The following is a 115,343-nucleotide window of genomic DNA, read 5'->3' on the forward strand; positions in this document are numbered from 1 at the left end:
CAAGCAGCTAGATACGACAGGTGACCTCAAATGAGGCGTCTTGCATGGCTTCTACACCTGCCTGAATGCCAGAACTGCGTTCGTACCGCCCATGGCGAAGGCGTTGCTCATGGCGACGCGCACCTTGCGCTCGCGCGGCACATTGGGTGTGATGTCGAGGTCGCAAGCGGGATCTGGCTCGCGATAGTTGGCGGTCGGCGGCACGACGTCCTCTTGGATTGCCATCACGCAGGCGATCATTTCAAGCGCGCTCGCTGCGCCGAGGCAATGCGCGTGCGTGGACTTGGTGGAAGAGATGGACATCGAATAAGCGTGGTTTCCAAACACACGCTTGATCGCCGCCGTTTCAGTCTGATCATTGCTTTTGGTACCGGTGCCGTGCGCGTTGAGGTAGTCGACGTCCTCGGCATTCAGCCCGGCATCGGCAAGGCAGGCGCGCATCGCCGACGCTGGCCCCTCGACAGATGGCGCGGCAATGTGGAAGGCATCGGCGGAAAGGCCGACGCCGGCGATCTCGGCAAGAATTGTGGCACCACGCCTCGTGGCATGCTCGTAGCTTTCCAGCACGGCCATGCCCGCACCCTCGCCCAGCACCAGGCCCTTCCTATCGGCGGAGAAGGGCCGGCAGGTATCGGGTGAAAGCACGCGCATTGCTTCCCATGCTTTCAGCACGCCCCATGCGAAGGGTGCGTCGCTGCCTCCGGAAACCATTACGTCGGCCCGGCCCAGCTTGATCTGGTCCACCGCCGAGGCGATCGCATGGTTGGCCGAGGCACATGCGGAGGTCACCCCGAAGACCGGCCCGCGCAAGCCGAGGCTCAAGCTAAGATGGACGGAAGCGGCGCTGGGCATCACCTTTACTCCAGTGAAGAGTTCAGCACGGATTGCGCTACCCAAAAGCAGTGAGCGGTAAGTTTGTTCTGTTGCGTATGAACCGGTAAATCCGACGCCCACTGTCGCGCCGAAGCGATGGGCATTCCCCTCGTCCCAGGAAAGTCCGGCCTGCCGCATGGCTTCGCGCGCTGCAAGCACGGCGAGCAAGCTGAAGCGGTCCATGGAGATGAGATGCCCCCGGTTGATGTCGTGCTGGGGCAGCGCCTTGATCTCAGCGCCGGTCATGCCCTCCAGGTCATGAAGCTCGGAATTGGCGATCGGGCCGATGGCGGAGCGGCCTTCGCGCATCTCTTTCCACATAGAGGCGGCGTCGGTGCCCAGTCCGCACAGGCCGCCCACTCCGGTGATAACGACGCGCCTGTCCATTCAAGCCTCCTTCGCAAGCAAGCCGCGGACGGCTTCCACGACGTCGCCGACATTCTTGAGATTGGACCAGGCATAGGCCGTGTTCATGTCGATCTTGATGCCGTAGGCCTGCTCCACATCCCAGAGGACGTCCGCCAAACCCAGCGAATCAAACCCGAGCGCGTCCAGTTCCGTGGCGATTGTTATCTCGCCGACGAATGACGTAGGCATTCCCTCACCGCTCTCCGACTCGGCGCGTTTCTTGATCAGGGCAATGACGTCCGTTGCGAATTGATCGGCCATTCTGTTTCCTGTCTTTCTTTCCCGCGTTTCGACCTGGACGCGGCTCAGTTCCTGAGGCGCGCCGCGTCGCGAAAGCCATCACGCTTGGGCAACTGACAAAGCCCAATGCTCATAAAGCCGGATCAGGTCCGGCCGGTGTGTGGCGTAGGTGCAGTATGACGATGTGAGCCGCTACACCGTGCGCGTCTCCCAGTCTGTCCATAGGCTCGGAAGAAGTCGGACCCGGTCAGTTGCAACTCCCTTTCCCAGCACTCCACTGCCCGGTAGAGCGCATGAAAAATCTCCTTTCGGGCGGTTTCTTAAGACGCTCGCCACGCCATGAGGCAGTGGGGGCATCGGTGTGCGTCAGGTGCTTCTGCCCATGCAGGATTCCAGAACATTGATGAAATCGTTTGTTTCGATGAAAGGCATCCACACTTTGGATAGTTGACCACGCGTTTCAAAGATCGTGAACTACATCTCGTCGTTGTGCTCGACGCACTCCCGACAGAGCGCAACCTCATGGGCGCGGCATGCAGGATTAACCGAGCCCAGCCGGTCATGAGTGCGGCCGGCGCTCGGCTGCTCGATTATTTGCGCGATAAGCTCGCGACCATGTCCGCGGAGGTATTCAAACTTAACGCTGCGTCCGGGAGCTCTTGCCCTCCAGTTCGCGACGCTCTCCCGCCCATCCAGTGCTCGTTTATTTCGTCGGATAGTTTGACCCGGCTCTACCGAATCGCCGCTTCAGGATCATTCTTCCCGATTTCGTCACGCTCGTATTTTCTGCCGCGTCCTACACCGATTGGGCGCGAACAAAACTGAGCGCCTTGGAACCCGAACCCGTGCGTCGTGACCGGGAGCATCCGGGGCGAACTCATCCGCTCGGGGGCATCGCATCACCGGACGGCGACAGGCACGGTCGACCGGCATCTCGGCATCGGCTGGGAATTCGTCCATGGTCTGCATTGGCGACGACGCTTCCTGAGGCCACGTAGCCCTTATGCCAAGCTGGGCGCCCGGTTTGCGGCATCCGTGCCTACCCTCTTCGGACCTCGTGGGTTCCAACCGGCGACGAGGCGTGCATAGGCGCCCTCGGCCTGCTCCACCCAGCGGCGCTCTTCTTCCCGGTGGCTCTTTATGTTGTAGGCGTGCGCTCCCTTTTGGCCGCGCACAGCCTTGCTCCCGGCCTTGAGTTCCACATCGCGCAAGCTTCTTGGCATGCAGGGAGGGTCGAGCCTACGCGTAACTCTCGCCCTTCTCAACAGATGACAGATCACGACAGAGAGTTTGCGTGCGGTTGCCACGGCCGCGACATGCTGTCCGCGCCGGGCTCGCACGCCGCAGGGAGAAGGCTCGCAACGGTCCGGGAGCACGAGCGGCCGCCCAGGCCGCCTCGACGAGCATGCCGCGCGCATGACCACGGCCCTGCTTGGTGATCCGCCCATGGTAGGCCGGACCTGGCCGGACTGCTGGACGCTTGGGTTCAACCCGAGATAGGTCACGAGCTTCTGCGGATCGTCGAAGCGCGACACGTCGCCGATCGCCGCCCTTCATCGCCAGCGCGACGGTGATGTCGACGCCGGGAATGGTCATCAGCCGCTTCACGCCTTCATCCTCGAGAGCCGAGCGGACAAGATCGCGTTCGATGACCTGGAGGTCTTCGCCCAATCGGTCGAACTCGCGCAGATGCCCATCGATCGCGAGGCGCTCGTCCTGCGGTACGACCTGCTCGATTACCAGGTCCGACCCTTGGCGCCGCACAGGTCGGCATGCGGGCAGGACGGATCAGGTGGCTATGAAGGATCGACTGGATGACGCTCTTCAATCGAGATCTCTGTCGGACAATCTGATTGCGCCGTGTCACCTGTCGACGCAGAGCCTGCGTCGGCTCGTCCGCAATCCAGACTTCTGGCAAGAAGCCGCTGGCATAGAGCTGCGCAAGAACGTCGGCGTCGATCGTCGTTTTGATCTTGGCATAGGCAACGATAAACACCTGTTTCGGCTTGGCGATCCCCACCTTCTTCACATGCGGCGCAATCACAGCTGCAGCGGACGTCGCGCTGCCGGTGGCCTCGATCACCCCGACATCGTTCGGCGACAGCTTCGCGGCGAACGCCGCCAGCAGATCGCGCCGCATGTCGACGCGGCCGAGTCGCCTGAGCCTGCCCTCCTCCCATGCCACTGCTTCGGCGAAGGCGCGGTGAATATCCAGTCCGATGATAAGCATGCCCGTTCCTCCTTCTTGGCTCGGTCAAAGACGGGAGCTGGCGGGCAACACGACATCTACTGATCCGCGCTCGCAGCGCATCCGGGAAAGTCGCCAGGGGCGGCCATGTAACGAGCTCGGGCTCTCAGCCCACGGTCTATTGACGGCCTGCCTGCACCTTTGTGCTCCCGGTGCCCCACGTCCCGGATGGGCTCACCATAAGGGCGTTCCAAAACAAGAACAGCAGGACGAGAAGACACCACAGATCACATACCGGATAGCGGCAAGGCCAAGCGCTTCGTTCAGATAGGCTTGCGCCAATGGGCTTAGGCCGAGCCTACAACAGCTCTCAAAAACGCTGCCGGACTGCTGCATTGGCTCGCCGATACAATTGGCACAGGCCTCACGGCAGCTTAGGATCAAACCGCCCATCAGTCGCCTCGGACTGGAAAGGTGCACCCTATTAGATTCCACGCCCAGCTAGGTCGGGGCCGCCGAAGACGCTGGTTGATAGCCCGGCGCCATCGGCCCGGCGTTTCAAACTGCCAATCTCTGACCTGCACAGTACGAACGATTGCTCGCTTCGGCAGATCACGCGGCTCATATGTCGGACCTTAACGTCATCCATCATAAACTTTTTGCGACAAAAGATTGCAAGAATGCTAAATTGTTAAAGTCGTTTGTTTCGGTTAAAGGCATCCATCCCATGGATGGCTGATGACATGCGTTTCAAAGGACTTGATCTAAATCTCCTCGTTGTGCTCGACGCACTCCTGACGGAGCGTAATCTCTCGGCGGCGGCACGCAGGATCAACCTGAGTCAGCCCGCCATGAGTGCGGCCGTCGCCCGACTGCGCGATTATTTCCGCGATGAACTGTTTACGATAAGAGGTCGCGAACGATTTCTAACCCCGCGTGCGGCAGCATTTGCCCCCGCAGTTCGCGACGCTCTCCAGCACATCCAGTGCTCGATTATTTCTTCGGATCCGTTTGACCCAGCTCGAGCCGATCGCCTCTTCAGGATCATTCTTTCCGATTTCGTCACGCTCGTGTTTTTCGAAAAGCTTGTGGAGCGTATTTCACGGGAAGCCCCCGCCGTCAGCTTCGAACTGCTGCCTGTCGACGATAGCCCCGATGAGCTTCTCCGGCGCGGTGACGTCGATTTTCTAATTCTACCGGATATGTTCACGTCGAGTGTGCATTCAAGCATTGCGCTGTTTGACGAGAAGCTCGTGTGCGTAGGCTGTCCCACAAACAAGCAGCTGCCACAGCAGCTTACATTCGAGAGATACATGTCGATGAGGCACGTCGCGGTCAGGTTCGGGCGTACGATGAAGCCGTCTATCGAGGAATGGTTTTTGCTTGAGCATGGCCTTAAGAGACGTGTCGAGGTCGCCGTGCAGGGCTTCAGCATGATTCCACCTATGGTGTCCGGCACAGCTCGTATAGCGACCATGCCCTTACGGCTGGTCAGGCATTTCGAAAAAACGTTCCCCCTGCGGGTTATCGAACTTCCGCTGCCATTTCCCACATTCACCGAGACCCTCCAATGGCCGGCCCTCCACAATAGCGATCCGGCAAGCATCTGGATGCGGGAGATAATGATACAGGAGGCATCTCGGATGGCTGCCCCGCTGTGAACCCTCGGAAAATTCAGGCGCACCTATAGTCACTACACCTGTCACCATCTACTTTGACGACAATAGCCCTCGCCGGATAAAGTCGATGCTGGCGGCAAGTGCGCCTGCGAGATCGTCCAGAGAATGGACTTCCTCGATCAGCTCGAACGAGAAAGGTCCCGCGTAGCCGCCATCCAGCAGCGCCTGAATCTGGCTGCCATTGTCGGAACCTGCAAGAAAGCGATCGGGGTAAATCCAGAAGGTCGGGTCGTTTACGCTTGAAATGTGCACCAGGCCGGTAAGCTCGCAGAACAGGCATGTCTCCCCGGCCAGGGTGTGGTGGAACGTGTCGTGCACGAGGCGAAAGACGGACTGGCCATCAACCGCGGCAACGGCCTCGGCCGCTTCCTTCTTTGATCGAAGCGAGCAGGTTCGGAAACCCAGCGGCTCGATGAGACCGATCAGACCCCGCGACTGGAGGATTGGCTTGATCTCGTTTAGAGCGAAACGAAGATTGTCCTGGCGCTCGCTATTGGTGGGCCACGAGCTGCGGTTGGCCGGCACCAACACGAGCGTCTCTGCCCCGCACGCCGTCGCATAATCGGCGAGGTTGCTTGCCTCGGCCTGACGCGTTGGAGTCCAGTCGTTGAACCGCTGCAAGGCGTTGACAGAGATGATCGTGACGCCCGCTTCGGTAGCGGCAAACCGAACGTCCGCAGCCGGAATGCCGCGTGCGACAGGATTGCTGAAATGAGGGTAACGGATTTGGACGTCGGTCAGGCCTTGGTCACGGGCAAGCGCGAAAAGCGCACTGACGTCAAGGCGGGGCGCCGCCATGTGATCGAGTGCAAAGCGGGGCGATACCTGGCGCATTGCTTGACTTTCCTTCCATGAAGCGCGGCTGCCATTTCGGCATCCGGCTTCTTTCAAGACGGAACCACGCCGGTTCACAGATCGGACAGAGACGGCCGAGTCAATCGAGCTTTCCTTTCATCGGTGAAAGGAAAATGGGCGCTCATGATAGAAATCCATCAAGGTCAAATATTTTCCGGAAGATAAATGTCGAACGGCAGAAATGTCTGCCCCGGGCTCTCCGCGACGCCGGCTTTGATGGCCCGCTCCATTGCCATTATCAGCTCCTGGCAAAGTCGGCGCATTGGCGTGCCGACCGCCATCGTCAAGATGTCATCCGCAAGCGCCCCACGTGACTGCGGCGTCATTTCACTCACGATCGCGACGAGATCCTGACCGCTCCCCTCTTCTCGGAGCGCGGAAATTGCTCCCTCTATACCCCCGCCGGCCATATAGAAGCCGACGAGCTCTGGTTCCCGCTGCATAAGATCCAGCAATTTTTCGTAAGTGAGCTGCCGTTCATCAAGGTTCACGAGCGGATCAAGCACCTCGAATTTGGGCGCGTTCTCACGAAAATAGGCACGAAAGGCCGTTTCCCGCGTCGCATGCGCCTGGAAGCGATGGCTTCCGACAAACACCGCCACCTTGCCGGGCCGTTTTGCGGCCTTGGAAAACACCCAAGCGGCAGTCCGTCCGACCTTGCTGTTGTTGAGGCCGATGTAGCCCTCGCGCACGCCATCGGCGAAGTCGGATAACAGCGAAAATACCGGGATACCTTTCGCCTTGAGCTCCTCGACTGATGCTGTGATTTTCGGGTGATCGGCCGCCACCATGGCGATCGCCTGGCAGCGGCTTCCAAGGTCCTTAAGAAGCGGGAGCAGGTCACGCGGCAAATGTGACTGCGCGAACTCGATGATCGGAAGGCCGTGGAAGGATTTAGCCATACTGACCGACTCTTCAATATTGCGAGCGAAATCTTGGTAAAAATCGTGGGCAGGTTTTCTCAAGATGAAGCCCAGCTTGTAGTGCGGCAGGTGCTGCTGCAAGCGCTGTTTGATGAGACCGGCAGCATGATAGCCGATCGCGTGCGCGGCCGCATGGACCCGCTGGGCGGTCTCCTCTCGCACCGGAAGGCGGACGTTCAGAACCCGATCGACTGTTGCTACGCTGACTCCGGCTTCGCGGGCGAGATCGGCAATTGTGACGCGCTTTCCCCTAGCGATTCTGATCGGCCGGTCCTCCGTCATCCGGTGCGATCCCGCGACGGCTTGGGGCGGCAAGCTGAAATAGTTACCACACCCCACGGTTGATAACGCATTCGACGAACAGCGCTCCATGCGGACCCAGATGAGTTTCCGTGAACCGTTCGTTTGCTTAGGGGCTTCATGGTGTTGTATTACTCTCCGCGTTAGTACACTATTTCCAGCGCTCTTTGGAGGCCGGCAATTCGACTGCTGTGAAGGCCGTGACTTACACGTCGCGCTATTGCTTGCTTGCGGGGAGCCCGTTTGATGTAACCCTAACCGCGGAAAGCGGCTTCCATCCGGGACTGGTCCAATTCGCCTTCCCAGCGAGCGACAACGAGCGATGCCACCGCATTACCGACTAAATTCGTCAGCGCGCGGCATTCCGACATGAAGCGGTCCACGCCAAGAATTAGAGCCATTCCGGCAACGGGAACACTCGGCACGACAGACAGAGTAGCGGCCAATGTGATGAAGCCGGCGCCGGTGACGCCTGCCGCACCCTTCGAGGAAAGCATCGCAATTAGCAGCAGGAGGATCTGATCGGCAATTGACAAATCTGTGTTCGTCGCCTGCGCGATGAAGAGGGCGGCGATCGTCATGTAGATATTGGTGCCGTCCAGATTGAATGAGTATCCAGTAGGGATGACGAGACTTACGACCGAACGCGCGGCGCCGGCCTTCTCCATCTTCTCCATGAGCGAGGGCAGCGCGGCCTCCGAGGAGGACGTTGCCAGGACAAGCAGCAGCTCGTCCTTGATGTAGCGGACAAGAGAAAAGATCGAGAAGCCGTTGCAGCGGCAGACCACGCCGAGAACCCCGAACACGAAGAGGAAGGCGGTCAGATAGAACGTCGCGACCAGTATCGCGAGGTTGGCCACCGAACCGATTCCGTATTTGCCGATCGTAAAGGCCATAGCGCCGAAGGCGCCGATGGGTGCAGCCTTCATCAGAATGCCGACGAGCTTAAAAATGGGGGCGGTGAGCGCCTGGAGAAAGGTAACGACCGGCCTGCTCGTCTCTCCGGTCATCGCCAGAGCAATGCCGAACAAGACCGAGAAGAACAAGACTTGCAGGATGTCGCCTTCCGCGAAGGCACTGGCAATCGTTGACGGGATGATGTTCATCAGGAAGCTGGTCACGGACTGCTCGTGAGCCGTGGCCACATAGCCCTTAACGGCTTCGACATCGAGCGAGGCCGGATCGATGTTGAGGCCGGCGCCAGGCTGAACGATATTCGCGACAATCAGCCCGACAACGAGTGCAAGCGTCGAGAAGGTAAGGAAATAAACCATCGCCTTGGCGGCAACTCGGCCGACCTTCTGCAGATCGCTCATGCCGGCAATGCCGGTCGCAATTGTCAGGAAGATGACAGGTGCGATAATCATCTTGATGACTTTGATGAAGGCATCGCCGAGCGGCTTCAGGCTTTGGCCGGTTTCCGGATAGAGGTAGCCAATTGCGGCTCCAAGGACCATGGCGGCAAGTACCTGCACGTAGGTCCGGGCAAAATGGCGCTTGCGGGGCGCTGCGATCGCGCGGGGGACTCTTGGAACCAACATCGTTTCTCTCTCCCTGACCGGATCGGGGTGGGGGCTCCTCCTTCTCCCATGCTGCGCTCCGGTCGAGCGCTGCTGTCATCTCGGAGCAAGCGCCGTGCCAACTGGACGCCTGTCCCGTCCAGCGAGATTGGTGCAGTTGCGCACTGGAACCCTCCACCTTGCCGGAATTCTGCACTCGAGGCTCGCCAAAGATCGCGTCTGAGGAAGTGCTTCATCAGAGAGGGAATTGACCAGGTCGCCTTGCGCCCGTGCCCTTTGATGTTCGCCGCAGATCGACTGCCGGTTGCCTTGGTGACTTTGGTTTGTCAGTTTTGGAACGGAATGCGCGCAAACTGCAGGATATCCTACACGCCCATCAGAGCACGCGGTACAAGCGATTAAGCGTAGGAGCGCATTGAATCTCCGAGGTCAAAAAATCTTGAATAAGGTCCGCGTGCGAAGTGAATCCGCAACTCGTCAAAGTTCTCCACCGTTTGATCAAGCGGTCGCGTTTCCTGGCGCTGCAAGATGGCGTTATCTGATGGCTCAAGCGCTGGAACGCCCAGGAAATCCCAAACCGCTCCCAAGCATTGGGCAGGTTCGTGAAGTAGGCTCTCGTATTCCATTACAAGCAGGTTGGTCGACGTGAAGGAGTCCATAACGCGAGCGTGAAAATCGTCGGCGGCTTTGAAATAAGCCTCACAGTCGGCGATTGACAACCTGACGCTCGGTGGCCGAGCGGTATCGTTGTCCGAGCTGAACTTCAGCCACTGACCGCTTTCCCTGGCCTGCACAAAGGATCGGAGCGATTCCAATACGTTTCGGCGAACAACGAGGATGACCTTGAGTGCTGGCCAACGAGCTAATTCCGCAAAGAATGCTGGACGCTCGCGAAACTGAGGTTCATTGATCTTGCAGCCAAGATGCGTCACATTCTTGTAGTCGCGCATAGGGCAGCGCACATAGGCAAGCTCAAGAAGCTCGCGATCCGTGCCTAGCAGGCGATCCGTGCTGGGCCAATTGGGATCATATTCGTTTAGCAACTCACCGTTACTCAGAACGGTCGGATGCTCGTTTAGCAATTCTTCTAAATAGTGTGTTCCGGTCCTTGGCATAGCAAGGATCACAAAAGGCTCAGGAGTTGGTTCGTTGTGGGTCATTGCATGTGTATCCAACTAAATAATGGCCGCGACGGTCTGGGGACGCGCACAAGAAGCTTGGCTGCTATCGCTTGAACGCTCCGGGTGGGTCCGCGCGCCTCACCACCCAGCCTGTACTCCGAGGTGTGGTCGCGAAGATGGGCGCGTGCCTGCAGCGGCTGGGTGGCGCCCGGCTTCGGCGTTGTTGTACCACTCGCGATTCCTGGCACACGCATGCCTCCGGGCCGCTGGGGGCAGTTTGCAATCCGGCATTGCGGACCTCCTTCTCGTTGATGGGCGTAGGTAAGCGTCAACGCATTAGTCGTCGATGAAACAGTCCAGCCGACAGAAAAAAAGGCAATACAGCGAACATGCAAAGTGCGCCTATATGCAGCCCTACATTGTCGCCCAGGCGGCCGAGCATCACCGGACGGATTAGATCGATAGAATTCGCCAGCGGCGAGAAGGCCGCAATCTGCTGAAACACTCCTGGCAATTGGCCGACTGGAAAAACCGCGCCCGAAAGGAACAGCATGGGTGTGATGACAAGCGTCTGATAGAAAATAAAATAGTGATAACTGGGCGCGAGCGCGATGACGAGCATGGCCAGGCTCGCAAAGGCGAACCCGGTGAGAGCGATGACCGGCAGCACGTAGAGAACCGACGTCCACGCGGCATAACCTAGCGCGGCGGCAACAATCGCAATTGTCGTACCGGCCAGAAAGGCCTTTGTGGCTGCCCAGGTCAATTCACCGAGAACGATGTCGCCGAGGGTAAGTTGTGTGTGCAGGATTGCTTCCCAAGTGCCCTGATCGCGCATTCGACCGAAAACCGCGTAAATTGTTTCGAAGGTTGATGCTGTCATCGCGCTCGTCGCAACCATGCCGGCTGCCAGAAAGGCGATGTAGGATGCACCTTCGATGCGGCCTACCAACAGTCCAAGGCCAGTGCCGAGCCCGAAAAGGTAAATCATCGGATCAGCAAGGGTGCCGAGCATTGAAGCAAATGCCACCTTCTTCCATGCCAGATGATTGCGGCGCCACACCGCGATCCAGTTCCAGGCGTTGGCGGGTAGAGCGGCCGCAAAACGTTCACCCATTGCTCACTTCTCCATCTCACGTCCGGTTAACCTCAAGAAAACGTCCTCCAGACTGGGTGGACGCTCTAGAATACGCAGACCCGCTCGACCGCGAAGCTGGATGCGCACATCCTCCGGCTCAGGCGCATAGCAAAAGAGCGTCTCGCCGCTTACCTCGACACGCTGAACGTACGGTCTGATCAGCGAAATCAGCTCCTGTGGATTGCCGCCGAAGATCTCGATCACGTTGCACCCAATGTACTCGTCGATCAGCGCATGAGGACTGCCCTCGGCGATCTTGCGTCCCCGCTCGAGAACACACAGCCGATCACAAAGCCGCTCAGCCTCTTCCATGAAATGGGTGGTCAAAATGATCGTTTTTCCGCTCGCCAGCAGGAAACGAAGTCGCTCCCAGATCAGATGGCGGGCATGCGGGTCGAGGCCGGTCGTGGGCTCATCCATCACAAGCAACTGGGGGTCGTTGATCAGAGCACGTGCCAGCGTCAGGCGCCGCTTCATCCCGCCGGATAGCAGGCCGACACGTGAATCCGCCTTGCTCTCAAGGCGAGCGAACTCGAGGAGCCGTGGGATGACGGCGTTGATCTCTCTTGTACTCATGCCGAAGTAGCGCCCGAACACCAACAGGTTCTCGCGTACCGTAAATTCCAGGTCGAGATTGTCGAACTGCGGGACCACGCCTATGCCCTTGCGGGCCAAGCGGCTGCGTGCCGGCACTGGTAGACCGAGGACTGTTATATCACCCGCGTCAGGCCGGGTCATACCGAGGAGCATACGCGCAATCGTGCTCTTGCCTGCGCCGTTCGGCCCCAGCAGACCGAAGCACTCTCCCGATGCAACGGTGAAGGACAGCCCGTCCACAACGAGCTTGTTTCCGAATAATTTGGTTACGCCGGTAAGGTCGATTGCTACATTGGACATGCGTCTATCTCAAGCGGAATGAGTCCGATTGGCCACCGGCAGCTTACTTGCGAATTCTGGTTCAGAGCAGGCCACCGCCTTGAGATGGCACCTTTGGAAAGTCGCGGCCGGAGCGACGCGTGTATCGCTTCCGCCAAAGAATAACGTCAAGATGCCACGTGTCGCTTCCAGATAGTTCCCGTTCTGACCATAGGTAACTCGAAAGCTTCACCCCGTGTCGACTGACACAACTTACTCGGTCACTCGGCGCTGCAAGGCCGTCAGACTTCACCAGCTGTGAGCGAAAGATCTGCAGTATGAAGTGACTCCGCAATTCCAGAATTGCCCGCAGCATTTGCTCCGGCAAGCGGCATCGCGCTTGTGATTTCCTTTGTGCTCCTGTTGGGCAGGGGAACACTTTTACGCGACAGCCAATCGCTATTGCTCAATGTACACAGGGCGTAAGCCTTCAAGGGGATCAACAGGAATATCCTGATTAACGCGTGCATTGAATAGCCGATGAATCGAAGCTGCCGAGTGCGGAAAGATAACACCGTAGATCTGATTATGGTCATCGTGACAATAGCCAGCACCGTCCACCAATTTACTGTATGTGAAAATAGTAGCTCACCGAGCGCCGTTACTACCGCGATGCCGAGCAACAATGGGCCGAGATTCTCTCCCATCACATCCAAAGTTAGATAGCGATCCAGGCCACGCAGTAGACCTCGCGCAAGCATCGTGTCCCGGAAGGTGCTTCGTGCCCAGCGGAGTTGTTGGCGCAAATAAGGTCCCATCTTGTCCGGAACGACTGTCGCCGCGACGGCACCTGGAACGTACTCGGTTCGAAAGCCTGCTTTCAGCATGAGGATCGTAAGATGACGGTCTTCACCGAAGTCGCTTGGTTTCCCCCTGAACAGCTGCGTCTCGTATTGATCCAGCAGAGAAAGGAGACAAGACCGGCGGTACATTGCACATGGGCCGCAGCAGCACATGACCGCACCAAAGCGACCTTGCGCCGCGCGCTCCTCATTGCAAGCCAGCCAGTATTCCATATCGATCAATCGGGTCAACCAAGTGTCGCTGCGGTTGTATGCCGTCAGCTGGCCCATGGCCGCTCCGACCATGGAATCCCGCATTTTTACTGCAAGCTTTGTGATGACGTCGGACGCAAGTGTCGTGTCAGAGTCGACGCTGAGCACGAAATCTCCAGATGAGCGGCGGATGGCGGCGATCTGCGCCTTGCGTTTGCCAACATTCTCGCGGAGCAGAATGAAATTGAATCTCGGGTCGCCCTCGTAGGCGTGATGTACCGGGATGACGGCATTACGATTTCCAGAACCGTCGTCAACCAGATAGACCTGAAATGTTCCGGCGTAATCTTGATTTGCAATGGAAGCTAAACACGCCGCGAGTGTGCGCGGGTCCTCATTGTAGCAGGGGATAATGACATCCACGCTCGGCCAACGGTCGGATCCGAACAAGCTTTCCGACGGCGGCGTAACATTTTCCGGTTGGGAGTAGACCGCTTGCATGCCTCTGTAAACAGTCGAGAGCACCGCATAAGACGAAACGGCAACAGTACTGGCTGTGGTGAGAAGGTCCATAGGATCTCTGTTTGTTCAGGGGTGTTGAGGAAGTGATCGGATTACAAATCCGCGGCCGTGCAATTCTGGAATTAGGCGTGACAACGCTGTCACCGTCTGGTCGCGCAGACTGGCTTGATTGCCTGGTTGCAATTCGTCGGGAGCGCACCCGTCGTGCAACAGCACGATTGCGCCCGGCCGGATATCGGCGAGCACTCTGTCGACGATGGCGTCAACGCCGGGGCGAGACCAGTCGCGTGGATCAATGGACCAATGGACGGGCGCCAATGCCGCACCCGCTGATGCAGCGATTACTTCTTCGGTCCAGATGCCATACGGTGCACGAAAGTACCGAACCATGGCCTGCGGGCAAGCCATCCCTATGACTCTGTTTGCCTCAACTATCTGGCAGTCGACTTCGACGGACCCGCATTTGGCCAGGTCCGGATGAGTCATCGTGTGGTTGGCTATACCGTGCCCGTCTGTAATAATTCGGCGAACGAGTTCCGGCTCGTCGGCCGCGTAGGCCCCAACAACGAAGAAGGTCGCCGTCACCTGATGTTGCGCCAGCACATTGAGTATCTGCGGTGTGAAAAATGAATTGGGACCATCGTCAAACGTCAGATAGACGCTGCGCTCTGCAGTGCCATCGGCATTGTCACTCTGCCCTTCGCATATGTAGTCCAGAGGCTTCATAGTTCCGGACCGTTCCGGTCGATCAGGGTACCGGACGGCCACTCGTCCATCGAGCGTCCGATCGGCGAAACCAACACGAGTACGTCTTCCAGGCGCGTGGGCGGCAGGTCGGGATGCACATCTGGACGGGTCGATCGTACGCGAACGCCCGACACAATGTTCGCGAGGCCGGCTCTGCAGAATCTTTCGACATGGTTTCGCAGCGCGTGCCGAACCGTGCCGAAAGCGAATGGAACACCCAACTGATGGAGCACTGGGTACGCCACGCGCATCGAAAAACCGATTCCGAGCCCTTCAAGATCCGGACGAACCGCGTACAGGCCCAATTCAGCGACGATCAAGTCGACCTCGCCAACTTTGATGAAGCGCCGCAGCATGCCGATGTGAGCCGCTACCCCATGCGCGTCGTAGCCGATTGCGCGGAATTCCGGCCTCGCGCCGGCCCAACTGCGGCCGCCTTCGAATGGCTCCGCGTTGAAGGCGCCAGTCCGTCCATAGGTCTTTCGAAAAAAGTCGGAGAGTTCGACATGGTCGGCCAGTTGCAGCTCATTTTCCCAGCACAACTTCCAATCGACATTCGGGCGCATGGAAGACCTCACCTTGGAGCTGTCTGGTTGAGATAAATGTCCAAGCATTGGTTAAATAATTGGCATCGCACCAACGGGGCGTAACTTGTGGAGACCGCCGAAAGACCAAGCCGTAATGCAGATGCGACTGACTTTGTGCGCCCCGCACACCAGATGATGCTCCTCGGATCCAACGCAACCATGGGAACTACCTATCTTTCCAACTTGAAGCGCCTCTATGGGACCTGCAGCAAAAACGGTAAAATCCTTTGTTTAGATGAAAGGTATCCACGCTTTGGATAACTGGGCGAATGCGTTCCATATGGCTGGTCAATTATCGTCGTCACGCTCGAGGCACTTCTGACGAAGCGCAAAGCTCACGCCCGCGGCACGCGCGGCCGTTGCCGGGCCGCGCGATTATCTCCGTAAGAGCCGAGCGGAGCTCAGACACGACGATTGATCAGAATCTGATTCGCGGGTTCAGTATCTCTTTCGTGTATCCAGCTCTGGGCTGTCCTTTGGCGGGAGTTAGGTTCGCCCAGGTTCTGAGCCTGGGGCGTCGGCCCGTTCGCCGCACAGGCTCCTTCGCACATCGTCGAGGCCGAGAAAGAGGGGGCCACACAGCTCCCCCTGTACTTTCCACCACCCGACACCAGCGCTCACCCAGGGCGCCGGCCTTGCTCACCTCAACGGATAGCGCACTCGCGCCGCTTCACGATTAAAAGAATTCTACAAGCAGATGCCTGTTTGATCGTGAGACGTCCGCTGCCAATTCCCGCATCGCAGAGGCAGCCAATAGCGCTCGCTTCACATAGTGGTCCGGCAAGCAGCTAGATACGACAGGTGACCTCAAATGAGGCGTCTTGCATGGCTTCTACACCTGCCTGAATGCCAGAACTGCGTTCGTACCGCCCATGGCGAAGGCGTTGCTCATGGCGACGCGCACCTTGCGCTCGCGCGGCACATTGGGTGTGATGTCGAGGTCGCAAGCGGGATCTGGCTCGCGATAGTTGGCGGTCGGCGGCACGACGTCCTCTTGGATTGCCATCACGCAGGCGATCATTTCAAGCGCGCTCGCTGCGCCGAGGCAATGCGCGTGCGTGGACTTGGTGGAAGAGATGGACATCAAATAAGCGTGGTTTCCAAACACACGCTTGATCGCCGCCGTTTCAGTCTGATCATTGCTTTTGGTACCGGTGCCGTGCGCGTTGAGGTAGTCGACGTCCTCGGCATTCAGCCCGGCATCGGCAAGGCAGGCGCGCATCGCCGACGCTGGCCCCTCGACAGATGGCGCGGCAATGTGGAAGGCATCGGCGGAAAGGCCGACGCCGGCGATCTCGGCAAGAATTGTGGCACCACGCCTCGTGGCATGCTCGTAGCTTTCCAGCACGGCCATGCCCGCACCCTCGCCCAGCACCAGGCCCTTCCTATCGGCGGAGAAGGGCCGGCAGGTATCGGGTGAAAGCACGCGCATTGCTTCCCATGCTTTCAGCACGCCCCATGCGAAGGGTGCGTCGCTGCCTCCGGAAACCATTACGTCGGCCCGGCCCAGCTTGATCTGGTCCACCGCCGAGGCGATCGCATGGTTGGCCGAGGCACATGCGGAGGTCACCCCGAAGACCGGCCCGCGCAAGCCGAGGCTCAAGCTAAGATGGACGGAAGCGGCGCTGGGCATCACCTTTACTCCAGTGAAGAGTTCAGCACGGATTGCGCTACCCAAAAGCAGTGAGCGGTAAGTTTGTTCTGTTGCGTATGAACCGGTAAATCCGACGCCCACTGTCGCGCCGAAGCGATGGGCATTCCCCTCGTCCCAGGAAAGTCCGGCCTGCCGCATGGCTTCGCGCGCTGCAAGCACGGCGAGCAAGCTGAAGCGGTCCATGGAGATGAGATGCCCCCGGTTGATGTCGTGCTGGGGCAGCGCCTTGATCTCAGCGCCGGTCATGCCCTCCAGGTCATGAAGCTCGGAATTGGCGATCGGGCCGATGGCGGAGCGGCCTTCGCGCATCTCTTTCCACATAGAGGCGGCGTCGGTGCCCAGTCCGCACAGGCCGCCCACTCCGGTGATAACGACGCGCCTGTCCATTCAAGCCTCCTTCGCAAGCAAGCCGCGGACGGCTTCCACGACGTCGCCGACATTCTTGAGATTGGACCAGGCATCGGCCGTGTTCATGTCGATCTTGATGCCGTAGGCCTGCTCCACATCCCAGANGACGTCCGCCAAACCCAGCGAATCAAACCCGAGCGCGTCCAGTTCCGTGGCGATTGTTATCTCGCCGACGAATGACGCAGGCATTCCCTCACCGCTCTCCGACTCGGCGCGTTTCTTGATCAGGGCAATGACGTCCGTTGCGAATTGATCGGCCATTCTGTTTCCTGTCTTTCTTTCCCGCGTTTCGACCTGGACGCGGCTCAGTTCCTGAGGCGCGCCGCGTCGCGAAAGCCATCACGCTTGGGCAACTGACAAAGCCCAATGCTCATAAAGCCGGATCAGGTCCGGCCGGTGTGTGGCGTAGGTGCAGTATGACGATGTGAGCCGCTACACCGTGCGCGTCTCCCAGTCTGTCCATAGACTCGGAAGAAGTCGGACCCGGTCAGTTGCAACTCCCTTTCCCAGCACTCCACTGCCCGGTAGAGCGCATGAAAAATCTCCTTTCGGGCGGTTTCTGTTCTGCCCATGCAGGATTCCAGAACATTGATGAAATCGTTTGTTTCGATGAAAGGCATCCACACTTTGGATGGTTGACACGCGTTTCAAAGATCGTGAACTACATCTCGTCGTTGTGCTCGACGCACTCCCGACAGAGCGCAACCTCATGGGCGCGGCATGCAGGATTAACCGAGCCCAGCCGGTCATGAGTGCGGCCGGCCGGGTCGGGCGATAGGCAGTCATGCCCTGCCCTTCCTGCGGGTCAAGCACTCCGAAAAAACATTTCCCCCATAAATGCTAGATCTTCCGTTGCCTTTTCGCGGGCTTCTGCGTGAGGTGAGGCACGCCATCCATGGCATGTGGCACACGCACGCGATGCCAGTGCACGGTCGTTTTCTCGGCAAGGCCGTTCTCTACCTCGACCCGCACGCGCTCGCCCTGACGGACCCGGATTTCCGGGCCTGGAACGGGCCTTCGGCGCGCAATCGAGCCCGGTTCACCCGGCCCAATGGCGTCCACTTTGGGGGCGCATGCACTGCAGACCCGCTGGACCTGATCCGGGAGAGGATGGGCGCGGCGATTGGAATAGCTATGAAAGCGCATCGGACCGTGGAACTGCGCGCGCAGACTTTCGGAGGAAGGCTCGCTTTTAAACGTTATCGTGCAACTCTGACCGTTCTTCGCCTTGGCGGGTGCCGCGGAAGAATCCCGGGTTCTGCGAGCGCTGCGAGAACACCTGCGGTCGATCCTGTACCACAATCTCGCGAAGCTCGATGCTCTCTACAAACGATGTCTTGGATTCTCACGCCCTTATTTCAGCACTTCGCTCGCTTGCCCGACTCGGCCGCGGTCAGCCTTCACCGCCAATTTTATTGGCGCAGCGACGTTCCTATCGGTTCAGGCGAAGCTTCTTGAACCTGCCGCTCTCTCGTTGCCCTGGCACGATTAATCGTCCTCTCAGTCTGTCATTGGCGGAGTCGCTCCTGAGGCGCGCGCCGGCGAGTTCGAGGAGCGCGTGGCTATCTCCTCGGTCCAGCCGGATTCCGCTGCGCGCTCAGCCAATTCCTGGAAGGCCGATTCCAAGGCGAGCTGGCATTGAAGGCCGCGGTCCGGATGGTCGACTAGCTTGGTTCCACGATCGCAATGCTTGATCGCTTCATTGCAGGCCATGGGCTCTCGCCCTCTCCTTTTGCCACACGAGGCGCCAGCTCACGTGTTGTGCGCCCCGGCAACCGCTTTCACCAGCCGCTCCAGCGATCCCGCGCGCTCCAGCTCCGCAAAGAATGATGCGGCGTGACGCTACCCAGCCGGTGCTTCTCGGCCATTTGCACACATAGGGATAGTCGACCATGAAATCGGACCGAGGCGAGGCGTTGGACGTTTCAGTCTTGGTCTGAATGCGCCGCCCACGAGCCGATCGGCCTTCTCGATGATTTGGCGCACCCTCGTTGTCGACAAGCCATGTTCCTGAGCCAGGTCGGCGAAACTCTTGCCCTTCAGAAAGCCGTCGACCAGGGCTATGTTCCTATCGACGGTCGGCTAAATCCCAGCAGGCGCGCGCAGTTTTCCGGCATCATTCCGTTTGTTCATCCGCTTGTCCGCGCCCCCTGCAAATCCTACCGGGCCAAATCGGTGCTTGGAAGACCCACTCATGTCATGGCCTCGGGAAAGTACAAGGCCGACGGTTATGTGAATACGAAAGATGCTGGCGATCACCATGATCGTTGGTGACCGCTGACCTCCCCAATGTCGGCTTCGACGGCACACCGGGAGCTCTCGGCAATGTTGAATAATTCCGTTTGAAGATGGTTGACTTCGTCGTCGAGGCTCGATCCATCAGGATCGGTATCGACGATTCTATATTTGAGAAACCCAAATTCGTTTGACTCGCGCAATTCGCTGTACGGCGTATCATCGCAAGCGCGGGATTCCGACATCCTGCGAAGTGCCCGCGTTGCTGGAATCGATTTTGCGGAAGTAAAAAGGCCCCGGCGCTGGGTCGGCGCGCAGGGCCTTCAGGCATGTACGAGCTACCAGCATGTCCAGTTATGATCGTGCGCTATCATAATGAACAAACGGTGAATGATCGCTATCCGAGGTGCAGGGCGGGCGAGATGGTGGGGCGGTGGGGGACCTGTACCGCTGCAGCGGGGCCACGAGCAGCGACTCGAGCCATGCGCCACGCTGCAGGACCTCGATTTCGGGCCAAGCCTCGAGCCCGCAACTCGCCTTGCTTCTCGGAAATCATAAGGCTTTGTGGGGCGGTTAAGCAGCGCGATATGGCCGCGGCGATACGAAGTTTTCATCTTTACCCTGTTCAGACGGTCAGGCTGCCTTCGCCGCCGGCTTGGCTGCCTTGACATGGGTTATACTGCGGCGACCGTCGACGCCGATCGGAACGTCACCGTCAACCGTAGCGCGACGCACAACCCGGTGCTGGTCGCCATAGTCGTTGACCGCATAATGCTGGTTAGCACGGTTGTCCCAGATAGCGACGTCGCCTACTTGCCAGCGCCACCGCACGGTATTTTCCGGGGCAGTGACGTAGGACTGGAACACCTCGTAGAGTTTGGCGGAATCGCTCTTGGAAAGGCCGACGAGGCGCTGCACGAAATTGCCGAGCAGCAGCGACTTCTCCCCGGTTTCCGGATGGACGCGCACGACCGGATGCTCGGTCTCGTAGATCGTCGATGTGAAAACTTCCTCGAAGTGCTTCTTCTCTTCGGCTGTGGCGCGCGGGCGCACGGCTGCGTAGTCGTAGGCATTGCTATGAATAGCCCACAGATTGTCCGCCAATATTTTGAGCGGCGCCGGCAGATTCTCGTACGCGGCGTGCGTGTTGGACCAGATCGTGTCGCCCCCCGCCGCCGGAATGACGACGCCACGTAGGACCGAGAATTTCGGATAGGCATCGACGAAAGTCACATCGGTATGCCACTGGTCTGCCCTGCCACCGCCACGGCCGGAATCGAGATTGAGGATTGAGGCCGTGCCGGCTGCCGGCCCCTGCGTGGGATGAGGTACAAGGTTACCCAGACGCCGCGCGAACAATTCCTGCTCCGCATCGTCGAGATGCTCCTGGCCGCGGAAGAAGATCACCTTGTGTTTTAGAAGAAGCTGGTTGATGGCTGCTATCGCTGCGTCCGAAAGGTCTCCACCAAGGCGAACTCCTCTGATTTCAGCTCCAACACGGCTGGTCAGCGGTACAACGTCGGAGTCAGGAATTCTCTTCGTCAAGCTCGAAAGCCAAAATCCCGGCGGATCGATCAAGGATCGCATTGCGTTGTCGATGATCGTTAATGCCGAACAGCGTGGCCAGCTCGCGCCGGGCGGTACAATCATCGAAGCGACCGCTGGCAACACAGGGCTCGGCCTGGCCTGGCGGCACGAAGCGCGTGATCGCGTGTCCAAAAGCTGACAGCGTCAGACAAATGTCAGGTTCATTACAACCAACATCTGGGCACTGACGAGGTTTTTCGAAGCAATGGGCGCTAACTGCGCGCTGAGCGCGTTGGCATGGCTTTTGAGACTGAGTGACTGTGACTGCACTTAATGGGGCAAGACGAGCGATGCGCTCCTCCCTGAACCCGTGTGCCGTCTCTGAGAGGAAACCAGCTCGTGCAGAAACCTTTGGAAATAGCTTTGGACCGCAACGTGGTATTGCAGATGGAGTCCCCGGCTCCTTCGATTAGAGTCGAGAACTGGCTGCATGGCGAGCCCCTCACGAGCTTTGAGCCCGGCAAGTGTACATAGTCGAATTTTGGGCAACTTGGTGCGGCCCATGTGTGGACGGGATGCCCCATCTGATCCAGCTGCAGGGCGTCGCCAGGCGCGCCATCTGGACAGCAGGAGCTGGACTATGGGCAAGGTAACAGGCTTTCTCGAAATCGACCGGCAGGTGCACAAGTACCAGCCGGCCTCCGACCGCATCCGGCATTTCCGTGAATTCACGCTGCCGATGTCGGACAAGGAGGTCGAGAAACAGGCCGCGCGCTGCATGGATTGCGGCATTCCGTTCTGCCACGGGCCAACGGGCTGTCCCATCCACAACCAGATCCCGGACTGGAACGACCTCGTCTACAATGGCGACTGGGACAATGCGATCCGCAACCTGCATTCGACCAACAATTTCCCGGAATTCACCGGCCGCATCTGCCCCGCACCTTGCGAGGAAGCCTGCACGCTGAACCTCGAGGACATTCCCGTCGCCATCAAGACGGTCGAGCAGGCGATCGCCGACAAGGCTTACGAGACCGGCCATATCAGGCCCTATCCGCCGGAGAAGAAGACCGGCAAGCGCGTCGCCGTCATCGGCTCCGGCCCGGCCGGCATGTCGGCTGCCCAGCAGCTCGGCCGCGCCGGCCACGACGTCCATGTCTATGAGCGCGAGAGCCGGCCCGGCGGGCTGATGCGTTACGGCATTCCCGACTTCAAGATCGAGAAGCACTATATCGACCGGCGCATCGAGCAGATGCAGGGCGAGGGCGTCACCTTCCATTGCGGCGTCAATGTCGGCGTCGACAAGCCGGTTGCCGAGCTGCTCGCCGAACATGACGCGGTGCTTTATTGCGGCGGTTCCGAAACGCCGCGCGCGGCCGGCATTCCCGGCGACGATCTCGGCGGCGTGCATGACGCGATGCCCTATCTGGTGCAGCAGAACAGGCGTGTCGGCGGCGAACCGATCCAGTCGGTGGCGTGGCCGTCGCATCCGATCCTCGCCGGCGGCCAGCATGTGGTCGTCGTCGGCGGCGGCGATACCGCGTCCGACTGCGTCGGCACCGCCTTCCGCCAGGGCGCGGTCCGCGTCACCCAGCTCGACATCCGTCCGCAGCCGCCGGAAAAGGAAGACAAGCTTTCGGTCTGGCCCTACTGGGCGACCAAGATGCGCACCTCGTCCTCGCAGGCCGAAGGCGCCGAGCGCGAGTTTCAGGTGGCGACGCTCGAGTTCATCGGCGAAGACGGCCAGCTGACCGGGGTCAAATGCTGCGAGGTCGACGAAAAGCGCAAGCCGATCGCCGGCAGCGAATTCGTCATTCGTGCCGATCTCGCGTTCATCGCCATCGGCTTTGCCGGGCCAGCCGCTCGCGGGCCGGTGTCGGAACTGGCCGGCCAGATGAAGATCGCCATTGACAGCCGCCGCTCGAAGAATGTCGAGGCCAATGACCGGGACTACAGGACCAGCGTCGAAAAGCTCTATGCGGCGGGCGACGTGCGGCGCGGCCAGTCGCTGGTCGTCTGGGCGATCCGCGAGGGCCGCCAGGCGGCGCGCGCCATCGATGAGGCGCTGATGGGATCGAGCGTGCTGCCGCGCTGAGTCCGTCTCGAGACCCTACTTGTGCGGCCACCTGAAGGCGCTTTCCGCCCTTCCGCTGCCCCGGGCAGCTTACGGACTGATCGCCGTGGTCGTTTCGGTTGTGGCCCCGGCCGCAGGCTGCCGCCTTGGCGGCCAAGAAAAATCGTCGGCGCGGCCGGGCGAAGCAGCGCTGGGTTTAAGTGCTTGGGGTGACACGGCGTGATCTCCGCCGTTGGCGGGAACAGGGCAGTGCAATAGTACTGCCCTGTTCCTTTTGATCAGAGGCCAGTGCGGATTTCTTCGGCAAGCGCCCTCAACGTCGTCTCGACGTCATCGCCGTTTGCCATCTTCTGCATCGCCACGGCCCATGCGTTCATGGCTTCGCCGAAGCCGACACGCGGTGTGAAAGCCAGCGCGGCTTGATCCTGTATCTTTTTGAAGCTGTCAACGAAGTTGTTGAACTCGGGCTGCGAAGCGTACTTAGTCTAGGTATCGTCCTGCCAGGTCGACGTGCGCGGCGGATTGACGAGCTGGCCAGCAAGGGCACCCTTGAGCGCCACCTGCTTGGAGGTGGCCCACGGGATGAACAGCCAGGCCGTGCCCTTCTTTTCGGAAGCCGCGTTCATGGCGAGAGCCCAGATCCAGATGTCAGAATCCAAGCTCGTGGCGCTCGGTGCGTGCAGCGGCGGAGCGAAGGCGATCTTGCCGGATGCCGGCTTCCCCGCAACATCGTTCCAGAAGCCGAACATTTTTGAGTCGATCGTCATCGCGGTGCGGCCGGACGAGATGCCGTCCACGACCTGGTTCCAGTTATCATTGGCGAAGGAAGGAGCCGCGCACTTCTTGATCATGTCCGAATGTAGTCGTATCCAGCATCGGTAAGCTTCGGATCACTCAGGTATTTGTCCAGCAGGCGCCACTCGGAGCGAGGTCCTACGCGGGCTGAATGCCAGTGCCGAACACATCCCATGCTGGCGACTTCGTCGTCAGTTGGATCGTCATCTTGTTCCAGTAAGAATCGTCTGGGTAGAGTTCCGGCGTGACCTTGATGCCGGGTCAGCTTCTCGAACTCCGGAAAGTTGCGCAGCGAGAGCATCCGCATAGGGGTGGATGTCGTAGGCCCAAGTTATGCTGGTCCCTTCGAATTGACGCCAGTTCACGGTGTCGGCAGCGGCCGAATTAGTGAGCGATGCCGAAACGGCAAGAAACGCCAAGTCAAAAGCAAGCTGTTTGCGTAGCGACGCGCACCTGTAACGAGTACGGGGAATGAGCGACCCATGTAATCCTCCCTGGGGCATTTTGCCAATTTTTGGGTCCACTCCTCCATCCCGAGTTTGCTCATAGCCACAATAAGCGGTTTCCAACGACCTCGCTCTGAATGCACCAGGCCAACTGGGTAAAAACGGGTAACCGGCACTTAAAGGCGATGTAGTATCGCCACCAGAAATACTGCTCCGTGGTGCTGGCCTTTGCCTGGGGGCGCAACACGGCAACTACCCGCTCAAAACGGTTGGTCCTCTACCTCTTATTCACCGTCGCTTTCCTCGCGGCCTAACCCGGCCGGAATATCCGTTGCCAGAAAAAGGCCTCGCGGCCGGTTCGAGGCGCATCCCTCCTCCGAAGCAGCACGCTCAAGTATCGTCACAAGCCCCGAGCGCTTCGCGTTCGGCGATGTCCAAATTCCGACAATGTCGGATACAGTCAGATCTACTGGATTGCGTTTGAATGGTTTTCTCATTTGGCACAGTACATGCGGGTCATCCGCAAAACACGTGACCGACCAACAAGAGTTCGCATGATCACCTTACCACAACATACAGCCGCCGCGGAACAATCACTTGGCCCCTGATCGCCCGCCCCGGCACCACAACCGGAGTCATCGATGTTCTGACAGGCTGCCCAAGGATACCTGCTGCAACAGGGCTTGCCCTGGTGACGACCACTCCGGCTCCGCCGGTTACCGACGAGGGCAAAGTGACGGATTTCCTGCTTTTCAACGGCATGGAGGTGGCTGTCATTCCCGACCACCGCGCCGCTCGTCACCGATATGGTCTGGTGCAGGATCGGCAGCGCGGATGAGCCGCCGGGGATATCTGCATGTCTTCGAGCATCTGATGCTCAAGGCGCCTCATGACGAGCACGGCTCCGTCGCCTGGAGAGATTGAACCCAAAGGGAGATTCAGATGTCTGAAGCGAATCAGGAAAAGTTGGACGCATTCTTGGGGAAAATGGTCGGCGATCTCGGTGCGATCGCAACGGGCGCGGGAGTCCTGCTGGGGGACAGACTCGGCCTGTTTAAGGCATTGCGCGAAGGCGGCAAGATGACGGCCGCCGAACTTTCGACACGCACCGGCACCCAGGAACGCCTCGTAAGGGAATGGCTTTCCGGGCAGGCGGCGGCGGGTTACGTCGACTACGATGAAGCGAGCGACAAATTCTATCTCAACGCCGAGCAAGAGCTGGTGTTCGCTGATGAAGACAGCCCGGCCTTCATGGCAGGCGCATTCGAGTTCCTGTCCGCGCTGTGGCTCGATGAAGAAAAGGTGAGGCAGGCATTCCAGTCCGGCAAGGGCGTCGGGTGGCACGATCATAGCGCGTGTCTGTTTCGCGGTACGGAACGGTTCTTCCGTCCAGGCTACAATGCCAATCTGATCGACTCCTGGCTGCCGGCCTTGGAGGGCGTCGTCGAGAAGCTCGAACGCGGCGTGGACGTCGCGGATGTTGGATGCGGTCATGGTGCATCGACCGTGCTCATGGCACAGGCCTTCCCCAATTCGCGCTTCGTCGGCTTCGACTATCATGCCCCCTCGATTGAGCGCGCCCGCAAGGCGGCCGAGGTAGCCGGCGTCGGCGTTAACACGCGGTTCGACGTGGCGGCCGCCAAGAGCTATCCCGGAACGTATGACCTCGTCACATTCTTCGATTGCCTTCACGACATGGGCGACCCGACGGGCGCCGCCACCCATGTCCACGGATCGCTCAAGCCGGACGGCACGTGGATGATCGTCGAGCCGTTCGCGCATGATCATCTGGCGGCGAACCTCAATCCCGTCGGCCGCGTTTACTATGCCGCTTCCACTTTCGTGTGCACGCCCGCATCCGTGTCGCAGGAAGTCGGGCTCGCGCTTGGAGCCCAGGCCGGTGAGGCGAGGCTGCGCAAGGTTGTGACCGGCGGCGGCTTCAAGCGATTGCGTCGCGCCGCGGAGACACCGTTCAACATGGTGCTGGAGGCCCGCCCTTAGCGTGGCCGTCGCCAGAAATTGCAGCTCATCGCATTTGATTGAAGATCACCGCCAAAAATCCGGACGCATCGGGGACATTTTCAAGGCGCCTGGGTTCACGCAGAGGTCGCTGCCGAGTTGTGTGCCAAGAGTCCCATACGTTGCGGCTCAGAAAGGACCCGACGCACGGCTACGAACATGCCCATAGTGATGGCCGCTATAATCACATATGCCCACCATGGCGCGTTCACAAAGCTGGTAAGCCACGTCGCACCGAACGCGCTTACGACAAAAACGAGAGCCTCGATAAAATGACTGAGCCTGTACACATTCAGTCGTCTCATCCTCATACCACCCATCCAAAGACTGAGCTTGTTGCGCTACTGCGACAGAGCCTAACATATTGGAGAGCGCTCACTATTTCTATGCTAAACAGTCTCGCCTGAGTATATGTTTTGAGTCGCTAATTATGGAATTCTGCCAGTCTGCATTTCCCCTGATCTGATGTAGAGCAGCTTCTAAGTGGGAATTAGTCCCCCATCGACCGGATCGGGCGACACGAACATGCGCTGAAGGCTTGGCGGAACGGCTACTGGGACCATGATGCTACTCGAATGCAAGATCGTGTCAGAACGTCCCGGGAAGGCTGCAGGCAGGGGATGTCAGGTCAATCAGCCTATAGATATGATACCGCCCATTCGCTGAGACTTCACGATGGGCATAGGAGGTGGGAATTCGTGCCTTGAGATGGACGCGGCTGTCGGAGCAGGCGAGCACGGCAGCAGCGATGGCCTGAACCTTCGGGCCGCTGACAAAAACGTTCACCACCGCACGCGAGCCGAACCCGTCGAGATACGTCTCGAAAGCATCGAGGTGGGCCATCAGCCCGAAAGCCTGGATGTCGCGAACTTCGCCATCTTCGAGCCGGTGGGTTTCACGTACCTTGGCCACCTGTTGATCGAGCAAAGCATCGATATGCGCATTCTTCTCGCTTCTTGGGACGAGGAGCGAGATCCGTTCCGGACTGACGATATCGATCAATCCGTAGAATACGTCGGCATCTCCTCCGATCCCCACGAGCAGGACTTTCTCTTCGCCCATTCCTCCGCTGCCTTGAAGATGAGGGACGGTGACGTATCGGTCCAAGCCGCTGGAAAAATCCTCTTTGCCGATCGCGTTCCCGTAGATACCTTCGGCGTACCCGAATTCGAGAGACTGAATCGACATTTTCTTGAATGCCACCGCAATCAGCCATTGGATGAAGATTCGCGGCATCGTCGAGCACTCGACGAAAACCTTCCGCAGGCTTCCTTCGTATGAGCCACATGAAGCGGCCATCTGAGTGAGCAGGTGATCGAGGAGATTGATGTTCTTCTGATACTCGATGGAAGGCTCGAGGGTGATCGCAGTCACTTCGACGCCCCATCGGGTACCCATAGCGATGAGCTTTCGCCGGTTTTCTTCGACGGCTGGGACGTTCGCTTCCTTCAGAGCAAAGTCCAGAACCACGATTTTGCCGACCTTCAGGTCAAGATGGTTTTCGAACGCGGCGAAACGCGTTTCCCATCCAAGCGCGACGATCGCGATATCTGCCTCCATCGTTTCGCAGGTACCTGCATCTCTCGCCTTCTCAGTGACGGCCAGATGGCCGAAGACTCGATACTCGACAGTTGAAGCGGTCATTCGAGATCGCTCTCGAAAAGCGAGTGCTGGAATTCGGTCTTGAGTGCGGGCCGCGCGACGAGCTCCTTAAACACCGAGTCGGCCCAGTCTTCTGGGAGCCGATGCCTGGTAAAAAGCAGGTCGACCATCTGCGCCGCAGGGATTGTGTTGATTTCGTACGGGCCGCGATAGGAGAACCCGAAGTAAGGTGCAAATCGCCGATGCAATCTGATCAGCATCTCCTTCGATGCGGGGTCGGCGCGGTCCACCTCAAAGTTGCCGGCGGCGGAGACCTCCCGGATAAACCCATCCCTTTCCGCCCGACGCAGGACCTCGTCCAGTTTTCCGCTGGGTTGCTCCAGTCGGTTCACCAGCGAGCGCATTTCCTTTAGATCAACCCTGAAAATGCCTCTCTCTGTCGTTCCTAGAGCATTTTCTTCGGCAAACTCTGTCTGGAGGCGAGCGGTCAGGTAACCCAACGCCCGCACCATGCGCACGCTCTCTTCTTCGTACGGATGTGAAAGCGCCTGAAGTCCATCAAGCTTCCGTTGAGAGGCGGCGTTCACAGCCTGTCTCTGCTGTTCGAGATGAATCTGTAAATCCGAGTTGATGAATTCCACCAGTTTTCGTGGATCACTGGAACTCGGAACACTGCGGCGGAAGATCTCTCCCATTATATCAAGGAAATCGCGTATACAGACGTCGCTCAATGATGTGATGATCTGGTGCCCTACGTACGGGTAGTCATGCAGACGCAGCATCTGGCACGCTTTCAGAAAAGCCCATCCCTGTTTCCGGGCGATCGACCTCTTCAGATTTGAAGCATCCGCCTTGCTCATGGGCCGGCGCTTGATTTCCGGGTTCATGAGCGCGAGCGCCAGCCCTTCGGCATAAGGGCGCGCTTTTCGATCAAGAAGGAATTGCTGCTGATCCGCCGTCCTCAAATTCACGGAGAGGAATTCACGTGCTGCATCAGCGAGTGCCACAAGCTCTTCTCTGCCCTCGGAATGACCCGATATGATAACCCGCTCGATGATGTCATTGACGGAAAGCCGCCCCAGCCGGTTTTTGAGCGAAAACGCGCTGAGCGCATCGTTGCGCTTGAGATCACTCCGCAGATGGTCAGGAAGCGCATAGTAGAGCCGAAGCGACGACACGTTCTCGCACAGCGTGGCGAACTCCCTCGGATCGACTGAATCAAGATTCTCGACGTCCCGGTCAGCATTCGAGAGCGACTGGCCGGGTATGATCGTCCGGATCGTGTCGTAAAGGCCGCCGATGTAGGCGAGGACCCATTTCACATTGCCGCGCGTCTTCCTCACCAAGGTGTTCAGGAACTGCTGTTGGAGCGGTGTCAGTGCCTCACAGTCGTCAATCAGGATCTTGAAGAAGGGCGCCCTGTCACCGGCGAAAGATGGGCCATTTAAAAGTGGGGTGATCGCGGTCGCGACCTTGTTAATGATCGCGCCAGGGTCTGTCGCTCTGAAGCCGGTCGCTCCCTCATCGGCGGCAAAGAAGAACGCGTTGAAGCATTCGTCGACGTACCGGGTTATCCCACCCCGCAGCTCATCTATGCTGAAGAAGTCGAGACGGGCAGGTTGGGGTATGAAGTGCAGCACTTCGCGATGCAGTGCCAAGGCGACGTCCCTATCTTCAGAGGCCCGGTATTTCAAGTGGCTGTCGCGTCTGAGCTGGCTGATGCTCTCGAGCAGGCGTTCGACTATCTTCAGCTCCAGATAGTGAGAGAAGATTACGAATTGCCGCGGGATCACGGCGGCCGTGTCGAAGCGTATCCGCTCCGGAATGAGGTTCAGAACCGCGTTGTCGATTAGGGGCGAAAATGTCTCATTGAGCTGGAAGAAGACGCCATACCAGCCGAGCTTGCCGACTTGGTCCGCGAGACTTTTGTCTTCGAGGATATGAACTGTGGAAAGCGAGCGAAGAATACTGGTCTTGCCGCTGCCTCTCGTCCCTGCGACGAAGACCGGCTTGGCGGCGGCAGAAATCAAGGCCGACTTCTGACTGAACCACAGTATCGGGCGACTTTCGTACTCGATCCTGTTGGGGCCGAACGGATTCTCCATCTCTATTCGTCCCTTACCTTAATGCGCCAAGCCGAGTTTGCCTTCGTGAGGCCGTCTATCTCGACGAAGCGCGCCGCTTGGAGCATCAGAAGAGAGTCTTCCAAATCTAGCCCGAGCTCGGCGGAGGCGGCAATCTCAGTGATCTCGTCCCAGAAGAGTAACCCATTCCCGCGCCTGGTGGCATGGTCGCGCAGTCGGCGCATCAGGTCAAACGTGTCGTTGTTCAGAAAGGCCTTGCCGTTGGACATAGTCGAGATGAAGCAATGTTCGCCTTCCATGACCGTCCCGTCGGCGACATTGGTGCGGTAGGGTATAAGTCGGATGCCGACGAGCTCTCCCTGATCGGTCGTGAAGAAGACGAGCTCATTGAAACCTGACTGTATCTCTGGTGCTGAGATGCAGATCAATTTGCCGTCCGGAAACCTTGGATCGTTGACGATCTCGACCGGATCGGCATGTATGTGTCCATGCAGGTAGACGATAGGCTTGTTGCCCTGCAGCAGCTGAGTTCTGACAAATCCGCTGTTGAGCATCTCCGCGTATGGCGTAATGCGCGGAGTCTTTTGTGGCAGCAGATTGTGATGGCCGATCATGATGCCGTAACGCATGTCGGGCTGCTGGAGCAATTCCTGTAGGCCTGCAAGCATCTCACGCGAGATGTATGGCGTGTCCATCTGACCGTAATACTCGTCGTCGGACGCCTCCTTGTCTGGATCGCTGGGAGGTGTCGCGGGCGAATGTCCCGAGGTGTCCGGCGAGCCGAGATCTACAGGTTCTGTAGAAGGACCGAGTGCCTCGAGACGATCACGAAGGAACGCGGGAAGGTTCTGAAGCTCCCAACTGCCTATCGCTGTGTTGACGAGGATGAAGTTTGCGCCTGCGGATCCTGTCGGAAGTCTGAAGTGCACGGGTTGGTCCACGGGAACGGTCTGCCAACCCAAGCGGGCGGCTAAACTCGCCATTTCGCTGAATTTCTCAGTCGGTCCAAGTTCGCGCGCGTCATCACGGTTCACATCGTGATTTCCCGGTACGAATATCAACGGAAGCGCCTTTGAACTGCGCCCCTGTGCGCGGCAGAGCAACGTGAAATGCTGGAATGCCGAAGCAATGAAAGTCTTGTCGCCACGGCTCGTGAAATCCCCCATGAAGGCGATCGAATCCAAGGGCTTCGAAGTCGTCAGCCGCCGAAGCTTCGTCAAGACGGCACGCAGCGAAGACGCGCGTAGCTTCTGCGTTATTTTCGGAGCGAACTTGCTATCCTTGGCATCGATGTTGCTAGAGGAAGGATGCCAATCCGGATAGTGAATATCGCCTACTTGAAGGATTCGCACCCGTCGCATAACTCGCCCCCCCGCCGAGAGCCATAGACTAATCCGTTCGCTTTTGCCAAGCGCGAAACGATCATCCGACCGCATCGCCTGGAAAGCGCGTTTATCTTTTTGTTGGTAATGGAGAGGCACGACGCAATTGTGCCCCCGGTTGCTTGTCTGCCCACCAAATGGGCACTCAATCTGGGCGCATGGCTTATGATTTCTCGAGTTTGTCCCATAACGAGTTTGAGGATTTGGCCCGCGACCTCGTAGGTCGCGAGATCGACAAGCGTTTCGAGGCCTTTCCCGAGGGACCGGACGACGCGATGGATGGTCGACATGCCCTTGCCGGCGGCGACATTGTGCAGGCGAAGCACTACCAGCGGTCAGGCTTCTCGGCGCTGAAATCCAAGATGAAGAGCGAGCGCACAGCCATTGATGGCTTGGCGCCCTCGCGATACTTCCTCGTCACGTCGGCTTCGCCCGCGGCAGGCGGACACCGGCATGCGCAGCAGGATGAAGCCAGTGAGGGCCAGTAATACACGACAATAGTCATTAGGCTAGAGTACAGTCGCCTTGGGAGGCTGTTCGAATTCAATCCGGCGCTTTTCGGCATCCTTTTTTCGTTTGGTGGTGTCGATACGATATTGGTCAATTCCATCAAGATCGCTCTTCATATCGTTTGGTGTTGGAACTGGAATGGCCTTGGCGGACGCCATGTCATGTCCAGAACGCTCCGAAACTCGCTTCATGGCCCAATAGATTCGCTTGTGGTCTTCGTCCTCGACCACCACACCCTTCAGGCTCTGTGTCTTGACATCGCTGTTAAATCGCTCGACGACTTTACCGAGCAGGATTTCTTCAACGAGCCTCTCCCAGGTTTCCCGAAGATCGCTGTAGAAATCCTTCGCTGACCTTCGCCAAGCATCGGTGGTGAAATCAGTGGCGCCGTCGAAGCTCTTCAGGCGCGTCTTGAGAGTCTCGATGCGCTTCGTGACAGACTGTGCGATCCACGGCTCGTCAGTTTCGCTAATCAAGCCAAAACCGGCAGATTCGGACTTGTTGATGTAGTTTCGAACAAGGGGAATCGGCGGATTGGCCTGCGCAGCTGCGTCAACCACCTCGTTGAAGAACAGAAGATTATGGGTGAAAATAATAATCTGACGTCCTGTGGCCGCTTCTTTTACGAGCCTTGCCGCGACCCGCCTGATCCGAACATGGTCGAGAGATGACACGGGGTCGTCGATGATCATGCCTTGACGCGATGTGTCTCCTCCGACCTCGGCTAAGAAACAGGCCAGGGCAAGCGCGCGCTGCTCTCCTTCGCTTAAGACCTTGCTGTTTGAGATCGCTTTTGCCGCGTTGAGCCCGACCTCGAAATAGCTCTGCCCATCTTGACTACGATCATTAACTGCGAACGGGATGTGCGTTAACGCCAGAGTCTCAATCTCGGCGACGACGCGCTTTTCGAGATCCTGCATGACGAGGCTTCGTCGAAGCGACGTCATCTGCCGTGACACCGAGCCTGTTTCGACAGCATCGCAGCATGAGAGAAGCTTGCGCCGCTCTTCGAGATTCGCCAAGCGCGCGAGAACGATGGTGAGATCGTCGCCCAGTTTTTTCCGATCCTTGAGTGTATCGCGACGAGCTCGATCGGTAGCGCGGTTCCCGTCGTCGGCCGCTGCCTTGTCGTCCGTCAGCGCTTCGGCCTCTAGCGCCTCCGCCTCCGTTCGGAGTTTCGATGCAACTGGCGCCGCAAGTTGCGGGAACGCAGCGTACTCGGACAGCGCAGCCGCAACGACAATTGCATCACGCCTTTTACCTGCCTCGACATAATATGCCGAGATCAGGGCCACCATCGCCTTGCGTGCGGCGGACAGATCGCCAAACTCTCCGAGAGCCGCCTCAACCGCCTCCCCGGTCGCAATGGTGAGTCCTTTGATTTGGCGCAGGGCCTCTTCATGGGCAATAGATGCGACTTGCGCCGCCTTATTTGCGGCGCCCGTTACGAAGTCATTGAAGGATTGGATCCGCCCCGCGGCGTCCGCCGTCATCGGCTCCTGGCAGAGCATGCAACGATCGCCTTCCTGATCTGGCAAGTGCTGATGATCGATGCCAGTGACGCTCGCTAAATAGGCTCGTGCATGGTCGAACATATACCGCCAGGGAGAAAGCCCAACGCCGCTCAACGGCATAGTCGCGAACGCTCCTGAGGCGGCAAGTTGTGCAGCCTGCGCTGTAGAATCGGCTGTTGCATATAGATTGCGATAAATCTCGAGGGCCGCCGCTGAGAGAGCCGCGTCGATCTGTTCAGATGCAGTCAGCAGTTTTTCCAAGGCCGCCTTGGCACGCCGACGCTTTGTCGCCATCGTTGAAGGGTCGCTTGCCAGAGCCTGTTCGAGGCCAGCGAGATCAGCCATGTCCTGCTCTGAGAGGGCAGCGAGGTTTTTGATTTCGGCTGCGGAAGGCATCACGTCCTTTGACTTGATTTCGAGACGAGCCAGCAGCTTTACGACCGCGCCGGCAGCTGTGTACCCACTCGGCAATGGTGTCTTTAGGTTCTTTTCGATCGCTTTGATTTCTTCCCGGAAGTCGGCTTCGAGCTCGGTGCGGTGACGTCCATGGCTTTCGAGAAGCGCGATGGCTGCGGGCAGAAAACCGATACGGTTTTGCTTATCGACGTAGAGGCGAGCGTTCGCGGAGTCGAAAACGGAGATCCGTGCAATTGACGCGGGGGGCAGCGTTCCGTCCTTCCAGGTTATGGGGGTCGGTTCCGTAGCACCCTCTTCGAGAAACCGGACAAGCACTTCGGCTGGCGGTTTGGTGCCGATCTCGAACACGTTGCCAAGAAGATCATCCGCCGTCAGACTACGGCAAAGCTTCTTCGCGATCCGGCAATAGCCGCTCTTTCCGCTTCCATTGTCGCCGTAGATAATGGTGATGCCATCGGTGGCGAAACGCAGTTGCTGCTCTTCGGCGAGGCGGTTCAAATGCTTGACGGGGCCGAGTGAGCAAAGCACCGCGCGCGGCTCGTTCGAACTGTTGGCCCTCAAATGCTCCGCCGAGAGCGGAGAGCATTCGGGCAGATCAGCGGTAAATCCACCGACGTGGCGGACCCGAGCTGTTACACCGGCCTTATCCTCCTGCTCGAGGTTGAAGCCCGGCCGCGCGGCGTGTCTTCTTAAGGCATCCCTAATCCAGTCGGGCTGCTTATCCGCCCATTCCAAAAGTCCAACCTCGGCCATTCCTGCCCCCCGAATCTTACCATCATTATACTTATTGATTAGTCCAGATTCGATGAATTCGCTTGTCTGGACAAATTTTCCTCGCGATCGCACATAGAGTGCTGGAGATGTACCCAATAAATGACCTCCCCCCGCGCCGCTAGGTCAGCAAACAAATGCTTCAGCGATCAAACGTCTCCACAACGACATCAGCAATCAAAGGCATTGGACCGCGCGCACGAATTTAGGTAGCCGGCAACGCGTACGAGGAGATAGAGCTGGAAGTGCGTGCCTTTCGATAGTCTATGGGCGGAATTCGACCGCCTCACCGATAGGCCGATCGAGGTTCGCCGTCACTGTCGGGCTGGGTCCGAGTCCGCGATAGGCGCCACGACAGCGCTCGCGATAGGCGCGCAACGCTTGGTCCATGGCGCCCGGACCGCCACACATTTGCGGATGACGTCCTGCCCGTCTTGGGTTTCAGCAGCGTGCGCCGGCGCTCCGATTTCCGCGACTTTTGGATCCCCTCCAATCGTGACGACCGATTATCGCCTGTCTCCATTTCGACCGTTATCTGGGCGGTAACACTTTTAGAAATCTATGCTGCTGGACATAAGCGGCGACCATACCGAGAATTTACTTTCAAATTCTGGCGGCAAAGTTCTATCGTAAATGAAAATAGGGGATGGGGTATGGAAACGAGTTCGGAGACTGGCGATGCTGCCGGTATATCAGCCGCGCCCGTAATAGAAGTCGTGGCGGACATCGCCGCCAGCTTTACATATGCGTCCTTCCAAAATGCTATTCCGGTGATCCGGTCTATCGCGCTCAACAACCCGACCCAGCAGGGTTTCGAAAAATGCACTCTCGAGCTGACATCGAACCCCCCTTTTTTGCGCGCCAAAAGCTGGACAATTGATCGGATCGTTGCTGGCGACCGGCTTCCCTTAAGCGATCGAAAAATCGATCTCGACGCCGGCTATCTGGCCGGTCTCAACGAGGCTGAGCGCGGGGAGATAACGTTGCGCCTAACCTCAGGAGGCGCAGTGCTGGCCGAGCAGCGCGTTGCGGTGCGCCTGCTTGCCCGCGACGAATGGGGTGGCGTCGTCGATATGGCGCAATTGCTCGCCGCATTCGTCATGCCGAACGACCCGGCGATCGCAGGACTGCTGCGTTCCGCAGCGGAGCTGCTCGCAGCGCATGGTCATCCTTCCAGCCTCGATGGCTATCAAAGCGGCAATCCGCAACGCGCATTCATGCTGGCGGCCGCAATTTATTCGGCCATTGCTGGCCTATCGCTGCATTATGCAGAGCCACCTGCGAGCTTCGAAAGCCGCGGCCAAAAAATTCGACGTCCCTCAATTATTACGGCAGAAAAGCTGGCAACCTGTCTCGATACCAGTCTGTTATTCGCGTCCGCCCTGGAGGCGACGGGCTTGCATCCCGTCGTTTTGATGTTTCAGGGACACGCGGCCGTCGGCGTCTGGATGACACAAAGGACGCTCGCCAACGCCATTGAACCCGATGCCATGGAGGTCCGCAAGGCGCTGGCATCGCGCGAACTCATCGTGTTTGAGACGACAGGCGTGACGCATCGGCCGGCGATGACGTTGGAGGCTGCCCAACACGCAATCGAACAGCGGCTCGACGAAACGCAGGTAGCCACCTTTGTCGCAGCCATCGATATACGCCGCTCGCGCAGCGGCGGCATCACACCGCTTGCTTCGCACGAACCGACGCGCCGCAGCGTGGATGCAGAGGCGGCAACCGAAATCGCGTTGCCGTTGCCAGCCGCACCGGCCGTGGTAGCCCTGCCGGTCGAGATCGTCGAGGTAAAGCCGACGACAGCGGCCGGACGGATCGACCGCTGGCAGAAAAAGCTCCTCGATTTGACACTGCGGAACCGCCTGCTCAATTTTCCGGACTCCAAGAAGACAATTCCGTTTCTTTGTACTGACGTCGGCTACCTCGAGGACCGTCTGATGGCAGGCGCTTCGATCCGGCTGATTTCGCTCCCCGAACAGAATCCACTGGGCGAGCGGGATGCTGTCCTCTATCGCGAGGTGCACGGACGTGACCTCCAGCGTGGCTTTGCCGCGGAAGCGCTTCTGCGCGACGAGCTCCCGTCGACGCTCGATGGGCGTCAATTGGAATCCCGGCTGATCGATCTTTACCGGCAAGTGCGCAACGATTTTGCCGAGGGCGGCGCGAATACGCTCTTCCTGGCGGTCGGCTTCCTGCGCTGGAAGAAGAAGGCCGAGGACGAGCGCAGCTATCGCGCGCCATTGCTGCTCGTACCGGTCAAAATCGAGCGCCGCAGCGCAACATCGCATTTTACCTTGCGCTTCCATGAAGATGAACCGCGATTCAACGCAACCTTGTTGCAGTTTCTCGAACGCGACTTCGAGCTCAAACTGCCACAGTTTTCCGGTGAGCTGCCCGAGGACGAAAGCGGCGTTGATGTGCCGAGGCTGCTCGGTCTTATGCGCCAGGCAGTGCGCGACGTCCCCGGCATGGAGGTGGTGGACGAGACGGCGCTGTCGACCTTTTCCTTCGCCAAGTTTCTCATGTGGAAGGATCTGGTCGAGCGTACCGATGCGCTGCGCGAAAACCGTGTCGTGCGCCATCTGATCGACACGCCGGAGATAGCTTTCGAGGGCAATGGCGCATCATTCCGCGACGAGCGCGAACTCGACCGGCACTATGCCCCGTCCGACATGGTTTTGCTGCTGCCGGCCGACTCCTCACAGACCGCCGCAAGTCTTGCCGCCGCTGAGGGTCGCGATTTTGTCATCATCGGTCCTCCCGGCACTGGCAAGAGCCAGACCATTGCCAACATGATTGCCAACTGTCTTTCAGTTGGCAAAACCGTGCTGTTTGTGGCCGAGAAGACGGCGGCGCTCGATGTGGTGTATCGCCGCCTGCGCGAACATGGCCTGGGCGCGCATTGTCTCGAACTCCATTCCAGCAAGGCGGACCGACGCAACTTTCTCACCCAGCTCAGGATCAGCTGGGAAAGCGGCGTGCGCGTGGACGCAGCGGAGTGGATTGCGATCAACGAGCGGCTTCGCGTCCGTCGCGACGAACTGAATGCCTATGTCGAAGCGCTGCATCGGCACCATGTCAATGGTCTGACGCCTTATCTGGCGCTCGGCATCGCTCTCAAGAACAAGCGGCAGCACGCTCCGAGATTGTCCTGGCCATCGCGCGATTCCCATGACGAGGCAAACCGGCTGGCGCTGGAGCATATTGCCGCCGAAACAGGTCTCGCATTTCAGTCGGTGGAGATGCGGTCGGTCTTGCGTCTTATAGATGTCACCGAGTGGACGTCAGGCTGGCAGGACAATTTGCTCGAAGGGGCAAAGACCCTCAAGAATGCGTCCGAGGTTCTAGCGACCGCACTCGACGCCTTCCTGGTGAGCATCGGCCTGCGCGCCAAAGGCGACGCGTCAAAAGCGGAGCTCGAAGCGCTGCGAAAACTAGCAGCGGCACTCCAGGACAGTGCCGGCTATGACGTCAGCATTGTCTTTGATCGAGATTTCGCCCAGTTGCGGGGAGCCCTCGCCACTCTCAATGAGGCAATCGGAGACTATCGCAAGTCTCGCAAGGACCTGTCGGCCCGCTATGACGAGGCTGCCGTTGCGCGCATACGGGTGGAGGACATAGAGCAGCAATGGCAGCAGGCCGCTTCTGCATTCTGGCCAAACAGTCAGTTGGGCAAACGCAAAGTCCAGAAGCTGCTTCAAGGCTATGTCACAGAGGGGGTAGCCGATCCTCAGCACGACTTGCTGCTGTTGCGCCTGATGCAGGACCGCCGGGCCACTGTCGAAGCCAACATCCTATCTGGGAAGCCGATCGGATTTGCCGCACTTGATACCGACACCCACCGTATCGATCAGATACTCTCGATGGCCGAAAGGCTTCGACAGACGCTACGCCTGCCCGGCCTCGGCACGGAGGATTTCAAAGCGCTCCTGCAAGCAACCGCCCCGAGCCTGCGAAGCGGTGCAGCAGATAGCACGATGCGCTATGGGGCAGCCCGCTTCCTTGCGGCTTCTGCAGCATTCGAGGCTGCCAAGACCCAATTTGCGATCCCTGCTGGAAAGACGCCTTCTTGGGCAGAACATGATAACCCGCTGACCGAATTGACGACTGCGATGGGAGACTTGCTCGACGCCCGTCATCTTCTCCGGGACTGGACTTCGTGGTGCGGCATTCGTCGCAGGGCTGTCAGTCACAATCTGGGAGCGTTGGTCGACGATATCGAGGCGGGTCTAGTGCGACCAGCTGAAGCTCAATCCGCGTTCCGCCTGGCCTATGTACGCTGGTGGCTGCCGGCCACGCTGGATGCCGATCCGGTGCTGCGGAATTTCCGTCGCTTCCAGCACGAGCACGCCATCGAAGATTTCCGGGAAATCGACGATCTTGTCCGCGCTCAAGCAAGCCTTCGCGTCATCAGTGCCATCGCTCATGGTTTGCCGGCTGTGCAAGGCGTCCCGCGCAATTCCGAGTTGGGCCTGTTGCGCCATCAGATGGAATTGCAGCGGCCCAGCCGGTCAATCCGCGAGATGATTGGCGCGATGCCGACGAGCTTTGCCAAGCTCGCGCCGTGCATGCTGATGTCCCCTCTTTCAATCGCTCAATATCTACCGCCCGACCAAGCCCTGTTCGACGTGGTGATTTTCGACGAAGCATCGCAGATCACCACCTGGGACGCCGTCGGTGCCATCGCGCGAGCCCATCAAACCATAATCGTAGGCGATCCCAAGCAGTTGCCGCCCACCAATTTCTTTGGCCGCAACGAGGAGGACGAGGAAGTCGTCGAACACGAAAAGGATCTTGAGAGCATTCTCGACGAAGCCAAAGCGGCCGGCATCCCGGTACGTGACCTGCGCTGGCATTATCGTAGCCGCAATGAGTCGCTGATCGCCTTTTCCAACCATCACTACTATCAGAACCGGCTCATCACATTCCCTTCGCCAACGGTGGAAGATCGGGCAGTTCAGCTGCGAAAAATCACGACCGGCATCTATGACCGTGGCAAAAGCCGCACCAATCGAATCCATGCCCAAGCGGTAACCGACGAGGCGGTCAGCAGGATGCGGCGTTGGCTGGCCCTACCGGAAAAGGACCGACCCACGCTCGGAGTCATCACTTTCAACGCGCAACAGCAGTCGCTCATCCTCGACCTTTTCGACAAGGCACGCCAGACAGAGCCGGAGCTTGAATGGTTCTTTGCCGACGAGCGTATTGAGCCCGCCATCGTCAAGAATCTGGAAAATGTCCAAGGGGACGAGCGTGACATAATCCTGTTTTCGATCACCTTTTCGCAAGATAATGCCGGCAAGCGCAGCATGGATTTCGGCGCGCTGAATCGGGACGGCGGCGAACGCCGGCTGAATGTCGCGGTGACGCGTGCGCGGCAGGAACTGATCGTATTTTCAGGTTTTGCCGCCGACCAGATCGACCCCAACCGAACCAAAGCGATCGGCGTACAGCATCTCAAAGCCTTTCTCGATTTTGCCGAACGCGGCGCTGTGGCATTGCCAGCGCAGGAACGCGGATCGGTCGGAGCCCTGGAATCCCCTTTCGAGGAGGCCGTCGCTGCCGAGCTTGAGAAGCGCGGATGGACCATCGTTCCTCAAGTCGGCATTTCGGGCTTTCGAGTGGATATAGGGATCCGGCATCCCGATCTCGCCGGCGCCTATCTGGCTGGGGTCGAATGCGACGGCGCGACCTATCACAGTTCTGCCACGGCGCGAGATCGAGACAAGGTCCGCGAGCAGGTCCTGCGCGGCCTCGGGTGGAACATTGTCCGGGTATGGTCAACCGATTGGTGGTTTGATCTCGAAGGTTGCACCGAGAGGCTTCATGCCAGCCTGGCCGCGCTGCTCGAGGAAAGCCGTCGCAAACAGGCTGAACAACAGGAAAGTGAAGCCGCGATCCATTGGGACATGGGACATAAGGTCGACCCCATGGACCCATTGCCAGCCGAAGACCTAGCATCGGCCGGCGAACCGGAACATCCGTCGATAAAATCAGAGCCAGAACTTGTCGCCGCTCCCCTCGCGACGGGAGAGCGCCCATCGGCATCTGCAGGAATTTTGCCTGCGGCCGCGCATTCGACGCATGATACCGTACCGACGGGCGGCCGTTATCGCCTGACTGATCTAACCGGATTTTCCACCAGCCCGGATCAGTTTTATGACTTCGTCTACCGAGGCACGCTGCGGTCCATGGTCGACGCGGTGATCGAGCAGGAAGGACCTCTGCGAGATGACGTCCTTGCGCAGCGCATCGCACGGGCGCATGGCTGGCTCAGAACGGGCAACAAGATTCGGGAGCGGATCGACCTGCATCTGCGCGAGTTCGATAGAACTGAAGAATCCAGCGGCAGCTTCCTATGGAAGAGAGGGACGGTGGTCGACCTGCTTGATTATCGCATGCCGTTCGATGCCGATGCCCGCCGGTCCATTGCCGACATTCCAATCGCCGAGCTGGCCGCTGTCGTCGTTGCGAACGAGGACATTCTGGAACAGTCCGACCCCGCTCTCGACCTTGCACGTCTGCTCGGTGTCGAGCGACTTGCGGCGATTTCACGCTCCCGGCTGGATGAAGCCATCGATCGCGCCCAGCGCAACCTGGCATCGACATAGTCTCGGAGACTCCATGTTTCGATTCATCCACAGCTCCGATCTTCATATCGGCAAGCGGTTCGGCAACATGCCAGAGGATCTGCGCGGGCGGCTCCGTGAAGCGCGCCATGGCGCGATCAGCCGGCTGGCAGAGCAGGCACGCGTCCATGGTGCATCCACCATACTTCTGGCCGGCGATACGTTCGATACCGAAACGCCCACTCCAGCGATGTTGCGGCAGGCCATGGCCGAGATGAGCCAGAGCGCGCCTCTGCGCTGGATATTGCTGCCTGGCAACCATGATTCCCTGTTGGCTGATCAATTGTGGAGTGCAGCGGACAGCGTTGTGCCGGACAATGTCCTGCTGGCGACGCGGCCCGAAACCCTGACCATTGGCGCGGACGTGGCGCTGCTGCCTGCACCTTGCACCACCCGCAGACCCGGTCGCGACCTTACCGAGTGGATGAACAGCGCCGCGACGCCGCAAGGCGCCATCCGGCTCGGCCTTGCTCATGGCGCTATTCAGAACTTTTCCGAAGATTCAGCAGCGTCCGATGTCATTGCACCAGATCGCGCGACTAAGGCCGGCCTCGATTATCTGGCACTTGGCGACTGGCACGGACCCGTCACCATCAATGAGCGCAGCCGTTATAGCGGTGCGCCCGAACCTGACCGTTTCAAGCATGATACACCCGGTCAGGCCCTTGTCGTTTCCATTGCCGGGCCTGGCGCCGTGCCCGAGATCGTGGCCGTTGAAACAGCTAGCTTTTCCTGGAAAACCGCTCCCCTGCATCTGCTGTCTGGCGACGACAGCGCCGCGGCATTTGAAGCGTTGCTTCCACCGGCTCATCTGCGGCGTCAGACTTTGCTGCGAATTGCCGCGTCTGGCCGGGTGCGGTTAAGTGGGCGAACGATCCTTCAAGCGGCGATCGCGGTAGCCGCGCCCGACTTCGCCTATCTGGAACTGGACGGGGACGGGCTCGCGACCGACTGCGAAAGTGGCGATTTGGATCGGATCGACCGCTCTGGTGCCCTTCGCGAGGCAGCGCAGGCACTGTTGGATGAAAGCAGCGACGAAACCCGGTCGGCTGTCGAACGCGACATATCGCGAGAAGCACTGGTTCGGTTGTTCAGCTATTGCGAGGCGATGGGATCATGAAACTTACGGCCCTTCGGCTCCACAACGTCAAACGGTTCGCCGGGCAAGGCGTCGCCATCGAAAACATCGGCGACGGCGTCAACGTGCTTTGCGCGGTCAATGAGTTCGGCAAATCAACCTTCTTCGAAGCGCTGCACGCACTCTTTTTCCAGCCTCACACGGGCACACCCGAAGGCGTGCGACTGTTGCGGCCTTACAGTGGGGGCAATCCGGTGGTGGAGGCCGACATCACCACTTCAGAAGGACGCTATCGACTTGCCAAGCAGTTTTATGGCGGCAGGCTGGCCAGCGTTATTGACCTCGACGGCGGGCGACTGTTGGCTCAAGCCGATGAGGCCGAAGCCTTTATCGGCAAACTAATCCATGGCGGAAGCGCAGGACCGGCAGGATTGCTCTGGGTTCGCCAAGGGGTCACCGGCATCGAAAGGCGCAGCAAAAGCGAGGAGGACGGCGAAAAACGCGTGCGCGAAAGCCTACTGTCCTCGGTTCAGGGGGAAGTTGAAGCCCTGACCGGCGGGCGACGCATGGCCGAAATCGCCGCGGCATGTGAAGAAGAACTCTATAGCCTGGTTACGTCAACGCTGCGTCCCAAGAGCGGCGGTCTCTATGCGGCAGCGCTCGACGAGCGTGACAAGCTGGTGAAAGACGAGCAGCGTCTCAGCGCCGAAGTCACCGGTCTGCGCGATTCGCTCGACAAGCGGCGCATGGCGTTGGCGCGTCTGTCTGAGCTTGAAAACCCCGAAGAAGGCGCCACTCGGCGGGAAGCCATCTCGGCCGCGGAAGCCGCAGTCGAGGCCGCCAAATCGCACAGCGAAGCCTTGAAAGCCGCCGAGGCGGAAGCTGCCCTTGCCGCAATTCACCACGACGCGGCGCAGCAGGCCCTCGATAGTTTTCGGACCGCGCTCAAACGAGCCACGGATTTGCGCCAGCAGTCGACGATTGCGCAGCTTCGCCGCAGTGAGGTTCTCGATCGGCGCGCTTCTGCCATTGCCGAAAACGAACAAGCGATGGGCGAAGTTCAAGCAGCCGAACTGGAAGAGCGCGAAGCACGCGAATTGCTCGCGCGGCTGGATGCGACTCTTTTGGCGCGTGACGCTGCCGAACAACTGGCCGGCTCGGACAACCGGTTGAAACAAGCCGAAGTCGCCAGAACCCAGATCGAAGATGGAGAGGCAGCACTGGCGATGCTGGCGGTGCCGGAACAAGCTGTCGAGCAACTCCAGGCGCTCGAAATCGAGATCGCCAGCCTTCGTGCAGCTCACCTGGCAACCCTGCCGACGCTATGCATGGAATACCGGGACGGCGCCGCCGATTTGGTGACCATCGATGCCAAGCCCTTGCCCCATGCAGAAGACCAAAGCTTTGCTGGCACCGTACGCCTGGATATTGCCGGCATCGGAGCCTTGACCCTGCGATCGAATCGGCCGCAGCAGGCCGACCGGACCATCGAAGACGCCGAAGCGAAGCACCGCAGCCTGCTTGCGTCCCTCGGTGTCGATAGCCTCAGGACGGCACGCCAGCGCCTAGTGGAAGCGCGCGACAAAGCTACCGAACTGGGCTTGGCGCGTCAGCGACTTGCCGATCTCGCGCCCAAGGGGATACAGCAATTACACGAGGAGCTTGCTCGTCTGAGTGCCCTCGGGGCCGGGGACCTCGAACTCAAAGTCGATCCAGAACAGATCCGGCAACATCATGCCGCAGCCGAGCAGCGTGTGGCGACAACACGCAACAGCGTGCGCGAGGCCTTGCCTTTGCGCAGCCATGCCGACGAGGCTGTCATGGCTGCGGAGACGGCTTATGTCACCATCCAGGCGGAACTGACCAGCCTCGAGGTCATATTGGGACCCGATGCAGCGCGCGAGGAAAAGGGGCGCTTGCTGCTCACCGAGGCCACCGCACGACAAAAGCTGCGCGAAGCGGCCGAAATGCGCGCTGCTCCCCTGCGCGACGGCGCTCGCGATCTCACCAGCGCTGAAGCCGTTCTGCGCCGCGCCCGTTCGGTTCAGGATGCCGCCACACAGGAAGCAAGTCAGTTGCGTGTAACCCTGGCCGATCTCAATGGCCATATTCGCACTCGGTCCGACGACGCGGTGGAAGAAGCTTTGCGCGAGGCCACAGAAAAATTGGAAATCGCTGGAGAGCGAGCGAGACGCTTCGAATTCGAAAAAGCCGTCCTCGACCGGCTGCGCACGACGCTGGTCGCTGCGCGCTCGACGGCACGCGATCTTTATCTGAAGCCGGTCATGTCCGAGCTGCGACCGCTGCTTGGATTGCTATTCGATGACATCTCCATAGTGTTCGACGAGAACACACTGTTGCCACAGACCGTTCGCCGCAATGGTCAGGATGAGGATGTCGATAGGTTGAGTGGCGGCATGCGAGAACAGCTTTCGGTTCTGACACGTCTGGCCTTCGCCCGTTTGCTTGCCCGCGACGGCCGACCCACACCGGTTATCCTGGATGACGCTTTGGTTTATTCCGATGACGACCGCATCGAGCGCATGTTCGACGCTTTGCATCGTCAATCACACGATCAGCAGATTCTCGTTTTCTCCTGCCGCCAACGCGCGTTTGCAAAACTCGGCGGTAACATTTTGCAGATGAGCGACTGGCAACCGGGTCGGTCATAAGCGGAGATCGCGCAGCCTCAGCTAGGGCGACGGCAGATCGTATCGTGTTACGATTGCAATGCCGTTTTCGATCTCGATTTCGATAACTTCATTAATCAGGAATTCCTCTGGGCCAAGATCCTCGAGGAGAGCATCGAAGAGCTCTCTCTGTTTTTCAGGCCCGACCTGAGGGACGACGATAATCAGGCCGGCGTGAACCGGTTCTTTGGCATAGAGCTTCCTGAAGTCCTTAGCATTGTTGGTGACGAAGGTGAAATCCTCATCGATAATGAGCGGCATGAGGTCCCAGTCGGTTTCGCCGCTTAGCCCAAGCCAGTTGACGTGGTTTGCTTCATGTCCGCGTTCTTGGGCTACCGCAACCAGAGACGTGTGCAGGCACTCATCGATCAGAAACCTCACGAGGTCACACGCGTCTCGACCTGGCCGACGGACCTGGGTCGCCCTTCAAAACCACGCGCTTCGACGACTTTATTTTCACGCCCTGCTCGACCAGCTTCTTAGGCCGCCCACGAACCGGGTGCGCGGCGACCCACATTCTGGCGAGCTCAATCACGCGCGGCGTTAGCTTCGGATATCCCTCCAGAACCTCCGCTTCATCTGCGCCCTGCGCTAGCATCGTCGTGATCATACGAACAGGGATGCGGGTTCCTTTGAAGACAGGCTCTCCGCCCATCACCCCTTTAACGCGGCCGATGGCGGCCTCCGCTTCATCAAGATCCACGATGCGCGCTTTGAGCTGTTTACGTGCCTCGGCGACGTCGACGATCAGCAGGTCGTCGGCCCTTACGGTCTTGGCCCTTGGGGCAGCTTTGATTTCCTCGAACAGGCGGTAGCGACGATCAGCGGGCAATGTCGCACCCACGCCATACCAAAGCTTGAGCCGCAGCAAATCCTCGCCGGTCAATGCCCGTCGGACGACCCCACCGATGCGCCGAGCAGTGCTTGGCACAGTATCGACAATGCGTTTGTCGATCGCATTGTGCACGGCCTTGATTCCTATCCCGCTGACGGCGGCTGCCTCTGCGGGGGTGTAGATGCGAGCAAGTGTGCCCATTATTCTTCTCCTTATAAAGAATAATATAGGCCGTTTGACCCCCTCCGTAAAGGCACGCGTCTTTGGAATCACGGCGGTTAGCAAAGGCGGTGGTGAGCCGAGAGGCCTCACAAACCCTTGGGGCTCGAGATGGCAGACTCGGCGCAGTATAATTGCGCTAACTATCGAATTTGCAGTTGGCGACAAACGACACACGAGTTCGTCGCGGACTTTTAACTCTGCGAAGGCGCGTCTTCGAGCGCTTTGAAACCCTACACCCATCTGCAGGCCATCTGTATCAAGCTTTGGACCAAAACCGTTTCCATCGCTCACGAGCGTTCTCTCTGGGGGTCTCAAGTGGGGCTTGCCCATGGCCACGAATTTTTGGGCGACAGCGGTGCAGAGGCCGCATACCGCTGCCTGCTTGACGTCGCTGACCGTGTCCATGTCCGAAATTTGCCTACAAATTTCGGACGCCCTTGGGCGCGCTAGATTCGCTATGGAAAGCTGGAAGCACTCGCAAGCCCGGTGGCCACAGCGTCTGCAGCGCCAAGCTATTCCTCCGTATCCAAACCCGCATCCTCATGGCCACTAGCCAACTCTGGCATAATTTCACCAGCAAGCAGCTCATCTCTGCTCAGCAGCCCGGCATCCTCGAGCGCCTCGCAGTCCGGGAGATCGCGAAGCGTGTCGAGGCCGAACTCGAGCAGGACGCTTTTGTCGTCACATAGGTGTAGGGAGCGCCGGGCGTCGGACTGCGCGGGTTCGACGCGATCAGGCCGGTGCCGCAGATGGCCGATCAGGTCGCGACTGATTACTTCCCGAAAACCGACGACAATTCGGCGCGGGTAATCGGCTGGAAGTGCCGATGCACATCAGCATCAGCACGTCCGACCACGTCAGGTCCACGGCACGCCCGCTGCTTCCGCAGGCGCGGATGGCATCGGCATAGGCCGGCCGTGTCAGGTGCTTCCAGCCGCCGGCGACAGCGACGAGGTCATAGGGCCGTCCGCGCAGCTCTCGGATGTCGTCGATGAGAAGGTCACGGGCGAGCTCGCGGGAGAGACTGCACCGCAAGCGCGTCCCGCGCGCGCGAACTGCTCGATCAACTGATCTCAGACGACGACGAATCTCGTCCAGATTCCAAAAGCGGTGGCCGCAGCGGCGCTTTGCGGGCTCGCGTTACCACAGATCGCAGAACTGTGATCTCGCCTTGTGCCCGAGACCGCAATCTGGGCTCGCGACGAAGCATATCGCTTGCGATCATCAAAGGACGCGTCGACGCCGTCGGTTGCCTTTTCCACCGCCGCCTCACACATCGTGTTGGGGCTGAAGAGCTACCTGCAAATCCTCGCAACGGGCGCGGCCGCATCCTTGATTTTACAAATTGACACGTCTTGGTTTTTAGAAAATGCCACGTGCGATGATGGCGCCAAAAAAAAATGTCACGCGAGATGATCATGCCTGAGGTAAATGGTCCGCCAAAGTTGGGAAAGGTATACCGGTTGAATGGTGGATAGGTACGCCGGATAAAAAGGGCTTCGGGTTCCGGAAGACGAACTAATCGACGGATAGGCGCTGCTCGTGAGGGAAACTGCATGCGCATTACGGTTATGACCATCCAGGGATGTCGGATATGATCTTGAATAGTGACATTGCAGGCCAAAGAGCGGCCGAGAAGCTAGCAGAGGGCCTGAAATCGCAGGGCAAGCAGCAATACGAAGAAAGGTCGAGGGAACGCGAACGAGATGTGTCTCGTTAGGTCGCACGTTGCACCAGGGGTGCGTCGGAAGGCACTCCGCCGTGTCCTGAAGAGGTAGCCTGCACTTGAGAATAGCCACGGTGGTACCTTATTTTCGGCTGTGAAGCACACGAGACCCGCGACGTGAGACCCAGTTGCTCAATACCCAGTTGCTGGGTGAGCGTGCATGACTGCCAACGGAAGGTCTTGCACGCACCCTCGCGATCTTGAGCAATGGTCGCCATGACTTTCTTCTTGCAGGCTTTTGAGTGGCCCAGCCTGCAATCACCAGACCCCACCGACTCTAAAGAGCGTGGCAGACGGGATAGTCGAGGTTGCCCGGCACAATTACGCTCAAGGCTTGCGCCGCCCAGAGGACACGCTGAAAAGGCAGCATGGGCGCGCAAGCACGCCATTCACGAGAGGTTCGACATGAAGACTATGCAAGAAAAAGACATTCCGGCATTCGTGCAAGCAGTTGTGGAGGCCGGCTGCAACATTTGCGCGATTGGCAACTTGGGATATGTCTTTGGCGATGCTGATTTGACGCCGGCGCAACGGAGGTCCGTCGAGCCACAGCTGCGCAGGATTGCTGAGATCTACGGCGAACGCGATCATCTCATGGACGAGATAGCTGTATATCTGCGGTCGATCGGACGCCATGTCGAGGTTGAGCCGAAGACAGGTGTTTCCTGATGGCCGCGATCGATCGCGTTCCGTAGTCGCCATTTCTATTGGGTAACGAGCAGCCGTCTTCCAACCTCTGAAACAAAAAAGAGGTGACCCCCAAAGGCCGCTCTCGAGACCGCAAGTCTGAGCCGCTAACGCATTGCGATAACCAGGCTGTCCGAACTGGGCGTCGATGCCTTCCTCGACCAGGTCGCGGTAGGCGGCGATCTCATCTACCGCATGCATAGCCAAGCCAGAGAAGTTTTCGGCAGCGGAATTCTCGGTCGCTTCCCCTTTTATGACTAGAGGGTGCGGCCGATCCGGCCGCGACGATCTCGCAGGGATTGCCATATACGGCAACACGAACACCGGCGGATCAATACTCGGATAATGGCGGCCGGCTATGTAGCGATCGATCGCGCACCAACATATCAATGCAATAGCTTAGTTGCTTTCAAAGGCGGGTCTCTACGAACTGCAAGCAAGCTAAACGATTGCGTCAACTCTTCCTCGCAGAGCGAAAACTCCGCGCCCACGCGATTTCTCTGCTGGAACAGCGGCACATCCTCAGCGCCAGGACACGGCCGCCGCCGTCGGGTTTTACGAAGCCGGTGATTGCATAAGTTGCCCGCAAGATATCATTGGTATCGGGAACGCCGCCGATGCCGCATCCTGAATAGAGCGGCCGCTTGCACCTGCCAGCCCGACGACCAGATCATATCTGCAACTCCATCTACCTGGACGTGGTGCAAATCACCTCGCTGAAGCCGCAAATCGTCGCCTTCGACCAGGATAACCACATCCGTGACCGCCTGAGCTACTCGGTCGATCTCGACGCACATGGCCGATACAGTTTTTCCATCCTTCACGAAGCGAATGAGACTTTGGCCATTCCAGCCCTGGTCTACGGGGCGTGACTTGTCCCCGATGCATGCGCGAGCTCTCCGCTCGGCCGGCCGCCGGACGTCGCCACCGGCCGAAGGCGCCCGAAGGCGCCCGAAGGCGCTTGACAAAGCAGCACCGGCCCATTCAACTTGAGGCATTCACCAGGGGAGTCCCGGTAAGGGGCTGAGATACTGCTGGCTTTCGCGGCGCAGTGACCCGTTGAACCTGATCCAGTTCATACTGGCGTAGGGACGGTGCAAGCGCTTTGCGGGAGTTTACGCCCGAGGTCCTGCTGCAGCAGGTCTACAGAAGCGTCTTTTCATCCTTCCGGCACAGAACTGGGTCTCCAATGCATGAGCAAAGGAGCCTCACGATGAATGCCCTCACCCCCGCCGTGTCGACGGGACCACTGCCCGCCTCGCGGAAAATCCACAAGCCCGGCGTCCTCTACCCGCAGATCAGGGTGCCGATGCGCGAGATTTCCGTCCATCCGACGGCCGGCGAACCGCCCGTCACCGTCTACGATCCGTCCGGCCCCTACACCGATCCATCAGTCCAAACCAGCATCGAAAAAGGCCTTGCCCGGCTTCGCCACGAATGGGTCACGGCGCGTTGCGATGTCGAAGCCTATGACGGCCGCCACGTCCGGCCGGAAGACAATGGATTCGCCACCGGCGAGCGCCTGACACCGGAATTTCCGATACGCAATCGGCCGCTCAAGGCCAAGCAGGGCAAGGCGGTGACCCAACTTGCCTATGCGCGCGCCGGCATCATCACGCCAGAAATGGAGTTCGTAGCCATCCGCGAGAATCTCGGCCGCGAGGTGATGCGCGGCAAGCTGCAACGCGACGGCGAAGCCTTCGGCGCGGCGATCCCAGATTTCGTCACACCCGAATTCGTGCGCGACGAGGTGGCGCGCGGACGCGCAATCATTCCCGCCAACATCAATCATCCCGAGAGCGAACCGATGATCATCGGGCGAAATTTCCTGGTGAAGATCAACGCCAACATCGGTAACTCGGCTGTCACATCGTCGATGGCCGAAGAGGTCGAAAAGATGGTGTGGGCGATCCGCTGGGGCGCCGATACGGTGATGGACCTGTCGACCGGCCGCAACATCCACAACATCCGCGACTGGATCGTGCGCAATGCACCGGTGCCGATCGGCACGGTGCCGCTCTATCAGGCGCTCGAAAAGGTCGGCGGCATCGCCGAGGACCTCAACTGGGAGGTCTATCGCGACACGCTGATCGAGCAGGCCGAGCAAGGCGTCGACTATTTCACCATCCACGCCGGCGTGCGGCTGCACTACATACCGCTGACCGTCGACCGGGTCACGGGCATCGTCTCGCGCGGCGGCTCGATCATGGCCAAATGGTGCCTGCACCATCACCGGGAGAGCTTCCTCTACGAGCATTTCGAGGAGATCTGCGACATCGCCAGAGCCTATGACGTTTCCTTCTCGCTCGGCGACGGCCTTCGTCCCGGTTCAATCGCCGATGCGAACGACGCGGCGCAATTCGCCGAACTGGAAACACTTGGAGAACTCACCAAGATTGCCTGGGCAAAGGACTGCCAGGTGATGATCGAAGGCCCGGGCCATGTCCCCATGCACAAGATCAGGCAGAACATGGACAAGCAGCTCGCAGTGTGCGGTGAGGCGCCGTTCTACACGTTGGGGCCGCTGACGACCGACATCGCGCCGGGCTATGACCACATCACCTCAGGGATAGGTGCCGCCATGATAGGCTGGTTCGGCACCGCAATGCTTTGCTACGTCACGCCGAAAGAGCATCTCGGCCTTCCCGACCGCAACGACGTCAAGATTGGGGTGATCACTTACAAGATAGCCGCCCATGCAGCCGATCTGGCGAAGGGCCATCCGGCAGCGAAAACCAGGGATGATGCCCTTTCGCGCGCGCGCTTCGAGTTCCGCTGGGAGGACCAGTTCAACCTGTCGCTCGACCCCGAAACCGCACGGTCCTTCCACGACCAGACCTTGCCCAAGGAGGCGCACAAGCTGGCACATTTCTGTTCGATGTGCGGGCCGAAATTCTGCTCCATGCGCATTTCCCACGACATCCGTGCCGAGGCTCAGAAGGAAGGCATGGCGGCAATGGCGGCAAAATACCGGGAGGGCGGCGATCTCTACATGCCGGCGGACGAGACTGGCGTACCGGTCGTGCCGGAGGCTCCCAAACCATCATGAGGGTGCTCGTCAAAGGGGCCGGCGTTGCCGGCCTCACCGTCGCTTTCGAACTCGCCGCCCGCGGCGCGACGGTCACAGTCGCCGAGATGCGGCATGGCCTTGGCGGCAACGCGTCGTGGTTCGCCGGCGGCATGCTGGCGCCATGGTGCGAGCGCGAAAGCGCGGAGCAGCCGGTGCTGGATCTCGGACGCGACGCTGCCGACTGGTGGGATGCGGTGCTGTCGGGTCAGGTGACACGGGCCGGGACATTGGTCGTGGCCGCGCCGCGTGATGCCGGTGAGCTTGACCGGTTCGCCAGTCGCACGTCAGGGCATAGGCGCGTCGATGAAAACGAAATTGCGCTCCTGGAACCCGACCTCGCCGGCCGCTTCCGGCGTGGATTGCTCTTCCCCAACGAGGCTCACCTCGACCCACGCCAGGCGATGGCGGCACTTCATGACAACCTTGCGACCATGGGTGTCAAATTCCACTTCGGCTGCGACGCCCGGCCTGTTTCGGGTTTCGCCCGTCAGATAGACTGCATGGGAATGGCAGCGGCCGATGACAGGCTGCGCGGTGTTCGCGGCGAAATGCTGATCCTTCGCACGCCTGATGTCTCGCTGTCGCGGCCGGTCCGTTTGCTTCATCCACGCTTTCCGCTTTATGCCGTGCCGCGCACCGATCACCGTTTCATGATCGGAGCGACGATGATTGAAAGCCAGAGCGCCGGACCGGTGACGGCGCGTTCCATGATGGAGCTGCTGGGCGCCGCCCATGCCCTCCATCCGGCCTTTGGTGAGGCCGAGATCGTTGAAACCGGTGTGGGTGTCCGTCCGGCATTTCCCGACAATTTGCCACGCGTCGAAACAGACGGTGAGATCATCGCGATCAACGGTCTTTATCGTCACGGTTTTCTCCTCGCCCCCGCCATGGCGCGCCAGGCTGCCGGCCTGGTTTTCAGTCAAGACAGAACCAAGGAGCATGCTCATGAAACTGATGGTCAACGGCGAGGCGCGTGAGATTGCCGCCACCACGCTGGCCGAGTTGCTTGCCGCGCTCGACTATGAGGGCGATTGGCTCGCCACCGCCGTCAACGGCGACCTCGTGCACAAAGCCAACCGCACGGAGTTCCAGTTGAGCGACGGCGACCGGATCGAAATCCTCTCGCCCATGCAGGGCGGCTAGCATGTTGGAGCTTTATGGAACCGAGCTTTCGTCGCGCCTGCTTCTCGGCACCGCTCAATATCCTTCGCCGGCCATCCTTGCCGATGCAGTCAAGGCGTCGGGCACGTCGGTGGTGACCGTCTCGTTGCGGCGTGAGATGGCGGGCGGTAGAGCCGGCGAACAATTCTGGTCGTTGATCCGCTCGCTGGGCGCCAGAATCCTGCCCAATACCGCCGGCTGCCTCTCCGTCAAGGAAGCCGTCACCACCGCGAAAATGGCGCGCGAGGTCTTCGGCACCAACTGGATCAAGCTCGAAGTGATCGGCAATCACGACACGCTACAGCCGGATGTGTTCGGTCTGGTTGAAGCCGCCCGCATCCTGTGCGAGGACGGCTTTGCGGTATTCCCCTATACCACCGACGATCTCGTTGTCGCCGAGCGGCTGCTGGAAACGGGCTGCAAGGTCCTGATGCCGTGGTGCGCACCGATCGGTTCCGCCTTGGGACCGGTCAACATGACGGCGCTGCGCTCGATGCGCGGATATTTCCCTGGCGTCCCGCTGATTGTGGATGCGGGGCTCGGACGGCCGTCGCACGCGGCCACCGTCATGGAACTCGGCTTTGACGCCGTGCTCCTGAACACAGCGGTCGCCAAGGCGGCATATCCGGTCGGCATGGCGCGTGCTTTCGGTAAGGCGGTCGACGCCGGTCGTGAGGCGTTCAGTTCGGGAATGCTCGAACCGCGCGACGTCGCCGTGCCATCGACACCGATGGTCGGCAGGGCCGTTTTTTCATGAAGCTCGATCCCTTTTATCTGATCGTCGACAGCGCTGCCTGGATCGAACGGCTGGTCCCACTCGGAGTCCGGCTTCTGCAACTGCGCATCAAGACCGTGGATGAGGCTGGGTTGCGCGCGGAGATCCGCACCGCGAAGGCCTTGTGTGCTCGATACCAGTGCCAACTCATCGTCAACGACCACTGGCGCCTGGCAATCGAGGAAGGCTGCGACTTCATACATCTCGGCCAGGAGGATTTGCAGACCGCTGACCTCTTGGCGATACGGGCAGCCGGCGTAAGGCTCGGACTGAGCACACATGATCATCAGGAGCTGGAAACGGCGATGGCCGCCGAGCCTGACTACATAGCGCTTGGACCCATCTATCCGACCATCCTGAAGAAGATGAAATGGGCGCCGCAAGGGGTCGAACGGATCAGCGAATGGAAGCGCCAGGTCGCGCCGTTTCAATTGGTCGCCATTGGTGGCCTCAACCCTGAGCGGCTCGACGGTGTCTTTGCGGCTGGCGCGGACAGCGCGGCGGTGGTGACCGACATCACGCTCAACGACGACCCCGAGGCGCGCACGCGAGAATGGATCGAAAAGACGGACCAATGGCGCTGAGGCGAGAACCACATGTGCTTGTCGTCGGTGGATCGGACTCCAGTGGCGGTGCTGGAATTGCACGCGATATCGAGACGATCTCTGCCATTGGCGTGCGCACCTGTCTCGCCGTCACAGCGCTAACGGTGCAAACGCATGACGCCGTGATCGAAATCTATTATTCGCCACCTAGCCTGGTGGCCAATCAGATGTGCGCCGCGCTGCAGGCCAACGACGTGGCCACAATCAAGATCGGCATGCTGGCGACTGCCAAGATCATTGTTGCCGTTGCCGCAGTGCTGCGCAAATTTCCGCATGTCCCCGCAGTACTCGACCCTGTGCTGGCCTCCACCTCAGGCCGCGCACTTCTGCAAGCAGGCGCTATCGCTGCCATGAAGCGCGATCTTATGCCGCTTTGCTGCATTGTCACGCCCAACCTCCCTGAACTGGCGCTCCTTAGTGGCTCCGAACTGGCAGTGGATGAGGACGGAGCGCTCCAACAAGGAAAAAGACTGCTGGCCGCCGGCCCTCAAGCCCTGCTGATCAAGGGTGGGCATGCGTCGGGAACCCGGTCGACCGATATTCTGTTACGCTCCGGGCACGAACCCATCCGCTTCGATGCACCGCGCCTTGCCACATCGATGCGCGGGACAGGTTGCATGCTGGCCAGCGCGATTGCGGCGCATCTGGCGAAGCCGAAGCCGCTCGAAGACAGCGTGCGCGAAGGCAAGCTGTTTGTCTTGGAGAGGCTTCAGAAATGCCGGCTGAATAACCACAGCGTTCTGCGTCCAGCCAAGCAGACCCATTTTCCAGAATTTTTCCCGTAGCGAGACTAGAGAAGGGGCTACTGCTTCTCTATGCCATCCTCACAACGCGTTGAGTTTCTCACTGCCAATTATGCGACTTTCGAGGTGCAAATAGCGAATATCGAGTTCTTAGTGACAGAAACGACCGGAATTGGTTGCGTGGATCACCAGGTCGCTACCGATTGGGTCAGCGACTCAATAGAACGTCACATCTCTGTCCACACTCGAGCTTATTTGCCGCAAACGCGTCGAGCCCCGCGTCAATCGGTCTTATAATAGTATCCGGGGCAGCTCCAAAGCTGTGGCATCGGCTACCCGCCGGCCGTGGCGCTTGCTGTTCGAGCGTCGGACGCCGCCTGCCATTGAACATCTGATGGGCTATTGGGTGGCGGCGACACACTCATCCAGGTGCAACTGGCTTTTTCAACTCGGGAACCAGCAGAAGCCTTCGCTGCGTCGCAACATTTGGATTATGTCGTACAGCCCGATCTTCCAGAGAAAACAAGACCTAACGTTCGAAACCTGTCACGCAACCAACCACCGAATGAAAGATCCAGCGTGCGATCGCAGGGAGGTAAGAATAACCGGTCTGGCTTTCCTATCGCCGGTCCAGGTTAAGACCAACGACGTCGTCACGACATCAACACAGTGCGCGAAGCGCTCGTATTCCTGAATCAGTGGCCAAAAGCGCGTCGGGGACCGGTATTCAGTTGCGCGGTGAGAAGCAGCAACGCAGCGATCGCCGGACAGATGACACCCGAGCAGGCGCGGCAAGCATTGTGGGATTTGCCAGGATTGCCGGCGTGCTGGCCAAATCTGATTTCGTCGTTGGTGGCGACTGATTTAAAGCTGCAGGAAGATCACCGCCGGTAACGCGTTGGCCCGCTGCTCGCCAAGACGGAAAGAACGCCGCCTTGTGAGTTCCAATAATGGGCGATGCGGGAATTGCACATGTCTGTGCCCATCTGTCCGGCCGAAATGCAAATGGCGTCACTGGCGAAGGTCAGCGAACGCGGCACGCAGGGCTGGATTCTTTTGACTTGCGGCAAGCCGACATAGGTGCTGGCTTGATGTCTCGGTCACTGCGACGTGTCATGCCGATTCATTCGTCAGCTACCATGACGATGCGGCGCGTCGCCTGCGATCAGTTGATCGAACCGCGGTGCAATTCGGGACGCTTCGTCGATCCCGACAGTTGCGCAAAGGGAAGCCAAATCAGCGACTAGAGGCAACGTGGCTACGGATTCGAAGGGACCCCGCTGTTGCCGAAGAGGTGACTGGTGGAATGTCAAAGATCACCTCGTGAAAGGCCATTTGGGGCCACCTAATGATAAAGCCGGATGCCGCTATCGGGTCCTGGCACGGGAATGACGGTCCGGCCCTACGGTGGATCGAGTTCGGTTCATGTCGCTTCGCAAGGAGGATGTGTTCCGGCGTCTGCCCGAACCCCTCTTTCTCGCATTCTGCGAGGTTGCGCGATCGGGCCGCTCGGTCTCTGTGCTGATCGCCCCTCCTGTTGCCATCGATCGATTCCGCTTCCGGTGCGCACGCACGTGTCGCGCGTGGCAATCATGCAAGGTCGTGAATCATAGGAGGATGTACATGCTTTTGTCGGATTTCGGCCGCATCGGGTTCGATCCGTTTGTGGAAATGCGGCGCATGCAACAGGAAGTAAACCAGCGTTTGGCCGGGCTGACCGCCAGCGCCGCTCAGGAGTTTCCGCCGATCAATCTTTGGACTGGCGAGGACAGCGTGGCGGTGGCCGCGGAACTGCCGGGGATATCACCTGACGAAATCGGCCTCACGGTGCGCGAGAACATTCTGACATTGAAGGGAACGCGCGAGCCTCGAACGGAGGACGAGAAATCCGTCTGGCACCGCCGTGAGCGCGCCTATGGGACCTTCTCCCGGACAGTGCAATTGCCATTCCGCGTCGACCCGGAACGGGTCGAGGCGCGTTTCGCCAACGGGCTGCTCGAAGTCGAGTTGCACCGGCCGGAGGCGGATCGGCCGAAGAAGATCCAGATCAAGGGATAGAGGGAGGCAAGCATGGCTCAGGAACGCGGATCGGCCGTCGCACCATGCTGCTCAATGCCCGCAAGGTGCTTTACGACCATAGTTCGGCCATCACCATCCTTCTCGCCTTCAATGACATAACGGCCCGTCGTATCATCGAGCGGGAGAAGGAAGAACTGCTCGGTCGCACCGAAGACCTGCTTCGGCAGAAAGACGTCCTGCTGCGCGAGATGGAGCATCGGGTTGCCAACAGCCTGCAGATCATTGCCTCGATCCTGTTGCTGAAGGCACGCTCGGTGACGTCGGAAGAGACGCGCCAGCATCTCAAGGACGCCCATCAGCGCGTTCTGTCCGTGGCCGAGGTGCAACGCCATCTCCACACCTCCGCCGGCGTCGACGAGATCGATGTCGGCTCTTACCTACCGAAATTGTGCAGCAGCCTCGCCTCGTCGATGGTCGGCGAAGCCCAGCCGATCACGGTCACCGTAATGGCCGAAGGCGGCAGGATAGATTCGCAAAGGGCAGTCAGTCTGGGACTAATTGTCACCGAACTCGTGCTCAACGCCATCAAATATGCTTTCCCCAAGAAGAGAACCGGCGCTCGCATCCAGGTGAGCTACGAGACCGCGGGCAGTGACTGGAAACTGACGGTTTCGGACAATGGCGTCGGCAAGATCGCCAACGACGTACCGGCTACCGGACTTGGAACAGCCATCGTCGAAGCACTGGTGAAACAACTGGAGGCCAGGGTGGAGATTATCAGCGATATTGACGGCACCAGCGTGTCGGTCACCCGGGCGACGTTCACCTCGCGCGTGCCGCGAGCGGCGTAAAAACCGTTACTACGATGCTGCCTTCCGGACATCGCCTGATGTCCAGGGGATCTTCTGCCGCCACGGCCTTGTCCCCGGAGCGCAGGACTGCCAGTCGCATCGCATAAGCCGAAACCTCTCAGTCGGTTGAGGGCGCTTCCGATGGCCAAGATCCGCTTTTTTGGCGTTCAGCCGGTGGGACCAAGCTCTGAAGCTGACGCTGCGCAGGTCTTTGCGTGGATGACTCGGTGCGGTCGGTAAACTCGAAGTGGCGGTTGTGTGCGTCAAGTTCTGCAAAATGGGGCGGCCACGATGCTGGTCATGCGGCTTGGCGTAGAGCGAGCTTCTTGTGCTCGCGCAGGTCGTCAATGTTGATGTAGGGCCTCCATCCAGTTTTCGTTGGTTTCGACAGCCGGCGCCCTGACGAGGCGCAGGCAGCTTTCGGCGTTGGGGAAGATGCGCACGACATAGGTGCGCCGGCGGATTTCCTCATTGAGCCGTTCAAGCATGTTGGTGCTCTTGAGATGCTTGTGATGCTGGCGCGGCAGGCAAAAGAAGGTCAGCGTGCGCTCGATGGTCTCCTCCACCGTCGTCCATCTCGGCCTCGAGCACCTCCTGCATCACCGCACGGATCATTTCGTGAAGTCCGTCCGGGTCTGAAAGCAGAATGTCTTTGACGGCAGCGCTGGCGGTCTTACTTTCAATCTTGGTCATGGTGGCGTTCCTTCGCGGGAATCGGCGACATGAACAATCACCAGATCCCATGGCGACGGATGGATAGCGGCGCGTGCTCTGGCAGAGTGACGCTGCTAACAAACACCCCGCGGAGGAACACCATGCATGTAGTGGCCGACCGATCCGAAACTCTGACTGCTATCCGGACTGGTCTGGGCGCAATCTTCGTATCGCTGGAGCTCAGCCGTTCAACCTGGCTGATCTCGTCGTTGTCGCCAGGTGGCGGCGAGAAGTTGTCGAAACACAGTGTCCCCAGTGGTGATTTATCCGCCTTGTTCCGTCGCTTCGATAGCGTGCGAGAGAAGGCAAGAGCACGCATGGGGCCAGACTTCCCCGTCGTCGCTATCCAGGAAGCCGGGCTCGATGGCTCCTGGATCCATCGGGTTCTGAGCAAGGCGGGGATCGAGAGCTACGTCGTTGATCCCGCTTCTATCGCAGTGTCTCGTCGCAGTCGCCGAGCCAAAACCGATAAGATCGATGGTGAAACGCTCGTCTCTCCTTGCCTTCAAGCGAGGCGAACCGCGCATATGTGCAATGGTCAAAGAGCCAACACCGGAGCAGGAGGATCGCCGGCGTATCTGTCGTGAACGCAAGGTACTGACGACCGAACGGGTATATAAAACGCCGCTCACTCAGAATGGTCTCGTCGCCCGAGCCCAGCGGCCGTAGGCGGGATGTTGGTGCAGCCGTGAAGAGCAGCGACCGAATGTGAGGTTGATCTGCTCGGTTACGAGCAGAGTCCTGCAAGTCGGGTTCAACCTGGATCCCATAATCGATATGACAAGCTAATCCCACTTTGACCGGCGCTCAGCACACCTAATTTCGAGCCGCGCCGACCTACACACCCGCTATCGACATGATCCGAGTGGCGGCCTGAACTAGGCCGGCAAACTCATGTTCGTTGGCACTGTTTTTCGCTTGCATCCCGGTTAGGCGGGGACAGACGCCCTACTGCGACGCCTGCCCGGCTTGTCCGTGTCTCGCTCGCCTGACGTTTCGGGTTCGGTCTCAATGATCTCGCCCGCCACCACGGCGCGGGTCCGCTCCAGCATCGCGGGGATGTCCCGCGCGGGCAGCGGGCGGCTGAGCAGGAAGCCCTGCGCCTCGGTGCAGCCTTCTCTTCGGACCCGTTCCAGCTGCTCCACGGTCTCGACGCCCTCGGCGGTGGTCTGCATCCCGAGGCTGTTGCCGAGGCTCGTGACCGCTCGAATGATGGCGACGGAACTGTCGATATCTCCGGCGTCCGTGATGAAGGATTGATCGATCTTGATCTTGTCGAATGGGAACGAGCGCAGATAGCTCAAGCTCGAATATCCGGTTCCGAAGTCGTCCATCGCGATATGAACGCCGAGCATGTGGATATGTTGCAGCATCGAGAGAGTCGCCTGGCTGTTGGCCAGCAGCACTGTCTCGGTGATCTCAAGCTCAAGCCGGCTGGGGGGCAGTCCCGAGATATCCAATGCCTCGACGATGGTGGAGAGCAAGCGCGCGTTGCGAAATTGCGCCGGGCACAGATTGACGGCGACCTTGATGCTACCGGGCCAGCTTGCCGCGTCGAGACAGGCTTGCTTGATAACCCATTCACCGATCGGGACGATGAGGCCGATGTCCTCGGCCAGCGGGATGAATTCTCCCGGGGATACGATGCCGCGCGTCGGGTGATGCCAGCGCAGCAGCGCCTCGAAGCAGCTGACCTCGCCGCGGTCGAGATTGAGGAGCGGTTGGTAGTAGATTTCGAACTGCTGCCGCACCACCGCTTCGCGCAGGTCGAGTTCGAGAAACCGCCGCGCCTGCATGCGCGCATCCATTTCCGGTTCGAAGAACCTGTAGGTTCCGCGGCCTTCCGCCTTCGCCCGGTAGAGCGCCATGTCGCCGGTCTTGAGAAGTTGGTCGGCGTCAATGCCATCGTCCGGCGCGATCGAGATGCCGATGCTGGCGCTGATCATAACCCCGTGGCCATCGACGACATAAGGTGCGCTCAGCCCATCAATGACCCGTTGGGCAAGAGCTGTCGCCTCGACCGGCTGATCAACCGCGGTTTGAATGATCACGAACTCATCGCCGCCGAGCCTTGCCACGGTGTCGCCTTCACGGGCCACCTGTTTCAGTCTGGCGGCGACCTCCTTCAGCAAGGCGTCGCCAACCGGGTGCCCCAGCGTGTCGTTGACCATCTTGAAATGATCGAGATCGAGGCAGTGGAAAGCAATCTTGCTACCATCACGCCGCATCTCGACCAAAGCCTCCTCGGCGCGTTCGCGGAACAATATGCGATTTGGAAGCTCGGTAAGTCCGTCGTGGCGCGCCATGTATGAAATCTTGGCTTCGCTCCGCCGCAAGTCGGTCACGTCATGGTGAGTGGCAAGCCACCCGCCGCCCGGCAGTGGCTGATGGATGAGGTCGATGGTGCGTCCGTCCCTGAGTTCCACCAGGCTCACCGTCCGCTCTGCGCGATCGATGGTCTCCGTCAGCTGCTGCACATACTTTTCCGGGTCATGGCCGGCATAGAGGCCCGCCGCGATCCGGAACCGCATCAAATCGATCCACGGCGTGCCGGGACGAGTCAGGGGCTCCGGCACATGGTAGAGATCGGCGTAGCTTTGGTTGCACAGAACCAGCCGCCTCTCCGCATCGAACATGCAAAGCCCTACGGGCATATTGGCGGCGGCCGCGGCCAATTGCTGCCGCTCCAGCTCGGCTTCTCGGGCCAAGGCATCGCTGCGCTCCAGGCTGGCCCGGTAGCCGGCAAAGGCCGAGAACAGCACTCCAACCTCGTCCTGCCGATCCCTTTTCAGCGCAATGAGACTCGAACGGCGCTCGCCCTGCGCCAAGCAACGCATCGCCTCGGTCACGGCGAGGATCGGCTTGCTGACATTGTGGCGTATCCAGGCGACAAGCCCACCAAGACACCCGGCGGCAAAAAGAACTGCCAGCCAAGTCAATCTTTGCGCAACGGTGTAGGTCCTGTCCGCCATCACCGCCGCGGCCGTGCTGCGCTCGTTGGTGAGGGCCAGCAGGTCGTCCAATCGCTGCGTGGCGGCGGCAACGGTCGGGAGCGATACCGTCTCGAACTCCTTGACAGCCATTGTTCGCCCTCCTGTTTCGAGGAGCGGGAAAATCGATGTCAGGGAATCTTCGTAGGCCGTCCATAGGTTGACGAACTGGTCGAACAGCTGCTGCTCGGCCAGCGATCCGGCACTCCGGCGATAGGCGCGCCGACCTTGCAGTATTTCGTCGCTTTCCCTCGCCATCTCCTTCTCAATGCCGGCTATCTGCGCAGCCTCGGCAGTGCGCACGCGCAACGTCGCATAGAGCTGGTGTTCCGCGAGGTTGCGCTTCATCTCGCCGACGATCTGGACCTGGGGCAACCAAACGCTGGTGATCTCGCTCGTGACCTTGTTGAGTGATCGCAGTTGCGCGACCCCAAATACTCCCACGGCCACGACGCACAGCAGCGCCAGCCCAAAGCCCAACGAGAGCTTGGTCCCGACGCTAATGTCCTTTAGCCCTCTCATCTAGAAAACTGCAAACGCAAGACCAGTCCTCGTCAAATAGCATCGAGCTTTAGCGAATAGTAAAAGTATTCCTAGTGTCGCGTCTAAGGTATTAATGCTGGCTTAAGACTGCGTAATCCCCTAGAGGATCGACCAAACCACGTTGTAAAAGGCCGGCGGATGAAGCTCACCGATTTCCATATGATCCGATGACGGGCCTACAATGAGATCGAGGTGCTCGCACCTAGTCTTGGAAGCCGCTTGCAGCTTCTTTCACCGCACCGTGGGATCGGCCTTCGATCCCCTTCGAATGTAGCGAGGCCAGCCCATATTATGCACGACGATGGGGCTTTGAGGCTGGCAGTCGAATCTATGATCGGCAGTGTTCATCAGCCGAGGAAGGAGCGCCGCGGCGCGCGCCGAGGCGGTGCGCGAACTCGAGCGTGATCGCCGAGATCGAGGCGAAGGAGCCGCTCGAAGCGCTCGACACCTTCATGGCGCAGAACGCATCGATGATCCAGGCCCAGCATGCAGCCTCCAGCTTCGATGTCCATCGGGTCCTTCAGGCCATGGACCACGAGCCGAGACCGCCGCAAGGCGATGCCGGACTGATGCGGCTGCCGGTGGTCGACATGCAAGGCCGGCCGCTGGCCAGCGAAGCCGAGTTGCGCTATTCCATTTTCCACCGCTTGACCTCGGGCGCGGTGAAGGTGGTGGCGGTGCAGCTAAAGGGAACTCCGACTGGAGCCATGCTGACACGCACGTTCACCGTGGAGGGCGTGCCCTACCGCATGGACCTGTTCGGCGGCAGCAAACTGAAGCCGCCGCAAAAGAGCCTGAACCAGCTTGCCTCTCACCTGCCTTTCACGGCCGCAGAGGCCCCAAGCGGCAAGCTTTTGGCGATCCCCTATGCCGAGACGGCTCCGGGTACGGCCTTTGAGCAGCTGTCGCGGGCCTGGGCGCCGTTCAAGGAAGCCTATTACTATACCCAGCGCCGCGGATTTGCCGCGCCGCCGGGCATCCCCGACATTGGCCCCCATGATTATGCGCTGGAAGGGTGCTTCAAGCTGTCCCTTCTGCCCGACCATCCCGCAGGCGCAGTGCATCCCTTCCGGTTCGAGGGGCGAGACGGCGAGATCGCCTTGCGGCCGCATGACGGCTGCGGCTTCATTAGGGCCTCACTGGCCGAGCGCATGCCGTCCATTGCCCGGGCTCGCCACGACGCTCCCGAGCGGATGCCTGCCTATGCCGATAAAAGGCAATCGGCGGTACCGCCCTCGGCGCTGCAACATTATCCGCGTAGCGTCGAGGTAGCACAGGAGACCCGCGAGAAGGCTCAGGCTTGGCTCGAAACCCATCAAAGCCTCACCGCCGAGGAGCTGTTCCGGACGGTCACGGGCGGGCATATCGAGGGTTCGAGCGCTATCGCCGTGCCGTCCAGCGACGAATGCCTGCATGTGCCGACGGGCAAGAGCAAGACCTTGACCCGTGACGCTGGCGTGCTTGTCGGACGCTCCCCCTATGACAAGCCCAACCTGCGCCCGTTCGCCGCCGACCGGGTCAGGTCGGCGCGCGATGGCGACCGGACCGCGGCGTTCCTGGATCGGTGCGTGGCCTTCCAATATAGCTTCAACTTCGCGCACAGGTCGGGGGCTGGGCTTGCCGCCGACGATCCGACCTTCTTTGCCAAAGGCATCTTGATCGTTGTGCCCGACGAAATGTGGCCGGCGGACTTCGCCGAGCGCGGGGTCGTGATGTCTGCCGAGGACGTAAAGTGCCATTCGTACTGGCTGGAGGAAAAGGACCGGGTCAAGGCCGACACCGCGCTCGAGTGCGTCGGCATCCTGCAGGCGACGGAGGTGTTCGCGCCCGGCTCTTTGGTTGCGGTTCCAAGCGTCGAACAAAAAATGCTCGACGGCGATTTTGATGGCGACACCGTCGTCATCATTGGCGACCAGCCTCGCCTTTACGAGCATGTGCGCCAGTTCGACGCGCAGCTGCAGGCGCGCGGCATCGCCTCGATGAAGCCGCCGAAGTCGCACACGCCGGCCATTGAGAAAAGCGGCTACCAGTTCACCCGGTCCAAGCAGATCCTGTCGGCCACCGGGCTGGTGCTGGAGACCTACAGCTGCCTGCAGCGCAACGTGCTGGCGCAGCCGCTGGAGGCGCAACGCTGGTTTGCCGAGCGTGCCATCTTCGGCACCTACGAGGGCATTCATAATGAGCTCAAGGCCGACATCCGCGCACTGTTGCAGGAAGATCGGCCGGATGGCCAGGCCCTCCATGAGCTCATCGCCAGGGCGAGGGAAGACAGCAAGGCCGCCAGGCATCCGGTGGCCTGCGAACTGGCCGCGTTGTTAGTGGCCGAGCTCCAGGACTGGAACCTGCAGCTCAATAGCGAGCCGGCTCATGAGCAGTCGGAAGTCAAGCTGCATGAAAGCGCCATCAATCTGTTGAGCGTCGGCATCAAGGTCGGCACTGACGCCTACAAGTCCGATACCGGTGCGCGGGTGTTCATGCAAAAAACCACCGAATTGCAGCGGCTCTTGGAGCAGAGGCCGGGCTTCAAGTCGGCGCCATATGTCAAGGCGCAGGCGGCAAAGCTCCACCAGGGCCGGTTCGACGTCGATGGCAGCCTGGCGGATCTGAAGGACAACCCCACGCTGGCGGCATCGGTCATGGAGGCCTCGATCAGACTCGCCGTCGAAAAGCGCATTCTGCTCAGCGCCTTAGCAATCTCGGCCGAAGACGACCGCGCCAGCACGATAACGCTGAGCAGCGAACAGGCCCTTGAGCGGGCCAGGCTCGAAGCCGCCCCCGCCGAAGCGCAAGAAAGCGCGATTACCAAAAATTGTGCATGCGGTTGCCGAGCTTTTGCGGCAGGACGGCATCGAGGTGAAGGTGCCGCATCTTGACCAACGGTCGGGCGGGCAGGTCTGGATAGCCGACGAGTTGACCGGCCAGAGCGTGAGCACGGCGCCGGAGGCCCAACTGGTCACCAATGCCGTGCGCCATGTCTTCGAGATCCCGGACGAGGCTTTTACGCGCGCCTTCAGGAAGGCGGCACTGGCCTTCGAGGAGCGGGACTGCAGCGAGGTCGAGACCACCAACTGGGTCATCAGGATGGACAGGCCGCGGTTACGCGGCGTTCACACGGCGTTCAGAACCGCGCAGAACTATCGCTTCGAGGTCGAGTTCCCTACGCCGGCCAGTTATCGGGCCGAGCTCGCGCACCGCGCGCAGAGCTCACAGCTAGTCCCCATTCCCCGTGGTGCCTGGGAGATATTACACTGGGACTCGTCAGGAGAAAGCAGGTCGAGGGCGGCAGGGACCTCCAGGTCGCCCATCGTCGCAAGACAACAGATTGCGGTCGCTCGCTCGCCGCAAGCCGGCGAGATCCTCGCGGCCCTCGGTACGCGGCCGGTCGTGCTCGTCGGCATGCCGGCGAGCGGCAAGTCGACCATCGGCGCCCAGCTTGCCAAGGAGTTGGGGGTGGAGTTTGTCGACATCGATAAGCATATCGTCGCCGATCACGGCAATCTGATGGAGATGTTCGCCGACCCTGGCCGTGGCGAGGCGCACTTCAGGGACCTGGAGACCAAAGAGCTCGCCAAGCAGCTGGAGAGAGGCCCCATCGTCATCGCAACCGGCGGCGGCTGCTTTGGCAAGGAGTCCAATCAAGCCCTGATTCTTAATAAGGCGAGGTCGATCTGGCTCGACACCCGAGCTGAAAGAGCTCCGCAGGCGCCTCGAGAGGGACACCAGCCGGCCGCTGCTGCAAGGCGCCGACATCGAGCAGAAGGTTGACCAGCTGTACGAAGAGCGCAGTCCGTTCTACCAAAAGGCCGATATCAGGTTGCCCCTCGTCCCGCCCTTTCAAAAAGACAAGAAGGACGCCCGCATTTGCGTGAAGGAACTCTACGCTTTCCTGTGCAGCGACAGAGAAGCCGCTCTGCCCGCTGCCGAGATATCACATGTCTCCGGTGCTTCCGGCACCGCCATCAGCATGTCCCCAACAGCTCAGCGCATGCACGATGATCATCACAACGGCTACGATTGCGGGGGCGGCGTCGTGGAAACCATCCAGGCGCCGGCGGCACTATTGAGTGAAAGGGAACGGCCGCCGCTCCTCGACACCCTCACCGCCGACCCGCAGCCTTTGCTGGCCGGCAATAACGCACGAGCGAATTTAGCGTCTTCCACGAGAAGCAGGGAACGCTCAAGTCGAGGACGATAGCTTAGGCGTCGCAGGTTTGGTGCAGGGTGCGGGTTCGCACCGAATGCTAATAAAAGTGGGAAACGCATGCATAAGTCGTGAGAAGCCTGATGGCCGAGTTGATCCGGCCTGGATGACACAAACGTACAAAGACGAACCGCCGGTGCCGGGTCGCGCGCCAAATCCTGGTGATCGACCGGAAAGGATCAGCTCCGAGTCTAAACGGCATCGTCAACTTAATGAAGCGCGGATACTATGACAGAGTGACCCAATCCACCGCCGCGCCATTGCGTCGGTTTCGACAGATAAGATGGATTGGGCAGGCGAGCTCAAAAGAGCGATTGTAAATCGCAGTTGTAGCAGTGTAACAAACTGCGTAACAAAAAGCGCGAAAAGATTAGCATTTTCAGCAGGATAGGCGTGAAACCGAATCCCTCCCTCTCCGCCAAGTCGCAGCTCAGCGGGCTGCCGCAATCGGTCCCTTCCAGCAACTATCCAACGCGATCGCGATCAACTAGCCGAGCCGGCAGCTTCAGCATCAGGCGACGCGTGCCCCAGTTCGCCAGATGGAGATGAAGGTCGAACCAGCGTTCCATGAGTTCGCTTACCTTGGGCCACGTGCTTGATCCGCCTTTTCCTTGCTGATCTTATGTGCGTTCCGGCGAGCGATACCTTGCCGACTCATGACAAAGTCCAGCAAGCATGAAACCGGATCAGCGGGCAAGAAAGTGGATCGAAAAGAAGGCCAAGAAGGGGGAGGCGCCTACCCCACCGGCACTATCGCCTTCTGGCCCTGACAATGTCAGCGCCACGAAGCTGGCCGTCGGCATTGTCCGCGCTCCGCATTCCGAGCCGACCGAATTGCGCCGCTGGTTGATGGAAACCGGTGACATGCAAAAGAGCGGAACGATTTTCGCCGAGATCGCGGCGTTCCTGAAGGAGCGGGAGGTGCATTCCGTGGTCATGGCCGACAGAATCATTGGTTGCCCGCATGAGGAGGCGATCGACTACCTGGAAGGGGGCGTCTGCCCTCACTGTCCCTATTGGGCGGGCGGGGATCGCTGGACGGGGAAGTTGGAAGCGAGTTGAAGCCTCGCACGCGGCCCTCGCCGCGCGAGGCCGCGAAGTGCAGCCGCAAGAAGGGGAGATCAGATGGTCGATAGTTCCTCGAAACAGACGAAGGTGACTTCGAGCCACTGGGGTGCGTTCGAGGTGGATGTCGAGGGTGATCGCATCGTCGCCACCCGACCCTTCTCGCACGATCCCCATCCCACGCCGATTCCCGGCATTCTTCCTGCGGCCGTCCACCACCGCACGCGCGTGGCCCACCCGTCAATCCGGCGTGGCTGGCTGGAAAAGCGCAAGCGAGACGGGCGCGGCAGCGACGAATTCGTCGCGCTTCCGTGGGACGAAGCGCTCGACATCGCCGCGACGGAGATCGACCGGGTGCGCCGCGAGTATGGCAACAAGGCGATCTTCGGCGGCTCCTACGGCTGGAGCTCCGCCGGCCGGTTCCACCACGCGCAAAGCCAGGCGCACCGGTTTCTCAACTCGATCGGCGGCTATGTCGCTTCGTTCGGCAGCTACTCTACCGGCTGCGCTCAGTCGATCATGCCGCATGTCTTCGGCGTGAACTTCCTGCAGCTCCTTTACGAGCACCAGGACGGCTGGCAGACAATCCACGACCACACCCAGACGCTGGTGATGTTCGGAGGGATCAATCCCAAGAATTCCCAGGTCAGCATGGGTGGGGTCACGGAGCATGAGACGGCCGGCTGGTTCCACCGCTTTGCCGCGAAGGACATGCGCTGCATCAATATCGGGCCGCAACGCATCGACGCGCCGGAAGGCTGCGAATGGATTCCTGTTCGGCCCGCATCCGACACCGCGCTGATGCTGGCGCTTGCGCATGTTCTGGAAAGCGAGGGGCTCACCAACCGCGACTTCCTGGCCCGATGCACCGTGGGGTTCGAGCGTTTCCGTCCCTATCTGATGGGCGAAACCGACGGCCAGCCCAAGAGCCCAGAATGGGCCGCGCCGCTTTGCGGCGTCGATCCCGACACGACTCGGAACCTTGCGCGCCGGATGGCTTCGACCCGCACGCTGGTCACGGTCGCCTGGTCGCTGCAGCGCGGCGAACACGGCGAGCAGCCCTACTGGATGTCGGCCGTGCTCTCCGCGATGCTGGGCCAGATCGGCCTGCCCGGCGGTGGAGTGGGCTACGGCTACGGCGCCATCGGCGGCGTGGGAAAATCACTCATCGGCCTTGGCGGCATGACCTTCTCGCAGCTGACGAACCCGGTCGAAACGGTCATCCCGGTCGCGCGGATCGGCGACATGCTGCGAAACCCTGGCCAACCCTATGATTTCAACGGCCGGCGCGAGCCCTATCCCGACATCCGCCTCATCTATTGGGCCGGAGGCAACCCCTATCACCATCATCAAGACCTGAACGCGCTGCACGAGGCGTGGCAGAAGCCCGAGACCGTGATCGTGAACGAGCCCTGGTGGACCGCGACCGCCAAGCGCGCCGATATCGTCTTCCCGGCGACGACGCCCTACGAGCGCGAGGACATCGGGCGCTCGAACCTCGACGATTATCTTTTCCACATGCCGCGCCTGATCCCGCCGGTGGGCGAGGCGCGCGACGACTACGCAATCTTCGCCGGACTCGCCGAGCGCCTCGGCGTGGGCGCCGTGTTCACCGAAGGACGGAGCGCCGCGGACTGGCTTTCGCTACTGTACGAGGAATACCGCAGCCTTGCCGTCCCGAAGGGCGTCGAAGTGCCTGATCTGGAAGAGTTGAGAGCGCGGAACTGGATAAGGCTGCCGATCCGGGCAGAGGGCCCCAACCGCACGCTCTTCGCCCCCTTCCGGGAGAATCCCGAAGCCTCGCCGCTCGGCACGCCCTCGGGCAAGATCGAGATCTTCTCCGAAACCATCGACGCCTTCGGCTATGACGACTGCCCAGGGCATCCGGTTTGGCTGCCGCCCTCGGAATGGCTGGGCGCAGCAACAGTGGCCGCGCCGCTGCACCTCGTCTCGCCGCAGCCGGGGGACAAGCTCCACAGCCAGTTCGAAAGCGCCCTCGCCGACCGGGAGGGTGCGCGGCCCGAAACGCTGGTCATGCATCCCGGCGATGCGACCGTGCGAGGAATCCGAACCGGCGATCTCGTCCGGGTCTTCAACACGCGTGGCGCGTGCCGGGCGCGAGCATCGGTATCCGAGGACATTCATCCTGGCGTGGTGGCCTTGCCCACCGGCGCATGGTTCGGCGACCCCGGCGGGAACATCGACCCTGACGGAAACCCGAACGTGCTGACGAAGGACGTTGGCACCTCGCGACTGGGGCAGGGATGCAGCGCCCACACAGCGCTGGTCGATGTCGCAAGGCTGGAAGCTTAAGGCCGGCTCGATAACTTCGATGGTGGCCGAGCTCCTGCTGCACGAAGGCAACATGCCCCGCCCTGAGCCGCGACATCCGGAGGCGGAGCACTATCCTGCGGATTCCTGTGCAGCGATCGCGCTCAGGAAAATATGCCCGAACTCCCTGAGCTTGGCTTCGCCGACGCCGTTGACTTCAGCGAAGGCGTGGAGATCGCGAGGCCGGCGCTCGGCCATATCGATCAGCGTGCGATCGGAGAAGATCACATAGGCCGGCACCTGGCGCTCCTTGGCCAGACGCAGCCGCAGCGTCTTGAGCGCGCCCAGCAGGGCCGCATCAGCATCCTCCATGGCCGTCGCGGCTCTGCCTTCGGAACGCGTCTTGCCGCGCGAGTCTCGACCTCGCGTCTCGACCCGGTACTGGAACGCCATCTCGCCCCGCCCGAGCGCGCGGCCCTTTTCGGAAATGGCGAGGCCGCCATGGCCGCTCGGGTCCGGCATCAGGAACCCTCCCGCGACGAGCTGACGGATCAGCGACAGCCATAGATCTCTTTTGTGCGCCGCGCCCGTGCCGAAGCTGGCAAGCCTTTCATGGCGTCTCGCCAAAACCTTCTCGGTTTCGTGGCCGAGCAGGATGTCGACGATATGGGCGGCGCCGAAGCGCTCGCCGGTCTGCGCGACCGCCGCAAGGATGACACGCGCCTCGTTGCCGCCGTCGGCACGCGGCGCCTGGCTGAGGCAGTTGTCGCAATTGCCGCAGCCCGAAGCCTGTTCGCCGAAATAGCCAAGCAGGATCTGGCGCCGGCACCCGGCCGCCTCGCAATAGCCGATCAGCGTGTCCAGCCGGCGGTGCGCGCGCCTCTTGTGCTCCGGCGAAGCATCCTCATCGTCGATGAACATGCGGCGCGTGCGGATGTCGCCGAGACCGAACAGCATATGCGCTTCGGCCGGCCGGCCATCGCGGCCGGCACGGCCGATCTCCTGGTAATAGGCCTCGAGGCTGGCCGGCAGGTCGGTGTGGAAGACATAGGCGACATCAGGCTTGTCGATGCCCATGCCGAAGGCGATGGTCGCCACCATGACGACGCCCGACAGCGTCATGAAAGCGTTCTGGTTCGCTTCGCGCGCCTCCTTGCTCATGCCGGCATGATAGGCGAGCGCGGCAAGGCCGTTCTTTTCGAGGAAGGCTGCCATCTCCTCGGTCTTCCGGCGCGACAGGCAGTAGACGATGCCGCTGCGGCCCGGATGGCGGCGGACGAACTCCAGCAGCTGGCGCTTGGTATCCTGCTTGGCCTCCATGCCGAGCTTGATGTTCGGCCGGTCGAAGCCCAGCACCAGGGTCTCGACCCGCCCGGCAAACAGCTGTGCGCTGATATCGCCGCGCGTCGCCTCGTCGGCGGTCGCCGTCAGCGCGATGATCGGCACATTGGGAAAGACGTCGCGCAGCCGCGAAAGGTCTTCATATTCGCGGCGGAACGCCGGTCCCCATTGCGAAATGCAATGCGCCTCGTCGATGGCGATCAGGCGGATGTCGAGCCGGCCCAGCGCATCCAGCATGCGCTCGGTCATCAGCCGCTCCGGCGCCAGATAGAGCAGGCGCGCCTGGCCCGACGCGACGCGGCGCCATGCCGCGACATTGGCGTCGCGGTCGAGCGAGGAATTGATCGTGTCGGCCGCCACGCCGGCAAGACGCAGCGCCGCGACCTGGTCCTGCATCAGCGCCACCAGCGGCGAGACGACGATTGTCAGCCCACCCAGAACCAGCGCGGGCACCTGGTAGCAGAGCGATTTGCCGGCGCCCGTCGGCATCACCGCCATCACATGGTGGCCGCCGAGCAGCGCCTCCATCACCGCCGCCTGGCCGGGGCGGAAATCGCCGAAGCCGAAGACGTCCTTCAGGACGCGGCGCTTGGGATCTCCAGCCGTGCTCGTCGAAAGCTCAATCACCGAATTCTCATGCGTCGGGCTGCCTCGGCATGTCATACCCAAACTCGCGGCAGAAGGCTTCCACACGGGCAAGAAAGGCCGGCGGCAGGCCGTGAAGATAGGTTCTGAAGTCCTCGTTGCGTTCCCATTTCCGCAGCGACGTCGTTCGAATCTGGTTCCGGGGATCGGCGCTGAAGCGAATTCTCGGCGAGAGGCTGAACGCGCGTGCAATCGCCACCTGCGCGCTATCGGGGTCGCCGATCAGATCTTCATAGCGCAGGAAGACGATCGGCCGCAGGGGTTGAACCTGCCGCAAGCGCTGCAGCCCGTCATATTCCGCCTCCCAGCGCTCGGGCGTGACGTGGAAAGGCCGCAGGTGCTTCGTTTCGGGATGCGAGCTCGTCAGCACGTCGAAAGGGTGGCGCACGCAGTAGATCAGGCCCGCTTCGGCCGGCAGGTTGCAGAGCTGCCTGTGGCTCTCGGCGGTTCGCTTGACGACGACATTGGCTGTGCGCGGCCTGAGATCCATCAGCTCCGGGAACGGAGCTTCGCGGCCCAGCACATGAATATCCTCGAAGCAGGCCATCAGGCTGCGGGTCAGCGTGGTTCCGCTGCGCGCGCAACCGGCGATGAAAATCCTGTTCAGTTGCTTCGCGCTTTCCTTCCCAAGGATCCGGCCCAGCGAGCGAGCCAGCCGCCGCGCCTCGTCTTCGACCGTGGCGGCAATGCGCGACAGCCCGGCCGGCCCGGACGCTGCCGGAACGATTTCAGCCAACGCGATGCCACTCTCCCCGGCGACGGCATAGAGGAGCCACACCCGCCCATCTTCCTCGAAAATCGCGGGGTCGCGCAGCGCGCTCTCCCTCCCCGTCGCAGCCCCGGTGCGGCTGGGACGCAACGGCAGATCCGCGCCTTCGAAATCCGTGCCCGGCCTCAGCAGTTCGTCCGAGCCGCGCACCCTCCACCGTTTCCAGTCGCGCGAGAGGTCGATTGTGCCGTGAAATATCCGCTCCGGCGCGTCGCCCTTGCGGGTATGGAAGATCCGCAGCCAGCGACCGGACTTCTGCACCGCTAGATGTCGTGGCGGCAATCGCCCAAGCGACCCGGACAGCACGACCGGTCCCTGCTCGAAGCCGGATAGACCGTCGCTCGAACGGAATAGCTTGGTGGAGTCGGTGCCGAAGAGACCATACCACCAGTGGCCGTGCCGGAAGACTCGGGCATAAGACGGCCCAAGCGCCTTGGGATGTGGAGAAAAATGCAGGCCGTCGGCGGAAGTGGCGGCGAAAGTCATCTGTTCGCCGCCAACCGCGGCCGGGCCATGGAAATACATGACAATGCGCTGATTCTGCTCGTCGACATGCAGGTCGGGAGAGGCGATGTGCTCCTTCAGGAAAGGACATTCGGCAAGCGACAGGGCGCCACCGGGATGAATTCGCCACGGGCCTTGCAGTGCGTCGGCATAAGCAAGCCGGATGTAGCTGCCATTGTGGTGTGCGAAATAGAGATAATAGGCGCCGAGACGGCCGCGAACCCACTCGGGGACCTTCATCAGCGACGGACCGCAGATGTTGGCGCCATCGTCACCCGGCAGCATGTCGGGCGTTATCAGGGCGCCGTGCCGCCTTGCTGTGATACCGGCGGGACGCGCCTGCTGCTGGATATCGGTCAATCTTGTCTCCCCGGCGGCAAAGACGGCCAGATAAAGCGATTTGCGGATCGACGCCAATACCGCCGGTGCGATCGCACACGATGCTCCTGTGGCGATGCGATGCAGGCGTTAAGCCTATCTTCATCATGTTGCGGCACGGTCGTCGTCCTGCGGCGATGTTTTGAGTACCGCGGCGGCGCCACAAGCGCCCAGGCAACAAGCCCGCGCCTCACGGCGCGGGTTTTCCTTTTGGCAGATCGGTCTCTCGGGGAAGGACGTCGGCTCGCCCGGCAGGTTTCGGCCGTCCTTGCGACGGCGGTGAACAGATGGTACGCCGCCCGTGCTCGATCGCGCCGGACATCGACAATGCCGCTCCGCCGGAATTCTTCAGCCGTTTTGGTGCCATGACCGGTACCCGCCTTTCCGACCGCACGCTGCGCTCCTTGCCGGCAGGGGTTTCGGTTCCGGCTTACGATCGCACCAGCGTCACGCCCGGTATCGTCCATCTCGGTGTCGGGGCCTTTCACCGCGCCCACCAGGCGGCCTATGTCGAGGCCTGCCTGGCAGGTGGCGAGACGGACTGGGGGATCGTCGGCGTCTCGCTGCGCAGCCCCGACACGCGCGACGCGCTCGCACCCCAGGACGGGCTCTACACGCTCGCCATGAGGGGCAGCGAGGAACAGCAGTTGCAGGTTGTCGGATCGCTCCTGTCGCTGCTGGTGGCGCCGGAGGACCCGGGCGCCGTGCTTACCGCGCTGACCGATCCGCGCATCCGCATCGTCACGCTGACCATCACCGAAAAGGCCTATCTGAGGGCGGCCGACGGCAGCCTGGACGACAGCCATCCGGACATCGCGCACGATCTCGCGAACCCGGGATCGCCGAAGACGGCGCACGGCTTCCTGGCCGAGGCGCTGGCGCGCCGCCGCGCTGCCGGCACACCGCCCTTTAGCGTGCTTTGCTGCGACAATCTTCCGGCTAACGGCGCCGCGCTGCACCGGCTGATGGTCGAATATGCGAGCTTGCGCGATCAACGGCTCGACCGCAGGGTCCATGCCGGCCCCGCCCGACAGGCCGACCTCGCGCGGTATGTTGCCGACGAAGTCGCCTTTCCGTCGAGCATGGTCGATCGCATCGTGCCGGCGACCACCGATGCCGACCGGGCGCGCATTGCGGTCGCGCTTGGTGCGGAGGACGCCTGGCCGGTGATGACCGAGCCGTTCCGCCAGTGGGTGATCGAGGATCGGTTTCCGGCCGGGCGCCCGGCCTGGGAAAAATTCGGCGTCACCATGGTCGAGGACGTGCGCCCGTTCGAGGACATGAAGCTGAGGCTGCTCAACGGCGCGCACTCGGCCATCGCCTATCTCGGCCTGCTGAGCGCCCACGCCACCGTCGACCGCGCCTTTGCCGATCCGGCGATCCGGGAGTTCGTCGACCGTCTATGGGCGGAGGCGATACCAACGCTGGCGCAGGATGCCGGGCTCGAGCCGCTCGCCTACACCGCCGAACTCGCCGCGCGTTTTTCCAACGCCGCCCTTGCCCACCGCACCGCGCAGATCGCCAATGACGGCAGCCAGAAGCTGCCGCAGCGCATCGTCGCCTCCGCCCTCGCCAGACTGGAAGCAGGATTGCTTCCCGAACACCTGTCCCTGGTTGTCGCCGCTTGGATCGCCGCGTGCGAGGCGCGCGGCAGGACTTCGCGCAAGGACCACTTCACCGATCCGCTGGATGCCGCGCTCGACGAGCTGTTCAGCCGCGACCTGCCGACGGCTGAAACGGCAACGGCGGTGTTCGACCTCGCCGGCTTTGCCAAAAATCATCCCGACCGGCAGTCATTGGTCGAGTTCGTGGCCGTCCATCTGGTGCATTTCAGGCAGGGTGATCAGGCGCTTGCCCTGGCAGCTCTCGGTATTGGCGGTGAGCGCGGAAGAGACGACTGACCGCTGAGGCGCTTGCCACATCTCGCGCTGCGTGCTGGGACATTGGCCATTCTTCCCGGAAGTCGCGGGCTGTCCAACAAACAAAAAAGCGGGGCAAGCCCCGCCTTGGGGCAAGCCCCGCCTTTCAATTCTTCGTCAGGAGCCTGCCTCAGGCCGGCAGCAACGCGCCTTCCAGCGTGGTCAGCTGGCTGAGGAACTGCTCTGCCTTGCTGCGCGCCTCGTCGTCCTTGGCGTCGGCAGCGTCTTCCTTGGCTTCCTGGATGCGGCGGGTGAGGTCGGCGCGGTCGATGTCGTTCACATGCGTTGCCGACTCTGCCAGCAGCGTGCAGCCGGACGGCAGGATGTCGGCAAAGCCGCCGAACACCACATAGCGCTCTTCCTTGCCGGCCGCCGTCTTCACCGTGACGACGCCGGGCTTGATCGTGGTCATGACCGGAGCGTGCTGCGCCATCACGGTCATCTCGCCTTCGGCGCCCGGGATGACGACCGATTCGACCTGCTCGGAAACGAGCAGCCGCTCCGGCGAGACCAGTTCGAACTTGAAAGCTTCAGCCATGATCAATCTAGCGAATGGTGAATGGTGAATGGTGAATGGCCAAAATGACCTTCACTTCAGTCCGATTTCCTATCCGCTACTCCCTATTCACCATTCACTATTGACCATTCACCAGCTTACGCCGCTTCAGCCGCCAGGCGCTGCGCCTTCTCGACCGCCTCGTCGATGCCGCCGACCATGTAGAAGGCGGCTTCCGGCAGGTGGTCGTAGTCGCCGGCGCAGAGGCCCTTGAAGCCCTTGATGGTGTCGGCGAGGTCGACCAGCTTGCCCGGCGAACCCGTGAACACTTCGGCGACGAAGAACGGCTGCGACAGGAAGCGCTCGATCTTGCGGGCGCGGGCGACGGTCTGCTTGTCTTCTTCCGACAGCTCGTCCATGCCCAGGATCGCGATGATGTCCTGCAGCGACTTGTAGCGCTGCAGGATCGACTGCACCTGGCGGGCGACCTGGTAGTGCTCCTCGCCGACGACCATCGGGTCGAGCATGCGCGAGGTCGAGTCCAGCGGATCGACGGCCGGGTAGATGCCCTTTTCCGAGATCGCGCGGTTGAGCACGGTGGTGGCGTCCAGATGGGCGAACGAGGTCGCCGGCGCCGGGTCGGTCAAGTCGTCGGCCGGCACGTAGATGGCCTGCACCGAGGTGATCGAGCCCTTGGTCGTCGTAGTGATGCGCTCCTGCAGGGCGCCCATGTCGGTGGCGAGCGTCGGCTGGTAGCCCACGGCCGAGGGAATGCGGCCGAGCAGCGCCGACACTTCCGAGCCCGCCTGGGTGAAGCGGAAGATGTTGTCGACGAAGAACAGCACGTCCTGGCCCTGGTCGCGGAAATATTCGGCGACGGTGAGGCCGGTGAGGCCGACGCGGGCGCGGGCACCCGGCGGCTCGTTCATCTGGCCGTAGACCAGCGCCGCCTTGGAACCCTGGCCGCCGCCCTTCTTGTTGACGCCCGACTCGATGAACTCGTGATAGAGGTCGTTGCCTTCGCGGGTCCGCTCGCCGACGCCGGCGAACACCGAGAAGCCGCCATGCGCCTTGGCGACGTTGTTGATCAGTTCCTGGATCAGCACGGTCTTGCCGACGCCGGCGCCGCCGAACAGGCCGATCTTGCCGCCGCGGGCGTAAGGCGCCAGCAGGTCGAGAACCTTGATGCCGGTGACCAGGATCTGCGCTTCGGTCGACTGGTCGATATAGGCCGGAGCCGGCTGGTGGATGGCGCGCAGCGCGACGCCGTCGACCGGACCGGCTTCGTCGACCGGCTCGCCGATGACGTTGATGATGCGGCCGAGCATGCCCGGGCCGACCGGCACCGAGATCGGGGCGCCGGTGTCATAGACCTGCTGGCCGCGCACCAGGCCTTCCGTGGAGTCCATGGCGATGCAGCGCACGGTGTTCTCGCCGAGATGCTGGGCGACCTCGAGCACCAGGCGGTTGCCGACATTTTCGGTCTCGAGCGCGTTGAGGATCGCCGGCAGATGATCTTCGAACTGCACGTCGACGACGGCGCCGATGACCTGGCGGACCTTGCCGGCAACGCCGGTCCTCTTGACCGCAGCGCTCGGCGCATTCGCCGCCACCGTCTTGGCCGGAGCGGGCGCCTTCTTCGCCGGAGCGGCTTTCGCGGCGGCTGCCGGAGCCTTTGCCGCGTCCTTCGGGGCCGGTGCCGCCTTGGCGGCGGTCTTCGGGGTAGCTGATTTCGCCATCGTCTTTGCCCTTTTCGTCTATCTGTTGTTCACGCTGCTGCGAGGGTTGCGATCCCGCGCGGGCGTGCCTAGAGCGCTTCGGCGCCCGAAATGATTTCGATCAGTTCCTTGGTGATCTGCGCCTGCCGCTGGCGGTTGTAGGTGATCGACAGCCTGTTGATCATGTCGCCGGCATTGCGCGTCGCATTGTCCATGGCGCTCATCTTGGCGCCCATCTCGCCGGCCGCGTTTTCCAGCAGCGCGCGGAAAATCTGCACGGCGATGTTGCGCGGGATGAGGTCGGAGAGGATCTCGCCCGGCTCGGGCTCGTATTCGTAGACGGCGGTGGCGCCGGTGCCGGCCTCGGCAGCCGGCGAAACCTGGGCCGCCGGAATGATCTGCTGCGCCGTCGGGATCTGGCTGATCACCGACTTGAACTGCGAATAGAACAGCGTGCAGACGTCGAAACCGCCCTCGTTGAAGAGGTGGATGACCTTCTTGGCGATCGCGTCCGCATTGACGAAGCCGAGCGTCTTGACCTCGCGCAGGTCAATGCGCTCGAGGATCAGCGAGCCGTAGTCGCGGCGCAGGATGTCGTAGCCCTTCTTGCCGACACAGATGATCTTGACCTGCTTGCCGTCGGCGAGCAGCCGGCGGATGTGGTCGCGGGCAAGGCGGGCGATCTGCGAGTTGAAGCCGCCGCACAGGCCGCGCTCGGCGGTGCAGACGATGAGCAGATGCACGTCGTCCCTGCCGGTCCCGGTCATCAGCGCCGGGGCATCGCCGCCGCCGCCGATCGCCTGGGTGATGTTGGCCAGCACGGCGCCCATCCGCTCGGAATAGGGACGCGCCGCTTCCGCCGCTTCCTGCGCGCGACGCAGTTTCGCCGCGGCGACCATCTGCATCGCCTTGGTGATCTTCTGCGTCGCCTTGACCGAGGCGATACGGTTACGAAGGTCTTTTAATGAAGGCATGCTTCAAACCTGATCCCGTGCGTCCGGCTTCTTCTTAAGCGAAGGTCTTGGCAAAGGCGTCGATCTCGGCCTTGAGCTTGGCGCGCAGATCGTCCGACAGCGCCTTCTCCTTGCGGATGCCGTCGAGCACCTCCTTGCCGGCCGAGCGCATGTGGCTGAGCAGGCCATGCTCGAACTTGCCGACCTGGTTGAGCGCCAGCTTGTCGAGATAGCCGTTGACGCCGGCGAAGATCACCGCGACCTGCTCTTCCGTCTTGAGCGGCGAGAACTGCGGCTGCTTGAGCAGCTCCGTCAGGCGCGAACCGCGGTTGAGCAGTCGCTGCGTGGCGGCGTCGAGGTCGGAACCGAACTGCGCGAAAGCCGCCATTTCGCGGTACTGCGCGAGTTCGCCCTTGATCGAGCCGGCGACCTGCTTCATCGCCTTCACCTGCGCCGAGGACCCGACGCGCGACACCGACAGGCCGACGTTGACCGCCGGGCGGATGCCCTGGAAGAACAGGTTGGTCTCGAGGAAGATCTGGCCGTCGGTGATCGAGATCACGTTGGTCGGGATGTAGGCCGACACGTCGTTGGCCTGCGTCTCGATGATCGGCAGCGCGGTCAGCGACCCGGCGCCGTTGTCGTCATTGAGCTTGGCGGCGCGCTCCAGAAGGCGCGAGTGCAGGTAGAAGACGTCGCCCGGATAGGCTTCGCGGCCCGGCGGGCGGCGCAGCAGCAGCGACATCTGGCGATAGGCGACGGCCTGCTTCGACAGGTCGTCATAGCTGATCAGCGCATGCATGCCGTTGTCGCGGAAATACTCGCCCATGGTGCAGCCGGCGAACGGCGCCAGGAACTGCATCGGCGCCGGATCGGAGGCGGTGGCGGCGATGATGATGGAGTAGTCGAGCGCGCCGCGCTCTTCCAGCACCTTCACGAACTGCGCAACGGTCGAGCGCTTCTGGCCGACGGCGACGTAGACGCAGTAGAGCTTCTCCTTCTCCGGGCCATTGTCGTGCACCGACTTCTGGTTCAGCATCGTGTCGAGGATGATGGCGGTCTTGCCGGTCTGCCGGTCGCCGATGACCAGCTCGCGCTGACCGCGGCCGACCGGGATGAGCGCGTCGATGGCCTTGAGGCCGGTCGACATCGGCTCGTGCACCGACTTGCGCGGAATGATGCCGGGCGCCTTGACGTCGACGCGGCGGCGCTCGGTGGCCTTGATCGGGCCCTTGCCGTCGATCGGGTTGCCGAGGGCGTCGACCACGCGGCCGAGCAGGCCGGGGCCGACCGGAACGTCGACGATGGCGCCGGTGCGCTTGACGGTGTCGCCTTCCTTGATGTCGCGGTCGTTGCCGAAGATGACGACGCCGACATTGTCGGCTTCGAGATTGAGCGCCATGCCGCGGATGCCGCCGGGGAATTCGACCATCTCGCCGGCCTGGACGTTGTCGAGGCCGTAGACGCGGGCGATGCCGTCACCGACGGACAGCACCTGGCCGACTTCGGAGACCACGGCCTCCTTGCCGAAATTCTTGATCTGGTCTTTCAGAATTGCGGAAATTTCCGCGGCGCGGATGTCCATCAGCCGACCTCTTTCAGTGCAAGCTTGAGCGAATTGAGTTTGGTTTTGAGCGACGTATCGATCTGGCGCGAGCCCATCTTGACGATCAGGCCGCCGAGCAGCGACGGATCGACGGTCATGGCGATGGCCACGTCCTTGCCGGCGATGCCCTTCAGCGTCGCCTTGAGCTCTGTCTGCTGCGCTTCCGTCAGCGCATGCGCCGAGGTGACCTCGGCCGACGCCTCGCCGCGGTGGTCGGCGGCGATCCGGCGGAACGCCTTGATCATGCCAGGCACGGCGAACAGCCGGCGGTTGCGGGCAACCACACGCAGGAAATTGCCGACGAGGCCGGTGATCTGCGCCTTGCCGATGATTGCGCCGATCGCCTTAGCCTGGTCCTCGCTGGAAAACACCGGGCTGTTGATCAGACGGGCAAGGTCGGCGCTGGCGTTGAGCATCGCCTCGAAACCATTGAGGTCGGCCTCGACCTTGGCGACGGAATTTTCCTGCAGCGCAAGCTCGAACAGCGAGCTTGCATAGCGTTCTGCGACAGCGGAGATAGGCGATGACGATTGGGCCACGGACCGTCTTTTCTCTTATCTGACAGGCCGCAGATTGTTGGCGCGAGCAAAAACTCTGGCTAAATCTTTGACCTTACTGCAAATTTTCCAAGCACGGAGGGATGGCTTCCGCTATCCCCGGCCGAAAGTCGAATGCCGTCTAGCACAGGCCTTTTAAGACCGCAATGCATCGTCCGGCATGGTTTTCAGGCACTTTTGTCGCATCCACCGGCGAAGTTCAACCACCGGCCGCGAGGAATTCCGCTTCCCGCCATTTCGATCGTGCGCCTGCTTGAAAATCTCTGTCTCGGAACTTCACCCAATTTCCTGCACTCATCAGTGGAAGAAGGCCGTGACCCCCTCCAAACCGCGACCGGTTTGCTTGCTGATCCCTGTGGTTGGCTCCCATGGCGGCAGCAACCGGAGTTTGATACGGAGCACTCATCTTCTGGGTGGGGCTTGCTGCGTTGCTGGCCATTGCAGCGCGGCCTTGGGAACATGCGGTGATGATTTGCAGCCGATAGACGCGGAGCGTGGATTTCGGCCGGAGATACAGGGGCTGCGCGGCCTGGCCGTCGCCCTGGTCGTCGTTTACCACCTGTGGCCGACGATGCTTCCCGGCGGATATGTCGGCGTCGACGTCTTTTTCGTCATCTCGGGCTATCTGATCACCGGCATGCTGGCTGAGATGTCGAGGCGCGACGGCCGCGTGTCCCCGATCGGCTTCTACTCAAGGCGCGTGCGGCGGCTTCTGCCGGCCGCAACGCTTGTCCTGCTCGCATCGCTGGCTGGCAGCTTGCTGTTCCTCTCCAAGGCGCGCTGGGAGGAAACCGCCAACCAGATCCTCGCCAGCGCGTTCTATGTCGAGAACTGGCGCCTCGCGGCGATCGCGGTCAGCTATCTCGACGCCGACAGCCTGCCGACCCCGGTGCAGCACTATTGGTCGCTGTCCATAGAAGAGCAGTTCTACATCGTCTGGCCACTGCTGGTGATCGGTGTGGCCTGGCTGTCGCGCCGCATGGGGCTCTCTGTCCAGCGTTCGCTGACCGCAGCGTTGTCGCTCGTCTTTGTCGCATCGCTGATCGTGTCGATCGTCATGACAAGGCTGGACGCCGCCCAGGCCTATTTCGTCACGCAGACGCGCATCTGGGAGTTGGCGCTGGGAGGCCTGCTGGTTCTCGCCCAGCACCGGCTTCGACCAGGCAGCCGTGCAAGCCGCTGGCTTGCCGTCGTGGGCCTGGCCGGAATTCTCGGATCGGCCGCTTTGTTTTCCGCGGCAACGCCGTTCCCCGGCGCGGCTGCCCTGCTGCCGACGCTCGCCACCGTTTGCGTCATCCTGGCCGGCAATCGCAAAGACATCCGGATTCGGGGACTTGATTCAGGCATCCTTCGCTTCGTCGGCGACCGCTCCTATTCCATCTATCTCTGGCACTGGCCGCTGCTGACCTTCTACCTGGCGCGGGGCAATTCACCGACATTGGCCGGCGGCATTGGTCTCGCGCTGTTGACCCTCGTGCTGTCCGACCTTTCCTATCGATATGTGGAGCAGCGCTATCGCCGCGCCCGGCCGGGCGCGTGGTGGAAACCGCTCGGCTACGGCACCGTCGCAGTGCTCGCCTGCGCCCTCGTCTCAGGCGGTCTGCTTCTTGCCCTCAGGGCAGAAACCATCGACACCGCCTTGATCGGAACGCCGTCCTATCCTGGACCCGCCGCCCTGCTCTGGAACGCACCGGCTCCGGCCGATGTCGAGCTTCTTCCGCCCTTGGCGAGGCTCACGCGGGACGTGCCGGTGGTCTATTCTTCGAAGTGCCATCAGGAAGGCGACAGCGCCGATCCGGTCGGATGTTCTCTGGGCGATCCCGCTGGTGCAAAGACCATCGTCCTCGTCGGCGATTCGCACGCCGCGCAATGGGTGCCGGCGCTCGACAGGATCGCCAAAGACCACGATTTCAGGCTGGTCAGCTTCACGAAATCGGCCTGCCCGTTCAGCCGTGTCACCATCGGAAAGGACAAGCCTTACCCTGCCTGCGCCGAATGGCGTGAAAAGGTGCTGGTCGAGATCGTCAAACTCAAGCCCTATCTGGTGTTCACCAGCCAGTCGAACTACGGCGCCGTTCCCCAAGGCGAGATGATCGAGGGCTTGCGCAGCCTGTGGGACAGGATCACCCGGACGGGTGCGCGTATCGTCGCCATCCGCAACACGCCCCATGTGAAGTTCGACCCTTCCGACTGCCTGAGCGTGACCCCGGCGAAATGCTCCACCAGGCGCAGCGAGGGGACGCCGAGCGATGTGCTGGTCGTGGCCGCGAAGGCTGAAAACAACAGCAGCGTTACCGCCGTGGACATGATCGATGCCATATGCGGGCCGGACCTATGTCCCGCAGTCGTCGGCAATGTCATCGTCTGGCGCGATCACCATCATCTGACGGCCACCTATTCGCTGGCGCTGGCTCCCTATCTGGCGCAGAAGGCCGGGCTCTGAACGAAACCGGTCAAGGCACGAAGCCGAAGGCGAAGGCGAGCGGCAGGGCCGCCAGCGCCAGTTCCACGACGATGGACGCCCAGTTGAACGGCGTGTTGGCACTGTCCGACATCATCGACAGCAGCCGGCCGAAAGCGGTGAACAGCCAGGAGAAGCCGAGCGCCATGTAGAGCAACGGCTGCGCCAGCAGAATGCAGCACAGGCTGACGCCGAGATAGAAGCCCGACATGCGGCCCCGTCCTTCGGCGATGGCTGCCGCCTTCTCCGGCTTGGCCTGCAGACGCAGGATGCGGAAAGCAAGGTTCGGCGCCAGGAACAGCATCAGGCCGATGAGCAGGGTCGCGACGGCGCTCGACCAGGCCAGCCACTCGCCCTGGCTTGCCGGCCATGGAAAAGCGAATTCCATTGTGTCCCCCTTCGATATCGGCCTGAATCACCGCCATTCTAGCGAAGGAAAACCACCGCGCCAGATGCCCGGCTAATTGCGGGCCGGCGCCCGGAAGGCGCCGGCGCCGAGAGCCGCCGCACGCTGGGCGGCACGCATTAGCCGAGCGCGAATTCGACCGCGGCCTCGGCATGGATGCGCGTTGTGTCGAAAACCGGGATGTCGAAATCATCCTGGGCGATCAGCATGGTGATCTCGGTGCAGCCCATGATGAGGCCGTCGATTTTGTCATCGCGCCGCATGCGGGCGACTTCCTCGACATAGGCCGCTTTCGAACCGCTGCTCACGACGCCTTGGCAAAGCTCGTCATAGATCACCCTGTGCACCAGGTCGCGGCCCGCCTGACCCGGCACCACCGGCTGCAGGCCATACCGGTCTGCCAGCCGTCCCTTATAAAAATCCTGCTCCATGGTGAAGCGTGTCGCGAGCAGCGCGGGGCGCTTCACACCCGCATCGACAACGGCCCGAGCCGTAGCGTCGGCGATATGGATCAGCGGGATCGTTACGGCCGCCTGCACCGTGTCGGCGAGCTTGTGCATGGTGTTGGTGCAGATCACCAAGCCCTGAGCCCCGGCCGCCTGCAGCCCGCGTGCGGCTTCCGTCAGAAGGGCGCCTGCGCCTTCCCAATCGCCCGCATGCTGCCGCTCTGCGATCTCGGCGAAATCGAACGACCACAACAAGAGCTTCGCCGAATGCAGCCCGCCGAGGCGCTCGCGCACGATTTCGTTCAGCAGGCGATAGTAGATTGCTGTCGATTCCCAGCTCATGCCGCCGAGCAGGCCGAGGGTTTTCATGGAAACGGTCTTCATCATGAGACACTCCGCGGCGCAATTGGTGTCACAGAAAACTTTGCGGGTCGATATCGACCTGCACCCTCACCGAGCCCCTCACCTTCGGCCCTTCCGCCAGCATGGCGCGTATGAAGCCCTGCATGTCCGCGCGCCGCTCGCCTTGAACGAGCAGACGGAAGCGGTGACGGCCGCCGATCAGCGACAGCGGCGCCTCGGCCGGCCCGAGCACGAAGAGATCGGAGGCTTGGGGCGCCGCGCGCCTCAGGCCACGCGCATGGGTTTCGGCTTCACCCCGAGTCGCCGCGCTGACGATGATGCCGGCCAGACGTCCGAACGGCGGCAATGCCGCCCGCTCGCGCTCGGCGATCTCGCGCTCGTAGAATGCTTCCGAATCGCCGGAGACGATGGCCCGCATCACCGGATGGTCCGGCTGGTAAGTCTGCAGCAGGCCGAGGCTCTTCTTGCCGGTGCGGCCGGCGCGCCCCGTCACCTGGCTGAGCAACTGGAAGGTGCGCTCGGCGGCGCGCGGGTCGCCGTTGGCGAGGCCGAGATCGGCGTCGACCACGCCGACCAGCGTCATGCCCGGAAAATTATGTCCCTTGGCGACGAGTTGGGTGCCGATGACGATGTCGGCCTCGCCATTGGCGACCGCCTCCAGCTCGAGCCGCAGCCGGCGCACGCCGCCCAGAAGGTCTGACGAAAGCACGATAGTTCGCGCCTCGGGAAAATGCGCCACAACTTCTTCGGCGATGCGCTCCACGCCCGGCCCGCAGGCGACCAGATGATCGAGCGTGCCGCATTCGGGGCAGGCTTCGGGCCGCCGCTCATTGTGGCCGCAATGATGGCAGACGAGCTGGCCGCGAAAGCGGTGCTCGACCAGCCAGGCCGAGCAGACCGGGCAGCCGAAGCGATGGCCGCAGCCGCGGCAAAGCGTCAGCGGCGCATAGCCGCGCCGGTTGAGGAAGAGCAGCGACTGTTCTTGTCTCTCCAGCGTGCGCTGCATGTGTCCCAGCAGGATCGGCGACAGGAAGCCGCCGCGCGCCGGAGGCGCACGCCGCATGTCGATCGACTTCAGGTCGGGGAGCGCTGCCTCGGCGAAGCGCGCCGACAGCACCGCCCTGCTGTAGCGGCCCTGACTGGCATTGACGCGGCTCTCGACCGATGGCGTGGCAGAGGCAAGCACCACCGGAAAGCCGCTGATATGCCCGCGCACCACCGCCATGTCGCGGGCATTGTAGAAGACGCGGTCCTCCTGCTTGTAGGCCGGGTCGTGCTCCTCGTCGACGACGATCAGGCCGAGCTGCTTGAACGGCAGGAACAGCGCCGAGCGCGCTCCGGCGACGACGCGCACGCCGCCTTCCGCCACCTGCCGCCAGACGCGTTCGCGCATCCTCGGCGGCAGGTCGGAATGCCATTCCGCCGGCTTGGCGCCGAAGCGGTCCTGGAAGCGTTCGAGGAAGGCATGCGTCAGCGCGATTTCCGGCAAGAGGATCAGCACCTGCTTGTCCTTGCCGAGGGCTGCGGCCACCGCCTCGAAATAGACTTCCGTCTTGCCCGAGCCGGTGACGCCGTCGAGCAGGGTGACGTTGAAGGCATCGGCCGCGATCGCCGCGCGCAGCTTCTCGGCGGCGGCCTTCTGGTCCGGCATAAGCGCCGGCACGGCATGGCAGGGATCGGGCGCCGCCACCACCGGTCGCGGCGGGATCATCACTGTCTCGAACACGCCTTGCGCTCTCAAGCCGTCGATGACGGTCGAGGAGACGCCCGCCGCATGCGCCAGCCCCGAGCGCGTCCAGGCAAGTCCGCCTTCGGCCGTCTCCAGCACCCGCCGACGGGCGTCGGTCAGGCGGTCGGGTTGGGCCAAGGTGCGCTGCAGCCCTTCGATCCAGGGCTCCGGATCGAAGGCTTCAGGCGCCCTCAGCAGCATGCGCGCCACCATGCCGGGGGCCGACAGCGTGTATTGCGCGATCCAGTCGACGAAACGGCGCATGCCCTTGTCGATCGGCGGACAGTCGAAGACTTCCTCGATCGGCCGCAACTTCTTCGCATCGACGGTCTCGACGACGGCGTCCCAGACGATGCCCGCCACCTGCCTGGGCCCCAGCGGCACGCGCACGATCGAACCCGGCACCACGCGCATGCCGGCCGGCACGGCATAGGTGTAGGGCCGTTCGGCCGGCATCGGCACCAGCACGGGTGCGGCCGCTACAAAAGGCGAATCTTCCATCATCAGGCGTGACCTTGCCCCGACTTTGGTCTAGAGCAAAGGGTGACCCCCGAACGTGCCTGTTAGGCACCTGGAAATCTCCAAGGAGACCGCCATGAAGTTTTTTGTCGATACCGCTGACATCAAGGAAATCAAGGAGCTGCACGATCTGGGTCTGGTCGATGGCGTCACCACCAACCCTTCGCTGATCCTGAAATCGGGCGGCAAGATTTCCGAAGTCACCAAGCAGATCTGCGACATCGTCGAAGGCCCGGTCTCGGCCGAGGTCGTGGCGACCGAGTTCAAGGACATGATGGCCGAGGCCGAGGTGCTGGCCAAGATCGCGCCGAATGTCGCCATCAAGGTGCCGCTGACGCTGGACGGGCTGAAAGCCTGCAAGACCATCCGCACCGAGATGAACCGCATGGTCAATGTGACGCTATGCTTCTCGGCCAATCAGGCGCTGCTCGCCGCCAAGGCCGGCGCCTCCTTCATCTCGCCTTTCGTCGGCCGCATCGACGACACCGGTTCGGACGGCATGGAGCTGATCTCCGAGATCCGCACCATCTATGACAACTACGACTTCAAGACCGAGATCCTGACCGCTTCGGTGCGCACGGTGAACCACGTCAAGCAGGCGGCGCTCATCGGCGCCGATGTGATCACCGCGCCGCCGGCGACGCTGAGAGCGCTGGTCAGCCATCCCTTGACCGACAAGGGACTTGCCGCCTTCATCGCCGACTGGGCCAAGACCGGCCAGAAGATCGGCTGATCTCATCTTTCCCAGGTACAAAAAAGGCCGGGCACCCGGCCTTTTTCTTGGCAGAGTGCCATCCCTTGGCGATCGACCGGAACCGCCATCGCGATCGTCATCCTTGGGCTGAGCGGGAAGCGAAGCGTACCGCGTAGACCCGAGGATCCATTCCGTTACAAAGGAGCTGCAGGGGTGCAGAAATTCTGCTCCGCTGCATTCTTCGATCAAGGTCACGGAATGGATCCCAGGGTCTCCGCGACGCCGCTTCGCGGCTGCTTCGCCCTGGGATGACGAGGTTGGAGGGGCTTCGGCCAATCCCGGGCGAAGAACTAGGCTTTCTTGCCGTGCCTGATCAGATCCTGGGCAATGGCCAGGCGCAAAAGATCGGCAAGTTCGCGCGCGGCGCGGTTCTCGGCGTCGATCTGCGCCCGGTAGGCCGCATACTCCTGGCGCGGCCTGTCGAAGGAAGACGGGATCGAACGTTTGCCGACCGAGATCACCGTATTGGTCGCCGTGTCCCTCAGCACATAGTTGGCGGTCAGCGTCACTGTGCCGGCCGTCGGCTCGTCCTCGTCGGTCTGAACCTGCACCAATGCGGCCGACTCGACCAGTTCGCTGACGCCGAGATCGAGCGTGTAGACCGGGTTCGACGGCTCGTTGGCGTTCTGGCCGAAGGCGAAGATCAGGTTGTTGCGCACCTGCTGGGCATAGCGCGTGCTGACCGGCTTGATCGCGATCGACGACAGCGCCGAGGCCGTGCCGGCGTCCGAACCCGCGACCAGGGGCGCGTTGGAGTAGAGCGGCCGCACCGTGCAGGCCGAGACCAGGGCGGTCGAGGCGACCAGACCGCAAAGCGCCATGCGGCTCAGCCAACGCGTCACTTCCGTCTTAGGCAACGACATTGACGATCCTTTGCGGGACGATGATCACTTTGCGCGGTGCCTTGCCTTCCAGCGCCTTCTGCACGAAGTCGAGGGCCAGCACCGCCTTTTCGACGGAACCTTGGTCTGCGTCGCGGGCAATTGTCAAATCCCCGCGCTTCTTGCCGTTGACCTGCACGGGCAGCACGATTTCGTTGTCGACGACGAGCGCCGGATCGAAGGTCGGCCACGGCCGTTCGGCGACGAGTTCTGTGCCGCCGAGCGTCTCCCAGCACTCCTCCGCAAGATGCGGCATGACCGGTGCGATCACGTGCACCAGGATCTCGACCGCCTCGCGGCAGGCAGCCTTCAGCGTCGCATCGGCTTTGCCCTCGGCGACGTCGTTGAGCGGGGTGGTCAGCGCGTTGGCGAGCTCGTAGGTGCGGGCGATGGCACGGTTGAAGCCGAGCTTCTCGATGTCCTCGCCGATCGCCTTCAGGATCTTGTGAGCGGCCTTGGAGACGGCGCCGGCCTCGCCTTCCTTTGCCGCGGCCGGCTTCGCGTCGGCCAGTGAATCGGCCGCGATCGACACCAGCCGCCAGACGCGCTGCACGAAGCGATGCGCGCCGGCGGCGCCCTCGTCCGTCCATTCGACGTCGCGCTCCGGCGGCGAATCCGACAGCATGAACCAGCGTGCGGTGTCGGCGCCGTAGCCGTCGGTGATCTCTTCCGGGCTCACCGTGTTCTTCTTCGACTTCGACATCTTCTCGAGCGCGCCGATGGTGACCTCGTCTCCGGTGGCGATCTCGATAGCGCGGCGCTTGCCGTCGGCATCCTCGATCCGGACCTCGCCAGGCGACAGCCAGCGGCCGTTCGACGAACTGCCGACACGGTAGGTCTCGTGCACCACCATGCCTTGCGTGAACAGGCCCTTGAACGGCTCGGCGAGATTGAGATGACCGGTCTCGCGCATGGCGCGGGTGAAGAAGCGCGAATAGAGCAGATGCAGGATCGCGTGCTCGATGCCGCCGATATACTGGTCGACCGCCAGCCACTCGTCGGCCGCCTTGGGCTCGGTCGGCTCGTTCGCCCAGGGCGCCGTGAAGCGGGCGAAATACCAGGACGAATCGACGAAGGTATCCATCGTGTCGGTCTCGCGCCGCGCATCCTTGCCGCATTGCGGGCATTTCACATGCCGCCAGGTCGGGTGGCGGTCGAGCGGGTTGCCCGGGCGATCGAACTCGATGTCGTCGGGCAGCTTGACCGGCAGATCGGCCTTCGGCACCGGCACCACACCGCAATCCTCGCAATGGATCATCGGGATCGGGCAACCCCAGTAGCGCTGCCGCGAAATGCCCCAGTCGCGCAGGCGGAAATTCACCTTGCGCTCCGCCATCGGCCGGTTGCCGATCGTCTTCTGTTCCAGCAGCTTGGCGATCTCGTCGAACGCCCGCTGCGGCTTCATGCCGTCGAGGAAGCGCGAATTGATCATCACGCCGTCGTCGACATAGGCCTCGTCGATGATCTGGAAGGTTTTCGGATCACCATCTTCCGGCATCACCACCGGGATCACCGGCAGGCCGTATTTGTTGGCGAAGTCGAGGTCGCGCTGGTCGCCCGACGGGCAGCCGAAAATGGCGCCGGTGCCGTACTCCATCAGCACGAAATTGGCGACGTAGACCGGCAGCGTCCAGTTCTCGTCGAACGGATGGACGACGCGGATGCCGGTGTCGAAGCCCTTCTTCTCGGCCGTCTCCAGCGCCGCTACCGAGGTGCCCATATGGCGCACCTCGTCGATGAACTTTGCCAGCTCGACATTGTTCTCGGCGGCTTTCCTGGCCAGCGGATGATCGGCAGCGATCGCCATGAAGGAGGCGCCGAAGATGGTGTCCGGCCTGGTCGTGTAGACTTCCAGCTCATGTTCGCCGGCGACCGAGGCCGCCAGCGGCCAGCGGATCAGCAGCCCTTCCGAGCGGCCGATCCAGTTGTGCTGCATCAGCTTGACCTTCTCCGGCCATTCGTTGAGGCCTTCGAGCGAATCCAGCAGGTCCTGCGCATAGTCGGTGATCTTGAAGAACCACTGCGTCAGTTCGCGCTGCTCGACCAGCGCGCCCGAGCGCCAGCCGCGGCCGTCGATGACCTGCTCGTTGGCGAGCACGGTCATGTCCTCCGGGTCCCAGTTGACCTTGGAGGATTTGCGCGTGACCAGTCCCTTCTCGACGAAATCGAGGAACAGCATCTGCTGGCGGTGGTAGTAGTCGACGTCGCAGGTGGCGAACTCGCGCGCCCAGTCGAGCGACAGCCCCATGACCTTGAGCTGCTCGCGCATGACCGCGATGTTCTCATAGGTCCAGTCCTTGGGATGGACCTTGTTCTGCATCGCCGCGTTCTCGGCCGGCATGCCGAAGGCGTCCCAACCCATCGGATGCAGCACGTTGAAGCCCTTGGCCCGCTTGTAGCGCGCCACCACATCGCCCATCGTGTAATTGCGGGTGTGGCCGATATGGATCTTGCCCGACGGATAGGGGAACATCTCGAGCACGTAGTATTTCGGCTTCGGATCGTCGTTCCTGGCCTCGAACAGCTTCTTTTCGGCCCAGGCCTTCTGCCATTTGGGCTCTGACGTGCGCGGATTATATCGTTCGGTTGCCATCGGATGTTTTTCACTTAAAAGCAGCTACGCGGCGCCGGACAAGGCCGGCAGCCCGAGAAAATGTCGTCGCGGTGTTCACCATGGATTGCCGGACCCGTCAACTGCGGCGAGCCGGCGTGGACGCTAAAACTATGGGCAGGATATGGGCATGACGAGCGTCGTCGAACAGCTTCTCGCGGTCAAGGCAAGGATCGCAAATGCCGAGCGCGAGGCAAAACGCGAGCCCGGCGCCGTGACGCTCGTCGCGGTGTCCAAGACCTTCGCGGCCGAAGACATTCGCCCAGTGATCGACGCCGGCCAGCGCGTCTTCGGCGAGAACCGCGTGCAGGAGGCGCAGGCCAAATGGCCGGCTCTTAGGGACGCTTTTCCCGACATCGAGCTGCATCTCATTGGCCCGCTGCAGTCCAACAAGGCCAGGGAAGCGGTCGCCCTCTTCGACGTCATCGAGACGGTCGATCGCGAGAAGATCGCCGCCGAACTCGCCAAGGAGATCGCCAGGCAGGACCGGGCGCCAAGACTCTACGTTCAGGTCAACACCGGCTCGGAGCCGCAAAAGGCAGGGATCGAGCCGCGCGAGGCGGTTCGTTTCGTCGAGCGCTGCCGCGACGTCCATGGGCTTGCCGTGGAAGGGCTGATGTGCATTCCGCCGGCCGAAGAGAACCCGGGACCGCATTTCGCGCTGCTGGAAAGGCTCGCCCGCGAGGCCGGCGTGGAAAAACTGTCGATGGGCATGTCCGGCGATTACGAGATTGCGATCGCCTTCGGCGCGACCAGCGTCAGGGTCGGCTCGGCGATCTTCGGCAGCCGGTGAGGCCAGCGGGGACCGGCTGCGCCAGTTGGCCGCTCTCATCGCCGGCATCGACCGCCCACGTGTTCTGGCGTGTTGGAAGCCGGTGGTCCTTGCGCAACTGGGTTTTGCTTGCAGCAGTTCCGGAAGTGCATGGCGGTCTTCTGCCGTGGCTGCAAAAAGCAAGAATTAGAGGCGCACAGTTTCTGCGAGGAAGTCCAGAAAGGCCCGGACACGCGCCGGCAGATGCTTACCCTGGCCGACATAGACGGCATGCGTCGGCTCCTCGTCGCCAGGATTGAATTCTTCCAGCAGCGGCGTAAGCCGTCCGGCGGCGATATCTGGCTCGACATGCCAACGCGCCAGCCGCGCTATGCCCGCTCCCGCCAACGCGGTCAGCCGCATCGCTTCGCCGTCGCTCACCGCCGTGTTGCCGACGATCGGGACCACGGTCGATGCGCCATCCCGGTCGACGAAAGGCATGCCATCGATATGTCGGGCGAAGCCGAAGGCGAGCAGATTGTGACGGCTGAGATCGGCTGGGTTGCGCGGCGTGCCGTGCGCCTCGAGATAGGCGGGCGCCGCGACCACCACCATCCGGCTCTGGCCGAGCTTGCGCGCCACCAGCCGTGATTCTTTGAGCGGCCCGGCGCGGATGGCGACATCGGCGCGCTCTTCCATGAGGTCGATGACGCTGTCGGTCAGCATCGCCTCGACCGAAATCTCGGGATAGCATTCGAGGAAACGAGGCAGCAGCGGCATCAGCCGGTGCTGCCCGAAAGGCACATAGGCGTTGACCCTCAGCCTGCCGCGCGGCGCCGCGCCCGCAGCCGCCTCGCGCTCGGCGGCATCGAGATCGGCGAGGATGCGCAAGGCGCGGTCGTGGAAAGCGGCCCCTTCCGGCGTCAGTTGCAGCCGGCGCGTCGAACGGCTGACCAGCCGCGCGCCGAGCCGTGCCTCCAGCCGCGCTATCAGCTTGCTCACCGCCGACGGTGTCATGCGCAGCGCCCGCGCCGCCGCCGAGAAACTGTCCGTCTCGACGACGCGGACGAACACTTCGATCTCGCCGGAACGGTTGATTTCTGGCCTCGCCATTCGTGAATCTATTTCACAGAAAATATGCCGGATGCAAGGCTGGTTCACAGCTTGGCGGATCACGATCTTCGCGGTCGGGGCGCGGGACTGGAGCGGCCCCTCCCGACCGAACGGACAGCGCCATGTCACTTGCTTTCGATGCACTCACCCCCGGCGCCTTCGCCATCGGCGTCACCGAATTCGCCGATCTCGCCGCCGCGCGGCGAACCGGCCAATCCAGTGCTGAACACTTCAATCCGCTTTCGACATCACAAGGAGCAGAACCATGGAATATCGACGTCTCGGCGCCTCGGGCCTGAAAGTGCCGGCGCTTTCCTTTGGCGCCGGCACCTTCGGCGGCTCCGGCCCGCTGTTCGGCGCCTGGGGCAACACCGACGCCACGGAGGCGCGCAGGCTGGTCGACATCTGCCTCGACGCGGGCGTCAACCTCTTCGACACGGCCGACGTCTATTCGAATGGCGCTTCGGAGACAGTGCTGGGCGAGGCGATCATGGGACGCCGCGACGCAGTTCTGATCTCGACCAAGACCGCCCTGCCGATGGGCGACGGAGCGGCCGATTACGGCTCGTCACGCTCACGATTGATCAGGTCGGTGGAGGATGCGCTGAAGCGCCTCGGCACCGACTATATCGATCTTCTCCAGTTGCATGCCTTCGATGCGATGACACCGATCGAGGAAGTGCTGTCGACGCTTGACGACCTCGTTCGCGCGGGCAAGCTGCGCTATGTCGGCATCTCCAACTTCTCCGGCTGGCAGGTGATGAAATCGCTCGGCCTGGCCGACAGGCACGGCTATCCGCGCTATGTCGCGCATCAGGTCTACTACTCGTTGGTCGGGCGCGACTACGAATGGGAGCTGATGCCGCTCGGCATCGATCAGGGTGTCGGCGCGCTTGTCTGGAGTCCGCTTGGTTGGGGTCGGCTGACCGGTAAGATCCGCCGCGGCCAGCCGCTGCCGGAACAGAGCCGTCTGCATGACACCGCGAGCTTCGGCCCGCCAGTCGAGGACGAGCAGCTGTTCGACGTGGTCGAGGCGCTGGAGACCGTCGCCGCCGAGACCGGCAAGACCGTGCCGCAGGTCGCCATCAACTGGCTTTTACAACGGCCCACCGTATCGTCGGTGATCATCGGCGCCCGCAACGAGGAGCAGTTGCGGCAAAACCTCGGCGCCGTCGGCTGGACCTTGACCGCCGAACAGATGGAGGCGCTCGATGAAGCGAGCGCGATAACTGCGCCCTATCCTTATTTTGCGTATCGCCGTCAGGAGGGGTTCGCCCGGCTCAACCCGCCGGCGGTGTGATTGAGTCGCGAACGTCCTATCAAGGCGATCGTGAACATGCAGGATTAGCCGCAGCCTCCGAACTTCGTCATCCACCGGCGGAGCAGCCGCGAAGCGGCGTCGCGAAGACCCGGGGATCCATTCCGTTACCTCGATCGTAGAGCGTGGCAGAGCAGAATTCTGGATCGCCGCAACGCTTCGAAGTCACGGAATGGATCCTCGGGTCTGCGCCGCGTCGCTTCGCTCCTTGCTCCGCCGTGGATGACGAAGTGATGGGCGTCTCCTCCAAACTTTCGACGTCCAGAGAATCTCTGCGGCGTCTCAGTGCAGCAAGAATTCCCCGTCCACCTTCCGCCACTCGTTCGGCGCGATCAGCTGGTGGTGCGTGTAGGTGACCGAGTGCAGCGGCCCATCGAGTTTCGTCTTCCAGAATTCGATGAAACGGATCAGCACCGGAAAGGTCGGTGCGATGTCGTAGTCCTGCCAGATATAGCTCTGCAGCAGATGTGGGTGATCGGGGAAGTGATAGAGAATCTTGGCCGTCGTCAGCCCGTAACCCCTGAGCATCAAGTCCAGTTCGGAATGGTCTCGCATTGCAGCCCCTAAAAGGTCGATCTCCTTTCCTCCCAACGCGCGATTGTGCGCTCAGTTGCTTAAATGTCCATTGATTTCTAATTAACCGAGTCTGGTTTTTCCTACGAAAACATAAAGTTAGCAGCGACGCGCCGAGAGTGCTGACAGCGGTCGGACCTGCCCCTGCGTCATCCCGCCGCGCGAATCCAACGTCTAATATTGCCGTCACGGCGGAACTGTTAATAATGCGCGCGAAATTCGCGGGCGCGTCGCCGCGATGCCGCCGGCAATCCAAGCCGGTGGATTGGTTCGGGAGGAATGCGAAGAAAATGTCCGAGGTCTATGTCCACCGCGTCCAGCCGGCGTGGAAGAAGAACGCGCTGATCGATAACGACACTTATCTGAAGTGGTATGCCGAAAGCGTGAAGAATCCGGACAAGTTCTGGGGCAAGCACGGCAAGCGCATCGACTGGTTCAAGCCCTTCACGAAGGTGAAGAACACCTCCTTCGACGGCAAGGTCTCGATCCGTTGGTTCGAGGACGGCCTGACCAACGTCTCCTACAACTGCATCGACCGGCATCTGAAGAAGCGCGGCAACCAGACTGCGATCATCTGGGAAGGTGACAATCCCTACGACGACAAGAAGATCACCTACAACGAGCTCCACGCCCATGTCTGCCGCTTCGCCAACGTGCTGAAGAAGCATGGCGTCAAGAAGGGCGACCGCGTCACCATCTACATGCCGATGATTCCCGAGGCGGCTTACGCCATGCTCGCCTGCACACGCATCGGCGCCATCCATTCCGTCGTCTTCGGCGGTTTCTCGCCCGATGCTCTGGCCGGGCGCATCGATGACTGCAAATCGACCATCGTCATCACCGCCGACGAGGGCCTGCGCGGCGGCAAGCCGATCCCGCTGAAGGACAACACCGACAAGGCGATCGACATCGCCGCGAAAGCCGGCACTCAGGTCGAGACGGTGGTGGTCGTGCGCCGCACCGGCGGCAAGACCGGCTGGATGCCGGACCGCGACGTCTGGTACCACGAGGAGGTCGCGACCGTTAAGGCCGACTGCAAGCCGGAGAAGATGAAGGCCGAGGATCCGCTGTTCATCCTCTACACCTCCGGCTCCACCGGCAAGCCGAAGGGCGTGCTGCACACCACCGGCGGCTATCTCGTCTATGCCTCGATGACGCACCAATATGTTTTCGATTACCACGACGGCGACATCTACTGGTGCACCGCCGATGTCGGCTGGGTCACGGGCCACAGCTATATCGTCTACGGCCCTTTGGCCAACGGCGCCACCACACTGATGTTCGAGGGCGTGCCCAACTACCCGTCGCAGTCGCGCTTCTGGGACGTCATCGACAAGCATCAGGTCAACATCTTCTACACCGCGCCGACGGCGTTGCGCGCGCTGATGGGCGCCGGCGACAGCCATGTGAAGAAGACCTCGCGCAAGTCGTTGCGCGTGCTGGGCTCGGTTGGCGAGCCGATCAATCCGGAAGCCTGGGAGTGGTATTTCAACGTCGTCGGCAACGGCAAGGTGCCGATCGTCGATACCTGGTGGCAGACCGAGACCGGCGGCATCCTGATCACGCCGCTGCCGGGCGCCACCGATCTCAAGGCGGGCTCGGCGACGCGCCCCTTCTTCGGCGTCCAGCCGCAACTGGTCGACAGCGAAGGCAAGATTCTGGAGGGTGCAGCCGACGGCAATCTCTGCATCGCCGATTCCTGGCCTGGCCAGATGCGCACCGTCTATGGCGACCACGACCGCTTCGTGCAGACCTATTTCTCGACCTACAAGGGCAAGTACTTCACCGGTGACGGCTGCCGCCGCGACGCCGACGGCTACTACTGGATCACCGGCCGCGTCGACGACGTCATCAATGTGTCCGGCCACCGCATGGGTACGGCGGAAGTGGAATCGGCGCTCGTCAGCCACGACAAGGTCTCGGAAGCCGCGGTCGTCGGCTATCCGCACGACATCAAGGGCCAGGGCATCTACTGCTACGTCACGCTGATGGCGGGCTCCACATCGAGCGAGGACCTGCGCAAGGAACTCGTCTCGCATGTCCGCAAGGAGATCGGCGCCATCGCGACCCCGGACAAGATCCAGTTTGCGCCTGGCCTGCCCAAGACCCGCTCGGGCAAGATCATGCGCCGCATCCTGCGCAAGATCGCCGAGGACGATTACGCCGCGCTGGGCGACACCTCGACGCTGGCCGATCCCGCCGTCGTGGACGACCTCGTCGCCAACAGGCAGAACCGGAAGGGCGTATGACGAGTCAGGCGGCGCTCGGCGCGGTAAGCCAGCTCTGGCGCTATCCGGCGAGTTCGCTCGCCGGCGAGCCGCTGGACGCCGTCTCGGTCGGCACGGCAACCGTCGATGGCGACCGGCTGTTCGGCCTGGTCGATGCTTCCGGCGAGATCGCCAGGCCGGATCGCGAGGCCAGATGGCACCAGGCGCCGCGGATCCGCTCGCGACTGACCGCCGGCCGCAGGCTGGAAGTGGCAGTGCCTGGCGGCGACTGGCTGCCTGCTCCCGCCGCCGAAAGCGATCGCGCTGTCTCCGAATTCCTGGGTTTCGAGGCCTCGATCCGGCCTTACTTCCGCGAGCACGCACCCGACTATTCCGGCCCGCTGACGCAGGAGCGTTACACCCGGGCGCCGCTGCATCTCCTCACCACCGCCTCGCTGGCGCGGCTGAAGGCGCTGCATCCGCAGGGCACGCCCGACCCGCGCCGATTCCGGCCCAACATCGTCGTCGATATGGACGCGGTCGAAGGCTCCTTCCCTGAGACTGAATGGATTGGCCGCAAGCTGGCCGTCGGCGACCTGCTGCTCACGGTCTCCGAACCCTGCAGGCGCTGCGGATTCACCATCATCGCCCAGGACGGCTTCGACACCGATCCCGGCATCCTGCGCAACCTGGTGCGTCACAACACCCACAATTTGGGTGTCTATTGCACCGTCGACCGGCCGGCACGCGTCGAGATCGGCGCGCCGATGCGCTTCGTCTGATGCATCTGAAAACAAAGGCTTAAAAGCTGGTCGCGCGACGCGCTTGGCCAAACCGACGGCGCGCTCTCTCGGCCGCCCCTTGTCTTTTGCTGCGACGCACCCCATCATCTGGGTGTGTTCAACAAACCGAAAGGAGGTGATCCGATGTCGAGTGATTTCGTTTTCCAGAACGTGAGCTCAGCGGATCGCACTTCCGGGAAGCAGTCTTCCCGTTAAGGCGCGAGAAGCGCGGCAGGTGACCCGGAGGGGTCGCCGCCATGTGCCGCGTCATGGACGGAAACACGGAAGGCCGCCTGCTTCGTTGGAAGCGGCGGCCTTTTCCTTTGGACAGCTTTATTTCTCGACCATCATCGCGTCAGCGCCAGGCGATCGACGTTGCGGGCGATGCTCTGGAAGGCGGCGTCGAGTTCGGCGCCTGTGTCGGCCTGGTAGAAATGCTGGATCGAGCCGGTATCCGGGCTGGCGCAGGCCTGCAGCGTCGCCTTGGCGTTCTTCTCGTCGAGATCGAAGCCGATGGTGAAGACCTCGATGCCCTGGTCGCGCATGGCGGCACAAAGCTTCGTCGCCGCCGTGCGGGTCTGCTCCTTGCCGGCATTGTCGTAGACCTGCCCGACGCTGCCGGCGTCGAAATAGGACAGGTTGAATTCGCCGTCGGTCATCAGGATAGCGACCTTGGCGACCTTCTTCGGATTGATCTTGGCCGGCCGCTGCGAGGCCTTCATCACGGCGCCCCAATTCTCCGACAGCATGTACCAGGCCCACTGCACGCCGATATGGCCGGCCGTCCCGCCGGACGCGACAAAGCCCTTGATGACCGTCTTCAACGACGCCGCATCCGCCGTCAGCGGCATCAGCGCCGCCGCCGGGCAGGCGGCAGTTCCGGTCTGCTGGGCGAAGGGCGACAGGAAATAGTCGCGGTTGACCATGCTGACATCGGGACCGGCGTCCGAATACTGATAGGGGCCCTTGCGCTCGGTAGCGCAATTGTCCGGCCGCGCCGCTGCGGATGCCAGTTGCGGATCCCCATTGCCCGGCGCCTGCTTGCGCTGGCTGGTCTTGGTTTCGGCAAAGACGGTGCCGGCGGCAAGCGAACCGACATTGACCGAGTTGGCGTAAGGCACGATAGCGACGCGCACCCTTGGATTGTTTACATCCTGGCCATTGAGGAAAGCATCGACCGCGTTGCTCGCGGCGGACTTCAGATCCTTGATCTTCTGCCCGGCCATCGAGCCGGTGACGTCGAGCATCATCGCCACCTCGATCGTCTTGTCCGAATAGACGGCCGAGGTGGAAGCCGCCACCCGCTGCATCCCGCCGACGCTGAACAGCGGGAAATACAGCGAGACATCGGCGTGGACATCCGCCTGCACGGTCTTCTCGATCTTGTCGATGGTCAGCTTGTCCAGCACGATCTGGTTGGCCTGCAGGATGCCCGCGGTGCTGTTTGCCTCCAGGAACGCCTGCACCGAGCCGTTGGCATCCGCCTCCTTGATGACGCCGGTGGTGAGGTCCCGCGCCGTCGAGGTCACCGCCGCGTCGACGACGCCCTGCAGGCTCGACCGCACATTGTAGAGCTGGGAAACATTGACGGCGAAGCCGACGCCGAGCGCCAGCACCGAGGCCACCGCCCCGAACAGGATGGCAAAGTTGCCGCCGCGATCCCTGACAAAGCCTTTCACCCCGACTGCAAGCCCTTCGAACCGCCGCACCCTTCCGCCTCCATCAACCATGGCACCGAACCGATTGGCGGATGCATTGCAGGATTTCGGCCGGATCGCGCTGACGCACCTCAAGGCGGCGCAGAAGCTTGGTCAAGCCGTTGTTTTTGCTTGACGTTGGACAAAAGCAGGGTGAACGGCCGGTAAACGAAAATGCGTTTGCCCGCCTTCGTTCACGAAGCGCTTACCATGTTGGCTGCCGATGGCCGGGACGAAACAGAGACCCTTCCCGATTAGGCACAGCAGAGCTGTGCCGATCCGGTTCAGAAATCAAGCCTCCAGAAGCGTGCAGGGGCTCCTGGGACAACGCCATCAAATCAAGAAGGCGCCTCGCTTGGATCCATCTCGGCGCGACCCGCCTTAGGCCAGCATCTGGGCGCTCGCCGTCCGGTCGATGCCGTGATGCGGCGGATTGAACAGATTGCCTTCCTGCTCGTAGGTCCACACCTTGAACAGGCTGAGCCGGTGCGGACCGAAGCTGTGCAGCAGCGGCACGTCGGTGGCGTCGCGGCCGCGTGCGATGACGACGCGGCCGATCCGCGGCCGGTTGTGACGCGGGTCGAACGCGTACCATTTGCCGTCGAGAAACACCTCCATCCAGGCCGAGAAATCCATCGGCGCCGGATCGAGCGGCACGCCGATATCGCCGAGATAGCCGTTCACGTAACGGGCCGGAATGTTCATGCAGCGGCAGAGCGTGATCGCCAGATGCGCGAAGTCGCGGCAGACACCGACCCGCTCTTCATGCGCCTGCGCCGCGGTGCGGGTGGCGCGGGCATAGCCATACCCGAAGGAAAGCCGGCTGTGGACGTAGTCGACGATCGCCTGCACCCGCGCCCAGCCAGGCGGCAGATGGCCGAAGAGCTGCCAGGCGAGATTGCTGAGGTGGTCGGTCTCGCAATATCGGCTCCCGAGCAGATAGACGAGCACGTCGTCCGGCAGTTCTGCCACCGGCATTTCGCGCGCCAGCGTGTTGACCTCATCTAGCTCGCCGCTGTCCTCGACCGCAGCGTCGTAGAGGATACGGAAGCCGCCGGCCGGTGCTGTGAAGCGGCGGCAGATGTTGCCGTGGCGGTCGTGATAGGTCCGTGTCGGGACCGAGGGCGAGGTCAGCACGCGCGTCTGTCGCTTGATGTCGGACTGGCGGTCGGGGTGGATGTCGAGAAGCGAGATGATCGGCGTGGCCTGAACACACTCGATGGCGATTTCATAGCCGAGCCGGATCAGCATCGCTTCCCTTCTTTCGTTGATGTCGAAGATCGGGTGAGGAACGCGGCAACGCAGGGGTTGTTCCTGCGCCGGATGGAAATGGCCGCCGAAGCCTTTCCAGCCGGCACCCTCAGGGCTAAGATGGCGCCCGCGTTTCGCTCTTCCTGAAAAGCAATCTCCCCTCCAGACGAAGCTCCAAGGTATCCGATGTTCGCAGGCAGAAAGTTCGCCGCCTTCCTCTTCGACATGGACGGCACGGTCCTCAATTCGATCGCGGCGGCCGAACGTGTGTGGTCCCAATGGGCACAGCGCCACGGCCTCGACGTGGCGAGCTTCCTGCCGACGATCCATGGCAGGCGTGCGAGGGAGACGATCGCGGCGCTGGGGCTCCCCGGCCTCGATCCGGTCCTGGAGGCCGATGCGCTGCTCGCGGCCGAGACAGCCGACCTCGACGGCATCGTGCCAATTCCGGGCGCCGTGGCTTTTCTCCAGTCGTTGCCGCCGGAGCGCTGGGCCATCGTCACCTCGGCGCCTCGAGAACTGGCGTTGCTGCGCATGCAGGCAGCCGGCATTCCGGTTCCCGCCATGATGGTCTCGGGGGAGGACGTCATTATCGGCAAGCCGGCGCCCGACTGCTTCCTTTTGGCGGCAGAGCGGCTCGGCGTCGAGGCGCATGACTGCCTGGTCTTCGAGGACGCTCCGGCGGGGATTGCGGCAGGTGAAGCTTCCGGCGCCTCGGTGATGGTGATCAGCGCCGCGCATGTCCATCCGATGCAGACGCAGCACCCCAGCATCGCTTCCTACGACGCGCTCGGCCTCGCGATTGCGGATGATGGCTGGATTGCGCTCGAGCCGCAGCGCGACGCTGCATAGTTTCTCGTCAAAAATCGCTGGTCAGGCCCTTTACCTCCCAGTCGCCGTAGCGACCGGGCTCATTGCCGCCGCGGCCGCCGATCTCCTTTGGCAGACGGGCTTCGGCCGCGCGGTATTGCTGGCGTCTCGCCTCGGCCTCGGCCAACGCGCGCCGCGCCTGCGGGGTCAGCGCACTATGCGGCTTGTCGCCGTCACCGGAGAGTTCGGCTTTGTTGGATTCGTCGGTCATTCGATATGTCCTGCCGATTGAAACGAAGGCCGGCCTTTCCCATCATATAGCCATGACGACGAAAGGATCGACCCCAATTCGCCGCGACGGCAAACGGATGAGACGATGAACACGCTTCGCACCGCCATGCTCCTTGCCGCCATGACCGCGCTGTTCATGGGCGTCGGCTTTCTCGTCGGCGGCACCGGCGGCATGATGATCGCTCTGCTGCTCGCAGCCGGCATGAACCTGTTCAGCTATTGGAATGCCGACAAGATGGTGCTGTCGATGAACCACGCCATCGAGGTCGACGAGAGGAATGCGCCCGAATACTACGCCATCGTTCAGGCGCTGGCCAAGCAGGCCGGCCTGCCGATGCCGAAGACCTATCTGATCGACAGCCCGCAGCCCAACGCCTTCGCCACCGGCCGCAACCCGGAGAATGCAGCAGTCGCGGCCTCGACCGGCTTGCTGGAGCGGCTCTCGCATGAGGAGGTCGCGGCGGTGATGGCGCATGAGCTTGCCCATGTGCAGCATCGCGACACGCTGACCATGACGATCGTCGCGACGCTTGCCGGCGCCATCTCGATGCTCGGCAATTTCGCCTTCTTCTTCGGCGGCAACCGCGACAACAACAATCCCTTCGGCTTCGTCGGCGTGCTTGTGGCGATGATCGTGGCTCCCTTTGCCGCCATGGTCGTTCAGATGGCGGTGAGCCGCACGCGCGAATATGAAGCCGACCGGCGTGGTGCCGAGATCTGTGGAAATCCGCTGTGGCTGGCCTCGGCGCTTGACAAGATCGCGCGCGGCGCCGAACGCATCCCCAACCCCGATGCCGAACGCAATCCGGCAATGGCGCATCTCTTCATCATCAACCCGCTGCACGGCGAGCGCATGGACAATCTGTTCTCGACCCATCCGAACACCGAGAACCGCATCGCCGCCCTGCAGCAGATGGCGCGCGAAATGGGCAGTGCCCCCCGGGCCGCGCGGCAGGAATCGGCCGCGCCGACCGAATTCGATGAACCGCCGGCGGGACCCTGGGGCCGGCCCACTGAGCCCGCAGCACCGGCCGAACCGGTGCGGCCGAGACCCAATCCGTGGGGCCGCAACCCGACCGGACCGCGCAGCAGCGGACCCAAGGGTCCGTGGTCGTGAAGCCGCCGCGACCCAGACCTCGAGGCAATCCGCAACAAAGGGCCGGTGACGAGACCGTCGCCGGCCTTGCCGCGCGCAAGGCGGCCGCGCGCCTGCTCGCCGCCGTCGTCGACGCACGCACGCCGCTCGACGGCCTGACCGACAACGAGCACGGCCATCCGCAATACAAGGCGCTCGACAGCCGCGACCGCGCGCTGGTGCGCGCCATCCTGGTCACGGCCTTGCGCCATCGCATGACCATTGCCGCGCTCTTGGCCAAGCGGCTGGAGAAGCCGCTGCCGCCAAACGCTACCGCGCTCGCGCATATTCTGCATGTGGCCGCGGCCCAGATTCTTTTCCTCGACGTTCCCGACAGCGCAGCCGTCGACCTTGCCGTCACCCACGCCAAGTCCGACCCACGCACGCTGCGTTTCGCCGCGCTCGTCAATGGCGTGCTGCGCTCGCTCGCCCGCGCCAAGGAGACAGAGCTCGCGCCGACGCTTGCCGCAACCAGCGAGGCGCCGCAATGGTTCGTGCGACGGCTTGCGGCCGCCTATGGCGCCGGGAAGGGGCAGGCGATCCTCGAGGCTCATCGCCATGAGGCGCCGGTCGATTTCACCGTCAAGGCCGACCCACAGCTCTGGGCCGAGCGGCTGGGCGGCATCGTGCTGCCGACCGGCACGGTGCGGGTGGAAAGGCCGAAAGCCGCCGTCACCGACCTTCCGGGTTTCGCCGAGGGCGCATGGTGGGTGCAGGACGCGGCCGCAAGCCTTCCCGCGCGCCTGTTCGGCGACGTCACAGGCCAGCGCGTCGCCGATCTCTGCGCAGCCCCCGGCGGCAAGACGGCGCAGCTCATCCTCGCCGGCGCCCACGTCACCGCCGTCGACACGTCGAAGAACCGGCTGGCGCGGCTGGCTCAGAATCTCGAGCGCCTCGGCCTGTCGGCCGAATTCGTCCAGACCGACCTGCTCGACTACCGGCCGGCGGAGCTGTTCGACGCCGTGCTTCTCGATGCGCCCTGCTCATCGACAGGCACCATTCGCCGTCATCCCGATGTGCCGTGGACCAAGACCGTGGCCGATGTCGAGAAGCTGGCCGCGCTGCAGCGCAGGCTGCTCGCTCGCGCCGTCACGCTCGTCAAACCCGGCGGGCGGATCGTCTTTTCCAACTGCTCGCTTGATCCGATCGAAGGCGAGGAGCTCTGCCGCGCTTTTCTCTCCGAAAGCGCCGAAGTGATCGCTGACCCGATCCGTCCCGGCGAATTCATCGGCCTCGATGCGTTCCTCACATCCGAGGGCACGCTGCGCACGACGCCTGCCGATCTGGCGCTCGAATCGCCCGGAATTTCGGGCCTGGATGGCTTTTTTGCAGCGCGGATGCAAAGAGCCGTTTAGGTCGTCATTCAATCAAACTTGCCGACTTTTTTAGTGGATTTTCCGGCCCCCGCCGCGTGAAGCGGTTCACTTCGGCGAAATCCGCCTTCGCATAAGTTCTTGAATCATATAATCTTGTGCTTTGGGGCTGAGCACCATTCAGGAGGGGTTTTGGCACTTGCTGCCGGAAGCACGACGCGTCTGTGGACGCTTGTCGCGAGGGAGTTCTGGCGCAAGACGCGCCGGCGCCTTCGTGCCGGTCCTATCTATCGTTGGCGTTATTCCGGCCGCACGCCCGAGCGCGTCCTTATCGCGCCGCCCGATCTGAGACTGGCGGATCCGCAGATTGCGCTGGAAATCTACTATGGTCGCTATCCGCTGTCGGGCCATATGGTCGAAACCGGCGGCAAGTCCCCCTTCCAGATCGATGTGCCCAATCGCGGCTGGCAGAAGTCGCTGCACGGCTTTCGCTGGCTACGCCATATGCGCGCCGCCGGTACCGACCTCGCTGCTGCCAACGCGCGGGCGCTGGTTTCCGACTGGATCGCCATGCATTCCAACCAGATAGCCGGCGTTGCCTGGGAGCCGGGCACGACCGCCAAGCGTGTGATCGCCTGGCTGCAGCATTCCTCCGTCGTGCTGCAGGGCGCCGAATTCCCGTTCTACCGCGCCTTCCTCAAATCGCTCGCCATGCAAATCCGCTATCTGCGATCCATGGCGCGCGAGATGCCTGACGGCAAGGACAGGCTGCGCGCCCGCATCGCGCTCGCCTTCGCCGCTCTCTCCTTGCCGGCGGCGCCCTCGACGCTGCGTTCCGCGACGCGCAACCTTGCCGAGGAGCTCGACCATCAGATCCTGCCCGACGGCGGGCACATCTCGCGCAATCCGATCTCGGTGCTGGAGCTGCTGGCGGACCTTCTGCCGCTGCGCCAGACCTATGCCAACCAGGCCGAGACGCCGCCGCCGGCCTTGATCAACGCCATCGACCGGATGCTGCCGGCGCTGCGCTTCTTCCGCCATCAGGACGGCAGCCTTGCCCGTTTCAACGGCATGGGCGCCACCATTCACGACCGCATCGCCACCATCCTGCGCCATGACGACACGGTGGGCTCGCCGCTGCTGCACGCCCCGCATTCCGGCTATGAGCGGCTGTCCATGGGCGGCGTGACGGTGATCGCCGACACCGGCCCGCCGCCTCCCGTCGACGTCTCCAATGCCGCGCATGCCGGGTGCCTCGCTTTCGAGCTTTCTTCCGGCCGCCAGCATTTCATCGTCAACGCCGGCATAGACACCTACGGCGACGCCGAGTTCCGGCCGCTCGCCCGCGCCACCGCCGCGCACTCTACCGCCACCATCAACGACACGTCGTCGGCGCGCTTCAGCCATTCGCTGCGGGTCAGCGACCTGCTCGGCTCGCCGCTGATCGGCGGCCCGCAGCACGTGCCCTGCACGCGCATCGACCAGAAAGGCGTGCATGGCTTCGTCGCCCGCCACGACGGCTATGCCGCGCGCTTCGGCCTCCTGCATGAGCGCGAGCTGACGCTGACGGACAACGGCAACCTGCTGGCCGGCCGCGACCGTTTCCAGCGGCCCGGCGGCGGCGCGCTTCGCGACAATGGCCGCGATTTCGTCACCGTGCGTTTTCACATCCATCCCGACATCAGCTTGCTGCAGGACGAGCATGACAGGCTGACGCTGGCAGCCGCCCAGGGCGATAGCTGGACGTTCACCTGCGCCGAGGTTCTCCCGCAGATCGAGGAATCGATCTATTTCGCCGGCCTCGGCGGGCCGCGTCGCAGCCGGCAGATCGTGCTTGCCTTCAAGGCTTCGGAGATCGCCGAGGTCCACTGGCAGCTGACGCGCACGGACATCGCCGGCCGACTGGAAAACAACTGATCGCCCAATCCATGTCGCTCAGAAGTGTGCAGCGGTTCGGACACAGCGGCAGGCATCCAAACGAAACTTACAGCGCGTCGCCTGCATCCCTCTCAGAACGACGCGCTTTATGTCCGTGCGGTTTGATTTCCAGGCCTCATATGCTAGGGCCCGCGAACACTCCAATCAGCTGTGAAAGGCCGCCAGCCCATGGCAGTCCCCGCCAAGAACATTCCCGCGCCCGATCTCGTTCCGGTCCGCCGTGCGCTGCTTTCCGTCTTCGACAAGACCGGCCTGGTCGATTTCGCCAGGGCGCTCGCCGCGGCCGGCGTCGAGCTGGTCTCCACCGGCGGCACGGCGAAAGCGATCGCCGAGGCGGGCTTGGCGGTTCGCGATGTTTCGGAACTGACCGGCTTCCCGGAAATCATGGACGGCCGCGTCAAGACCTTGCATCCGTCGGTGCACGGCGCGCTCCTCGGCGTGCGCGACGACCCCGACCATGCCAAGGCGATGCACGATCACCGCATCGAACCGATCGACCTTGTCGTCTCCAACCTTTACCCTTTCCAGGAGGTCCGCCGCTCCGGCGCCGGCTACGCGTCGATCGTCGAGAACATCGACATCGGCGGCCCGGCAATGATCCGCGCCTCGGCCAAGAACCATGCCTATGTCGCGATCGTCACCGATCCTGCCGACTACGCATCGGTGGTCAATGCGCTGGAGATGAACTTCGGCTCGCTGTCGCTCGATTTCCGCAAGAAGCTGGCGGCCAAGGCCTTTGCCCGCACCGCGACCTATGACGCGGCGATCTCCGGCTGGTTTGCCGAGGCGCTGGAGATCGAGCATCCGACATGGCGCGCTTTCGGCGGTCATCTCGACCAGGTCATGCGCTATGGCGAGAACCCGCACCAGGACGCCGGCTTCTATCTTTCGGGCGACAAGCGCCCGGGCGTGGCCACCGCCAGGCAGTTGCAGGGCAAGCAGCTTTCCTACAACAACATCAACGACACCGATGCCGCCTTCGAGCTGGTCGGCGAGTTCGATCCCGCCCGCGCGGCGGCGATCGCCATCATCAAGCACGCCAATCCCTGTGGCGTGGCCGAGGGTGAAACGCTCAAAGCCGCCTACGCCAAAGCATTGGCCTGCGATCCGGTCTCGGCCTTCGGCGGCATCGTCGCAATGAACCGCACGCTCGATGCCGAAGCGGCGGAAGAGATCGTGAAGACCTTCACCGAGGTCATCATCGCGCCTGGCGCGACCGATGAAGCCGCCGCGATCGTCGCGGCGAAGAAAAACCTGCGCCTTCTCGTCACCGGCGGCCTACCGGATCCGCGCGCCGCCGGCACGGTGGTGAAGTCCGTCGCCGGCGGCTTGCTGGTGCAGGGCCGCGACAACGCGGTGGTCGATGATCTCGAGCTCAAGGTGGTGACGAAGCGCGCGCCGACGCCGGCCGAGATGACCGATCTCAAATTCGCCTTCCGCGTCGCCAAGCACGTCAAGTCGAATGCCATCGTCTATGTCAAGGACGGCGCCACCGTCGGCATCGGCGCCGGCCAGATGAGCCGCGTCGATTCCTCTCGCATCGCCGCCCGCAAGGCGCTCGACGCGGCCGAAGCAGCGGGCGTTGCCGAACCGCTGACCAAGGGCTCGGTCGTCGCCTCCGACGCATTCTTCCCCTTTGCCGATGGCCTGCTGTCGGCGATCGAGGCCGGCGCCACGGCGGTGATCCAGCCCGGCGGCTCGATGCGCGACGAGGACGTGATCGCCGCCGCCGACGAGCACGGCATCGCCATGGTCTTCACCGGAGTCCGCCACTTCAGGCATTGAGTGCTGCTGGGCGCAGAGATGTTCGAGAATTCGCTCCGCTGAGTCGACTGATGTGGTTTTCGAGAACCGGAGCGGAGCGGAGGTTGAGTCCGTGAGCACCGGAAGCGCAGAAAACCGCGGCAGGCGGCCAGCGGAGTAGAATTATCGAAGCGTCTCTACTCCACCGGCCGATCCGCCGGGTACGGCGTCCTGACCAGGATCGCCAAGCCGACGCCGAGGAACAGGATGATCGCCGCCATGCCGAGCCGTGCCGAATCGCTCACGGCGGTGATGGTCGCCACCATGAAGGGCGCGAGGAAACTCGTCGCCCGGCCGGCCAGCGCATAGATGCCGAAGTAGCGGCCGGACTCGGCCGCCGTGACGCTGCGCGCCATGTAGGAGCGGGATGAGGCCTGCACCGGCCCGAACGCCAGGCCGATCAGCAGGCCATAAAGGATATAGGCCTTCTCGGCCGCGGTGCCGAACAGCCCGCCGGAATCGGCGCTCGGGAGCTGGATCAGGCCCAGCAGCGTGAAGCCCGGACCAGTCGAGACGACACCGACCGTTGCGACCGACAGCATGACCAGCGCAATCATCACCACTGCCTTGGAGCCGAGCGCGGTATCGATCCGTGCCGCGATCCAGCAGCCGAAGATGGCCACGACGTTGAGGATGATGCCGAACATGCCGATCTCGGTAATCGACCAGTTGAACATGCCGGCGGCGAAGGTGCCGCCGAGCGCCAGCAGCGCGTTGACGCCGTCCTGGTAGATCATGCGGGCGACGAGGAAGCGGAAGATGCCGGCGCGCCGGCGCACCTCGAAGAGCGTGGATTTGAGTTCCGACAGACCCTCGCGCACCGCCGGCCCCATCGCGATGCCCCTGCTGGCGTCGGGCGTGAACAAGAACATCGGCAGGATGAACAGGAAGTACCAGCCTGCCGACAGCGGTCCGGTGGCGCGCGCATCTTCGCCGAGCTTCGGGTCGAGCCCGAACAGCGGGTCGAGGCCGATAAGCGTCTTGCCGGTGTCCGGATTGCCGGCCAGGAACAGCACGACAAAGATCAGCGCGATCATGCCGCCGAGATAGCCAAGCCCCCAGGCGACATTGGAAATCCTGCCGATCTCCTCCTTCGGCACCAGGCGCGGCATCATCGAATCGTTAAAGACGGTGGAGAATTCCGCCGCCACCGAGGCGAGCGAGAATAGCAGCACGACCAGGAACAGGTTCGAACCCGGTGCCGCGAACCATAGCAGCGCAAGGCTTGTGATCTTGATCGCCGCGAAGAAGGCGATCCAGGGTTTGCGCGGACCCGTCTGGTCGGCGATCGAGCCGAGCACCGGCGAAAGCACGGCGATGACCAGTCCGGCTGCGGCGATGCCGTAGCCCCAGGACGCCTGCCCGGTGGTCGGATCGCTTGCCATGCGCGACACGAAATAGGGCCCGAAGATGAAGGTGGTGACGACCGTGAAGAAAGGCTGTGCCGCCCAGTCGAAGAACATCCAGCCCCAGATGCCGCGCCCTGTCGCCCGCTGCACTGCTACTTCGGCCATGTCCCCTCCGCTGCCATCGATTGTGGGAGGCGCCATGTCTGCATGTTTTCGAGCAGCGATGCAAATGCTCGCAGCTTGCAAAGCGGCCACAGGTCAAATTTGACCATGTGGACAAAACTCGGGCGTCGTTCCATAGTCCTGGCGTCTGACATTTGAACGGCCGGCTCGACACGGCCGTCGAACAGAGGGGCACTTCCATGAAACACGATGATAGCAAAATGCAGCGCGCCGGCCTGTCGCGGCGCAACGTGCTGGAGATCGGTGCGCTTGGCTTGGCAGCGGCCATGATGCCGGCTGCTGCCGTCGCCAAGGACAAGAAGCTGAAGGTGGCGGCGATCTTCGCCACGCCGATCGAGGAGCCGTGGGACAACCAGATCCACGTCGCCCTGCAGAAGGCCGAGAAGGAGCTGGGCATCGAATACAAATGGTCGGAAAAGGTGCAGACAGCCGACTTCAGCCGCGTCATGCGCGAATATGCGCAGGGCGGCTATCAGCTGGTGCTGGGCGATGCCTTCGCGGCCGAACGCGAATCGCGCCGCACCGCCAAGCAGTTCCCGAAGACGGCCTGGCTGTTCGGTTCCGGCGCCGGTCCGGCCGAACCCAATTTCGGCGTCTTCGACAACTGGATCCACGAGCCGGCCTATCTGTCCGGTCTGATCGCCGGCAAGATGTCGAAGTCGGGCACCGTCGGCGCCGTGGCGGCGATGGGCATTCCGGAAGTGAACCGGCTGGTCAATGCCTTCTTCGCCGGCGCCAAGGAGGTCAACCCGAACGTCAAGAGAAAGGTCGCCTTCATCGGCTCCTTCTTCGATCCGCCGAAGGCCAAGGAAGCGGCCGTGGCGCAGATCGATGCCGGTGTCGACGTCATCTATGCCGAGCGCTTCGGCGTCATCGAGGCGGCGGTGGAGAAGAAGATTCTTGCCATCTCCAACATGTCAGACCAGTCGAGCCTCGGCCCCGACACGGTGATCACCGGTCCGGTCTGGGACATGTATCCGACCGTCTCGCAGGCCATCAAGCTGGTCAAGGCCGGCGTCTTCACCGCGCAGGACTACGGCGACTTCTCGCGCATGAGCAAGGGCGGCTCGTATCTGGCGCCCTACCACAAGTTCGACAAGACGCTGCCGGCCGAGGTCAAGGAACTGGTCGAGAAGAAGAAGGCCGAGATCCTCGAAGGCAATTTCCGCGTCGATGTCGACGAGAACACGCCGGTTTCGGATTGAGCGCTTCGTTTCGGGGTTGGCGCCTAGCCACCCCCTCTGTCCTGCCGGACATCTCCCCCTCAAGGGGGGAGATTGGCAGCTTCGCCGATGGTGTCATCATTCACCGCGAAAGTTAGCGAAGGCCGGTGTGACATTTGATCTCCCCCCTTGAGGGGGAGATGGCCGGCAGGCCAGAGGGGGGCGAAGGGCACGCCCTAACAAGTTCGGGAGCACCCTTGTCCGCCCCTTTGATCGAAATGCGCGGCATCACCAAGAGCTTCGGCGCCGTCAAGGCGAACGAGGCCGTCGATCTCAGCGTCGCGCCCGGCGAGATCCTCGGCCTGCTCGGCGAGAACGGTGCCGGCAAGACGACGCTGATGAACGTGCTGTTCGGCGCCTATGCCCCGGATGCCGGCGAGATCCTGGTCGGGGGCAGGCCGGTCGCCATTCACAATTCGGCGGATGCGCTCGCCGCCGGCATCGGCATGGTGCACCAGCATTTTCATCTGGCGCCACGCCTGACGGTGCTGGAGAATCTGCTGATCGGCATCCCCGGCAAGTCGGGCCGGATAGATCGCGCCGGCGGGCTGGCGCGGCTGAAGGAGATCGGCCATCGGCATGGGCTGAGCCTCGATCCAAACCTGCCGGTCTCGGCGCTGTCGGTCGGCGAGCAGCAGCGGTTGGAAATCATCAAGGCGCTGTTTCGCGGCGCCAGGCTCTTGATCCTCGACGAGCCGACGGCGGTGCTGGCGCCGAACGAGGTCGATGGCCTGTTCGCCGCCCTGCGCTCGATGGCGGCTCAAGGCCTCGGCATCATCTTCATCTCGCACAAGCTCAACGAGGTGCGGGCGCTGACCCATCGCTGCGTGGTGCTCCGCCACGGCAAGGTGGCCGGCCGTGTCGACCATCCGGCAAGCACCACTTCGGCCGAAATGGCGAAACTGATGTGCGGCCACGAGATCGTGCCGCCGACCAAACAGGCGGCGACGCCCGGCGCCTCGGTGTTGACGCTGGACGGCATTTCGACGTCGGCTCATCCAGGCACGCCGCTGCGTGGCGTCTCGCTCTTTGTGCGCGCGGGCGAAATCCTCGGCATCGCCGGCGTTTCCGGCAATGGCCAGCGCGCGCTCGCCGATGTGATCTCCGGCATGTTGGTGCCCAACGCCGGCACGATGGCGATCGCCGGCAAAACAGTCACCCGATACGCGCCGCGCGAGCTGCAGGCGCTGGGTCTCGGCCGCATTCCCGAGGACCGGATGACGACCGGCCTGGTGACCAACCTGCCGCTCGCCGATTCGATGGTGTTGCCGCGCGTCGCCACCGATGCCTTCAGCCGCAAAGGCCTGCTCAATCCCGCCGCGATTCGCGCCTTCGCCGAAGCGCAGATCAAGGCCTATGACATACGCTGCCCCGGGCCGATGGTGCGCGCCGGCGCGCTCTCGGGCGGCAATCTGCAGAAAGCGCTGCTGGCGCGCGAGTTGGCCTTCGATCCCAAGGTGCTGATCGTCTCGCAGCCGACGCGCGGCCTCGACATCGGCGCTGCCCGCTTCATCCACGACAGGTTTCTTGCCATGCGGGCCAAGGGCTGCGGCATTGTCGTCATCAGCGAGGATCTCGAGGAACTGCTGATGCTCTCGGATCGCGTCGCGGTCATGTATGAGGGCCGCATCGCCGGCACGTTGGCCAGCGCGGACGCCACCGTGGCAAGGCTCGGCCTGATGATGACCGGCGCGGAGGGCCACGCCTGATGTTTCGCCTCGAAGCCCGCAGCGCGACGCCCGCATGGTTCAACCTTGCATTGCCGCTACTTGCGATCGTCGCAGCCCTGGTTTTGTGCAGCGGCCTGATCGCGATCGCCGGCGCCGGTGTGATCGAGGCCTATGGCGTGATGCTGTCGGCCTCGCTCGGCGACAGCTATGCCATCACCGAGACGCTGGTGCGCGCTGCGCCGATGATCTTCACGGGACTTGCCGTGGCGATCGCCTTCCGCGCCAAATTCTGGAACATCGGCGCAGAGGGCCAGCTGCTGGCCGGCGCGGTTGCGAGCTGCGCCGTCGGCGCGATCCCGATGCCCGGTTACCTCGCCATGCTTTTGATGGTTCTGATAGGCGCGGCGGCCGGCGCCGCCGTGGCGCTGGTGCCGGCGACGCTGCGGGTCAAATTCAAGGTCGACGATGTGGTGAGCTCGCTGCTGCTCAACTCGGTGATCTACTATGCGCTGATGGCGCTGATCGAGGGGCCGTGGAAGGATAGTTTCAGCGGCTATCCCATCTCGCCGCCGATCGAGGATGCGGCCAATTTCCCGGTATTGATCGAGGGTACGCGGCTGCATCTCGGCGTGATCGCGGCGCTGATCGCCGCACCGCTTTGCTGGTTCCTGATCGCGCGCACGACGCTCGGCTTCCGGATCCGCGTCACCGGCGAGAACCCGGAAGCGGCGCGTTATGGCGGCATCAACGTGCAGCGCGTGCTGCTCTCCACCGCGCTGCTCTCCGGTGCGCTGGCCGGGCTTGCCGGCGTCGGCGAGGTCGGCGGCGTACACTTCCAGGTGATGAGCGACATCTCGCCGGGGTATGGCTACTCCGGCATCGTCGTCGCCATGCTGGCCAGGCTCAACCCGCTCGGGGTGGTGCCGGCGGCGATTTTCCTGGCTGCGGTCATGACCGGCGCCGAGGCGATGTCGCGCGCCACCGGCGTGCCGGCCTTCCTCAGCGAGGTCATCCAAGGAACGGCGCTGCTTGCCATGCTGGTGGCGCTGCTCTTCACCGCCTACCGCATCCGCCGCGTCGGAGCATCCTCATGAGCGCGGTTTTCGAGCAGATCTTTCAGGTCGGCTTCCTCGCGGCCATCATCCGCATCGCCACGCCGCTTGCCTTTGCCACGCTGGGCGAAATGTTTTCCGAGCGCGCCGGCGTGCTCAATCTCGGCATCGAAGGCATCATGCTGCTGTCGGCGATGGCCGGCTTCACCGCCGCCAGCCTCAGCGGCAGTCTGTGGCTGGGCGTGCTGGTGGCTGTCCTCGTCGGCGCGCTGATGGGCGCGCTGCATGCGCTGTTCACGGTGGCGCTGGGCCTCAGCCAACATGTCTGCGGCATCGGCGTGACGCTGTTCTGCTCCGGCCTGGCGTATTTTCTCTACCGGCTGATCTTCGGCCAGCAATCGGTGCCGCCGAGCATCAAGGGCTTCCAGACGGCGCCGATCCCGCTGCTTGCGGACGTTCCGGTCCTGGGTCCGGCGCTGTTCAATCAGTTCACGCTGGTCTACCTGGCCATCCTCGCCATCCCGCTCGCCGCCTTCGTGCTTTATCGCACCCCCTGGGGCTTGTCGGTGCGCATGGTCGGCGAGAACCCGCGTGCCGCCGATTCCGCCGGCGTCAGCGTCATCGCGACGCGTTTCCAGGCGGTGATCCTCGGCGGCGCGCTGATGGGGCTCGCCGGCGCGTTTCTGACGATGGCACAGTTCAACGCCTTCACCTTCGGCGTGGTCTCGGGCCGCGGCTGGGTGGCGATCGCGCTGGTCGTGTTCGGCCGCTGGGATCCGTGGCGCTCGGCTGGTGCGGCGCTGCTTTTCGCCTTCGTCGACGCCCTGCAGCTGCGCATGCAGGCAAGCGGGCTCGGCCATATCCCTTACGAAGCGTTCCTGATGCTGCCCTTCATCTTCACCATCGTCGCCATGGCGTTCATGTCGCGCAATGCGGTAGCGCCATCGGCGCTGCTGAAGCCGTACCGCAGGGAGGAGCGGTAGGGCAGGATTCTTTCCTCTCCCCCCTCCGGTGGGAGAGGAAGGGCGTCAAGCTTGGGACGCCTCAGATCGCCGTGAACGCGTTGTCGACAAACAGATGCGCGCCGTTGACGAAGCTGGATTCGTCGCTGGCCAGGAACAGCGCGGCCTTGGCCACCTCCTCCGGCTCGCCGATGCGCCCCTGCTGCGCGGCCATGGCGGCGTCGGAAACGTCGACGCCGAGCTTGCCGAGGTCGGCGACCTCGCGCAGACCATGCGGCGTGCGGATGAAACCGGGGCAGACGGCATTGCAGCGGATGTTGCGGTCGCGGAATTCCACCGCGATGGCGCGGGCGAACATGTGGCAGGCGCCTTTCGTCGTGTCGTAGAGCACTTCGTTCGGCGTCGCCGCCACCGCCGAGATCGACGAGGTGCAGACGATCGAGCCGCCGCCGGCGGCAGTCATGCCGGGCAGCACGGCACGCGTCATCAGGAACATCGAGCGCACATTGACGGCGTGCAGCCAGTCCCACTCCTTCAGGGTCGTCTCCAGGAAAGGCTTTATCACGATGGTGCCGGCGTGATTGAACAGCACCGTGACCGGGCCGAGCCTGTCGGCCGCCGCCTTCACCGCCGCTTCCACCTGCGCCTCGTCGGAAACATCGGCCACGAAATGCTCCGCCACATGGCCGCGCGCGCGGATCGCCGCGGCGGTCGCGGCTGCCGCCTCACCGTTGCGGTCGACGATCGCAACCTTGGCGCCTTCGGCGGCAAACAGCTCGGATGCCGCCCCGCCCATGCCCGTCGCGCCGCCCGATATGATGGCGACCTTGTCCGCCAGCCTTCCACCCATGTCGCTCTCCGTCCTGTTGTTCGCTCGGAGCGATGCTATCGCTGACAAGCGGGATGGCCAAGACCAGTCTGGCCAGTCAAAGGCCTTGTCATTTCATTCGTGAAGGGTAGGAAAATCCGCCAGTTGCCAAAAAATGAGAACAGCATTTCACAAATCTTCAGAAAATAACAATCGACAAAGTCTACTAACTTTATAGATTAATGGTCGAGACGGAGGCCCGACCATGTCCTACATCCAGAACGACCAGCGCAAGGGCCCGAGGCTGACCGCTGAGCAAAGCTGGAGGCCCGCCTATGGCGGCACTTTCGCTTATCTCGTCTTCGCGCTGGCCTTTGTTTTCACTGGCGCGGTGGTGCTCGGCATCATTCCCTGATCGTCTCGGGTCCGAGGGACCACAATAAAATCCTGGTTGCGTAATCGGAGTTGAACTGGCGTTGCGCCGGGACGCTGTCGCGCGCCTACGCACGAATTCGAGAAGAGGGCTTCAAGCGGGGCAGATCCAACGTGATGGAGGAGATGCAATGCCGATCGAGTTCACGCATGTTCCCGGAAAGTCTGCCGATGGCAGGTTCTTCTACAATTTCGCCGAGACCGCCACCAGGCTATCGCTGATCGAGGATGCCGGTTTCCGCAAGCTGGTCGTCGACGATCCGGCCGGCCTTCTCAACAATATGGATATCGCCGCC

Annotated in this window: 85 protein-coding genes, 10 pseudogenes and 1 riboswitch (1 of these 96 running past the window's edge); of the genes and pseudogenes, 48 read left to right on the plus strand and 47 right to left on the minus strand. The window is 61.9% G+C overall.

The genetic code is table 11. From position 1 onward, the window contains the following. Positions 1 to 51 precede the first annotated feature (51 nt). The 4 genes and pseudogenes from EN818_RS18820 to EN818_RS34455 all read right to left on the minus strand — a co-directional run. A complete protein-coding gene (locus EN818_RS18820) occupies positions 52 to 1,260 on the minus strand; it encodes a beta-ketoacyl-[acyl-carrier-protein] synthase family protein (protein ID WP_127231680.1) in 1,209 nt (402 codons plus the stop codon). Then, positions 1,261 to 1,542 (minus strand): acyl carrier protein, encoded by a 282-nt coding sequence (locus tag EN818_RS18825; RefSeq protein ID WP_135906538.1) that lies wholly within the window; start codon positions 1,540 to 1,542, stop codon positions 1,261 to 1,263. A gap of 1,218 nt (positions 1,543 to 2,760) precedes the next feature. Continuing rightward, on the minus strand, positions 2,761 to 3,285 hold the full coding sequence (locus tag EN818_RS34450; protein WP_245265439.1) for a transposase: 525 nt from the start codon (positions 3,283 to 3,285) through the stop codon (positions 2,761 to 2,763). 91 nt (positions 3,286 to 3,376) lie between these two features. Continuing rightward, positions 3,377 to 3,751: pseudogene (locus tag EN818_RS34455) on the minus strand (IS110 family transposase); the annotation flags it as partial. Between the two features lie 701 nt (positions 3,752 to 4,452). Between EN818_RS34455 and EN818_RS18835 the strand changes: the two are divergent. Further along, positions 4,453 to 5,370: a LysR family transcriptional regulator gene (locus tag EN818_RS18835; protein ID WP_024505887.1), complete on the plus strand. Its 918-nt coding sequence runs from the start codon at positions 4,453 to 4,455 to the stop codon at positions 5,368 to 5,370. 48 nt (positions 5,371 to 5,418) lie between these two features. On the opposite strand, the gene EN818_RS18840 is transcribed toward EN818_RS18835, so the two are convergent. The 11 genes from EN818_RS18840 to EN818_RS18890 form a co-directional block, all read right to left on the minus strand. After that, complete coding sequence (locus EN818_RS18840; protein WP_024505888.1) at positions 5,419 to 6,222, minus strand: TIM barrel protein; 804 nt, start codon at positions 6,220 to 6,222, stop codon at positions 5,419 to 5,421. A 164-nt stretch (positions 6,223 to 6,386) separates the two neighbouring features. After that, entirely contained in the window at positions 6,387 to 7,448 is a 1,062-nt protein-coding gene (locus EN818_RS18845; RefSeq protein ID WP_024505889.1) for a LacI family DNA-binding transcriptional regulator, read from the minus strand. Between the two features lie 272 nt (positions 7,449 to 7,720). Continuing rightward, on the minus strand, positions 7,721 to 9,007 hold the full coding sequence (locus EN818_RS18850) for a dicarboxylate/amino acid:cation symporter (RefSeq protein ID WP_126063813.1): 1,287 nt from the start codon (positions 9,005 to 9,007) through the stop codon (positions 7,721 to 7,723). A 377-nt stretch (positions 9,008 to 9,384) separates the two neighbouring features. Next, the gene (locus EN818_RS18855; protein WP_024505871.1) at positions 9,385 to 10,146 is read right to left on the minus strand and encodes a sulfotransferase; all 762 of its coding nucleotides are present in this window, start codon (positions 10,144 to 10,146) and stop codon (positions 9,385 to 9,387) included. 289 nt (positions 10,147 to 10,435) lie between these two features. Beyond that, positions 10,436 to 11,224, minus strand: a complete 789-nt coding sequence (locus tag EN818_RS18860) for an ABC transporter permease (RefSeq protein ID WP_029356621.1) — start codon at positions 11,222 to 11,224, stop codon at positions 10,436 to 10,438. Between the two features lie 3 nt (positions 11,225 to 11,227). Continuing rightward, positions 11,228 to 12,142 carry a nodulation factor ABC transporter ATP-binding protein NodI gene (nodI, locus tag EN818_RS18865; protein ID WP_024505873.1) on the minus strand — a complete coding sequence of 305 codons (915 nt, stop codon included), beginning with the start codon at positions 12,140 to 12,142 and terminating at the stop codon, positions 11,228 to 11,230. A gap of 260 nt (positions 12,143 to 12,402) precedes the next feature. Further along, positions 12,403 to 13,728, minus strand: coding sequence for a chitooligosaccharide synthase NodC (gene nodC, locus EN818_RS18870; RefSeq protein WP_032899868.1), 1,326 nt, complete (start codon positions 13,726 to 13,728; stop codon positions 12,403 to 12,405). A 15-nt stretch (positions 13,729 to 13,743) separates the two neighbouring features. Beyond that, on the minus strand, positions 13,744 to 14,403 hold the full coding sequence (gene nodB, locus EN818_RS18875) for a chitooligosaccharide deacetylase NodB (protein ID WP_126057632.1): 660 nt from the start codon (positions 14,401 to 14,403) through the stop codon (positions 13,744 to 13,746). Further along, complete coding sequence (locus EN818_RS18880) at positions 14,400 to 14,990, minus strand: NodA family N-acyltransferase (protein ID WP_024505875.1); 591 nt, start codon at positions 14,988 to 14,990, stop codon at positions 14,400 to 14,402. The genes nodB and EN818_RS18880 overlap by 4 nt, the downstream gene beginning before the upstream one ends. Positions 14,991 to 15,843: 853 nt before the next feature. Next, positions 15,844 to 17,052, minus strand: a complete 1,209-nt coding sequence (locus EN818_RS18885) for a beta-ketoacyl-[acyl-carrier-protein] synthase family protein (RefSeq protein WP_126057631.1) — start codon at positions 17,050 to 17,052, stop codon at positions 15,844 to 15,846. Next, positions 17,053 to 17,334 (minus strand): acyl carrier protein, encoded by a 282-nt coding sequence (locus EN818_RS18890; protein ID WP_135906540.1) that lies wholly within the window; start codon positions 17,332 to 17,334, stop codon positions 17,053 to 17,055. It abuts the gene before it with no gap. 370 nt (positions 17,335 to 17,704) lie between these two features. Between EN818_RS18890 and EN818_RS33670 the strand changes: the two are divergent. Then, positions 17,705 to 17,833, plus strand: a pseudogene (locus EN818_RS33670) (LysR family transcriptional regulator); the annotation flags it as partial. A gap of 104 nt (positions 17,834 to 17,937) precedes the next feature. On the opposite strand, the pseudogene EN818_RS18895 reads toward EN818_RS33670, so the two are convergent. Beyond that, positions 17,938 to 18,084, minus strand: a pseudogene (locus EN818_RS18895) (multicopper oxidase domain-containing protein); the annotation flags it as partial. A 993-nt stretch (positions 18,085 to 19,077) separates the two neighbouring features. Here EN818_RS18895 and EN818_RS32740 point away from each other — a divergent pair. Next, positions 19,078 to 19,347 (plus strand): hypothetical protein, encoded by a 270-nt coding sequence (locus EN818_RS32740; RefSeq protein ID WP_024504272.1) that lies wholly within the window; start codon positions 19,078 to 19,080, stop codon positions 19,345 to 19,347. A gap of 594 nt (positions 19,348 to 19,941) precedes the next feature. Here EN818_RS32740 and EN818_RS18905 read toward each other — a convergent pair. Then, entirely contained in the window at positions 19,942 to 20,883 is a 942-nt protein-coding gene (locus tag EN818_RS18905; protein ID WP_127389303.1) for a TauD/TfdA family dioxygenase, read from the minus strand. Between EN818_RS18905 and EN818_RS33675 the strand changes: the two are divergent. The 3 genes and pseudogenes from EN818_RS33675 to EN818_RS18920 all read left to right on the plus strand — a co-directional run. Then, positions 20,789 to 20,995, plus strand: a pseudogene (locus tag EN818_RS33675) (pyridoxal-phosphate dependent enzyme); the annotation flags it as partial. The gene EN818_RS18905 and the pseudogene EN818_RS33675 sit on opposite strands and share 95 nt — an antisense overlap. Before the next feature lie 275 nt (positions 20,996 to 21,270). Further along, positions 21,271 to 21,434, plus strand: a pseudogene (locus EN818_RS18915) (thioredoxin domain-containing protein); the annotation flags it as partial. Between the two features lie 41 nt (positions 21,435 to 21,475). Next, positions 21,476 to 22,930 (plus strand): glutamate synthase subunit beta, encoded by a 1,455-nt coding sequence (locus EN818_RS18920; protein WP_024504270.1) that lies wholly within the window; start codon positions 21,476 to 21,478, stop codon positions 22,928 to 22,930. A 464-nt stretch (positions 22,931 to 23,394) separates the two neighbouring features. On the opposite strand, the gene EN818_RS33680 is transcribed toward EN818_RS18920, so the two are convergent. After that, a complete protein-coding gene (locus EN818_RS33680; RefSeq protein ID WP_245454714.1) occupies positions 23,395 to 23,760 on the minus strand; it encodes an extracellular solute-binding protein in 366 nt (121 codons plus the stop codon). 1,054 nt (positions 23,761 to 24,814) lie between these two features. Here EN818_RS33680 and EN818_RS18930 point away from each other — a divergent pair. Together EN818_RS18930 and EN818_RS18935 are read left to right on the plus strand one after the other, a co-directional pair. Then, positions 24,815 to 25,035, plus strand: a pseudogene (locus tag EN818_RS18930) (insulinase family protein); the annotation flags it as partial. A 57-nt stretch (positions 25,036 to 25,092) separates the two neighbouring features. After that, entirely contained in the window at positions 25,093 to 26,151 is a 1,059-nt protein-coding gene (locus EN818_RS18935; protein WP_024504268.1) for a class I SAM-dependent methyltransferase, read from the plus strand. Positions 26,152 to 26,757: 606 nt separating this feature from the next. On the opposite strand, the gene EN818_RS18940 is transcribed toward EN818_RS18935, so the two are convergent. The 3 genes from EN818_RS18940 to EN818_RS18950 are packed head-to-tail and all read right to left on the minus strand — an operon-like array spanning position 26,758 to position 31,336. Continuing rightward, positions 26,758 to 27,813: a hypothetical protein gene (locus EN818_RS18940; RefSeq protein ID WP_135905045.1), complete on the minus strand. Its 1,056-nt coding sequence runs from the start codon at positions 27,811 to 27,813 to the stop codon at positions 26,758 to 26,760. Beyond that, positions 27,810 to 29,876, minus strand: coding sequence for a hypothetical protein (locus EN818_RS18945; RefSeq protein ID WP_126057629.1), 2,067 nt, complete (start codon positions 29,874 to 29,876; stop codon positions 27,810 to 27,812). The genes EN818_RS18940 and EN818_RS18945 overlap by 4 nt, the downstream gene beginning before the upstream one ends. Positions 29,877 to 29,878: 2 nt before the next feature. Beyond that, positions 29,879 to 31,336, minus strand: coding sequence for a metallophosphoesterase (locus EN818_RS18950; RefSeq protein WP_126057628.1), 1,458 nt, complete (start codon positions 31,334 to 31,336; stop codon positions 29,879 to 29,881). A gap of 59 nt (positions 31,337 to 31,395) precedes the next feature. On the opposite strand from EN818_RS18950, the gene EN818_RS18955 reads away from it, so the two are divergent. Then, positions 31,396 to 31,725, plus strand: a complete 330-nt coding sequence (locus tag EN818_RS18955; RefSeq protein WP_186815491.1) for a hypothetical protein — start codon at positions 31,396 to 31,398, stop codon at positions 31,723 to 31,725. Positions 31,726 to 31,746: 21 nt separating this feature from the next. On the opposite strand, the gene EN818_RS18960 is transcribed toward EN818_RS18955, so the two are convergent. Further along, a complete protein-coding gene (locus tag EN818_RS18960) occupies positions 31,747 to 34,431 on the minus strand; it encodes an AAA family ATPase (protein ID WP_126063811.1) in 2,685 nt (894 codons plus the stop codon). Positions 34,432 to 35,102: 671 nt separating this feature from the next. Here EN818_RS18960 and EN818_RS18965 point away from each other — a divergent pair. Genes EN818_RS18965 through EN818_RS18975 form a run of 3 tightly spaced genes read left to right on the plus strand, consistent with a single transcriptional unit; the run spans position 35,103 to position 44,834 of the window. Next, the gene (locus EN818_RS18965) at positions 35,103 to 41,066 is read left to right on the plus strand and encodes a DUF3320 domain-containing protein (RefSeq protein ID WP_135905047.1); all 5,964 of its coding nucleotides are present in this window, start codon (positions 35,103 to 35,105) and stop codon (positions 41,064 to 41,066) included. 13 nt (positions 41,067 to 41,079) lie between these two features. Then, the gene (locus tag EN818_RS18970) at positions 41,080 to 42,204 is read left to right on the plus strand and encodes a DNA repair exonuclease (RefSeq protein WP_126057626.1); all 1,125 of its coding nucleotides are present in this window, start codon (positions 41,080 to 41,082) and stop codon (positions 42,202 to 42,204) included. Beyond that, positions 42,201 to 44,834, plus strand: a complete 2,634-nt coding sequence (locus EN818_RS18975) for an ATP-binding protein (protein ID WP_126063810.1) — start codon at positions 42,201 to 42,203, stop codon at positions 44,832 to 44,834. Before EN818_RS18970 ends, EN818_RS18975 begins: the two co-directional genes overlap by 4 nt. A gap of 21 nt (positions 44,835 to 44,855) precedes the next feature. Here the strand turns inward: EN818_RS18975 and EN818_RS18980 are convergent, their stop codons facing one another. The 3 genes and pseudogenes from EN818_RS18980 to EN818_RS33685 all read right to left on the minus strand — a co-directional run bounded on the left by EN818_RS18980 (position 44,856) and on the right by EN818_RS33685 (position 46,944). Next, positions 44,856 to 45,233 (minus strand): DUF5615 family PIN-like protein, encoded by a 378-nt coding sequence (locus EN818_RS18980; RefSeq protein WP_126057625.1) that lies wholly within the window; start codon positions 45,231 to 45,233, stop codon positions 44,856 to 44,858. 4 nt (positions 45,234 to 45,237) lie between these two features. After that, positions 45,238 to 45,888 (minus strand): DUF433 domain-containing protein, encoded by a 651-nt coding sequence (locus EN818_RS18985; protein ID WP_126057624.1) that lies wholly within the window; start codon positions 45,886 to 45,888, stop codon positions 45,238 to 45,240. A gap of 533 nt (positions 45,889 to 46,421) precedes the next feature. Next, a pseudogene (locus EN818_RS33685) lies at positions 46,422 to 46,944 on the minus strand (SMC-Scp complex subunit ScpB). A gap of 898 nt (positions 46,945 to 47,842) precedes the next feature. On the opposite strand from EN818_RS33685, the gene EN818_RS34460 reads away from it, so the two are divergent. The 11 genes and pseudogenes from EN818_RS34460 to EN818_RS19050 all read left to right on the plus strand — a co-directional run. Further along, positions 47,843 to 48,304 (plus strand): hypothetical protein, encoded by a 462-nt coding sequence (locus EN818_RS34460; protein ID WP_306283303.1) that lies wholly within the window; start codon positions 47,843 to 47,845, stop codon positions 48,302 to 48,304. A 662-nt stretch (positions 48,305 to 48,966) separates the two neighbouring features. Further along, the gene (locus EN818_RS19000) at positions 48,967 to 49,194 is read left to right on the plus strand and encodes a hypothetical protein (protein ID WP_245454713.1); all 228 of its coding nucleotides are present in this window, start codon (positions 48,967 to 48,969) and stop codon (positions 49,192 to 49,194) included. Positions 49,195 to 49,315: 121 nt separating this feature from the next. Next, positions 49,316 to 49,432: riboswitch (TPP riboswitch) on the plus strand. Positions 49,433 to 49,535: 103 nt separating this feature from the next. After that, on the plus strand, positions 49,536 to 51,371 hold the full coding sequence (gene thiC / locus EN818_RS19005; RefSeq protein WP_126063809.1) for a phosphomethylpyrimidine synthase ThiC: 1,836 nt from the start codon (positions 49,536 to 49,538) through the stop codon (positions 51,369 to 51,371). Next, on the plus strand, positions 51,368 to 52,369 hold the full coding sequence (thiO, locus tag EN818_RS19010; RefSeq protein WP_126057621.1) for a glycine oxidase ThiO: 1,002 nt from the start codon (positions 51,368 to 51,370) through the stop codon (positions 52,367 to 52,369). Before thiC ends, thiO begins: the two co-directional genes overlap by 4 nt. Further along, positions 52,338 to 52,535, plus strand: coding sequence for a sulfur carrier protein ThiS (gene thiS / locus EN818_RS19015; protein ID WP_126057620.1), 198 nt, complete (start codon positions 52,338 to 52,340; stop codon positions 52,533 to 52,535). Before thiO ends, thiS begins: the two co-directional genes overlap by 32 nt. Before the next feature lies 1 nt (position 52,536). After that, positions 52,537 to 53,310 (plus strand): thiazole synthase, encoded by a 774-nt coding sequence (locus EN818_RS19020; RefSeq protein WP_126057619.1) that lies wholly within the window; start codon positions 52,537 to 52,539, stop codon positions 53,308 to 53,310. Beyond that, positions 53,307 to 53,912, plus strand: coding sequence for a thiamine phosphate synthase (locus EN818_RS19025; RefSeq protein ID WP_126057618.1), 606 nt, complete (start codon positions 53,307 to 53,309; stop codon positions 53,910 to 53,912). Before EN818_RS19020 ends, EN818_RS19025 begins: the two co-directional genes overlap by 4 nt. Further along, on the plus strand, positions 53,903 to 54,718 hold the full coding sequence (locus EN818_RS19030) for a hydroxymethylpyrimidine/phosphomethylpyrimidine kinase (RefSeq protein ID WP_126057617.1): 816 nt from the start codon (positions 53,903 to 53,905) through the stop codon (positions 54,716 to 54,718). The genes EN818_RS19025 and EN818_RS19030 overlap by 10 nt, the downstream gene beginning before the upstream one ends. A 627-nt stretch (positions 54,719 to 55,345) precedes the next feature. Beyond that, positions 55,346 to 55,570: a DUF982 domain-containing protein gene (locus EN818_RS19040; RefSeq protein WP_245454712.1), complete on the plus strand. Its 225-nt coding sequence runs from the start codon at positions 55,346 to 55,348 to the stop codon at positions 55,568 to 55,570. Positions 55,571 to 56,101: 531 nt separating this feature from the next. Continuing rightward, positions 56,102 to 56,734: an Hsp20/alpha crystallin family protein gene (locus tag EN818_RS19045; RefSeq protein ID WP_126057616.1), complete on the plus strand. Its 633-nt coding sequence runs from the start codon at positions 56,102 to 56,104 to the stop codon at positions 56,732 to 56,734. A 29-nt stretch (positions 56,735 to 56,763) separates the two neighbouring features. Next, positions 56,764 to 57,546: pseudogene (locus EN818_RS19050) on the plus strand (sensor histidine kinase); the annotation flags it as partial. A gap of 298 nt (positions 57,547 to 57,844) precedes the next feature. On the opposite strand, the pseudogene EN818_RS19055 reads toward EN818_RS19050, so the two are convergent. Together EN818_RS19055 and EN818_RS19060 are read right to left on the minus strand one after the other, a co-directional pair. Further along, a pseudogene (locus tag EN818_RS19055) lies at positions 57,845 to 58,127 on the minus strand (transposase); the annotation flags it as partial. Next, complete coding sequence (locus tag EN818_RS19060) at positions 58,027 to 58,239, minus strand: hypothetical protein (RefSeq protein ID WP_126057615.1); 213 nt, start codon at positions 58,237 to 58,239, stop codon at positions 58,027 to 58,029. The gene EN818_RS19060 and the pseudogene EN818_RS19055, both read right to left, overlap by 101 nt. A 122-nt stretch (positions 58,240 to 58,361) precedes the next feature. Between EN818_RS19060 and EN818_RS32750 the strand changes: the two are divergent. Then, positions 58,362 to 58,875, plus strand: a pseudogene (locus EN818_RS32750) (transposase); the annotation flags it as partial. Positions 58,876 to 59,189: 314 nt separating this feature from the next. Here EN818_RS32750 and EN818_RS19070 read toward each other — a convergent pair. Next, positions 59,190 to 61,772 (minus strand): EAL domain-containing protein, encoded by a 2,583-nt coding sequence (locus EN818_RS19070; RefSeq protein ID WP_126057614.1) that lies wholly within the window; start codon positions 61,770 to 61,772, stop codon positions 59,190 to 59,192. 422 nt (positions 61,773 to 62,194) lie between these two features. Here EN818_RS19070 and EN818_RS19075 point away from each other — a divergent pair, with 422 nt between their 5' ends. From EN818_RS19075 to EN818_RS19085, 5 genes are all read left to right on the plus strand, one after another. After that, positions 62,195 to 64,666 carry a hypothetical protein gene (locus tag EN818_RS19075; RefSeq protein WP_245455307.1) on the plus strand — a complete coding sequence of 824 codons (2,472 nt, stop codon included), beginning with the start codon at positions 62,195 to 62,197 and terminating at the stop codon, positions 64,664 to 64,666. Beyond that, a complete protein-coding gene (locus tag EN818_RS34330; RefSeq protein WP_245454709.1) occupies positions 64,647 to 65,558 on the plus strand; it encodes a shikimate kinase in 912 nt (303 codons plus the stop codon). Before EN818_RS19075 ends, EN818_RS34330 begins: the two co-directional genes overlap by 20 nt. Beyond that, positions 65,527 to 65,988, plus strand: a complete 462-nt coding sequence (locus tag EN818_RS33695) for a hypothetical protein (RefSeq protein ID WP_245454879.1) — start codon at positions 65,527 to 65,529, stop codon at positions 65,986 to 65,988. The genes EN818_RS34330 and EN818_RS33695 overlap by 32 nt, the downstream gene beginning before the upstream one ends. A gap of 681 nt (positions 65,989 to 66,669) precedes the next feature. Further along, positions 66,670 to 67,056 carry a hypothetical protein gene (locus EN818_RS19080; protein ID WP_095804756.1) on the plus strand — a complete coding sequence of 129 codons (387 nt, stop codon included), beginning with the start codon at positions 66,670 to 66,672 and terminating at the stop codon, positions 67,054 to 67,056. Positions 67,057 to 67,119: 63 nt separating this feature from the next. Further along, a complete protein-coding gene (locus EN818_RS19085; RefSeq protein WP_129553644.1) occupies positions 67,120 to 69,372 on the plus strand; it encodes a molybdopterin-dependent oxidoreductase in 2,253 nt (750 codons plus the stop codon). A 90-nt stretch (positions 69,373 to 69,462) separates the two neighbouring features. Here the strand turns inward: EN818_RS19085 and recQ are convergent, their stop codons facing one another. Further along, entirely contained in the window at positions 69,463 to 71,334 is a 1,872-nt protein-coding gene (gene recQ, locus EN818_RS19090; protein ID WP_135905049.1) for a DNA helicase RecQ, read from the minus strand. Continuing rightward, positions 71,306 to 72,949, minus strand: coding sequence for a sulfotransferase (locus EN818_RS19095; protein WP_135905052.1), 1,644 nt, complete (start codon positions 72,947 to 72,949; stop codon positions 71,306 to 71,308). The genes recQ and EN818_RS19095 overlap by 29 nt, the downstream gene beginning before the upstream one ends. Before the next feature lie 383 nt (positions 72,950 to 73,332). Between EN818_RS19095 and EN818_RS19100 the strand changes: the two genes are divergently transcribed. Then, positions 73,333 to 74,868: a mannitol dehydrogenase family protein gene (locus EN818_RS19100; protein ID WP_095804957.1), complete on the plus strand. Its 1,536-nt coding sequence runs from the start codon at positions 73,333 to 73,335 to the stop codon at positions 74,866 to 74,868. Between the two features lie 148 nt (positions 74,869 to 75,016). Here EN818_RS19100 and EN818_RS19105 read toward each other — a convergent pair whose 3' ends face one another. From EN818_RS19105 to EN818_RS19130, 5 genes are all read right to left on the minus strand, one after another. After that, a complete protein-coding gene (locus EN818_RS19105; protein ID WP_095804760.1) occupies positions 75,017 to 75,424 on the minus strand; it encodes a F0F1 ATP synthase subunit epsilon in 408 nt (135 codons plus the stop codon). A 116-nt stretch (positions 75,425 to 75,540) separates the two neighbouring features. Further along, complete coding sequence (gene atpD, locus EN818_RS19110) at positions 75,541 to 77,121, minus strand: F0F1 ATP synthase subunit beta (RefSeq protein WP_165349960.1); 1,581 nt, start codon at positions 77,119 to 77,121, stop codon at positions 75,541 to 75,543. 68 nt (positions 77,122 to 77,189) lie between these two features. After that, complete coding sequence (locus EN818_RS19120) at positions 77,190 to 78,074, minus strand: F0F1 ATP synthase subunit gamma (protein WP_095804761.1); 885 nt, start codon at positions 78,072 to 78,074, stop codon at positions 77,190 to 77,192. Positions 78,075 to 78,108: 34 nt separating this feature from the next. After that, positions 78,109 to 79,638: a F0F1 ATP synthase subunit alpha gene (gene atpA / locus EN818_RS19125; RefSeq protein ID WP_095804762.1), complete on the minus strand. Its 1,530-nt coding sequence runs from the start codon at positions 79,636 to 79,638 to the stop codon at positions 78,109 to 78,111. Beyond that, complete coding sequence (locus tag EN818_RS19130) at positions 79,638 to 80,198, minus strand: F0F1 ATP synthase subunit delta (protein WP_095804763.1); 561 nt, start codon at positions 80,196 to 80,198, stop codon at positions 79,638 to 79,640. Before EN818_RS19130 ends, atpA begins: the two co-directional genes overlap by 1 nt. A gap of 490 nt (positions 80,199 to 80,688) precedes the next feature. Between EN818_RS19130 and EN818_RS19135 the strand changes: the two genes are divergently transcribed. Continuing rightward, on the plus strand, positions 80,689 to 82,659 hold the full coding sequence (locus tag EN818_RS19135; protein ID WP_176478330.1) for an acyltransferase family protein: 1,971 nt from the start codon (positions 80,689 to 80,691) through the stop codon (positions 82,657 to 82,659). Positions 82,660 to 82,669: 10 nt separating this feature from the next. Here the strand turns inward: EN818_RS19135 and EN818_RS19140 are convergent, their stop codons facing one another. The 3 genes from EN818_RS19140 to EN818_RS19150 all read right to left on the minus strand — a co-directional run bounded on the left by EN818_RS19140 (position 82,670) and on the right by EN818_RS19150 (position 86,125). Further along, the gene (locus EN818_RS19140; RefSeq protein WP_129553639.1) at positions 82,670 to 83,065 is read right to left on the minus strand and encodes a DUF4345 family protein; all 396 of its coding nucleotides are present in this window, start codon (positions 83,063 to 83,065) and stop codon (positions 82,670 to 82,672) included. A gap of 137 nt (positions 83,066 to 83,202) precedes the next feature. Continuing rightward, a complete protein-coding gene (locus EN818_RS19145; protein ID WP_095804959.1) occupies positions 83,203 to 83,898 on the minus strand; it encodes an aspartate/glutamate racemase family protein in 696 nt (231 codons plus the stop codon). A gap of 43 nt (positions 83,899 to 83,941) precedes the next feature. Continuing rightward, positions 83,942 to 86,125 (minus strand): primosomal protein N', encoded by a 2,184-nt coding sequence (locus EN818_RS19150; RefSeq protein WP_095804766.1) that lies wholly within the window; start codon positions 86,123 to 86,125, stop codon positions 83,942 to 83,944. Between the two features lie 91 nt (positions 86,126 to 86,216). Between EN818_RS19150 and fsa the strand changes: the two genes are divergently transcribed. Next, positions 86,217 to 86,873: a fructose-6-phosphate aldolase gene (fsa, locus tag EN818_RS19155; RefSeq protein ID WP_095804767.1), complete on the plus strand. Its 657-nt coding sequence runs from the start codon at positions 86,217 to 86,219 to the stop codon at positions 86,871 to 86,873. Positions 86,874 to 87,184: 311 nt separating this feature from the next. Here the strand turns inward: fsa and lptE are convergent, their stop codons facing one another. Both lptE and leuS read right to left on the minus strand, forming a co-directional pair. Continuing rightward, on the minus strand, positions 87,185 to 87,757 hold the full coding sequence (gene lptE / locus EN818_RS19160) for an LPS assembly lipoprotein LptE (protein ID WP_095804768.1): 573 nt from the start codon (positions 87,755 to 87,757) through the stop codon (positions 87,185 to 87,187). Further along, on the minus strand, positions 87,744 to 90,368 hold the full coding sequence (gene leuS / locus EN818_RS19165; protein ID WP_135905054.1) for a leucine--tRNA ligase: 2,625 nt from the start codon (positions 90,366 to 90,368) through the stop codon (positions 87,744 to 87,746). Before leuS ends, lptE begins: the two co-directional genes overlap by 14 nt. A gap of 148 nt (positions 90,369 to 90,516) precedes the next feature. Here leuS and EN818_RS19170 point away from each other — a divergent pair, with 148 nt between their 5' ends. Then, the gene (locus tag EN818_RS19170; RefSeq protein ID WP_095804960.1) at positions 90,517 to 91,179 is read left to right on the plus strand and encodes a YggS family pyridoxal phosphate-dependent enzyme; all 663 of its coding nucleotides are present in this window, start codon (positions 90,517 to 90,519) and stop codon (positions 91,177 to 91,179) included. Between the two features lie 165 nt (positions 91,180 to 91,344). Here EN818_RS19170 and EN818_RS19175 read toward each other — a convergent pair whose 3' ends face one another. Beyond that, positions 91,345 to 92,250 (minus strand): LysR family transcriptional regulator, encoded by a 906-nt coding sequence (locus EN818_RS19175; protein WP_095804770.1) that lies wholly within the window; start codon positions 92,248 to 92,250, stop codon positions 91,345 to 91,347. Positions 92,251 to 92,372: 122 nt separating this feature from the next. Here EN818_RS19175 and EN818_RS32755 point away from each other — a divergent pair, with 122 nt between their 5' ends. Further along, a complete protein-coding gene (locus EN818_RS32755) occupies positions 92,373 to 92,549 on the plus strand; it encodes a hypothetical protein (RefSeq protein WP_165349958.1) in 177 nt (58 codons plus the stop codon). Beyond that, a complete protein-coding gene (locus tag EN818_RS19180; protein ID WP_095804771.1) occupies positions 92,516 to 93,550 on the plus strand; it encodes an aldo/keto reductase in 1,035 nt (344 codons plus the stop codon). The genes EN818_RS32755 and EN818_RS19180 overlap by 34 nt, the downstream gene beginning before the upstream one ends. 300 nt (positions 93,551 to 93,850) lie before the next feature. On the opposite strand, the gene EN818_RS19185 is transcribed toward EN818_RS19180, so the two are convergent. Further along, entirely contained in the window at positions 93,851 to 94,123 is a 273-nt protein-coding gene (locus EN818_RS19185; protein ID WP_095804772.1) for an usg protein, read from the minus strand. Positions 94,124 to 94,431: 308 nt separating this feature from the next. Between EN818_RS19185 and acs the strand changes: the two genes are divergently transcribed. After that, positions 94,432 to 96,390 carry an acetate--CoA ligase gene (gene acs, locus EN818_RS19190; protein WP_095804961.1) on the plus strand — a complete coding sequence of 653 codons (1,959 nt, stop codon included), beginning with the start codon at positions 94,432 to 94,434 and terminating at the stop codon, positions 96,388 to 96,390. Continuing rightward, positions 96,387 to 97,130 (plus strand): MOSC domain-containing protein, encoded by a 744-nt coding sequence (locus EN818_RS19195; protein WP_095804773.1) that lies wholly within the window; start codon positions 96,387 to 96,389, stop codon positions 97,128 to 97,130. The genes acs and EN818_RS19195 overlap by 4 nt, the downstream gene beginning before the upstream one ends. Positions 97,131 to 97,477: 347 nt before the next feature. Here EN818_RS19195 and EN818_RS19200 read toward each other — a convergent pair whose 3' ends face one another. Both EN818_RS19200 and EN818_RS19205 read right to left on the minus strand, forming a co-directional pair. Further along, entirely contained in the window at positions 97,478 to 98,839 is a 1,362-nt protein-coding gene (locus EN818_RS19200) for a pilus assembly protein (protein ID WP_165349957.1), read from the minus strand. Between the two features lie 369 nt (positions 98,840 to 99,208). Beyond that, positions 99,209 to 100,078 (minus strand): transglutaminase family protein, encoded by an 870-nt coding sequence (locus tag EN818_RS19205; protein WP_095804774.1) that lies wholly within the window; start codon positions 100,076 to 100,078, stop codon positions 99,209 to 99,211. Positions 100,079 to 100,264: 186 nt separating this feature from the next. Here EN818_RS19205 and EN818_RS19210 point away from each other — a divergent pair, with 186 nt between their 5' ends. Next, complete coding sequence (locus EN818_RS19210; protein WP_095804775.1) at positions 100,265 to 100,930, plus strand: HAD-IA family hydrolase; 666 nt, start codon at positions 100,265 to 100,267, stop codon at positions 100,928 to 100,930. Positions 100,931 to 100,937: 7 nt separating this feature from the next. Here the strand turns inward: EN818_RS19210 and EN818_RS19215 are convergent, their stop codons facing one another. Next, positions 100,938 to 101,159 (minus strand): DUF1674 domain-containing protein, encoded by a 222-nt coding sequence (locus EN818_RS19215; protein ID WP_095804776.1) that lies wholly within the window; start codon positions 101,157 to 101,159, stop codon positions 100,938 to 100,940. Between the two features lie 105 nt (positions 101,160 to 101,264). Here EN818_RS19215 and htpX point away from each other — a divergent pair, with 105 nt between their 5' ends. The 4 genes from htpX to purH all read left to right on the plus strand — a co-directional run bounded on the left by htpX (position 101,265) and on the right by purH (position 107,350). Then, complete coding sequence (gene htpX / locus EN818_RS19220) at positions 101,265 to 102,296, plus strand: zinc metalloprotease HtpX (RefSeq protein ID WP_095804777.1); 1,032 nt, start codon at positions 101,265 to 101,267, stop codon at positions 102,294 to 102,296. After that, on the plus strand, positions 102,293 to 103,669 hold the full coding sequence (locus EN818_RS19225) for an RsmB/NOP family class I SAM-dependent RNA methyltransferase (RefSeq protein WP_245420290.1): 1,377 nt from the start codon (positions 102,293 to 102,295) through the stop codon (positions 103,667 to 103,669). The genes htpX and EN818_RS19225 overlap by 4 nt, the downstream gene beginning before the upstream one ends. 150 nt (positions 103,670 to 103,819) lie before the next feature. Then, positions 103,820 to 105,544, plus strand: coding sequence for a heparinase II/III family protein (locus EN818_RS19230; RefSeq protein ID WP_095804779.1), 1,725 nt, complete (start codon positions 103,820 to 103,822; stop codon positions 105,542 to 105,544). Positions 105,545 to 105,733: 189 nt separating this feature from the next. Beyond that, a complete protein-coding gene (gene purH / locus EN818_RS19235) occupies positions 105,734 to 107,350 on the plus strand; it encodes a bifunctional phosphoribosylaminoimidazolecarboxamide formyltransferase/IMP cyclohydrolase (protein ID WP_095804780.1) in 1,617 nt (538 codons plus the stop codon). A gap of 155 nt (positions 107,351 to 107,505) precedes the next feature. On the opposite strand, the gene EN818_RS19240 is transcribed toward purH, so the two are convergent. Continuing rightward, on the minus strand, positions 107,506 to 108,882 hold the full coding sequence (locus EN818_RS19240) for an MFS transporter (RefSeq protein ID WP_095804962.1): 1,377 nt from the start codon (positions 108,880 to 108,882) through the stop codon (positions 107,506 to 107,508). A 197-nt stretch (positions 108,883 to 109,079) separates the two neighbouring features. Here EN818_RS19240 and EN818_RS19245 point away from each other — a divergent pair, with 197 nt between their 5' ends. From EN818_RS19245 to EN818_RS19265, 4 genes are all read left to right on the plus strand, one after another. Further along, entirely contained in the window at positions 109,080 to 110,105 is a 1,026-nt protein-coding gene (locus EN818_RS19245; protein WP_135905056.1) for a BMP family protein, read from the plus strand. A gap of 215 nt (positions 110,106 to 110,320) precedes the next feature. After that, positions 110,321 to 111,832 carry an ABC transporter ATP-binding protein gene (locus tag EN818_RS19255; RefSeq protein WP_095804781.1) on the plus strand — a complete coding sequence of 504 codons (1,512 nt, stop codon included), beginning with the start codon at positions 110,321 to 110,323 and terminating at the stop codon, positions 111,830 to 111,832. Then, a complete protein-coding gene (locus EN818_RS19260) occupies positions 111,832 to 112,887 on the plus strand; it encodes an ABC transporter permease (RefSeq protein ID WP_095804782.1) in 1,056 nt (351 codons plus the stop codon). The genes EN818_RS19255 and EN818_RS19260 overlap by 1 nt, the downstream gene beginning before the upstream one ends. Then, entirely contained in the window at positions 112,884 to 113,828 is a 945-nt protein-coding gene (locus tag EN818_RS19265) for an ABC transporter permease (protein ID WP_095804783.1), read from the plus strand. Before EN818_RS19260 ends, EN818_RS19265 begins: the two co-directional genes overlap by 4 nt. Positions 113,829 to 113,889: 61 nt before the next feature. Here EN818_RS19265 and EN818_RS19270 read toward each other — a convergent pair whose 3' ends face one another. After that, positions 113,890 to 114,657, minus strand: a complete 768-nt coding sequence (locus tag EN818_RS19270; RefSeq protein WP_095804784.1) for an SDR family oxidoreductase — start codon at positions 114,655 to 114,657, stop codon at positions 113,890 to 113,892. 223 nt (positions 114,658 to 114,880) lie between these two features. Between EN818_RS19270 and EN818_RS19275 the strand changes: the two genes are divergently transcribed. Both EN818_RS19275 and EN818_RS19280 read left to right on the plus strand, forming a co-directional pair. After that, positions 114,881 to 115,030, plus strand: a complete 150-nt coding sequence (locus tag EN818_RS19275) for a hypothetical protein (protein ID WP_095804785.1) — start codon at positions 114,881 to 114,883, stop codon at positions 115,028 to 115,030. Between the two features lie 148 nt (positions 115,031 to 115,178). Beyond that, positions 115,179 to 115,343: the start of an LLM class flavin-dependent oxidoreductase gene (locus tag EN818_RS19280; RefSeq protein ID WP_135905058.1), read on the plus strand. The gene runs 777 nt beyond the window's last position; only the first 165 of its 942 coding nucleotides appear in the window; the start codon lies at positions 115,179 to 115,181; its stop codon lies off the right edge, out of view.

The organism is Mesorhizobium sp. M3A.F.Ca.ET.175.01.1.1, from assembly GCF_004791945.1.
Lineage (GTDB): Bacteria > Pseudomonadota > Alphaproteobacteria > Rhizobiales > Rhizobiaceae > Mesorhizobium.

What these genes read in the sequence shown, in the direction of transcription:
- EN818_RS34460 (WP_306283303.1), top strand. Translation starts at nt 47,843, where the DNA reads ATGGTCGCCATGACTTTCTTCTTGCAGGCTTTTGAGTGGCCCAGCCTG.
- EN818_RS19020 (WP_126057619.1), top strand. Translation starts at nt 52,537, where the DNA reads ATGTTGGAGCTTTATGGAACCGAGCTTTCGTCGCGCCTGCTTCTCGGC.
- EN818_RS19100 (WP_095804957.1), top strand. Translation starts at nt 73,333, where the DNA reads ATGACCGGTACCCGCCTTTCCGACCGCACGCTGCGCTCCTTGCCGGCA.
- EN818_RS32740 (WP_024504272.1), top strand. Translation starts at nt 19,078, where the DNA reads ATGTTCCTGAGCCAGGTCGGCGAAACTCTTGCCCTTCAGAAAGCCGTC.
- EN818_RS19105 (WP_095804760.1), bottom strand. Translation starts at nt 75,424, where the DNA reads ATGGCTGAAGCTTTCAAGTTCGAACTGGTCTCGCCGGAGCGGCTGCTC.
- EN818_RS18975 (WP_126063810.1), top strand. Translation starts at nt 42,201, where the DNA reads ATGAAACTTACGGCCCTTCGGCTCCACAACGTCAAACGGTTCGCCGGG.
- purH (WP_095804780.1), top strand. Translation starts at nt 105,734, where the DNA reads ATGGCAGTCCCCGCCAAGAACATTCCCGCGCCCGATCTCGTTCCGGTC.
- leuS (WP_135905054.1), bottom strand. Translation starts at nt 90,368, where the DNA reads ATGGCAACCGAACGATATAATCCGCGCACGTCAGAGCCCAAATGGCAG.
- EN818_RS19215 (WP_095804776.1), bottom strand. Translation starts at nt 101,159, where the DNA reads ATGACCGACGAATCCAACAAAGCCGAACTCTCCGGTGACGGCGACAAG.
- EN818_RS19260 (WP_095804782.1), top strand. Translation starts at nt 111,832, where the DNA reads ATGTTTCGCCTCGAAGCCCGCAGCGCGACGCCCGCATGGTTCAACCTT.
- EN818_RS18835 (WP_024505887.1), top strand. Translation starts at nt 4,453, where the DNA reads ATGCGTTTCAAAGGACTTGATCTAAATCTCCTCGTTGTGCTCGACGCA.
- EN818_RS19170 (WP_095804960.1), top strand. Translation starts at nt 90,517, where the DNA reads ATGACGAGCGTCGTCGAACAGCTTCTCGCGGTCAAGGCAAGGATCGCA.
- EN818_RS18920 (WP_024504270.1), top strand. Translation starts at nt 21,476, where the DNA reads ATGGGCAAGGTAACAGGCTTTCTCGAAATCGACCGGCAGGTGCACAAG.
- EN818_RS19205 (WP_095804774.1), bottom strand. Translation starts at nt 100,078, where the DNA reads ATGCTGATCCGGCTCGGCTATGAAATCGCCATCGAGTGTGTTCAGGCC.
- acs (WP_095804961.1), top strand. Translation starts at nt 94,432, where the DNA reads ATGTCCGAGGTCTATGTCCACCGCGTCCAGCCGGCGTGGAAGAAGAAC.
- EN818_RS19195 (WP_095804773.1), top strand. Translation starts at nt 96,387, where the DNA reads ATGACGAGTCAGGCGGCGCTCGGCGCGGTAAGCCAGCTCTGGCGCTAT.
- EN818_RS19265 (WP_095804783.1), top strand. Translation starts at nt 112,884, where the DNA reads ATGAGCGCGGTTTTCGAGCAGATCTTTCAGGTCGGCTTCCTCGCGGCC.
- EN818_RS18845 (WP_024505889.1), bottom strand. Translation starts at nt 7,448, where the DNA reads ATGACGGAGGACCGGCCGATCAGAATCGCTAGGGGAAAGCGCGTCACA.
- nodC (WP_032899868.1), bottom strand. Translation starts at nt 13,728, where the DNA reads ATGGACCTTCTCACCACAGCCAGTACTGTTGCCGTTTCGTCTTATGCG.
- EN818_RS19085 (WP_129553644.1), top strand. Translation starts at nt 67,120, where the DNA reads ATGGTCGATAGTTCCTCGAAACAGACGAAGGTGACTTCGAGCCACTGG.
- EN818_RS19070 (WP_126057614.1), bottom strand. Translation starts at nt 61,772, where the DNA reads ATGAGAGGGCTAAAGGACATTAGCGTCGGGACCAAGCTCTCGTTGGGC.
- EN818_RS19210 (WP_095804775.1), top strand. Translation starts at nt 100,265, where the DNA reads ATGTTCGCAGGCAGAAAGTTCGCCGCCTTCCTCTTCGACATGGACGGC.
- EN818_RS19180 (WP_095804771.1), top strand. Translation starts at nt 92,516, where the DNA reads ATGGAATATCGACGTCTCGGCGCCTCGGGCCTGAAAGTGCCGGCGCTT.
- EN818_RS19245 (WP_135905056.1), top strand. Translation starts at nt 109,080, where the DNA reads ATGAAACACGATGATAGCAAAATGCAGCGCGCCGGCCTGTCGCGGCGC.
- EN818_RS19240 (WP_095804962.1), bottom strand. Translation starts at nt 108,882, where the DNA reads ATGGCCGAAGTAGCAGTGCAGCGGGCGACAGGGCGCGGCATCTGGGGC.
- EN818_RS19145 (WP_095804959.1), bottom strand. Translation starts at nt 83,898, where the DNA reads ATGAAAACCCTCGGCCTGCTCGGCGGCATGAGCTGGGAATCGACAGCA.
- EN818_RS18855 (WP_024505871.1), bottom strand. Translation starts at nt 10,146, where the DNA reads ATGACCCACAACGAACCAACTCCTGAGCCTTTTGTGATCCTTGCTATG.
- atpD (WP_165349960.1), bottom strand. Translation starts at nt 77,121, where the DNA reads ATGGCGAAATCAGCTACCCCGAAGACCGCCGCCAAGGCGGCACCGGCC.
- EN818_RS18850 (WP_126063813.1), bottom strand. Translation starts at nt 9,007, where the DNA reads ATGTTGGTTCCAAGAGTCCCCCGCGCGATCGCAGCGCCCCGCAAGCGC.
- atpA (WP_095804762.1), bottom strand. Translation starts at nt 79,638, where the DNA reads ATGGACATCCGCGCCGCGGAAATTTCCGCAATTCTGAAAGACCAGATC.
- EN818_RS19140 (WP_129553639.1), bottom strand. Translation starts at nt 83,065, where the DNA reads ATGGAATTCGCTTTTCCATGGCCGGCAAGCCAGGGCGAGTGGCTGGCC.
- EN818_RS18970 (WP_126057626.1), top strand. Translation starts at nt 41,080, where the DNA reads ATGTTTCGATTCATCCACAGCTCCGATCTTCATATCGGCAAGCGGTTC.
- EN818_RS19045 (WP_126057616.1), top strand. Translation starts at nt 56,102, where the DNA reads ATGTCGCTTCGCAAGGAGGATGTGTTCCGGCGTCTGCCCGAACCCCTC.
- EN818_RS19275 (WP_095804785.1), top strand. Translation starts at nt 114,881, where the DNA reads ATGTCCTACATCCAGAACGACCAGCGCAAGGGCCCGAGGCTGACCGCT.
- EN818_RS19120 (WP_095804761.1), bottom strand. Translation starts at nt 78,074, where the DNA reads ATGCCTTCATTAAAAGACCTTCGTAACCGTATCGCCTCGGTCAAGGCG.
- EN818_RS19025 (WP_126057618.1), top strand. Translation starts at nt 53,307, where the DNA reads ATGAAGCTCGATCCCTTTTATCTGATCGTCGACAGCGCTGCCTGGATC.
- lptE (WP_095804768.1), bottom strand. Translation starts at nt 87,757, where the DNA reads ATGTCGTTGCCTAAGACGGAAGTGACGCGTTGGCTGAGCCGCATGGCG.
- nodI (WP_024505873.1), bottom strand. Translation starts at nt 12,142, where the DNA reads ATGTCCAATGTAGCAATCGACCTTACCGGCGTAACCAAATTATTCGGA.
- EN818_RS18860 (WP_029356621.1), bottom strand. Translation starts at nt 11,224, where the DNA reads ATGGGTGAACGTTTTGCGGCCGCTCTACCCGCCAACGCCTGGAACTGG.
- EN818_RS18935 (WP_024504268.1), top strand. Translation starts at nt 25,093, where the DNA reads ATGTCTGAAGCGAATCAGGAAAAGTTGGACGCATTCTTGGGGAAAATG.
- EN818_RS18945 (WP_126057629.1), bottom strand. Translation starts at nt 29,876, where the DNA reads ATGGAGAATCCGTTCGGCCCCAACAGGATCGAGTACGAAAGTCGCCCG.
- EN818_RS18940 (WP_135905045.1), bottom strand. Translation starts at nt 27,813, where the DNA reads ATGACCGCTTCAACTGTCGAGTATCGAGTCTTCGGCCATCTGGCCGTC.
- fsa (WP_095804767.1), top strand. Translation starts at nt 86,217, where the DNA reads ATGAAGTTTTTTGTCGATACCGCTGACATCAAGGAAATCAAGGAGCTG.
- nodB (WP_126057632.1), bottom strand. Translation starts at nt 14,403, where the DNA reads ATGAAGCCTCTGGACTACATATGCGAAGGGCAGAGTGACAATGCCGAT.
- EN818_RS18965 (WP_135905047.1), top strand. Translation starts at nt 35,103, where the DNA reads ATGGAAACGAGTTCGGAGACTGGCGATGCTGCCGGTATATCAGCCGCG.
- EN818_RS18960 (WP_126063811.1), bottom strand. Translation starts at nt 34,431, where the DNA reads ATGGCCGAGGTTGGACTTTTGGAATGGGCGGATAAGCAGCCCGACTGG.
- thiO (WP_126057621.1), top strand. Translation starts at nt 51,368, where the DNA reads ATGAGGGTGCTCGTCAAAGGGGCCGGCGTTGCCGGCCTCACCGTCGCT.
- thiS (WP_126057620.1), top strand. Translation starts at nt 52,338, where the DNA reads ATGAAACTGATGGTCAACGGCGAGGCGCGTGAGATTGCCGCCACCACG.
- EN818_RS19270 (WP_095804784.1), bottom strand. Translation starts at nt 114,657, where the DNA reads ATGGGTGGAAGGCTGGCGGACAAGGTCGCCATCATATCGGGCGGCGCG.
- EN818_RS18825 (WP_135906538.1), bottom strand. Translation starts at nt 1,542, where the DNA reads ATGGCCGATCAATTCGCAACGGACGTCATTGCCCTGATCAAGAAACGC.
- EN818_RS18885 (WP_126057631.1), bottom strand. Translation starts at nt 17,052, where the DNA reads ATGGACAGGCGCGTCGTTATCACCGGAGTGGGCGGCCTGTGCGGACTG.
- EN818_RS18985 (WP_126057624.1), bottom strand. Translation starts at nt 45,888, where the DNA reads ATGGGCACACTTGCTCGCATCTACACCCCCGCAGAGGCAGCCGCCGTC.
- EN818_RS19150 (WP_095804766.1), bottom strand. Translation starts at nt 86,125, where the DNA reads ATGATGGAAGATTCGCCTTTTGTAGCGGCCGCACCCGTGCTGGTGCCG.
- recQ (WP_135905049.1), bottom strand. Translation starts at nt 71,334, where the DNA reads ATGACATGCCGAGGCAGCCCGACGCATGAGAATTCGGTGATTGAGCTT.
- EN818_RS19080 (WP_095804756.1), top strand. Translation starts at nt 66,670, where the DNA reads ATGAAACCGGATCAGCGGGCAAGAAAGTGGATCGAAAAGAAGGCCAAG.
- thiC (WP_126063809.1), top strand. Translation starts at nt 49,536, where the DNA reads ATGAATGCCCTCACCCCCGCCGTGTCGACGGGACCACTGCCCGCCTCG.
- EN818_RS19185 (WP_095804772.1), bottom strand. Translation starts at nt 94,123, where the DNA reads ATGCGAGACCATTCCGAACTGGACTTGATGCTCAGGGGTTACGGGCTG.
- EN818_RS19060 (WP_126057615.1), bottom strand. Translation starts at nt 58,239, where the DNA reads ATGACCAAGATTGAAAGTAAGACCGCCAGCGCTGCCGTCAAAGACATT.
- EN818_RS18840 (WP_024505888.1), bottom strand. Translation starts at nt 6,222, where the DNA reads ATGCGCCAGGTATCGCCCCGCTTTGCACTCGATCACATGGCGGCGCCC.
- EN818_RS19175 (WP_095804770.1), bottom strand. Translation starts at nt 92,250, where the DNA reads ATGGCGAGGCCAGAAATCAACCGTTCCGGCGAGATCGAAGTGTTCGTC.
- EN818_RS18820 (WP_127231680.1), bottom strand. Translation starts at nt 1,260, where the DNA reads ATGGACAGGCGCGTCGTTATCACCGGAGTGGGCGGCCTGTGCGGACTG.
- htpX (WP_095804777.1), top strand. Translation starts at nt 101,265, where the DNA reads ATGAACACGCTTCGCACCGCCATGCTCCTTGCCGCCATGACCGCGCTG.
- EN818_RS32755 (WP_165349958.1), top strand. Translation starts at nt 92,373, where the DNA reads ATGTCACTTGCTTTCGATGCACTCACCCCCGGCGCCTTCGCCATCGGC.
- EN818_RS19030 (WP_126057617.1), top strand. Translation starts at nt 53,903, where the DNA reads ATGGCGCTGAGGCGAGAACCACATGTGCTTGTCGTCGGTGGATCGGAC.
- EN818_RS33680 (WP_245454714.1), bottom strand. Translation starts at nt 23,760, where the DNA reads ATGATCAAGAAGTGCGCGGCTCCTTCCTTCGCCAATGATAACTGGAAC.
- EN818_RS18880 (WP_024505875.1), bottom strand. Translation starts at nt 14,990, where the DNA reads ATGCGCCCGAATGTCGATTGGAAGTTGTGCTGGGAAAATGAGCTGCAA.
- EN818_RS18955 (WP_186815491.1), top strand. Translation starts at nt 31,396, where the DNA reads ATGGCTTATGATTTCTCGAGTTTGTCCCATAACGAGTTTGAGGATTTG.